A 115,343-nucleotide genomic window follows, 5' to 3' on the forward strand; every position below is an offset into this window, starting at 1 on the left:
TTGTCAGGCAGGTGTAGCGAACCATACAGATTGGTACATTCTGCAAAGCAGGTAGTGCCTATATATTCTAGATTAGTGGGCAGTATCAGTTCGCAGGTGAAACCACAATATCCGAATGTACCACCATACCACCAGAGATCCCAACCATCTCCAATAGATGTTACTGTATTGGGCAATGATAATGTTCCGGTTAGTGATTTACAGTTATAAAAGGCACCCGCTTCAATACTTGTTACCCCTTCAGGTATAATTAATGATCCGGTTAAGTTTTGGCAGTCGGCAAAAGCAGCAATACCTATTTTTGTCAGTTTGTCGGGTAATACAAGATTTAAAAGTGAGGTTTTATAGCGCATAGCTTCGTAAGGCATTTCATAATTGTTGTGAGAATAGTTTCCCATACTTCCTCCTGTCAAAGTTTGTTCCCCTCCACGAATGATTACTTCCTTTAAATTTAGTGAGTTTAATATATCCATTGAATCACGCATAAAGTAGAAGTCCTGTGCGTTGATTTCTCCCGTAATCTTCAGGTTCTGCAGTTTCCGATAATCCTTTCCGGCCGCTGTAATCGAATCCTTCAGATGTCCGGGTGTGGAGTTGATGACGATGTATTCCTTCATCGTGGCGTCGTGCGACACGTCGTCGTTCTCCCATGCCGTGATGCTTTCTCCCAGCAGTGTGAAGGTATATTCGCCCGTCGGTTCCTTCTTGTTCACCTGGATGGTGAAGTTGTGCATCTTGCCGCTGACGTAGGTGAAGTCCTCCGGTTTTCTGAAGTCATAGACCACACCGTCTACGGTAATCGTAAACAGCACCGTATTGGCCGCAACCGTCTGCGGAACGACAATGGCACGGAATACGTCATCCTTTTGGTAGGGGATGGTTCCTGTCTGCGGTACCTCGCCGGTAACGCTGACACTGCCGTCGGCCAGGTTGATGATGGCATTACGTTTCACGTTCTTGACCAGCACCTGTTTTTCCAGTCCGGCCCATTCGCCGACGGCAAAGCCTTCGCCTTCGTTCAGGGTGATGCGCGGACTGCTCATGCGGTGGCGCATGGGCAAACGGATGACGTTCTCAGTCGGAGCTACGTCGGCAGCCTTGCCCCACAGGAAGTCGCTGGCTTCGTAGCCACCCATTTCGTTGGCCGTAGTGGTGGTCGACTGGTCCTTCTGCACTTCAAAGGGGTAGGCATTCACGTCTTCGGGCGATCCGAAGGGATAATAACCGTAGATGTCGATGTGGGTATGGTCGTCTTTCCAATAGACGTCGTAGGCCGAGTTCCATTTGTAGGCAGCTTCGTCAAAGGTGTGCTTCACGTTGTTGCCCCGGTTCCCGCTGGCCTGCAGGGTGCCGGGAGTATCCCCTTGATAGTCTACTATGTAGACGCCCATTTCGTCACCGTCGCAAAATCCGTTGTCGTTCACGCGGGTAGCGGCCACTTGCTCTATTTCACCCGACAGCTCGATGGGGCGTCCGCTGTTTCCTTCCGGGCCATTGGGACCGAACGTATCGTCGTTGCATGCGGTCATGGCCGCCAGCAATGCCCATAAACCCCAGGTTCTGGTTATGAAATTTCTTCTCATATATATTGGTTGTTTGATGGATTTAACTGATGGTTGATTCATTCGGCCACTCCGCCGTTGTCCGCACCGTCGTCTTCCCAGCTGCCTATATCCACATTGATGCCATTGCTGGTCTTTTTCACGGTTACGGTGAAGGTGTGGCGTTTCCCGCCCACAAACGTAAATTCCTTTTTCATGTTGAAATCTCTTCCGTCAATGGTTACGGTCAGGAAATTGTCAGCCGACGGGACTGTCTGTGGAACAATTAGGGCCTTGAATTCATTGTTCTCTCCCCGCAGGAACGAGATACTTCCGGTTTCGGTTCCGGGAGTCACTTGTCCGTTGTTCAGGTCGATGGAAGCCTGGCAGGTCGCTCCGTTCAGTCGGACCTGCACATCTGCTGCTGCCAGACTCTCGGCCGTAAATCCGTTGCCTGCGGCAACCTTGACGACCGCGCAGCTGAAGAGGTGGTCGAGGGTCAGGCCCACTGCTGTTTCAGTCGGTGCCACTTGGGCTGTCTTGCCCCACAGAAAGTCGCTGGCCTTGTAGTTGGCTTCCGTGCTTTGGTCGGCCATCACGGTAAATGGCACGGCGCTGATGTCAGTCGGGGTTGTTCCGTAGGGATAGTAGCCGTAGAAGTCGGCCGGAGTTGTGTCATCCTTCCAGTAAATGGGGGTTGCGGGCGTCCAGATCCCGTCGTAGGTAAACTGCATGTTGTCCACATGGTTGCCCGTAGCCTGCAGGCTGCCGGCTGTGCTGCCCTCATAGTTGACGACATAAAGCCCGATCCGGTCTCCCGTCTCGAATCCGGTGTCGGTGGCACGAGTTGCGGCAGACGTTATGCCGCAACTTAGTGAAATGGGAATTTGGACAGAGGGTGGTGTTTCCTCGGTGCCGGATGAACAGCTGGCGACAAGTCCTGCCAGCAGTATTGTCCATGTCAGTTGGGAAAAGGTTTTCATAATATATCGTTTATTGTTTGTTATACAAAGGTAGGGAGTTCTCCAATATCCGTCAAGTTCATAATGGTTCATCCGGAAAAATAGTCAAGGAAGAATATTTGTTCTTCCAAACGAGTATCGTCTGTGCGAATTTATTATTTTTGCAGCATAAAAATGACAAATTAATATAGAAATGGGAATGAAACTGACATTTTTGAGCAAAGGGTCCATTCTGCTGTTGGCCTTTTGTAGCCTGACGGGATGTGCGGAAACAGAAAAGGAAGATGAATTGTCGGGTAGTATCTCGAAAGAAATCCGTTATGCCAACCAGTTTGGCAAGGACATCATGAGTACCTATTATTTATGGAACACTGAAATCAGTGCCGATTTGGATGCCTGGAATATCAAAACCAATGAAGATCCTATCGGGACGGTCGACCGGATCCGTTATCATGATGGCGAGCAATACATTGACAAATGGACCATGCTGACCGACGATATGGAGTCCTTTACCAGCAGTATGGAAGGGGTGTCAACTACGTTCGGATGGAATCTGACTGTCTACCGGCTGGCGGCAAACAGTAACCAATGCATCGGGGTCGTCAATTTCGTTCACGACAATACGCCCGCTTCCCGTATGAATTTGAAGCGGGGCGACATCATCATCGGTCTGAACGGCGGATCTCTCACTACGGAAAATTATCTGGACCTGTATTACAGTCCGTCCCTGACGGTTTCGTTGGGGAAATTGGATGTAGAGAGCAATCAGTTGGTCGATTTGGGCAAAAAAGTCAGCCTGACGGCCGAAACTCTGTATGAAGATCCGGTACTGTGCGATTCCATTTACGAATTCAATGGAAAGAAGGTGGGCTACCTTGCTTACTCCAGTTTCGATTTGAAGTCCATTGACAAGTTGATAGAGATAGCCAAACACTTCAAGCGGGAACAAGTTAGCGAACTGATACTCGACCTGCGCTATAACGGCGGCGGGTATGTGATAACCGAAAGCGTACTGGCTTCCATGTTTGCTCCGCAGGAGGATGTCAGTCAGAAGAAGATTTTCGAAAAGGAAGTCTACAACGACCTCCTGACGCAGGCCGGCTGGGACGAAGAGACTCCTTTCACCACCGAATTCTATTATCCTGAAGTTGGAGTCAATGCCAGTACCCAGGATGCCAACATCGGTTTGACGAAGATTTATGGCCTGATTGGTTCCGGTTCGGCTTCCGCTTCCGAAGCCCTGTTGGGCGGCCTGATGCCTTACATGGAGGTGGAACTCATTGGCGGGCAGTCTCATGGCAAATATTGTACGGGGTACCTGCTGTCTCCCGAGGATGTCTACGAAGACTCTCCTCAGGACATCGAGAACTGGGGTATATACATCATGGTCAGCATCTATCAGAACGCAGCCGGCAAGACGCCCTGCATGCCCGACGGGCTGATTCCGGATGTGGAAGTGGCAGACAACGCTATGCTTCCCTATCAGTTGGGCGATGTGGATGAACCCCTGTTGCGGGCTGCGCTTACGGCGGCCGGACGTACGTATGACGATGAAGGCACCCTCTCTACCCGCAGCCTGGATGCCCGTTTCATCCCGATGCGCGGAGTACAGAAACCGGTATTCGGCAAACGCATTCTGCTCGCTCCTTCCGCCAAATTCCGTCCGCTCGGCCGGTCTGTGCTTGAATAAGGAATATAATAAAAAAGAAGAAGGGCGCATCTCGATGCGCCCTTCTCTATATAGTAATGATAGACTTTCTGTTTAGTTCAGTGCATAGTAGGTATTGGTCATGACGGCCTGACGGGCTGTTGCCAGACCCTGTGCGTCGAGTGTTACGGTCAGTTCTTCACCGTTCGGCAAAGTCATCTGGGCTGTACCGTCGTTGTTCATCTGGATGAGTTCCGTGCTGACACCGCCTGCCACTACATTCCATGTGTTTTGGCTCTTGTCATAGATCAGTTCCATGGAAGCCGTTTTGTCACCTTCCTTCGTAATGGAATAGCCGTTTTCCAACGTTTCAACCAAATAGTTGCCGTTCTCGCCCTGAACCTTCTTGATGTCACCTACGCTGGCCAGCGGGTTGCTTCCGCTCCAGAATTCGATGGAGTTGATTACCAGAATGTCGGCAAGATAGCAAACACCGTATACTGGGATAATATTGAATGCCAGGAATACCAGTTCGTTTACAAACTTGTTACTAACACTTTGATTCCAGCTTACCAATTTGCTGTGCAGTCCGAAAGATCCGATGCACGAACTGAACATGAAAGCACCGCAAATCATAACGGTCGCAGCCATTTTAAAATTAAACTTTTTCATAATCTTCCTCTATTTTTAAAGTAAACATATTGTTTTTTGTCCAATTAATATGCAAATATACACTTTTAAATATAAATAGCTAACGAATAGTCAAAAAACTTTCTGTTTTTTCCGAGTCTTGTCAAAGACGTATCTTTTGAGGTATTTTATGGAACAGAAAAAGTCCCAAAGTGGACAAAATTCACTATATTTGCGCCACTTTTGCAGAAATGTCGTCTTGACGACGGCCAACAAAGAAGAGGATATACAATGAAAGTACGATTTATAAGCCTGGCCAGTGGCAGTAGTGGTAACTGTTACTATCTGGGAACAGAAAAATATGGAATACTGATTGATGCCGGCATTGCCGCCCGCAGCATCAAGAAGATTTTGAAAGATTTTGGTATCGGCATGGAGACCATCCGTGCCGTATTTGTGACGCACGACCATGCCGACCACATCAAGGCGGTAGGCGGGTTGGGCGAGAAGCTCAATATACCTATTTACACTACGTCGCGTATCCATGAAGGCATCAACCGGAGCTATTGCATGACCGAAAAGTTGCATACTTCTGCCCGCATCCTGGAGAAGGGGCAGCCCATGCAGCTGGCCGATTTCCGGATAGAGTCTTTCGAAGTGCCCCACGACGGTACGGACAACGTAGGTTATTTCATTCAGATTGACGGGAAGTCGTTCGCTTTCCTCACCGACCTGGGAGAAATCACTCCCGTAGCGGCCGAATACATCAAGAAGGCCAATTACCTGATTCTGGAAGCCAACTACGACGACGAGATGTTGCAGATGGGCACTTATCCGGCTTATCTGAAAGAACGCATCAAGAGCCGGACGGGCCACATGAGCAATGCGGCCACCGCCCAGTTCCTGGCCGAAAACTTCAATGAAGGGTTGCGCTACATCTGGCTGTGCCATTTGAGCAAGGACAACAACCATCCCGAGCTGGCCTACAAGACCGTCGAACTGAAATTGCACGATTATGGCATCCTTGTCGGTAAAGACGTGCAACTCTGTGCTTTAAAGCGCACAACCCCCTCCGAACTTTACGAGTTTGAATGAAAAAACTCGAATTCATCGAAAAAAAACGGCGAAATCTTTTGTAGGTTCCGATAAAAGGTCTACCTTTGCACCCGCAATCGAAAAACAAATGCACTCTTAGCTCAGTTGGTAGAGCAACTGACTCTTAATCAGTGGGTCCAGGGTTCGAATCCCTGAGGGTGTACATCTGCGATAAGCGGAAGAGCTTTCCCCCTGTGGAAGGTATTCGGGGTGTAGCGCAGTCCGGTTAGCGCACCTGCTTTGGGAGCAGGGGGTCGAAGGTTCGAATCCTTTCACCCCGACAGCAAGATATCAAGGAGTTACGATCAGTCGTAGCTCCTTTTTTTATGTCTGTACGGATGACAAGGAGAAGAGGATGTGTCAAAAGGAGAAAGGACTATCACTTTGTCATTCTGTTTTCTATGATTTACGCAAATGTAACAACATCTTTTTGCAATAAGTTAACACAACTTGTAGGACTTCCCTTCACATAGTCCCAACAGAAAGGTGTTTTGTTGCGTATGACAGCGAACAGTCGATGTATTGTTTTATTGCGTATGTTATTGACTATGAATCCGAAGGGTTTTCCTTCCGCTTTTTTTCTCTGTGCATACTCCTTTGTCCGGGGATTATGTGTTAACAACGAGAGTGCACCTTGTGTGAGCAGGGAATTGACATAACGGTTCGATGCCTTGCTCACTCTGGGCTTCTTGTTGATACTTGTGCCGGATGAATGTTCATGGGGAACACATCCCGTATGGTTGGCATACTGGCGGGCGCTATCGAATCTCGTAAAGTTTCTCGTATCCAGAATGATGGCTGATGCTGTTACCCACGATATGCCGGGGACGCTGAGCGCCAGTTCCGTATTTTCCTTGAACTCGTCTTCTTCCATTAGAGTTTCACGTATCTCTTTCTCCAAGGACTTGACGGACTCCATAATGGCTTTCATCACTTTCCGAAGGGCTTTGGATGCTTCGGAGGAGGCCTTTGACGTACTGCCGGAGAAATTGCGTAATTTGACCTCACATTCCTTCAGCATTCTTCTTGTCAGATGGAGTTCCCGCAATTTTTTCAGACCTTTGTCGGGAAGGGTGCATCCCTTTGCCTTGTCACGGTGCCGGCAGGCGTATTCGGCAATCATGCGCGCATCAAGTCTGTCCGTCTTGCTGCGCTGTATGCCGCTGCTCAACTTGATCTGAAGCGGATTCTCCAGCCAAAACAAATATTTCCTTTGGGTGAAGCATTCAACGACCTCCATGCTGTACATGCCGGTATTTTCACCGCAGAACAGGAAATCGGCCGCTTTCAGCCCCTTGTACAGACTACGTAGGCGGCCTGTCATCTGGGTACATCCCTTGCGGCTGTTTTCTACCTCGCCTTCCTGAAGGATAGACATACTTTCACTTTCCATGCAGCAGTAATTCATTTTTTCCTTGCTGAAATCGATTCCAATGATTAACTTTGCCATATTCTTTATTTTTAAACAGGTCAGCTACAACAGCCGTGAGCCATCTCCCTTAACTACCATTACCTTTAGGGTAAAAAAGGCAAAGTTTTCTATGTGGCTTTTTGACTGTTAACTGCAAGGTCCAAAACAGAATATAGATTTTATCTGGAGCGAGCATGGTTTACCTTGCAGTTGGCTGGTCTGTTTCTTTCACACAACAAAAGTAATCATTCCAACCGTATTTCCTTTTATTGCGCAAATCTAAGGGAGTAAAGCGAAGAATCTCGAAAACAGATGTTTGTGTATTGAGATCCTTCACTACGCTCCCTTAGATTTGCGTTTTGATTATGCTTTTCTATTTTGACACATCCTCTTTTTTGTAAAATCCCGGGACGTGAGTCCCTGTCAGAAGCTATGGCAGGAGATCCGTACCATATATATATTCCACCGGCGACTTCTTGAACCGCAGGATGCGGGTATCGTTGTTTCCGGCACCATTCTGGGTCAGATACAGACCGGCCATCGAACCATTGAAATACCACCCCTTGCCTCCCGGCTCATAGACGGTGAACAGGATGTTGTTGTAGTGTCCGTGATAGATGCCCGATGCATTCCATTGTGCCGCCGGTCCGTACCACACGACCGGCTCGAACTGCGGGAAGTCCGGACTCTTCATGGCCACGTATATCAGGTCGCTCACGGCCAGTCCGTCCACCGTTACGTCGTTCCTGCGCTTCTGTTCGCGCAGGATTTTGCTGTGTCCTTCCCAGGGATTCTTCAGCACATGGCTGCCGCTCCACATCACCCACACATAGTCCGTGGCGTCGAACAGGCGGTTGAACTCCTCCATGCTCGGCACTTCGTATCCGTCGGGAGCCAGTGCGGTGGGAGCCAGCTTGTTCATGTGGACCGTCTGCCCCGTCCGGAATCCGTCGAGCACGGCCGTCCCGTTCTGGTTGACCACCCTCAGCCCCTGTCCGCTGTCGCCCTGATAAGCCCATCCCCAGAGGTCGTAATATTCCTCCGCGGTACAGCTCTCCAGATATTGGAACGCAGTCTGGCCCGCCTGTACGGCCGGATCGGCCGAGGACAGTACCTGGTCGTCGAACGACCGCGAGTTCCCCTTCGCGTTGTACTTGCACCACCATACCCCGTGTAGCCAGGTCACGGATAGACCATAGTTGCGTCGCGACACGACGTATTCTTCCCGCTGCGAGCCGTCCGTATGGCTGATGACCAGCCGTCCTTCCTGTACCCGTCCGTTGGCTGTGGGGTCGTTCGGCTTCCAGCCCGCCAGCACACGGTATACATTGTCCGTTCCTTCACGCCGTTCCAGCTTCAGCCAGGGATCTTCACCCTCTTCAAACTCCACGGACAACTGCTTGCCCTCGGGTAAGGTGAAAGCACCCAGCTCGTTGTCGATGTAGCGGTCGAAGCGGTGCGTATAGGTTTCCGCGTCAAACGTCATCAGTCCTTCGATTTCCACCGGATTGGCCTGCAACACCAGCCGGATGCGGTCCTCGGGATACGAGTTGTCCAGCCCCTTGCGGTGGAACTGCAGCGTCGTTTCGTCGGTCGGCATGCCCGGCGCATAGAGAGCTTTCCGTATCCGGAAGAGGTTCTTGCCCTCCAGTCCCCGGGTTTGGGCCACCGGTTCCACGGTCAGCGGATAGCCGTTCAGCGGCAGCAGTTCCAGTTCATCGTCACAGTCCACGGCCAGCAGCACTTCCGTCGCTCCGTGCGCGAAGACGAGGGTCGTCCCTTCGTCCGTCACCTGCACGCCTTCGGTCAGTTCGGATAGCGTCTGGTCTACGGTCAGTCGGCTGTCCAGACTGGGTGTCAGTTCCGTCCCTTCGCCCGTGTTCCATTCTTCGATGTCCAGTCCTACGCCCGTCAGATCCTTACGCACGGTCACGGTGTAGACTGTATTTCTTTTCACTACGTCCGGCAGGGCCTGTTCCATTTCGTACATCTTTCCGTCCATCTCCGCCTTGACATAGACCGACAGGTCCGGATTATTCTGTTCGCAGAGATAGAAGATACCGGCCGAGTCCTGCTTCAGCCCTTCGCCGAATGTCCGTACCATGTCCTTCTTCTCCGTGCCATCCGGTGTCCGTACCTCGGACTGGGGGAAGACATACGTCTTCTGCGCAGCATTCTTTATCACGACATCTGTTACAGCCAGGTTGCCTGTTGTCCGGATGCGGAGGTCCAGGCGGGCCACGCCGCGTTTAACAGTCAGAGGAATGGTATATCCATTGTACTCTGCCAGATTTATTTCCCCAGTAAAAAACTGTACATCAGTCGTTACGTCGGATACGTCAATAGCAAATTGCAAAAAATCCGTTTCTGTCAGGTTACCGATTTCTTGCATTGGCTTATCTGGTGCATTACCTATTAAATACAATGTCCCAGCCCTTTGCTTTATTGGTAATTCGTACAGCCCGTTGTCGGCTGTCAGATCTTCCTGTGCTTCCGTCAGTATTCCGTTGTCGAATATATAGGCATCAATTTTCGTTATTCTGCTGTCTTGAAGAGTCGATAACGGTTTTTCGTGTCCAAAATTATTCAGGCTCATTTGGAGAAACGTTTGTCTGTCGGGAGAAATGGAACCGTCCATCTCGTTTTCGGAGCAGGAAAACGCAAACAATGCCATGCATGCCAAGACCGCTATCCGTATGATATTATGTGTCAGGTTCATATCGTTCTAATATTAAGGTGTCAGTTCCGTATTTGTTCCCTCTTCCCATTCGTCAAAAGCTACATCCAGTTTGATGTCAATACAATTTTGGCGTACAGTAATGGTGTAGATTGTATTTCTTTTCAGCGGACCTTCAAATGCTTTGGTCAAAGTTTTTTCTGCACCACTGATGATTGCTGTCACACGTACCTCAATATTATTGTTTTCCTGTTCATAGGCATATAGCATTCCTTCTTTTGTTCCTGTTATTGGTTCAGTAAATACGATTGTCGTATCCCTACGACTGGCCTGGTCTGGAGATACAATGCTTTCCTGTGGAAATATATATGCAGATTGAGCCAAATTATTCAAGGTGACACTTTTTACCTTAATCTCTTCTATGCCGTTTGTTTTCAGATCAAAACGTGCCATTCCGCGCTTCAATGCTACATTTGCTGTATTGTTAGAGCTGCTTGTGTTTTCCAATGCAACCATGCCTGTGAAGAATTGGGCCTGTCCGTTGGTCATATCGGTAACGCTTGCTTTCCATGCTGCTTCATCCAGTCTTTTTTCTAATAAATCGTTTGTAGGAATAGTTCCTCCTGCATACGCTATCAGATACAGATTACCTTGACGGCTGTCTATTTGGATATTGTAATTGTCGGATAAAGATGAACCTAAATCATAGATCTTCTCCATACTTCCATTTTTAAATAAAAAAGCCTTCATGTCGGTTATGTCATTTTCACCAGCGAGAGCCTGACCTAAACTTTCGTAAGCAGCCAATTGGGCACGAACGATTGTAGTATCCAGGACGCCGGACGGCAGGTTTTCTTCCACGTCGTTCGAACAAGACATCATTACCAATGTTCCTACTGCAAAGGTTGTGACCTTCATAAACTTAAATTCCATAATCGTTTGTTTGAGTTAGTTAGTAGATTAATTTAGATTTGGTGATTTTTGTTGTTTTATTCAATTATATGTATATTCTACCGGAGTCTTTATACATCGGATGGTACGGGTTTTTTGCGTATTCTGAACTGTGTATTTTAGCCAGTTCTGTCCTTCCTTTTCTAATTGTGAATAGCCCTCCATGTACCAAGAATTAGATGTTGTTCCAGCAGTAGCCAGCATAATCATCATGCGGGAAATATTTCCGGCTGTGCTGTTCCATTGGTGTCCCAATCCAAATAAGGTCCAATGGTTCCCATCATATTCGAAATCATAAAAAGCTACCGTACCATAAACTTGTTCGCAAAAAATGGCTTGGCGTTCTGTGACGGTCGCAGTAATTTCCTTTCCTTGTGTATTCTGATACGTTCTGGTTCCTACGCCACCGATATTCGAGTTGGTTCCCCACCCGAAGAAAGCATAGTCGTCATAGTCGGGCACTTCGTAGCCCGGTGGAGCCATTTGCGTGGCTGGCATGCCATTCCAGCTTTGCGGGTTGTTCTTGAAGCCTTCATGGTAGAATACGCTTCCATCGTGTCGAAGCGGTAGCTCGTCAGGATTTCCTCCTTGGAATTGACCGCCCATCAACGTCTGCAGTTCTTCATTCGTACACGAAGCCAAGTGCTCGGCCAAAGGCTGATTCATGGTTTGGTCGTATTCAATGCTTATTTGGTCTTCAAATTTGTTCACATTCCCTCGTAAATTGTACTTGCACCACCAAGTTCCGTCTATTTCTACAACCGGCAGTCCCCAGTTTATCCGTCGGATAGCGTATGACTCGCGATTGCTTCCACTGGTATCGCTGATAATCAGTCGGGCTTCCTGTGTTCGTCCGTCAGCCTTCGGGTCGTTGGGCTTCCACCCACCCAGTACACGATAATATCCGTCACTTTCTACCAGTTTGATCCAAGGAGTTTCTCCGGCTTCTGCTTCCACGGTAACCAGCTTACCTTCCGGTACGGTCAATCGTCCCAGTTCTCCTTCCACATAGCGCCCGAAGTCGCATACTCCGTTTTCATCCAGTACCAGTTCCCCCTCGATTGTTACAGGGTTGGGCTCACAAGCCAGTACTACCCGTCCCACCAGTGTCTGTTCCCGGTACAGGTTCAAGTGGATGTATTCCCAAACGCTTCCCGGGATACGCTGTTCTGCCGATACTTTGACGGCAGCAACCGATTGCAAGCTACGTACAGTGGCCGTCTGTACTGTCACCTTGTTCACTGCTCCATCGGTTATGACGGTTGTACCGGCTTCGCCGTTCAGTACGAGGCGGAAGTCGCTTCCCTGGTAGGGAATGAATACGCTGTCTGCCCGTTCGTTCACCCGTACGCCGTCGGGCAGGGCAGAGGCAGCCGTATTGACCAGCGCCTTGTCCACCGTTTCCGTATCGGTCGTGCTGCCGTTCTCCCATCCGTCGGCGGTGAGGTCCAGGCAGACGTCGTCACCCTGTCCGTACACGTGCAGGGTGTACGTCGTGTTGCGACGGATGCTGCCGGGCAGCGTGGCGGTCATGCGGTGCAGGGCGCCTCGGAAACGTACCAGCACTTCCGCCTGGCGTCCTTCGCCCGGCTGTTCGCAGAGGTAGATCAGCGTTTCGCGGCCGTTAGCCAGAGGCGTGTCGAAGTCCTTCTTGAACGAAATCTTCTCCGCTGTCTCGGGACTTTTTACGCCCGTCTGCTCGCAGATGTATCCCCGGTCTGCCAGGTTCGCGATATTTACCTGAAGCACCTCCACACCCTTGTCGGTCGATTCGAGGTCCAGTCGTGCCACGCTTCTCTTCAGTCCGACGGACAGTTCGGCCACCGATGTTCCGGACAGATCCGCCTGTCCGCTCATCAACATTCCCTGTCCCGTCATGGCAGCCGTCGTGGCCGGGAGCGCCTTGAATTCATCCAGCGTGGTGACGCCCGCTTCCAGTCCGTCGACGCCGTCCACCTGCGAGGCGTTCACCAGCACATACAGCGTTCCGTTGCCTGTACCCAGGTTCAGGTAGCAGAGGCCGTCCTTTCCGGGTGTCATCGGGCCGAACACTTCCTGTAGCGTTCCATCGGCAAAGCGGTAGGCCCGTACATCGTTCAGTTGCAGTTCCTCTTGTTCCGAAGAGGTGCCGGATGAGCTTTGGGCCAGCAGTCGTATCGCTGTTCCCCGGGCGGCATCCGTGCCGTCCCAGGCCGTATCCGCGTTACATCCCGCCATCAGCAGGGGCAACAAGGCTCCCCATAATTTGTTGGTATATCTTTTCATCGGTTGTTACTTTATTCAGTCATCAGATTATTATTTTCAGTACAGTGTCGGATTGTTTTTGCTGTCCAGGTACGCAGCCGAGTCGATGGGGAAGCGGTGCAGGTTGTCCACATAGAAATGGTTCATCAACTTCTGGGCCCAAGGGCCGTAGGTGAACGAGCTGCTGTGGTTGTATCCCATGACGTGACCCAACTCGTGGAACATGATTTCGCAGGCATACGTATTCGTATAGTGGGTAATCCACGCATTTTGGTAAGCCCCGAAGGTCGTTCCTCCACCCAGTCCGACAACCCCGTTTCCCGAGTATACCAGACCCACTTTTAGGGTCCGTACCTGTCTCATCTGCGACAGCACCTTTTCGGCAGTTACCTTGTCGTCCACGCCGCCATTACCATATAGGATGTCCTCGTTCGCCCTCAGAATCTCCTCGTGTTCCTTCATATCGATCATGTAGGTGAAGTTGATGAATAGCGCCACCACTTCGCGGCAGTGCACCGGCCGGATGCCCATCCAGTTGCCCGACGGTCCGCCGTCGGGTAGGTCCGGATCGCCACCGTAAAGCCCGAAGTAGATGTCCCATCCATGCTCTATCTCCTGCAGCTTGGCCCAGTACGGGTCGTCCGATTCCACCTTGAATTCCATTTCCGCCCATGCCTCCGGCGCCAGCGGGCCAATCTCCACCAGCTTTCCCGATTCCGTCCGGTACATGCCTTTCCGTCCGGCGAGGGTCGTTTCGTGGTAGGAGTCCGCAAAGGCCGGTATCGAGTCAAAGTAGGCCAGGTCGAAATATTCGCTGTCCGTTGTGGGCAGTTTCGCCTTCACCAGTACACCTTTCAGGTCGCGCGGCGAGTAGAATCGGGCGTGCAGCTGTCCTTCGCTGTTGATGTCCAGCTGCAGCGGCCGGGCCGTGTTGAATTTCCGCTGTTCCGGGTCCGTATAGACCGCTTTCGGCTCCCCGTCCTGCAGGATCAGGGCATGTCCGCCTTCGTCGTAGGCAGTCCGTGTCACGAACAAGGTTCCCAGATAGTCGTCCGGATGTTCCATCCGTGCCCGGATGTGGGCGATTCGGTTGGCCGCAATCTCTTCCGTAGCGAAGCGGTAGCTGCACTCCGCGTTTCCTCCCCGGTACCGGCGGGTCTGCAGGTCGATGTTGCCTTCCACCGTTGTACCCTCCACGTTGGGCATGAAGTAGAATGATGTTCCCTGGCTCAGGTCCAGCACTTCCATCGAGCCGTCGCTTTGTCCGTCGTAAGCGCCGTCCCCTCTGAAGGTGGTGTAGAACCGTGGCTGTTCCAGGGTCAGTGTCTTCCGGGTCACGGCCGTGCGCACATTCTCGTTGTTGTAGGTCAGGTTGATGTCCATCCGGCTCATGATGCGTTTCTGAACGATTTCGGCCGGTAGGATGGCTTCGTGTTCGTAGCCTTCTTCCGTCTTTTCCCGAATCACGCTGAAAGCCGTCTGCGAGTAGAAGTATTCCGCTTCGAGCGGTTTGCCCAGGTTTTCCGGGAAGCTGATCCATTCGTCCGCCATGTGCTCCATCCGACCGATGCGGGCTCCGTCTGCCTGTTCGTCGCCTCTGACGGCCAAAATCAGCAGTCTGTATTCGCCCTCTTTCAGTCCTTCGATTTTCATTTCCCGGCTTTGCGGGTCATAGATCCCTTTCAGTCCCTTTACGATGTAGCCGTCCTCGTCGGCCACGCAGAACTCCACCCGGTCGTAGGCGTCCGTTTCCTGTGCAGAGGCCCGGGTCTCCTCCCGGTTGTCATACCCGTCGCTTCTCAGTCTGACGACGGTACCCCCTGTAGCGGTTGCGGTACTTTCCGTCCATTCCTCCTGTTGGCAGGAAATAAAGGCCAGACTACATAAAAATGCGATCCAAACAATTTTTCTCATCTTGTCTCTGTTTAGTGTCAATAGGTTTGTTGTCCGTAAGTTTCAACGGTGTATACAACACACTTATTCGTCTCATTGTTTGAAACCTTTTGCTGACCGCCTGTTTTTTTGATGTAGGTCAATTGTGATTCATTAAGCAAGTAGAATTATAATTCATAATACTTATGCAAAATTCATTATTATAAAATACTAGTGGTGCGATAAAAACCACATCACTGTAGTTAAACGATTAATTTTAAATCAAATATAAGCATTAATTGATTTTTTGATTTGAAAATGATTTATTGTCCTGTAGTTTCAACATCTCAGGATTATGAATCAGGGCAAATTTGTATTTTCCCAAGTTGTCGAGTATATACCGCGATATCAGTTTGATAAACTCGTAAAGCAATATAAAGGAGATTGGCATACCAAAAATCTCAGCAGTTACAATCACCTCCTTCATCTGCTTTTCGGACAGTTGACAGGATGTGATTCTCTGAGGGATATTTGTCTATGCCTCGAAGCCCATAACAAGATGCTTTATCATCTCGGCTTTCGTAAGGCTGTGAACCATACCTCATTGTCTCGTGCAAACGAAAGTAGGGATTATCGCATTTTTGAAGGACTGGGCCTTTATTTGATTGCCACGGTCAGACCGATGTGCTCAAATATCCAACTGACTCAAATTACCATTGATAACGTGATATATGCGCTTGATTCCACGACCATATCAACCAGTATAAAGCTTGCAACGTGGGCTTTGGGGAAATACAGCAAAGGGGCTGTCAAGATGCATACCCTGTTGGATTTGAAAGGCAGCATACCTGCCAATATCCATATCACGGACGGCAAGTGGCATGACAGCAACGAGCTTGATACACTGACACCGGAGTCTTATGCTTTCTACGTGATGGATAAGGCATATGTTGACTTTAAAGCACTTTTTAGATTTCATCAGGCTCAGGCATTTTGGGTATCACGTCCAAAAGAGAACATGAAATTCGAGACTGTCAAGCAGATGGATATTTCCGATGTCAAATCTGGCGTACTGGAAGACTCCCATATAAAGGTAACGGGATATAACTCAAGCAAGCTGTATCCCGAAGACATGAGATTTGTCCGTGTTTATGACCCTGACAATGACACTATTGTGGACTTTATATACAATAACTTTGAAGTCAGTGCCTTGGAAATATCCAACTTGTACCGCCATCGATGGGATATAGAGGTATTCTTCAAGTGGATTAAACAGAACATCACCGTAAAGACTCTGTGGGGATATTCGGAAATGCTGTCAAAATCCATCTTTGGGCTGCCATCATATCGTATCTGACAGTATCTGACAGTGGCAAGAATAAAGGTTGCCTGCAACAGCCAATATTCAATCACCGAGGTGGCTACCCTGATTAGAATATCCGCTTTGGAAAGAACAGACCTGCGGTCGTTGATAACAAAGCAAGACTCATCAATCATTTCAAACCAAAATGTCAAAGGACTCTCGTTATTTGGTGATATTTAAAACAAATGCGATTTTATCGCACCAGTAATAATTATAAAAGATAGATGAATATCAACTTTCTACTTTCAATTTACGGCTTAAGATATTTTTTTTCGGCGGAAATTCGTACTTTTGCACCCTGATTGACATTGACAAGCTGAAAAAGGAAACTTTAAAAGACAATATAAATATGGCAGTAGAACTGAAAGATCTGACCAAACGCAGCGAAAACTATTCGCAGTGGTACAACGAACTGGTGGTCAAGGCCGACCTGGCAGAACAGTCGGCAGTGCGCGGATGTATGGTAATCAAGCCCTACGGATACGCAATCTGGGAGAAAATGCAGCGTCAACTGGACAACATGTTCAAGGAAACGGGACACGTGAACGCCTACTTCCCGCTGCTGATTCCGAAATCGTTCCTGAGCCGAGAAGCCGAACACGTGGAGGGATTCGCCAAGGAATGTGCGGTGGTGACACACTACCGACTGAAGAACGATCCCAATGGCGGCGGCGTGGTAGTGGACCCCGCAGCCAAGCTGGAGGAAGAACTCATCATTCGTCCGACATCGGAAACCATCATCTGGAATACGTACAAGAACTGGATCAACTCGTACCGCGACCTGCCCATCCTGTGCAACCAATGGGCCAACGTGTTCCGCTGGGAGATGCGTACGCGCCTCTTCCTGCGTACGGCTGAATTCCTGTGGCAGGAGGGACACACGGCCCACGCCACAAAAGAGGAGGCCGAAGCCGAAGCGGTGAAGATGCTGAACGTATATGCCGACTTTGCGGAGAAGTATATGGCCGTGCCGGTAATCAAGGGTGTGAAATCGGCCAACGAGCGTTTTGCCGGTGCCCTGAACACATATACCATCGAGGCCATGATGCAGGACGGAAAGGCACTGCAGAGCGGTACGTCGCACTTCCTGGGACAGAACTTCGCGAAGGCTTTCGACGTGCAGTTTGTGAACAAGGAAAACAAGCTGGAGTATGTATGGGCTACGTCGTGGGGCGTATCGACCCGACTGATGGGCGCGCTGATCATGACGCACTCCGACGACAACGGCCTGGTACTGCCGCCGCACCTGGCACCGATACAGGTAGTTATCGTCCCCATCTACAAGAATGCGGAGATGCTGCAGAAGATTGACCAGAAGGTGGCCGGCATCGTAGACAAGCTGAAGGCTATGGGCATCTCGGTAAAATATGACAACGCGGACAACAAACGTCCTGGCTTCAAGTTTGCCGACTACGAGGTGAAGGGTGTGCCGGTTCGTCTGGTGATGGGCGGACGCGACCTGGAAAACAACACGGTAGAGGTGATGCGCCGCGACACGCTGGAGAAGGAAACACGCTCGTGCGACGGCATCGAGGAATATGTAAAGAACCTGCTGGAAGAGATACAGCAGAACATCTACCAGAAGGCGCTGAAATACCGCAACAGCCGCATCACGACGGTGGACAGCTACGACGAATTCAAGGAGAAGATTGAGGAAGGCGGATTTATCCTGGCCCACTGGGACGGAACGACCGAAACCGAGGAGAAGATCAAGGAGGAGACGAAGGCGACCATCCGCTGCATCCCGTTCGACTCGTTCGTGCCTGGCGACAAGGAGCCGGGCAAGTGTATGGTGACGGGCAAACCGTCGGCCTGCCGCGTGATTTTCGCACGCTCGTATTAAGGAGTGACGAGCTACGAGTGAAGGGCTACGAGTGAAGGATCTTGAAAGCAACTGTTTGTTGTGTTTTGAGATCCTTCATTTCGTTTAGGATGGCATAGTGTCTTGATTATCCTTTTCTATTTTGACACGCCCTATTTTTGTGTCTTATCCCGAGGTGGAAAACGGAAATCAGCGGGTGGAGGTGGTATCGGGCACAGCCGGCTGAGCGTCCTGCTTGGGACACAGCTGCTTGAGCCGGAATAGTTTCCACTTCTTCCAGAAGAACAGATCGTTCCACTTGTCGAAGTCCTTGCGGAAGATGATGCCGATGCCCTGCGTAGTGAGGTTGGTACGGGTATAATAGCGGTCGTTGGTCTCGTTGTAGGCCTTCAGGCGGATGTCGCCGGAGCGGTTGACAAGCCATTCGGCCTCGAAGTCGCCCACGAAGTTGGTGTTGGCCAACGGATTGTCGCGATAGCCGAAGTTACCGTTGATGAGCAGGCGGTTGTTGAGCAGCTGGCCGGAAAGCATGCCTTCGAACTCCATGTCGGTCCAGCCCTTCTCGCCGGTACTGAAATTGGTGCCGACGTTCCAGTTGTTGTTGTCGATGATCTGGGAAAGGGCATTGTTGAGCTGACCGGACAGGGTGGAGGAGAGCACACTGGACATCATGTCGGAGTTCTGGCCCGTGCCGAAGGTTTCGGAAGGATAGAACTTGCCGATACCCAGCAGGTAGAGAATCTGCATGTTCATCTGCTCGTCCGTGGGGATGTAGTTGCGGACAAGGGCTTCCACCTCGTCGCGCTCGTTGGGCAGCTCGAGGTCGAGCTTGATGTTGGGCGAAGTGAGCTGGCCGGTGAGGTCCATCACACAGTTGACCTTGACATTGGTCTGGTCCACAAAAGTGCTGGCGTTGGGAATGAGGTCGTTCAGCGAAGCGGAGTTGACGGTATAGTTAGCATGGATGTCGAGAGTAGCGTTGAGCGGCTCGCCGTTGAAGGTGATGGAACTGCCGCTCCTGATGACAAAGTCCTTGCGGATGACTTCCTGCAGGCTGAACTTGTAGACTCCCTGGTTGATGGTGTAATTGCCGAACAGCTTGACGTCGCCCTTGTTGTAGAACTCGGTACGGATGTTGCCGGAACCACGGCCACTGATATAATCGCCCGCTACAGGATCCATGATGATGCGCATGGTGGCATCGGGAGTGGCGTCGACAATGAGGTTCAGGCGGATGTCGGTATCGGAGTTACGCAGTTCTTCTTCGGCAGCCATCTCGCGGCGGGCCCGCTCGTAGATGGAAACCAGGACGCTGTCCTGTACGGCACGGCGGGGAGTCTTGTCGACAAAGCGGATGAACTGGTTGGACACCGCCGAAGTGACATTGTCCTTGATATATGTAAAGTTGGAGTTGCGACCGGTGCTCATGGCGACGTTGATGTTGACGCCATCGGCCGCATTGCCGGCGATGCTGGCGGTGCCGGTGCCGTAAACGGTTCCATAGAAGGGGAAATCGGCCGACTCGCGGGTGTTGAGCAACAGCATGTTGCTGACATCGAAGTTGAAACGGTAGTTGAGGTCCTTGAAGTGGTTGTAGTGGAGATAGCCGCTCATGGTGCCCTGGTGGCCCTGGGTGTCGTAGAGGCGGTTGTTGCGGAACGTGAGTCCGTCCGGGGCAATGTAGATGCTGTCGCGGACGGAGAAGGTGGTATTGAGTACATCGACCTTCATGGACGCGTCGCCGTAGACACGGCCTTCCATGGTGAGGGCCTTGAACTTGCCGTAGAAGTGTACATGACCGGTGGCACGGCCAGAGAACTGAGGCGTGATGCTCTGCATGTAATAATGGATGAACTGGAGGTTGGTGCTGTCGGCATCGATCTGCAGGTCGAGCGAGCTGGTGGGCTTGATGGGGTAGATGAAGCCGTGGACACGGGTACGCGCGATGTCGGCCTCACGAATGCGGGCATCGAGGTAAATGCCCTTCACGTCGTGGTGCCATTCACCGTGGATGTCGGCATTGCCCAGCAGGCCGTCGTTGATGCCCAGGTTGTGGATGAAGAGGTCGGTAGACATGACGGGGGTGCCCAACACCCCACTGGCGTAGGCCGGACCGGTGGCTTCTCCCTGGAAATTGACGCCCAGATTGGCAATGTCGAATACGTAGCCGATATTGATCTGCTGCAGGTCGAGGCGGACGGTGTCCTGAGGACGGTCGGAAACGATGCCGTCGGCATGAAGGTAGCGACGCCGGTTGGTGAACTGGAAGTCGTGAATGTACACCCGGCCGGAATCGAGCACCACTTGGGAGGGACGGATGTTCCAAAGGGTATCATTGAGAATGACGTCGGTGGGATGGATGTCGACCACCGTCTTCAGAGCCGGAACGGGAGCAGGTGCCTTGCGCCGACGGCGGGAAACGGTCTTGCTGGTGGCTTCCTCCAGCTGGTGGCGCATGAAGCGGGTAGTGGCGGAAAGCTGGCCGCTATAGGTGACGGTACCGTTGTTGCCCCAATTGAGAACCGTCTGGAGGCTGTCGTTCTGGGCACGGGCTTCCAGGGAAACATTGACGGCATCGTCGGCATGGCGGTTGGTGAAGCGGACACGGGCATGGAAACAGTCGCTGGGATTCTCGCACAGTAGGAGGCCCGACTCGATGAACTTGTTGCCATAACGAAGATGGGGGAAGTAGCCTTCCATGCGAATCCGGCCCAGCTTGTCGTTGAAATATCCCTTCAGCGTGGAATGGGTATAGACAGTCAAGGGGATGTCAAAGACCTTGGAAAGCAACTCGGTGTCGTAGATATGAAAGTCGAAGCCGAAATTATTGGCCGTCTCAGGGAGTTTTTCTTTTTTCCCGGACGCGGGGAGAACGGCCGGCAAGTACCGCCGGAGAATATTGAGGAAGCTGGCCGGAAGCGTGCGGTAGGAGTAGTCGCCCTCGATATTGCCACGCAGAAAGGGTGAAATGAAATCGAGGCGCTTGCGATGGTCGTCCGAACGGCTGGCCACCAGCTTGAGGTTGTCCAGAAAATAAGAGTTTTCCGGGGAGGTGTATTCCAGGCTGTCGATGTTGATTTCGCCGTCCATCTCGTCGATGGAGCCTCCGGTAAAGTCAGCCTTCAGACGGACGGAAAATTCGGCTCCCTCGTATTTTTTCGTGAGATGGAGGGCATGAGGACGAATGTGATTGACGGAAGCCAGGAAATTGAAGGTAGGAACCTTGCTGACGGCATTGATGGTACCGTTGAGAGCCAGCGAAGCATTCTCGTCCTCCAGCCTGACCCCACCCGTGAAACCTCCGTGGCGATACTCTCCGTCCAGGGTGATATTCTCGTAGGTATAACCGCTATAGTCGATGGAGGATATCAGTCCCTTGGCCGTGATGGCCGGATAGGTGTTGGCGACATGGCGGCCGTCCAGCTTGACATTGAAGGTGATGTTTCCCGACTTGGCATTGCCCGTCAGCCGACCTAAGTGAAAACCACTGGTCTTCATGTCGCCCGAATAGGAGAGGATGTGACGGTCTGCTTCGGTATAGGAGCTCAGCTTGATATCGGTGCGGATGACGCCCAGGTTGGTGCGGATGTTTCCGTAGGTTACCAAATCGGTGAAATAACCGGAGAGCTCGCCACGGAAACTGATGGTGCCCAGGCGTTGGAGAACGGGAGGGACACCGGTGTAGTGGCTGCTGAGATTGCGGACAAAGAATGCCACTCCCTCGGGATCGGCATACAGGCGGGACAGGTTGCCGAACACATAGGCGTCGCCGCCACTGGACAGATCCTGAAAAGACACGTCGCCCTGCAGGACAAAATGGTCGCCGGAAGAAATGGAGAGCAACGGACAGTTCAACGCATCGACGGTCCCTCCGGCTTCGGCTTCGAGCTGGAGCGGGTCAGAAAAAGGCTTCAGGGCCGGAACGAAAGCCGACAAATCGCCCAAGGTGAGCGTCGAAGGCTGGAGGCGGCAGGTAAAACGTACCTGATGGACAAAATCCTTCAGCGCGGCCAGGCTGTCGTACTCCATTCGGATGGTGTCCATCTGCAGGTCGGTACGGGGCAGGTCGATGCGGAGCCCCGCTATCTGCATGCCCTTGTCGTTGCCGATGACTTCCAAGCCCAAACGATCCAGCTCGAAACCGGAAGACTGCTCCTTGAAACTCATGCGCTTGACAGCCGCATGGATGGTGTCGTTACGTAAAGCTTTCAGCGAAATGCTGGCAATGATGTCGCTCAGGTTGACGTGCCCCGCATTGAAACGGCCGGGGGTTTCCGCCTCGGAAAGGACATTGTAGGACAAGCAGCCACGGCGGATGAGCAGGGAATTGATGCGCAGATCGAGGTGCGTTTCCTTGGGAACGGTGTCCTTGGAAGCAAAGGCGTCAATCAGAAACTGGAAATTGGGAGCCGCTTCGGGAGTGGCTTTTTCGAGCTGGATGTTGAATCCGAAAAACTGGATGTTGCTGATAGAAATCTTCCTCTTCAAAAGAGGAAGAAAGTCTAACTTGGCCGACAGACGGGTGACCTTGATCATCTCTTTCCCGGAGCGGTCGTCGACCAGCAAATCTTCTACCACAATGCGGTTCAACAAACCGAGGCTGATGCGTCCCACACGGAGACGGGTGTCCAAAAGGGCTTCCAGCTCATGGGTGACGAGCACAGAAAGCTGACGCTGGACATAGGGAATGTTCAGCAACAGGGTGATGACGATATAGAAGCTGATGAGGATACCAACCACCCAACGTATTGTCTGCTTCAGTCTTCTGATAGGCCGTTAATTTTTATATTCAGCCAACAAAAATATGAAATAATACATTATCCATACTACTTTTATCACTACTTTTGCAGTGCTTAAACGTAAATAAACACTTATGAGTACAATTATACTGGGAATAGAAAGCTCGTGCGACGACACATCGGCAGCCGTCATCAAGGACGGTTACCTGCTGTCGAACGTCGTGGCCAGCCAGGCGGTGCACGAAGCATACGGAGGCGTGGTGCCCGAACTGGCCTCACGCGCCCATCAACAGAACATCGTGCCCGTGGTACACGAGGCACTGAAACGGGCTGGAGTGACCAAGGAGGAACTGAGCGCCGTAGCCTTTACCCGGGGACCGGGACTGATGGGCTCGCTGCTGGTAGGTGTTTCCTTCGCCAAGGGGTTTTCCCGTTCGCTTGGCATACCGATGATTGACGTCAACCACCTGACAGGGCATGTGTTAGCCCACTTTATTAAAGTGGAAGGTGAAGAGAGCGATCAGCCGACTTTCCCTTTCCTCTGCCTGCTGGTGTCGGGCGGAAATTCCCAAATCATTCTGGTGAAGGCCTACAATGACATGGAAATCCTGGGACAAACCATCGACGACGCAGCCGGCGAAGCCATCGACAAATGCTCGAAGGTGATGGGGCTGGGGTATCCGGGAGGACCGATTATCGACAAGCTGGCACGTCAGGGAAACCCGAAGACTTTCAGCTTCAGCAAGCCGCATATCCCGGGGCTGGACTACAGCTTCAGCGGACTGAAGACTTCGTTCCTGTACTCCCTGCGCGAATGGGTGAAGGAGGATCCCGATTTCATCGAACATCACAAGACGGACCTGGCCGCTTCGCTGGAGGCGACGATTGTGGACATCCTGATGGACAAGCTGAGAAAAGCCGCCAAACAATATAATATAAAAGAGGTGGCTGTGGCAGGCGGTGTATCGGCCAACAACGGGCTGCGGAACGCCTTCAGGGAACATGCTCAAAGATACGGATGGAAGATATTTATCCCCAAATTCAGCTATACCACCGACAATGCGGCCATGATTGCCATTACGGGCTACTTCAAGTATCAGGACAAGGACTTCTGCCCGATGGAGGCACCAGCCTATTCGCGTGTAACCCTTCAATAAAACGAACGTGACATGAAGACGGAAGAAGAATTGGGCAAACTGCTCCAAGCGAAGAATTTGACCCTTTCCACCGCAGAAAGCTGTACGGGAGGGCGGGTAGCCGCCGCCATTACTTCGGTGGCCGGATGCTCGGAATACTTCAAGGGGAGCATCGTGGCCTACTCGAACGAAGTGAAGATGAATCTGCTGGGGGTAGCGGCCGATACGCTGGAAAAGCATGGCGCCGTGAGCCGGGAGACGGTGATGGAAATGGCGGCAGGAGCGATGAAAACGCTGAAAACCGATTGTGCCATCGCCACCTCGGGCATTGCCGGGCCCGGAGGAGGGACGCCGGAAAAGCCGGTGGGGACCATCTGGATAGCCGTTGCCTATAAAACTGAAATGATCACCACCATGCAGACTGGTGACAATGGACGGGAGAAAAACGTGCAGAATGCAGTTCAAAATGCGCTGGATTTACTCGTAGAACTTGTGAAATAAGGAAAAATTGTTATTTCACAACGAATTATTCTCCGAAAAGCTTGGTAGTTAACGATAAAAGTGCTTACTTTGCGCTCTGTTTGAAATAGGCATAGATAAAAACTATAAAAAGAAGATAGAAATGTCGAAGATTTGTCAAATTACCGGAAAAAAAGCCATGATTGGCAACAATGTTTCACATTCAAAGAGAAGAACAAAAAGAACCTTTGACTTGAACTTGTTTACAAAGAAATTCTACTATGTAGAACAAGACTGCTGGATCAGCCTGAGCCTGTGTGCCGCCGGTCTGCGCATCATCAACAAGAAAGGCCTGGACGCTGCCCTGAACGAAGCCGTAGCTAAGGGTTATTGTGATTGGAAAACCATTAAAGTAATTGGTTAAAAACTAGAGGAGACTTAGAATATGGCAAAGAAAACGAAAGGAAACAGAGTACAGGTGATTCTGGAATGCACAGAGCAGAAAGACAGTGGTCTGCCGGGAACTTCTCGTTACATCACTACAAAGAACAGAAAGAACACTACCGAAAGATTGGAGCTGAAGAAGTACAATCCGATCCTGAAGAGAGTGACAGTACACAAAGAAATTAAATAATACGCATAACCCATGGCAAAGAAAACAGTAGCAAGTTTGCACGAGGGCTCAAAAGAGGGTCGTGCATATACAAAGGTTATCAAGATGGTAAAGTCTCCGAAGACCGGCGCTTACATCTTCGATGAACAGATGGTTCCGAACGAAAAGGTACAAGACTTTTTCAAGAAATAAGATTTTAACAATCATCATTCATACCCAAATCCTCTTGTCGGTTTCATACCGATGGGAGGATTTTTTGTTTATGAAGGATGCGGTTCGGGACAGTCAAACTGAAAAACTTTGTTTTTCGTTTGCCTCTCCACTCACCTTTCACTATCTTTGTAGCATAATGCATTATAGAGACGATTATGGGATTTTTTAGTTTTTTTTCAAAAGAGAAAAAAGAGACGTTGGACAAGGGGTTGTCCAAAACCAAAGAGAGCGTGTTCGGCAAGATAGCCCGTGCCATCGCCGGTAAATCGAAAGTGGACGACGAAGTGCTGGATAATCTGGAGGAGGTGCTCATCACATCGGATGTCGGCGTAGACACTACGCTGAAAATCATTGAACGCATCGAAAAAAGAGCTGCGACCGAGAAATACATGAATGCGCAGGAACTGAACCACATTCTGCGTGACGAAATTGCCAGCCTGCTGGCTGAGAACAATACCAGTGACGTGGACGACTTTGAAGCTCCCATCACCAAGAAACCGTATGTCATCATGGTGGTGGGTGTGAACGGAGTGGGAAAAACTACCACCATCGGTAAACTGGCCTACCAGTTCAAGAAGGCCGGGAAATCGGTGGTGTTGGGTGCCGCCGACACCTTCCGTGCCGCTGCCGTGGAACAGCTGATGATATGGGGTGAACGGGTAGGAGTGCCTGTCGTCAAACAAAAGATGGGGGCCGACCCGGCTTCTGTCGCTTTTGATACGCTGAGTTCGGCGGTAGCCAACCAGGCTGATGTCGTCATCATAGACACGGCCGGACGTCTGCACAACAAGGTGGGACTGATGAACGAGCTGACCAAGATAAAGAACGTGATGAAGAAAGTGGTACCCGACGCTCCCAACGAGGTGTTGCTCGTACTGGACGGATCGACCGGACAGAATGCCTTCGAACAGGCCAAGCAGTTTACCCTGGCAACGGAGGTGACCGCCATGGCCGTGACCAAACTGGACGGAACGGCCAAGGGAGGCGTCGTCATCGGCATCTCGGACCAGTTCAAGATTCCCGTCAAGTACATCGGACTGGGTGAAGGAATGGAAGACTTGCAGATGTTCCGCAAAAAGGAGTTTGTTGAATCATTGTTCGGAGACAATCAATGAAGAAAAAGACAATAGACATCATCACACTGGGTTGCTCCAAGAACCTGGTGGACTCAGAACATCTGTTGAGACAACTGGAAGAAGCCGGCTACCACGTGACCCACGACGCTGAACACCCACATGGCGAAATAGCTGTCATCAATACCTGCGGTTTCATCGGCGATGCCAAGGAAGAATCCATCAACATGATTCTGGAATTCGCGCAGGCCAAGGAGGAGGGAATGCTCGAGAAGCTGTATGTCATGGGATGCCTCTCGGAACGCTACCTGAAGGAGCTGGCCATCGAGATTCCGCAAGTGGACAAGTTTTACGGTAAGTTCAACTGGAAAGAACTGCTGGACGACCTGGGCAAAGCCTATCACGAGGAACTGCACAATGAACGGGTGCTGACCACGCCGAGACATTATGCCTATCTGAAGATATCGGAAGGATGCGACCGCAAGTGTTCGTATTGCGCCATCCCCATCATTACCGGCAGACACATTTCGCGCCCCATGGAGGAAATCCTGGAGGAAGTGAAGTATCTGGTGGGCCGGGGGGTGAAGGAGTTCCAGGTCATCGCACAGGAACTGACTTATTACGGCGTGGATCTGTATCAGAAACAGATGCTGCCCGAACTGATTGAACGGATTGCCGACATTCCGGGTGTGGAATGGATCAGGCTGCATTACGCTTATCCGGCTCATTTCCCGACGGAGCTGTTTCGCGTGATGCGTGAACGTCCCAACGTGTGCCGATATATGGATATCGCCTTGCAGCACATCAGTGACAACATGCTGCTGAAAATGCGCAGAAACGTCACCAAGGAACAGACCTATCAACTGATAGAGGACTTTCGCAGGGAGGTGCCGGGCATCCACCTGCGCACCACACTGATGGTGGGGCATCCGGGAGAGACAGAAGCCGATTTCGAGGAACTGAAGGAATTTGTCCGCCAGGTGCGCTTCGACCGTATGGGAGCTTTTGCCTACTCGGAAGAGGAGGGCACGTATGCTGCCGCCCATTATGAAGACAACATTCCACCGGAAGTGAAACAGGCACGTCTGGACGAACTGATGGAAATTCAGCGTGGCATCTCTGCCGAACTGAGCGCAGCCAAGATAGGGCAGCGGATGAAAGTCATCATCGACCGACTGGAAGGTGATTACTACGTGGGACGGACGGAATTTGACTCACCGGAAGTGGATCCGGAAGTGCTGATCGAAAAGCAGGGAGCAAATCTGACAATCGGCCAATTTTATGACGTGGAAATCGTCGATTCCGATGATTTCGACCTTTTTGGGCGTCTTGTCTGACTTTTTTCAGGCAAGATATTGCCCATGTGAAGAAAAATTGTTAATATAGCGTCCGCTAACATCAAAAAGGAACAACGACCTGTGAACAATAAAGAATTTACGTCAGAACTGTCCAAAAGACTGGGGTATACCCTGAAAGACACTTCAGAACTGGTATCTTCGCTGCTATCGGTCATGACCCGGCAACTGGAGGAGGGAAACGCCGTAGCCATACAGGGCTTCGGAACGTTTGAAGTGAAAAAGAAATCCGAACGCATCTCCGTGAATCCGACAAGCAAACAACGTATGCTGGTGCCTCCCAAATTGGTGTTGACGTACAAACCCAGTGTCTTACTCAAAGGAAAGTTCAAGCAACGCCCTCAGTAGAATGAATGAAAAAATAAACATACAGAACCTGACCGACCTGCTTGTCGAAAAGCATGGCATGGAGCCCGAACATGCGGGAGACTTTGTCAAGGCATTTTTCACCCTGATTGAAGAGGGGCTGGAACAGGACAAGTATGTCAAGGTGAAGGGGCTGGGTACTTTCAAGCTTATCGAGGTGGACAGTCGGGAAAGTATCGACGTCAATACAGGAGAAAGAATTGAAATACAAGGACATAACAAAATATCGTTCACCCCGGACACAACACTGAAAGAAATCATCAACCGGCCGTTCGCCCACTTTGAAACAGTGGTTCTGAACGAGAATGTACAGTTTGACGACACACCGGTGGAAAAGGACAATGAAGATGATTTTGATGGAGAAGCAGAAACGGGCATGACGTCTTCCCAGGAAGTGCAGCAACCGGAAACGGTCGCAGTGCCTGCTGAAGAAGAACAGACGGTGGACGAATGCCAGAAAGACGAACAGCTTTGCGGTGAGGAACCTGCAGAGAATCGTCCTGCTGAACCGGAAAATGTGGAGAAACAAGAACCCGAAACGCCTGCGGAAGAGCCTAAGGAGGCAGTTGCTCCCAAAACGGAGGAGATACCCGTGACTTCTCATCCGGAACCGGAACCAAAGCCAGAAACTGAACCTGCAGTTGATGCAGAGACTACACCGAACGACAACCGTACTTCGGGAAAAGCATCCAAATGGCTGGCAGGAATAGTGGTCTTCATCCTGATGGCATGTGGCGGGGTAGTAGGCTATCTCTATCTGCCAGACATGCAAGAGGCTGATGGGCAACATAACGAGCCAGCAGTCGAAGAGGGGATATCCGTTACGCCTCCTCGTATCGCAACTGATACGATAGCGCCTGTGAAGACTGATACGGTAAACTCGACTGAGGTTACTGCAAGCAAGGAACAAGCGGAAAGGACTCCCGTCCAGCCGAAAAAAGAAAGACGTCCTGCAGCAAACGGACAAGTGACAGAAAAAAATAATGCCAAGAAGGGACAGCCTTTCGTACCGGACTCGGTGAACTACGAAATAGAAGGCACCCAAACGGAATATACCATTCAGGAAGGAGAAACCCTCACCCGGGTTTCGCTCAAATTCTATGGTACAAAGGCCTTGTGGCCATATCTGGTGAAACACAATGCCAAGATATTGAAGAATCCGAACAACGTACCCAGTGGTACGACCATCCGGATACCCAAACTGGTGAAGAAGCGGTAAGAATCTTACTGCTTCTTTTTTTGAGGTATCCTAAACTGTCTGAATTTAGTTTAAACTAAAGGTTTGGACTTCTTTTTTAATAAAAATTAGTTGGTATGGTTAATTTATTGCCGTACTTTTGGGAGCAAATAGACAAACTGACTGAATGTCGGTACAAAAAACAGAAATTTAAACTTTAAAAATACAGATTTTATGGCTGAAACTATTGATATCCGCGAACTGAACGAGCGGATTGAAAGACAAAGTGCTTTCATCACCAACCTTACGACAGGCATGGACCAAGTCATCGTCGGTCAGAAACATTTGGTAGAATCCTTGTTGATCGGTCTGCTTTCCGACGGTCATGTGCTGCTGGAAGGTGTGCCGGGATTGGCAAAGACATTGGCAATCAAAACCCTTGCATCGCTGATTGATGCGCAGTACAGCCGTATTCAGTTTACTCCGGACTTGCTGCCGGCCGATGTCATCGGTACCATGGTATACAGCCAGAAAGACGAAAGCTTCCAGGTGAAGAAAGGTCCGGTATTCGCCAACTTCGTACTGGCGGATGAAATCAACCGTGCTCCGGCCAAGGTACAGAGCGCCTTGCTGGAAGCCATGCAGGAACGCCAGGTGACTATTGGTAACGAGACTTTCCAACTGCCGCAACCGTTCCTGGTAATGGCAACCCAGAACCCCATCGAACAGGAAGGAACCTATCCGCTGCCCGAAGCCCAGGTGGACCGTTTCATGCTGAAGGTCATCATCGACTATCCGAAACAGGAAGAAGAAAAACTGATTATCCGCCAGAATATCAATGGAGACAGAAATCAGGTACGTCCGATTCTGAAGGCGGAAGAAATCATTGAGGCCAGAAAGGTGGTTCGCCAGGTCTATCTAGATGAAAAGATCGAGAAATACATTGTTGATATCGTATTTGCGACTCGTTATCCGGAAAAATATGACTTGAAGGAACTGAAGGACATGATCGGATTCGGCGGCTCACCCCGTGCATCCATCAATCTGGCACTGGCAGCCCGCAGCTATGCCTTTATCAAACGTCGCGGTTACGTCATTCCCGAAGACGTGCGTGCTGTGGCCCACGATGTACTGCGTCACCGTATCGGCCTGACCTATGAGGCTGAAGCCAGCAACCTGACTTCGGACGAAATCGTCAGCAAGATCCTGAACAAGGTAGAAGTACCCTGATGCATCCGGCTTTGCAACAGGTTCAGACAAGAATATGAGAAGGCCCTGCAACCGACAGGGTAAAGGGCTTTCCTGATTATTTCAAACATGAAGATGTGTCCTGTAAAAGGTGTGTACATCTTCATGGATTCATTATCTTTGAGACTTGCAAATGGAAACTACAGAACTATTGAAGAAAGTCCGTCAGATTGAAATCAAGACGCGCGGATTGTCCAGCAACATCTTTGCAGGCCAGTATCATTCTGCCTTCAAGGGTAGGGGTATGGCTTTCTCTGAGGTACGCGAATATCAGTTTGGCGACGACGTACGCGACATCGACTGGAACGTGACTGCCCGCTTCAATAAGCCCTATGTGAAGGTCTTTGAAGAGGAACGCGAACTGACGGTCATGTTGCTGGTAGACGTTTCCGGCAGTTTGGAATTCGGTACGGTGAAACAGATGAAGAAGGATATGGTGACGGAAATAGCTGCTACACTGGCATTCTCGGCCATACAGAACAACGATAAAATCGGTGTCATCTTTTTCTCTGACCGGATTGAGAAGTTCATTCCGCCCAAGAAAGGACGCAAGCATATCCTGTACATCATCCGTGAACTGATTGACTTCCATGCAGAAAGCCGGCGTACCAATATCCGGCTGGGACTGGAATACCTGACCAACGTCATGAAACGGCGTTGTACGGCGTTCGTCCTCTCGGACTTCATTGATCAGGAAAGCTTCAAGAATGCCCTGACTATTGCCAACCGAAAGCATGACGTGGTGGCTATCCAGGTATACGACCGCCGCGTGGAAGAGCTTCCGGCCATTGGACTGATGAAGATAAAGGATGCCGAGACGGGTCATGAACAGTGGATAGACACTTCATCAAGAGCTGTGCGCCAAGCACACCATGAATGGTGGGTGAAGAGGCAGAATGAACTGAGCGAAACGTTCACCAAAAGCAACGTAGACAACGTGTCAGTACGGACCGACCAGGATTATGTAAAGGCTCTGATGTCACTGTTCGCCCAAAGAAGCTGACGCTCCGGGCGTGTACAAATGGATGTTTACTTAATTAAGAATAGAACAATGAAAAGATATTTGCTTTCTATAGCCTTGGCCTTGGCATTGGTCGGAAAAGGGCATGCGCAGTCTGTAACAGTGGACGCAAGCATCGACTCCCTTCAAATACTGATCGGCGAGCAAGCGAAAGTCAAACTGGAAGTGTCGCTCGATGCCAACAAAAGGGCTATATTTCCAGCCTTCAGGGATACGCTGGTGACGGGAGTGGAAATTGTGGATATTGCCAAGCCCGACACACAGTTACTGAATGACGGAAAACGTGCATTGATTACACAAGAATATACGGTGACGTCTTTTGACTCCGCCCTCTACTATCTGCCTCCCATGGAAGTGATGGTGGACAACCAGACCTATCGTTCGAAAACATTGGCTCTCAAGGTATATTCAGTTCCGGTCGACACACTGCATCCCGACCAGTTCTTCGGTCCCAAAACCATTATGAAGGCTCCTTTTGCATGGGAAGACTGGTATCTGTTCATCGCCTGCGTGCTGTTACTGGCACCGTTCCTGCTGACAGCCATTTATCTGGTCAAGCGCATCCGTGACAACAAACCGATTATCCGCAAAGTGAAGGTAGAGCCCAAACTGCCGCCCCATCAGGTAGCCATAAAGGAAATCGAACGCATCAAGCAGGAGAAGGTATGGCAGAAAGGACAGCCGAAGGAATATTATACAGAGTTGACAGATGCTCTTCGTACCTATATCAAGGAACGTTTCGGCTTCAATGCCCTTGAGATGACTTCTACTGAAATCATAGACAAGCTGCTGGAAACGAATGACAAGGAGGCATTGGCCGACTTGCGGGAGTTGTTCCAGACGGCCGACCTGGTAAAATTTGCCAAGCATAACCCGCTGATGAACGAGAACGACGCCAACTTGCTCAATGCCATTGACTTCATCAATGAAACCAAAGAAAAGGAGGACGAAAACGCCAAACCGCAACCGACTGAAATCACCATTGTGGAGAAACGCTCACTGCAGACCAAACTGCTGTTGGGTGCCGGTGCCGTAGTCATGGCGGGCTTGTTTGTCTGGGCTTTGGTCTATATTTGTAAGGAGTTGTATAATTACTTTGCTTAAAACGTAGAAACCATGGTTTTCGCTAATATTGAATATTTATTTTTACTGCTGCTGCTTATACCTTATATTGTATGGTATATACTGAAACGCAGAAATAATGAAGCGACTCTTCAAGTTTCTGATGCCCGTGTATATGCACATACGCCCAAAAGTTATAAGAATTATTTGCTGCATGCTCCGTTTGTGCTTCGGGTGGCCAGTCTGATTCTGATTATTCTGGTACTGGCACGCCCTCAGACCACGGACAGCTGGCAAAACAGTGAGATAGAAGGTATAGACATCATGATGGCCATCGACGTATCGACCAGTATGCTGGCCGAGGATTTGAAGCCCAACCGTCTGGAGGCGGCCAAGGATGTGGCAGCCCAGTTTATCAACGGACGTCCCAACGACAATATCGGCATCACCCTGTTTGCAGGTGAAAGTTTCACCCAATGCCCGTTGACGGTAGATCATGCCGTACTGCTGAATCTGATCAAGGACATCAAGTGCGGAGTGATTGAAGACGGTACAGCCGTGGGTATGGGTATTGCCAATGCCGTAACCCGCCTGAAGGACAGCAAAGCCAAGTCGAAAGTCATCATCCTGCTGACCGACGGTACGAATAACCGTGGAGACATCTCTCCGCTGACGGCAGCCGAGATAGCCAAAAGTTTCGGCATCCGTGTCTATACCATCGGAGTGGGAACCAACGGAACGGCACCTTATCCTTATCCGGTAGGTGGAACGGTGCAGTACGTCAATATTCCCGTAGAAATTGATGAAAAGACCTTGACGCAGATTGCCGGTACCACGGACGGAAATTATTTCCGGGCCACCAGTAACTCTAAGTTAAAGGAAGTCTATGAGGAAATTGACAAACTGGAAAAGACGAAACTGAACGTGAAGGAGTTCAGCAAGCGTGAGGAAGAATACCGCTGGTTTGCATTGGCTGCCTTCCTGTGTGTCTTGTTGGAGGTGCTTCTGCGCAACACCATTTTGAAAAAGATTCCATAATGGAACGTGTGGACGCCCCCGTAAAGTGATAAAAAGAAAACGTAGATAAAGAGAAAAAGATATGTTTCGATTTGAAGAACCTGCATATTTGTACCTGTTGCTGCTGTTGCCTGTGTTGGCAGCTTTCTACCTGTACTCGAACTATAGGAGACGCAAGGCCATCCGTAAGTTCGGCGATCCGGAACTGATGGCCCAGTTAATGCCGGATGTATCCAAGTATCGTCCCGACATAAAATTCTGGATTGTATGGGTGGCTATCGGCTTGTTCGCCGTATTGCTGGCCCGGCCCCAGTTCGGATCCAAGCTGGAAACGGTGAAAAGACAGGGAGTGGAAGTTATGATTGCACTGGATATTTCGAACTCCATGTTGGCACAGGATGTTCAGCCCAGCCGTTTGGAAAAAGCCAAACGATTGGTATCCAGACTGGTGGACAAGATGCAGAACGACAAGGTGGGTATGATTGTCTTTGCGGGCGATGCCTTTACCCAGCTGCCTATCACGAGCGACTACATTTCGGCCAAGATGTTCCTGGAAACCATAGAACCGTCACTGATATCCAAACAAGGTACGGCCATCGGTGCTGCCCTCAATCTGGCCACCCGGAGCTTTACTCCACAGGAAGGGGTGGGGCGTACCGTCATTGTGATAACTGACGGTGAAAACCACGAAGGAGGAGCTGTAGAAGCTGCCAAGGAGGCTGCGGACAAAGGCATTCAGGTCAACGTACTGGGTGTGGGACTTCCCGACGGCGCTCCCATTCCGGTGGAAGGAAGCAACGATTACCGTCGCGATCGGGAAGGTAACGTCATCGTAACCCGTCTGAACGAGCAGATGTGTCAGGAAATAGCCAAGAACGGCAACGGCATTTACGTACGGGTAGACAATAGCAACAATGCCCAGAAAGCCATCAGCCGTGAAATAGACAAAATGGCCAAGGCTGATGTGGAAACCAAAGTCTATACGGAATTCAACGAACAGTTTCAGGCTGTGGCGTGGATTATCCTGATTCTGCTTTTGGCCGAAATGCTGATTCTGGAACGCAAGAATCCGCGGTTCAAGAACATCCATTTATTTTCGAACAAGAATAAGGAGCAATGAGTATGTCATATCATAAATATATCGGAATTGTTTGCCTGCTGGCTGTAGCAACTGCTGCCCAGGCCCAGAAGGCAGAGCGCGACCTGATACGAAAAGGAAACCGCCTCTACAACGACAGCGTATATGTAGATGCGGAGGTCAACTACCGGAAGGCATTGGAGGTCAATCCGAAATCGACCGTATCCATGTACAATCTGGCCAACACGTTGATGCAGCAGAACAAGCTGAAAGAAGCCATGGAACAGTATGCCGGAGCTGCCAAGGTGGAGAAAAGCAAACCCAATCTGGCACAGATTTATCACAATATGGGGGTCATCTTCCAGTCGCAGAAGGATTATGCGAAGGCTGTTGAAGCCTACAAGCAATCGTTGAGAAACAATCCGAAAGACGACGAAACCCGCTATAACCTGGCCTTGGCACAGAAATTGCTGAAAGACCAACAGCAAAACCAACAAAATCAAGACCAGAACCAGCAAAACCAACAGAAACAGGAGGAAAAGCAGGACCAAAAACAAAATCAGCAACAGAACCAGAACAATAACCAGCAGCAGGAACCTCCCCAGCAACAGAAGCAGGACAACCAGATGTCCAAAGAAAATGCCGAGCAGTTGCTGAACTCTGTCATGCAGGATGAGAAGGATGTGCAAGACAAAGTAAAGAAGCAACAGCAGGTTATCAAGGGTAACCGACTGGAAAAAGATTGGTAAATTAAAAAACAACAAGTAATATATGAGAAAAATAGTTTGCTTATGGATAGCGTTGCTCGCCTTGACCGTGCAGGCATACGCCGATGATAAGGTGACTTTCACCGCATCGGCACCGGATGCTGTGGCCGTGGGCGACCAGTTCAGGCTATCTTACACGGTAAATACGCAGAAAGTGAAAAACTTCCGGGCGCCTTCCATAAAAGGATTTGATGTATTGATGGGTCCCAGCCGTTCATACAGCATGCAGAGCATCAACGGCAATACAACGGAAACCCTGACATTCACCTACATCCTGCTGGCTCAAAAGGAAGGCGAATATACCATTCCAGGGGCTACCATCACGGCCAATGGTGATCAGATGCTGTCCAATTCAGTGAAGATCAAGGTGCTTCCTGCTGACAAGGCTAACAGCTCACAGAGCGGAAACGCCCAAAGTACAAGCAGAAGCAGTTCGTCCGGTACCTCTATTTCGAACAACGATCTGTTTATCACTGCTACTGCCAGCAAGACAACTGCCTACGAGCAGGAGGCCATTCTGCTGACTTACAAGATATATACCGTAGTTGATCTGAGAGGGTTCGACAACGTGAAACTGCCCGATTTCAAAGGGTTCCATTCACAGGAAGTGGAGCTTCCCAACGACCGCCGCTGGGGACTGGAGCACTACAAGGGACGTAACTATCACTCCACCATCTACCGCCAGTTTGTACTCTTCCCACAACAGTCGGGCAAATTGACCATCGATGCCGCCCGTTTTGACGCTTCCATTGAAAAGATGGATGCTATAGACGATCCGTTCGAGGCCTTCTTCAATGGTGGCGCAGGAAGCATCCAGATCAAGAAAACATTGATGACTCCCAAGCTGACCATTGATGTCAAACCACTTCCGGCAGGCAAGCCGGCCGACTTCAGCGGAGGAGTAGGGGAATTCAACATTTCTTCCAGCATCAACAGTACGAAGGTCAAGACCAACGATGCCATTACGGTCAAAGTGGTCATTTCAGGAACAGGAAACCTGAAGCTGGTTGGAGAGCCGGAAGTGAAGTTCCCGGAAGACTTCGAAGTATATGATCCGAAAGTGGACAGCAAGTTCCGACTGACCAATGCAGGACTTTCCGGAAATAAAGTGATTGAGTATCTGGCTATTCCGAGAAATGCAGGTACCTATAAGATTCCGGCGATCAAGTTCAGCTACTTCGATATCAAGTCGCGTTCGTACAAGACGCTGACCACCGAAGAATATACCGTACAAGTGGAGAAGGGGGCAGGAAATGCCAGTCAGACCATTGCCAACTTCACCAACAAGGAGGATCTGAAGGTGCTGAACGAAGATATCCGCTTCATCAAGCAGAATGACGTGAAGCTGTCTCCCAAGGGTGAATACTTCTTCGGTTCCATGGGATATTGGCTGTTCTACATCATACCGGGACTGATTTTTATCGCTTGTTTCCTGATATACCGCAAGCAGATTGCCGCTAATGCCAATGTCGCAAAGGTACGCACAAAGAAAGCCAACAAGGTAGCCGTGAAGCGTATGAAACAGGCCGGAAAGCTGTTGGCCGCCAATGAGAAAGACGCTTTCTACGATGAAGTGCTGAAAGCCCTGTGGGGATACATCAGCGACAAGCTGAGCATTCCGGTATCCCAGTTGTCCAAAGACAATATCGAGGAAGAACTACGTAAATATGGTGTGGCCGAAGACCTGATCAAGGAATTCCTGAACGCCCTGAACAGTTGTGAATTCGCCCGCTTCGCACCGGGTGACGCCAACCAGGCCATGGATAAGGTCTACACCGATTCGCTCGAGGTAATCAGCAAAATGGAAAATTCTATCAAACATTAAGAGAGGAGTACACAGTATGAAAAAAATATGGATATTTACCCTCATTCTGATGACATCGGCAGCCGTATGGGCTCAAGATGACATTCAGCCGGCAGACAGTACCGCAATTACGGCCGAAGCGGACAGCACACTGGTAACGCAGCGGGAATTCTCGGCAGCCAAGCAAATCAGCAATGCCACTAAGGCGGAAGGCGACAGCGCCTACATCCGCAACGACTTTGCAGCAGCCATCCAGATTTACGAAAGTCTGCTGCAACAGGGAGAATCCGCTGAGATATATTATAATCTGGGAAACAGCTACTATAAAGCTGACAATATTGCACGGGCCATTCTGAACTACGAACGAGCCCTGCTGTTAAGTCCGGGCAATGCGGACATACGTGCCAATCTGGAAATCGCCCGTTCCAAGGCGATAGACAAGGTGGAACCGGTTCCCGAAATATTCTTCGTAACCTGGATCAAGTCACTCATCAATTGTCAAAGTTCGGACGCCTGGGCACGCACGGCCATTGTAGCTTTCCTGCTTTTGCTCGTTTCCCTTTCCGTCTTTTTCTTTACTCAACAGGTAAAATGGAAAAAAACAGGATTTGCCGGTACCATCGTATTTCTGATTGTTGTCATTGTGGCCAATATATTCGCTTCTACACAGAAAAGTTACCTCACCGAGCGGAAAGATGCCATCATCCTATCGCCGAGCGTCACTGTGCGCAGCACTCCCAGCGAAAGCGGTACCAGCCTTTTCATCCTGCACGAAGGCCGGAAGGTCGAAATTAAGGATAACAGCATGCGTGAGTGGAAAGAAATTCGTCTGGAAGACGGTAAGGTAGGGTGGGTGCCTACTTCCACCGTCGAAGTCATCTGACACATCCGGTTTACATTTTTATTTGAAAAGTCTGAACCTCCTCATAAGAAAAGGAAGTTCGGGCTTTTTTTATTGGCAAAATGATAAAAAAACAGGGGAAAAAGTTTGTTTTATCTTTTTTTTTCCTTAAGTTTATACCGCGATAACAATAAAAACAGAGTATTAACCATTAAGTTTATGTATATGAGAACAATAACATTTAATGAGTTGCGTAAAATCAAAGACTCTTTACCCACAGGAAGCATGCATAGAATCGCCGATGAATTAGGTCTGAGCGTTGACACGGTAAGAAACTTCTTCGGCGGTCACAACTTCAAGGAAGGCAAAAGCGTAGGCATTCATCTGGAGCCGGGACCAGACGGCGGACTGGTCATGATCGATGACACGACTGTGCTCGACAGGGCTCTGCAAATTTTGGATGAAATAGCCAATGAAAATAAACAACCCGTAGAAGCCTGAAGTGTTTCTTGTCCGCTTTGAGAAAAGAGTTCTTCAAAGCAGCGGCAGCTTCCTTATAGGCACGGACTACACGGATTTCGCGGATCATACAATCCGTGTTATCAGTGTAATTCGTGCCTATTTTTTATAAGACCGGAATATTAACAGATAAACGATACCGATATGGAAGACAAATTAGTAACCCTCGCCATCCTGACGTATGCCAAAGCGCAAATATTGAAGAATGTGCTTGAAAACGAAGGTATTGAGACCTACATTCACAACATCAACCAGATTCAGCCGGTTGTCTCTTCGGGTGTTCGTGTGCGCATCAAGGAGAGTGACCTGCCGCGTGCTCTGGAGATTACGGAGAGTTCTGCCTGGTTGTCCGAAGAAGTGGCAGGTGGAAAAGCTCCACACGTCGCTACGACCAGCAACAAGATTCTGATACCCGTAGACTTCTCCAGCTATTCGCTGAAAGCCTGCGAATTCGGTTTCCGGTTTGCCGAACATGTAGGTGCCGAAGTCGTACTGCTACATGTCTATTTCACACCGATTTATGCCACATCACTGCCGTATGGCGACATCTTCAATTACCACCATGGTGACGAAGAACATGTCAAGGGAATCTTGCAGAGAGTCCATAAAGACCTGAATTCCTTGTCCGAGAAGATTAAGGCGAAAGTGGAATCCGGCGAATTTCCCGACATCCAATATACCTGTACGCTACGCGAAGGCATACCAGAAGAAGAAATTATCCGCTATTCAAAGGAAATCAGACCGCGCATCATCATTATGGGAACCCGTGGCAAAGATCAGAAAGACATTGACTTGATAGGAAGCGTAACGGCCGAAGTAATAGAAAGAGCACGTACGCCGGTATTGGCCATTCCTGACAGGGCCGTTATCAAACAGTTGTCCGAAGCCAAACGATTTGCCTTTATCACCAACTTTGACCAACGCGACCTCATTGCATTCGACCTGCTGATCAAAAGTCTGAAGGACTTCAAGTTCTCAATGTCCTTGATTCATTTGTCCGACACCAAGGATACATGGAACGAGATTAAACTTGGAGGTATCAAGGAATATTTTCATAAACAATATCCCGACCTCGAAATCCAATACGACGTTGTGCAGAACGATAATTTCCTGACCAATTTCGACCATTATATCAAGTCGCACCACATTGACGTCATCGCACTGGCTTCTTATAAAAGAAACATCTTTTCGCGGTTGTTCAATCCAGGAATAGCACGAAAGATGATTTTCCATTCCGATACACCGTTGCTGGTTATCTACGGACGACCGAGCTGATAGAAACAAAACACGTATAAAAAGGAAATAATCACGATTATGTTTAATATATAATAGCAGAATACTCAAAACAAGAAACTTGGCTCGCCCTATCCATACTTTTGAAGCAGTACATAAAAGCAGTGCCCAAAAAAGAAAAAGTCCCCGACCCATGTAAAATCTGGGCCGGGGACTTTTTTATCCTTATGCTTCAAGCAAAAGTTTCCTTATTGCATCAGGCTTTCGATTTCCTCGAATTCAGGACCCATCTGCAGGTTGTAGTAAACTCTGTAAAGACCGTTCAGCCACAATTCCTTCTTTTCGGGTTGCAGTTGTCTTGCCTTCTCGTAGTTCGGTTTTGCCTTTTCATAGAAAGCTTTCAGTGTTTCCTGATCTTGTTTGTATTTGGGATCATTCACATCGGTTGTAGCCTTCTCAGAGAAATCCTGAGCCTGCAGGCAGTAAACCAGACCTAAGTTAGAATAAGCTTCAGCATAATTCGGATCGATTTCTACTGTCTTGTTGTAGAATTCGATAGCCTTATCCAGGGCAGCAGCAGCTTCGGCATCCTTCTTCTGGTCCTTCAGCATGCTGTACTGGTTGTGGTACAGATAGCCTTTTACATACAGATAGAACGTGTTGTTCGGATCCTTGGCGAGCATGTCATCGGCAAACTTCATGGCTTCGTCATACTTGTTGTTGTTGCTGTAATAGTCAATCAAGTTTCCGAAGAAGAACTGGTGGTCAGGATACTTCTGTACACCTTCCTGCAGAGAAGCTACCCACTTGGCTGTATCGCCCTGTGCCTTCAAGGCAGAAGAAATGAATTCCATGGCATACTTGCCCACTTCCTTGTCGTCTTTGGCATACGGAGCATACTTCAATACGGCAGGATAATCTTCCAGACGAGTGGCTACCATAGCTGCGTAGTAAGCGATCTGCGGCATCAACGTATCAGCCTTAACCACTTCATTATCAGCAAACATGGGGCTTCCTGCGATGTCAACGTATGTACCGAAGAACTGCAGGGCCTTGTTTCCATAGTCCTTGTTCTCGCCGTCCAGATACATGTTGTAGTACTGGATACCACCGTTGATCAAGTTGCCGCGTTCGCCCAAAATGGCGCTCGAATTGGCCTTTCTGTACTTGTTCTTGATCTTACCCTTTTCGTTGGGAATCTGGGCCAGTTCATCGCACTTGAAGTAGTACTGGCACATGTTCAATGCGCTGTTGTACACCTGAAGTGTGTCGTAAGGCTTTCTCAGGTAAGCGTTCTCCATTTCCTTCTCGCTTCTTCTCTTCTGGATGAAGCCGGCTACGTTCCAGGTTTCTGCCTGATCCTTTGTTTCAGGATTTGTCAAAGCCTGGTTGATCAGTTCTTCAGCCTTTGCAAAGTCCGGTTGTACTGCACTGGCAATTTTCTTAGCTTCCTTGACTGTCTTTTCTTGTGCAAAAGCAAAGCTTGCCACAAGCAGCAAGGCTGCTGACAATAATACTTTTTTCATGATTGTAGAAAAGTTTAAATTAGAAATATGTTGTCTATTCTTATTCATTTATATCTTGATTTTCAGAGTTTTCAACATGATCATCGTTGCTTTCGGGCAAGTTGTTCTCTCCTGCTCCCGTCTCTTCCTCAATGTCCTCTTCAGGCTCGGAAGTCACCTTACAGACGGAACCGATCTCGTCGTTGCGCTTCTCCAGGTTGATGAGACGCACACCCTGCGTGGCACGGCCCATGATGCGCACGTCGGCCACCTTCAGACGGATGGTGATGCCAGACTTGTTGATGATCATCAGGTCGTTTTCGTCGGTCACGGACTTGATGGCCACGAGCTTGCCGGTCTTCTCGGTGATGTTCATGGTCTTCACACCCTTGCCGCCACGGTTGGTCTTGCGGTAGTCTTCGATGTCCGAACGCTTGCCGTAACCCTGTTCCGATACCACCATAATGGTTTCTGTTTCAGGGTCCTTGATGCAAACCATACCTACCACTTCGTCCTGTCCGTCTTCGTCGAGCGTCATGCCACGCACACCCGTTGCGGTACGGCCCATGACACGTACGGCGCTTTCGTGGAAGCGGATGGCACGTCCGTTGCGGTTGGCAATGATGATTTCGTTGTCACCGTTGGTCATGCGCACCTCGATAACGCGGTCGTCTTCACGGATGGTGATGGCGTTCACACCGTTCTGGCGCGGACGGGAATACTGCTCGAGCAGGGTCTTCTTGATGATACCGTTCTTGGTGCAGAACAGCACGTAATGGCTGTTGATGAACTCCTGGTCGTTCAGGTTCTTCACGCGCAGGTAGGCATTGACGGCATCGTCGGAGTCGATGTTCAGCAGGTTCTGGATGGCGCGTCCCTTCGAGTTCTTCGAGCCTTCGGGTATTTCGTACACCTTCAGCCAGTAGCACTTGCCCTTCTGGGTGAAGAACATCATGGTGTTGTGCATCGTGGCCGGATAGATATGCTCCACGAAGTCCTCGTCGCGCGTGTCGGAGCCCTTCGAACCTACCCCACCGCGGTTCTGCGCATGGAACTCGCTCAGCGGCGTACGCTTGATGTAGCCCAAGTGCGAGATGGTGATGATCATCTCGTCGTCGGCATAGAAGTCCTCGGGATTGAATTCCTCGGAAGCATATACGATTTCGGAGCGGCGGGCGTCGCCATATTTCTCTTTCACCTCGATGAGTTCGTCCTTGATGACCTTGCGGCAAAGCTCGTCGTTCACCAGGATTTCCTCCAAATAGGCTATCTGTTTCTTGATTTCCTCGTACTCGGCGTGCAGCTGGTCCTGCATCAGGCCGGTGAGCTGGCGCAGACGCATCTCGACGATGGCACGGCTCTGGATTTCAGTCAGTTGGAAGCGATCCATCAGCCCCGTGATGGCATCAGCGGGCGTCTTGGCGGCACGGATGATGCGGATCACTTCGTCGATGTTGTCCGAAGCGATAATCAAGCCTTCCAGGATGTGGGCACGTTCCTTGGCCTTGCGCAGGTCGAACTGCGTGCGACGGATTACCACGTCGTGACGGTGCTCCACGAAGTACTTGATGAGTTCCTTCAGGTTCAGCAGACGCGGACGTCCGTGTACCAGTGCCACGTTGTTCACACCGAACGACGTCTGCAGCTGCGTCATCTTGTAGAGCTTGTTCAGCACCACGCTGGCGTTGGCATCGCGCTTCACGTCGATGACGATGCGCATACCTTCGCGGTCGGACTCGTCGTTGGCGTTCGAGATGCCTTCGATTTTCTTCTCGTTGGCCAGGTCGGCGATGCTCTTGATGAGTTCGGCCTTGTTCACGCCGTAGGGTATTTCGGTAATGACAATCTTGTCGTGCGTCTGTCCGGCCTCAATCTCGGCCTTGGCACGCATCACCACGCGACCGCGTCCTGTCAGATAGGCTTCGCGCACGCCGCTCATGCCGTAGATGTAACCTCCTGTGGGGAAGTCGGGAGCCTTGACGTAGTTCATCAGCTCCTCTATTTCGATGTCGTTGTTGTCGATGTAGGCCACGCAGGCGTCGATTACCTCCGAGAGGTTATGCGTGGGCATGTTGGTGGCCATGCCGACGGCGATACCCGAGGCACCGTTCACCAGCAGGTTCGGGATGCGTGTAGGCATCACGGTAGGCTCCTGGAGGGAGTCGTCGAAGTTGTTCTGCATGTCGACGGTCTCCTTGTCGAGGTCCTGCATCATGTCTTCGCCAATCTTCTGCAGGCGGCACTCCGTGTAACGCATGGCCGCTGCGTTGTCGCCGTCCACCGAGCCGTAGTTGCCCTGGCCGTCCACCAGCATGTAGCGCATGGCCCACGGTTGTGCCATACGTACCAGTGCGCCGTAGACGGACAAGTCGCCGTGCGGGTGATACTTACCCAGCACCTCACCTACCACTCTGGCCGATTTCTTATAAGGTTTGTCCGACGTATTTCCCAGCCCCATCATACCGTAGAGAATTCTGCGGTGAACGGGCTTAAAACCATCTCTAACATCCGGAAGGGCACGCGAAACAATGACCGACATGGAGTAGTCAATGTACGATGACTTCATTTCCTCCTCGATGTTAATCTTTATAATTCTGTCTTGTTCAAGCATTTAAAAAGATAATTAATTATACATTGCACGGTTCGTGAAAAACCACGCTAAAGTACTGCTTTTTTACGACATACGAAAACATTTCGGGGAGAAAGTTTCAGAAGGGAAGTGGACGGAATGACGACGTGCGTGGCTCGGGGGAAAGTGTACGGGAGGCCTGGCATATTATATAAGGTGTATCTCAATTTCAGACGCTCTGCGTCTTGCCGTCGAGGACGAACACCCGTTCCTTGCCGATATACACGTCCTTTATCTTTCCTATCAGGCATTCGTCGGTTGTTTCCAGCGGGATATACTCCAAGCTGTCCACGAATTGGGAATAGCGGATTTCCACTACGGCCTCGCCCAGCAGGTCCGGCGCAAAGGCGTTGTCGGGCTTCCGCTCCGCCACACAGGAGAAGAGGCACAGGAGGGCGGTCAGTAGAATATAGTTGAAAGAATTACCCATAAAACCATATTTGTCAGTGTTCAAAGATAGTGAAAGGCGAGAGCAAAGGCAAATGAAAAACAAAGTTTTTCGATTTGACTCTGCCGAGCCGCATCCTGTCTTATATAAAAAAGCAAATTTGACAATCTGACATTTTGTCTTTCCAACCCGCCGAGAATCGTTTCTTTCTGACCGAGGTAAGGCTCGGCGGCAAATTTTGAAACGTGAAGGGGCTTATCGTCTTATACACAGAAGGATATCGAAATCTTTACATTTCAACGAGGGAAACGGAGGGGCGGAAAGCTGTTTCCCGAAGGCCCGAAACGGCCTTTTCGGCGCATTACACCCCTTTTCATCGAGCTAAAGTGGCACTTTGGCGGGCCAAAGTAGATGTTTTCCCAGCCTGAAGTGCATGTTTTCCCAGCTCGGAGTGTATGTTTGGGCTGGGGAAAAGCAACGTTTTCCCTCGGAAAAGGCATTGTTTTCCCTCGAAAAAGATACGCTGCGGCTGGAAAAGGGTCATTTTCAGCTCCCAATTCCTTCTATTTCCGCCTTTCCGAAAAACACGGGTGTCAAGAAGCTCGTTTTGGCAGCACAAGAAAACTATTTTTCTGGATTTTGTGTCAGATTGCATTCCCAAAGGAGCGTTGCGGGCAGGTGAAGGAAATTTTTGGCATAAAATTTGTTGAATATCCATAAAATGGCAATGGATAACATGAAAAATGTGTATCTTTACATAAGATAGGCTGCATCGCGGGAGTGAAAGCTTGAAAACTTTGTTTTCCACTTTTGTACTTCTCTCGGTTTGCACTACTTTGAATAAGATAGGCTGCACCTCGGAAGTAAAAAGTTGAAAACTTTGTTTTCCACTTTTGTACTTCTCTCGGTTTGCATTATCTTTGCCACGGATTATAACCCAAATTTAGAAGGAGTAAATCAATGAATTACCAATTTTCACAAAGAGTTTCGGACGTACTGACCTATAGCAAGGAAGAGGCCAACCGGCTGGGAAACGGCATCATCGGTCCCGAACACCTGCTGCTCGGCATCCTGCGCGACGGCACGGGCAAGGCTGTGGAAGCACTGACGAAGCTCGACGCGAACTTGAACCAAATCAAGGAGTGCCTCGAAGAACAACTGACAGACACCGGAAACCATAACCTGTCCGCCGACGGGGAGATGATACTCTCGCCTGCGGCAGCACGCATCCTGAAGATGTGCATGCTCGAAGCACGCCTGCTGAAAAGCGAGCTGGCCGACACGGAGCACCTGCTCCTGGCCATCCTCAAGGACGGCAACAACGGAGCCGCCACCATCCTCAACGACCACTTCATCACCTATCAGGCCGTCTACGAGCTGCTTACGATGAAATCGGCCAATCCGAACGCCGGCATGGGCTTCACCGAAGACGATGACGACGAGGAGGAAATGTCGTCGCCGCGCTCTTCCTCCGAAGGCTCACGCGGCATGGGCGAAGGCCCGTCGGCCACAAGGACCGCCACGCAGAAGCCCACCAACGACACGCCCGTGCTCGACAACTTCGGCACCGACATCACCCGTGCCGCCTCCGAGGGCAAGCTGGACCCCGTCGTGGGCCGCGAACGCGAGATTGAGCGCCTGGCACAAATCCTGAGCCGGCGCAAGAAGAACAACCCCGTGCTGATAGGCGAACCCGGCGTGGGCAAGTCGGCCATCGTCGAAGGGCTGGCCCTGCGCATCACGCAGAAGAAGGTGTCGCGCGTGCTGTTCGACAAGCGCGTCATCATGCTCGACATGTCGTCCGTCGTGGCCGGCACCAAGTACCGCGGCCAGTTCGAGGAACGCATCCGCTCCATTATCAACGAGTTGCAGAAGAACCCCAACGTCATCCTCTTCATCGACGAGATACACACCATCGTCGGTGCGGGAGCCGCCGCCGGTACCATGGACGCCGCCAACATGCTGAAGCCCGCCCTGGCGCGCGGCGAGATACAGTGCATCGGCGCCACCACGCTCGACGAGTACCGCAAGAGCATCGAGAAGGACGGCGCGCTGGAGCGCCGCTTCCAGAAGGTCATCGTGGAGCCCACCACCGCCGAGGAGACATTGCAGATACTGAAGAACATCAAGGAGAAATACGAAGACCACCACAACGTGCGCTACACCGACGCCGCCCTCGAGGCGTGTGTCAAGTTGACAGCCCGCTACATCAGCGACCGCAACTTCCCCGACAAGGCCATCGACGCCCTCGACGAAGCCGGCTCGCGCGTACACCTGACCAACATCAGCGCGCCCAAGGAAATCGAGGAGCAGGAACGCCTGATAGACAACGCCCGCCTGCAGAAGACCGAAGCCGTGAGGTCGCAGAACTTCGAGCTGGCCGCCGCCTACCGCGACCGCGAGAAGGAACTGGCCGCCCGCCTGGAGCAGATGAAGGCCGACTGGGAAGCACAGCTCAAGGAGCAGCGGCAGACGGTGGACGAGGAAGAGATAGCCTCCGTGGTATCCATGATGTCGGGCGTGCCCGTACAGCGCATGGCGCAGGCCGAAGGGCTGAAGCTGGCCGGCATGAAGGAAGTGCTCCAGCAGAAGGTCATCGCCCAGGACACGGCCATCGAGAAAGTGGTGAAGGCCATCGTGCGCAGCCGCGTGGGCCTGAAGGACCCCAACCGTCCCATCGGCACGTTCATGTTCCTGGGTCCGACGGGTGTGGGCAAGACGCACCTGGCCAAGCAGCTGGCCCGCTACATGTTCGGCTCGGACGATGCGCTGATACGCATCGACATGAGCGAATACATGGAGAAGTACACCGTGTCGCGCATGATAGGCGCCGCCCCCGGCTACGTGGGCTATGAGGAAGGCGGACAGCTCACCGAGAAGGTGCGCCGCAAACCTTACTCCATCGTCCTGCTGGACGAAATCGAGAAGGCCCATCCCGATGTCTTCAACATCCTCCTGCAGGTGCTCGACGAAGGCCGCCTGACCGACAACGTGGGCCGCACCATCGACTTCAAGAACACGGTCATCATCATGACTTCCAACATCGGTACGCGCCAGCTCAAGGAGTTCGGCCGCGGCGTGGGCTTTGCTGCCCAGAACCGTACGGACGACCGCGAATACTCGCGCAGCGTCATCCAGAAGGCGCTGAACAAGACCTTCTCGCCCGAGTTCCTGAACCGTCTGGACGAAATCATCACCTTCGACCAGCTGTCGCTCGACGCCATCACGCGCATTGTCGACATCGAGCTGAAGGGACTGTATGGCCGCCTCGAAGGCATCGGTTACCGCCTTCAGGTGGACGATGCGGCCAAGAAGTTCCTCGCCACGAAGGGTTACGACGTGCAGTTTGGTGCCCGTCCGCTGAAGCGTGCCATCCAGAACTACCTGGAAGACGGCCTGTCCGAACTCATCGTTTCGGGCGGCGTACAGCCGGGCGATACCGTCAGCGTGACCCACGAAGACGGCAAGGACGAGCTGACGATGCAGAAACTTTGACCGTAAAACGGCCATCATACCGACAAAATGTCAGTCCCCGGCGGACTGGCATTTTTTTTGTACCCCTACCGTCAGAGAAAAAATAAGTGAAACCTATAATATACAGATTGAATTATGCAAAAAGGTAACATTGGGGTAACGACCGAGAACATCTTCCCCGTCATCAAAAAGTTTTTGTACAGCGACCACGAAATATTCCTGCGCGAGCTGGTGTCCAACGCCGTTGATGCCACGCAGAAACTGAAGACCCTTTCCTCCATCGGCGAGTACAAGGGCGAGCTGGGCGACCTGACCGTTCACGTCAGCCTGGGCAAGGACACCATCACCGTGTCCGACCGCGGTATCGGTCTCACCGCCGAAGAAATCGACAAATACATCAACCAGATAGCCTTCTCGGGCGCCAACGACTTCCTTGAGAAGTACAAGAACGACGCCAACGCCATCATCGGCCACTTCGGCCTGGGCTTCTACTCGGCCTTCATGGTGGCCAAGAAGGTGGAAATCATTACCAAGTCCTGCAAGGAAGACGCACAGGCCGTGAAGTGGACCTGCGACGGCAGCCCCGAGTTCACCATCGAGGACTGCGACAAGGCCGACCGCGGTACCGACATCGTCCTCTACATCGACGACGACTGCAAGGAGTTCCTCGAAGAGGCCCGCATCTCCTCGCTGCTGAAGAAGTACTGCAGCTTCCTGCCCGTGCCCGTAGCCTTCGGCAAGAAGAAGGAATGGAAGGACGGCAAGCAGGTGGAAACCGCTGAAGACAACATCATCAACGACACCACCCCGCTGTGGACCCGCAAACCCAGCGAGCTGAAGGACGAGGACTACAAGAAGTTCTACTGCGACCTCTATCCCATGTCCGACGAGCCCCTGTTCTGGATTCACCTGAACGTGGACTATCCGTTCCACCTCACCGGTATCCTCTACTTCCCGAAAGTGAAGAGCAACATCGAGCTGAACCGCAACAAGATACAGCTCTACTGCAACCAGGTGTACGTCACGGATTCCGTTGAAGGCATCGTGCCGGACTTCCTGACGCTGCTCCACGGCGTGCTCGACTCGCCCGACATCCCGCTGAACGTGTCGCGTTCGTACCTGCAGAGCGACTCCAACGTCAAGAAGATTTCGACCTACATCACCAAGAAGGTGTCCGACCGTCTGCAGTCCATCTTCAAGAACGACCGCAAGCAGTTCGAGGAGAAGTGGAACGACCTGAAGATCTTCATCAACTACGGCATGCTGACGCAGGAAGACTTCTATGACCGTGCCAAGGATTTCGCCCTCTTCACCGACACCGACGGCAAGCAATATACCTTCGACGAGTACAAGACGCTCATCAAGGACAACCAGACCGACAAGGACAACACCCTGATCTATCTGTATGCCAACAACAAGGACGAGCAGTACAGCTACATCGAAGCTGCCAAGAACAAGGGCTATAACGTGCTGCTGATGGACGGCCAGCTGGACATCGCTGTCGTAAGCATGCTCGAGCAGAAGTTCGACAAGGTACGCTTCACCCGTGTGGACAGCGACGTCATCGACAACCTCATCGTGAAGGAAGACAAGAAGAGCGAAGTGCTCGAGGCCGCCAAGCAGGAAGCCCTCTCGGCCATGTTCAAGAGCCAGTTGCCCAAGATGGACAAGACGGAATTCTACGTCGTGGCACAGGCCATGGGCGAAGGCGCCGCTCCGGTCATGATCACGCAGAGCGAATACATGCGCCGTATGAAGGAGATGGCCAACATCCAGGCCGGCATGAGCTTCTACGGCGACATGCCCGACATGTTCAACCTCGTGCTCAACGCCGACCATCCGCTGGTCAAGGAAGTCCTGGCCGGTGAAGAACAGGCCTGTGCAGCCGACATCGTGCCCATCCAGCTCTCGATGGACGACACCAACAAGCGCCGCAACGACCTGAAGAAGAGCCACGAAGGCAAGAAGGACGAGGAAATCCCCACAGCCGAGAAGGACGAGCTCAGCGAGCTGGACAAGAAGTGGGAAGAACTGAAGACGAAGAAGGAAGCCGTCCTGGCCGACTACGCCTCCAAGAACCCGGTTGTCCGCCAGCTCATCGACCTGGCCCTGCTGCAGAACGGCATGCTGAAAGGCGAAGCGCTCAACAACTTCGTGAAACGGAGCATCGAGCTTATCAAATAAGCCCCTTCAAACACAACTTTTTTTCATACACGCAGAGAGGGTGTGTCCTTCGGGATGCACCCTCTCTTTTTTTGTGCCTTCCGCTCCCTTCCATCCTTCGGAACAGGCGGTAAAAGGGGACTGAAATCCTCTATTTTTTCCCTTTTCATCGAAAATAATGGTTTTTTCTTCGCCTGATGGAAGGAATTTGAAAACATTTGTTTATATTTGGACATTCATTCACTTGTGTAACCGTAACTGTATGAGAAACGTCCTGTTGTTCCTGCTGTGCATCCTCTGCTGCCTGCCGTCCGTCGTCCGTGCCCAGAAAGTGGGGCTCGTGCTGAGCGGTGGCGGTGCCAAGGGCATGACCCACATCGGCATCATCCGTGCGCTGGAAGAGAACAACATCCCCATCGACTACATCGCCGGCACCTCCATGGGCGCCATCATCGGTTCGCTCTATGCCATGGGCTATTCGCCCGACGACATGGAAGCCCTGCTCCGTTCGCCCGACTTCAAGCGGTGGTACTCGGGCGAGGTGGAGTCACAATACGAATACTACTTCAAGCAGAACCGGCCCACACCCGAGTTTGCCAGCATCCGCTTTGCCTTCGGCGACTCCCTGCACACCAAGCCGCAAATCATCCCCACCAATCTGGTGAACCCCATCCAGATGAACCTGGTGTTCGTGCAGCTCTTCGGGCAGGCCACGGCTGCCTGCCGGGGCAACTTCAACAACCTGTTCGTCCCCTTCCGCTGCATCGCGTCGGACGTGTACAACAAGCAGCCCCTCGTCATGCGCGAAGGCGACCTGGGCGATGCCGTCCGGGCCTCGATGAGCTTCCCCTTCGTGTTCAAGCCCATCGAGATAAACGGCGTGCTGGCCTACGACGGCGGCATCTACAACAACTTCCCCACCGACATCATGCAGGAGGACTTCCATCCCGACGTCATCATCGGCAGCGTGGTGGCCGCCAACCCCAGCAAGCCCAAGGAAGGCGACCTCATGAGCCAGCTCGAGAACATGATCATGCAGAAGACGGACTATACCATCCCCGACTCGGCAGGCATCGTCATGACCTTCAAGTACGACGACGTCAGCCTGCTGGACTTCGACCGCCTCAAGGAACTGCACGACATCGGCTACAACCGTACCATGAGCCTGATGGACTCCATCAAGGGCCGCATCCGGCGGCGCGAGAGCACGGAGAACATCCGCCTGCGGCGCATGGTGTACCGCAGCAGCCTGCCCCAGTTCCGCTTCCGCGACATCTACATCGAAGGGGCCAACGCCCAGCAGCAGTCCTACATCAAGAAGGAATTTCACGGCGACGACCACGAAATCTTCACCTACGAGGACCTGAAGCGCGGCTACTTCCGCCTGCTGGCGGACAACATGATCTCCGAAATCATCCCGCACGCCGTCTACGACCCCGACAGCGACCTGTATGAACTCCACCTCCAGGTCAAGATGGAGAAGAACTTCTTCGTCAAGATAGGCGGCAGCGTGTCCACCACCAGCTCCAACCAGATTTATCTGGGCGTAGGCTACCAGAACCTGAACTACTACTCCAAGGAAATCACGCTGGACGGCCAGCTGGGCAAAATCTACAACAACGTGCAGCTCATGGGGCGCATAGACCTGCCCACACACATTCCCACATCCTTCCGCCTGCTGGGCTCCATCAGTACCTTCGACTACTACAAGAAGGACAAGCTCTTCTCCAAGAACAACCTTCCGTCGTTCAACTCCAAGGACGAACGGTTTGTGAAGCTGATGTTCTCCCTGCCTTTCCTGGCCAACAAGCGGGCGGAGTTCGGCTTCGGCTATGGCGTGCTGAAGGACAACTACTACCAGTCGAACGTCATCGACTTCGGCAACGACCGTGCCGACCAGAGTACCTACAGGCTGCTGGGAGGCAGCATCGGCTTCTATGGCAGCACGGTGGACTCCCGCCAGTATGCCACCAGGGGCTACTACGAACAGCTGATAGCCCAGGTATTTACGGGCCACGAATGGTTTGCCCCCGGCACGTCGTCGGCCAGCGAGGGACAGACGCCCATCGACAAGAAGCGGCAGTCGTGGCTGCAAATCTCGTACATGAAGGAAGCCTACCATCCGCTGTCGCCCCATTTCACCCTGGGCTGGATGACGAAATCGCTCTATTCATCGAAGAATTTCTCGGGAAACTATACGGCCACCATGATGCAGGCGGGCGAATTTACCCCTACGCCCCACAGCCAGATCATGTACAACGATGCCTTCCGGGCCAACCAGTACATTTCGGCAGGCATCAAGCCCATCTGGGTCTTCAACGACATGTTCCACCTCCGCACCGAGCTGTATGGCTTCCTGCCCATTTTTCCGATCAAAAGGAACGAAATGAACCAGGCCTATTACGGCAAGGCCTTCTCCGAGTTCCAGTACATGGGGGAAGTGTCGCTGGTGTGCAAACTGAAGTTCGGTGCCATCTCCGCCTACGTAAACCACTACAGCTCACCGAAGAATGAGTGGAATGTGGGTCTCACGCTGGGTTGGCAGCTGTTCAACTACCGATTTATCGAATGATTTTTTGCGAAAAAAAGCGGTGAAAAGTTTGCAGAAACAGAAAATGTCCGTATCTTTGCACCCGTAAAAAATAAGGCCGCGTAGCTCAACTGAATAGAGTAGCTGACTACGGATCAGCCGGTTACAGGTTTGAATCCTGTCGCGGTCACCACTTTTTTTTACAGGACATAAATGAATGGCCGCGTAGCTCAACTGAATAGAGTAGCTGACTACGGATCAGCCGGTTACAGGTTTGAATCCTGTCGCGGTCACTCCAATTTCTCAACCAAAAGGGTCGCGTAGCTCAACTGAATAGAGTAGCTGACTACGGATCAGCCGGTTACAGGTTTGAATCCTGTCGCGATCACATGAATCCCCTGCAAGATGCTTCTTGCGGGGGATTTCTGTTTCTAGCGGATGGCGGTCTCACGCCGTGCTTCGTCACCCTCCCATGCCGTGCTGCGTCACCTCCTCACGAAGCACTTCGTCAGGGGTTCAGGAAGCACTGTGTCGGAGGGTAACGAAGCACTGTGTCGGGAGCCAACAGAAAAGGCGAAAAACTGTATGAGAAAGGTTATGCAAAGCCAACCCATGCAGTTTTCCGCCTAAAAGTGTTCTTCTATTGTTTGTCCGTTTCAGGGAAAGTGCCGTCAGCACTTGATGTTCAGCTCGCTCAATATCTTGCGCATGGCCTCGAACGTGGTGATGCGCGTAGGCACCAGCGGGAGGCGGAGCTTGTTTTCCACCATGCCCATGGCGTTGAGCATGGCCTTTACGCCGGCCGGATTGCCGTCCACGAAGAGCAGCTTGAACAGCTCGGCAAACTTGTGGTGGATGGTCAGCGCATTGGCGTAGTCGCCCTGCAAGGCCAGGCGCACCATGCGGCTGAACTCGCGCGGGAAGGCGTTTCCGATGACCGAGATGACGCCCACGGCACCCAGCGTAATGAGCGGGAAGGTGATGCCGTCGTCGCCCGAAATGACGTCGAAATTGGCCGGCTTGTTCTTGATGATGTCGTCCATCTGCGTGATGTTGCCCGACGCTTCCTTCACGGCAATCACGTTCTCGAAGTCGCGGGCGATGCGCAGGGTGGTTTCGGCCGTCATATTCACCCCCGTACGGCCAGGCACGTTGTAGAGCACGATGGGCAGCTCCGTAGCTTCGGAGATAGCCTTGTAGTGCTGGTAGATGCCCTCCTGCGAAGGCTTGTTATAGTAAGGCACCACGGAGAGGACGGCGTCCACTCCGGTGAAATCGTCGTGTTTCAGCGCGTCGACGACGGCGCGGGTGTTGTTACCTCCCACACCCAGCAGGATGGGGATACGTCCGTTGACGCGTTCTATCACCATCCGCTTGATTTTGGCCTTTTCCTCTTCGGTCAGTGTCGGAGTTTCGGCGGTGGTTCCCAGCACGCACAGGAAGTCGGCATTGTTCTGCAGCAGGTAGTCCACGATGCGCATCAGGGCAACGTAGTCCACACTCTCGTCTTCCTTGAACGGGGTAATCAGCGCGACCCCCATTCCTTTCAATCTTGTTTTTATCATGAGTCCTATGAAATAATCTGTGGTTTAGCAGTTCGCAAATGTACTATTTTTTTCGGTTTGAGCTACAAATATCCGATATAAAAAACGTTTTTATGTGATTTTGTCAGGCAAGCAAGTCCAGGAACTCGTTTTCGGACAGAATGCGGATACCCAGTTTCTGCGCCTTCTCCAGCTTGGCTGGACCCATGTTGGCACCGGCCAGGATGAAGCTGGTCTTGGACGAGATGCTGCCCACGTTCTTTCCGCCGTTGCGCTCGATCATTTCCTTGTATTCGTCGCGCGAATGATGCTCGAACACACCGCTGATAACGATGGACTGCCCCGCCAGCTTGTCGGTGTATCCGCTCAGGTCTTCCTCGCTGCGGCTGAACTGCAGACCGGCTTCCTTCAGCCGTTCCACCAGGCTGCGGTTCAGCGGATTGGCGAAGTAGCTGACGATGCTTTGGGCTATTTTTTCGCCGATTTCATCTACACCCATCAGGGTTTCGAGGCTGGCCTGCTCCACTTCGTCGATACTCTTGAAGGAGCGGGCTATCTTCTTGGCCACCGTCTCGCCCACGAAGCGGATACCCAGAGCGAAGAGGACACGCTCGAAGGGTACGTTGCGGCTCGCGGCGATGCCGTTGACGATGTTTTCGGCCGATTTCTGCCCCATTCGGTCCAAGTCCTTGATGTCGTCCACCGTGAGGCGATAAAGGTCGGCAGCGTCCTTGATAAGGCCCAGACGGTAGAACATGTCAACGGTCTCGGGGCCCAGTCCGTCGATGTTCATGGCCCGGCGGCTGATGAAGTGCTCTATCTTGCCCTTGATCTGCGGCGGGCAGGCCGTCTCGTTGGGACAATAGTGGGCCGCCTCGCCTTCGAAGCGCACCAGCGGCGTGCCGCACTCGGGGCAGCGGGTGATGAACTTCACCTTCTCGCCCAGCAGCATGCCGCGGGCATCGGTGTCCACGCCAGTTATCTTGGGGATGATTTCACCGCCCTTCTCCACGTAGACCATGTCGCCGATGTGCAGGTCGAGGCCTTCGATGATGTCGGCGTTGTGGAGCGAGGCACGCTTCACAACGGTGCCCGACAGCTGTACGGGGTCCAGATTGGCCACCGGCGTGATGGCGCCCGTACGGCCCACCTGGTAGGTCACCTTGTTGAGCCGTGTCAGTGCCCGTTCGGCCTGGAACTTGTAGGCGATGGCCCAGCGGGGCGACTTGGCCGTGTAGCCCAGGTTCTTCTGCTGGCGCAGGCTGTTCACCTTCAGCACGATGCCGTCGGTGGCCACGGGCAGGTTCTTGCGCTCCGTGTCCCAGTAGTTGATGTAGTCGAACACTTCCTGCAGGGTGCGGGCCTTCTTCATGTGCTCCGATATCTTGAAGCCCCACTGCGCCGCCTTCTGCAGGCATTCGTAATGGCCGTCGGCGGGCAGGTCTTCACCCAGCAGGTAGTAGAGGTAGGCGTCGAGCTTGCGCGCGGCCACCACCGCGGAGTTCTGCGACTTCAGCGTGCCCGAGGCGGCGTTGCGCGGATTGGCGAAGAGCGGCTCCTCGCGGGCCTCGCGTTCGCGGTTCAGGGCTTCGAACGACACCCACGGCATCAGAATCTCGCCGCGTATCTCGAACGAGCGGGGATAGTCGCCGTGCAGCACGAGGGGGATGGTGCGGATGGTTTTCACGTTGTCCGTCACGTCGTCGCCCTTCTCGCCGTCGCCGCGGGTCACGGCACGCACCAGCTTGCCGTCTTCGTAGGTCAGGGAGATGGACGTGCCGTCGAACTTCAGCTCGCAGCAGATTTCAAAGTCCTCGTTCAGGGCCTTCTTCACCCGCTCGTAGAAGTCGGCCACCTCGCCCTCGGAGTAGGTGTTACCCAGCGAAAGCATGGGATATTTGTGGGCCACCTGCGTGAAGTTCTTGTTCAGGTCGCTGCCCACACGCATCGTGGGCGAGTTTTCGTCCGCATATTCGGGATGCGCCTTCTCCAGGTCCTGCAGTTCGCGCATCAGGTCGTCGAACTCCTTGTCCGAGATTTCGGGAGCGTTCAATACGTAGTAGTTGTAGTTGTGGCGGTGCAGCTCGGCACGCAGCCAGTCTATTCGTTCTTTGGGTGTCATAGTCATCTTTCGGATAGTTTGCATGCAAAAATACGGGTTTCTTCCCGATTTACGGCATTCCGGCTCCGGTAAAAATAAAGTGGCTGCATTCAAAATTTGCTTTTACACGCAACATGCACTACTTTTGCAGAAAAAACAGAAAGAAACGTTATGCGCATAGACATTATTACCGTTCTTCCGGAGATGATTGAGGGCTTCTTCAACTGCTCCATCATGAAGCGGGCACAAAACAAGGGCCTGGCCGAAATTCACATCCACAACCTGCGCGACTACACCAAGGACAAGTACCGCCGCGTGGACGATTACCCCTTCGGAGGCTTTGCCGGCATGGTGATGAAGATCGAGCCCATCGAACGCTGCATCAACAGCCTGAAGGCCGAACGCGACTACGACGAAGTGATTTTCACCACGCCCGACGGCGAGCAGTTCAACCAGCCCATGGCCAACACCTTGTCGCTGGCGCAGAACCTCATCATCCTGTGCGGCCACTTCAAGGGCATCGACTACCGCATTCGCGAGCATCTCATCACGAAAGAGGTGAGCATCGGCGACTATGTGCTGACGGGTGGCGAACTGGCGGCTGCCGTGATGGCCGATGCCATCGTGCGCATCATTCCCGGTGTGATTTCCGACGAGCAGTCGGCCCTGTCGGACTCGTTCCAGGACAACCTGCTGGCCGCTCCGGTCTACACCCGTCCGGCTGACTACAACGGTTGGAAAGTTCCGGATATTTTACTTTCAGGTCACGAAGCGAAGATCAAGGAATGGGAGTTGCAGCAGTCCATCGAACGGACCCGTCGGCTGCGTCCCGACTTGTTGGGAGAATAAAGCAGACGTGTAAATATAAAAGAAAAGGACATCAGTCGGCTGATGTCCTTTTTTATTGTCTCCGGTTGCGAAGAGGGTACCTTCGTCAGAAGTCATACCTCCAGTGCACCGATAATGTCCGTTACAGACTTGAATCCATGTCGGTTCAGGTAGTCGTCGATACCCTCGGCCACCTTGACAGTCACCGTCGGATCGATGAAGTTGGCCGTACCGATCTGGATGGCTGTAGCCCCTGCCAGCAGGAATTCCACCGCATCCCGCCAGTTCATGATGCCTCCCAGGCCGATGACGGGTATTTTTACCGCCTTGGCCACCTGCCACACCATACGCAGAGCAATGGGCTTCACTGCCGCGCCAGACATGCCTCCCGTCACTGTAGAGAGCAACGGACGGCGTTTTTCGGCATCGATGGCCATGCCCAGCAGGGTATTGATGAGCGAAACGCTGTCGGCACCGCCGTTTTCGGCTGCGCGCGCTATTTCGGTGATGTCTGTCACGTTGGGCGACAGCTTCACGATGAGCGTTTTTTTATACACCTGGCGCACTGCCTTGACCACTTCTTCGGCTCCCTTGGCAGTCACGCCGAAGGCCATTCCACCCTGCTTCACATTGGGGCAGGAGATGTTCAATTCGATGGCAGGAATTTTGTCAAGTTCGTTAATGATGGAGGCCGTTTCGGCATAATCTTCGATGGCCGAACCCGATACATTCACAATCATATTGGTCCGGATGTCCTTGATGCGGGGATAGATGTGTTCAACAAAGTAATGTACACCCTTATTTTGCAGTCCCACAGCGTTTAACATGCCCGAAGGAGTCTCTGCCATGCGCGGATACGGATTACCTTCACGTTTGTGAAGGGTAGTCCCCTTTACAATGATACCGCCTATTCGCTCCAAATCGATGAAATCGGCAAATTCTTCGCCGTAGCCGAAAGTCCCGGAAGCGGTCATCACCGGGTTTTTCATTTGTAATTCACCAATCTTTACACTTAAATCTGCCATAACAGTCTGTTTATATTAAATACGGGACCTTCTTTACATACACACAGGTGGCCTTCGGTCGTGTTTTCCACGCAGCAGAGGCAGGCCCCCACGCCGCATGCCATCATATTCTCCAGAGACACTTCGCAGTCGATGCCCTTTGCCTTGGCATAGCGTGCCACGGCCATCATCATCGGCTTGGGACCGCACGTATAGATGTGCTCGAACTTCACCTGCTCCAGGATGGAGTGTTGCGTCACGAATCCCTTTTCGCCGTGACTGCCGTCTTCGGTTGTCGTATAGACGTCACCATAGGCTGCAAACTGGTCGAGTTGCAGCAGATCCTTGTCGCTGCGGGCACCCAGCAGGAAGGTGGGCCGGCATCCCCGTTTCAGCAACTGTTCGCCCAGGTAGAGCATCGGAGCCGTACCTACGCCGCCACCTACCAGCAGCAGCTTGTCCGAGGCCTTTTCGGGCATCGTGAAGCCATTTCCCAAGGGAAGCACTACATTGATTACATCGCCCGCTTTCGCTTCGCCCAGGCGCTTTGTTCCGTCTCCTACGAGCTGTATCAGGAACCACACCTCGTTGCGTTGTCTGTCCACATAATTAATGGAAATAGGGCGGCGCAGGAACGTGGTGGGCGAGCCGTCCACACGGATCTCAGCAAACTGTCCCGGCAGCATCTCGGGCAGTTCCTGGGGGCACGTCAGCTTCAGCAGCACGTAATGGGCATGCAGGCGGACGTTCTCCGTGACTGTCAAATCTAAAAGATATTTTTTCATTACTACACAAGTATGGATTTCAATCGTTGTGCAAAGATAGTGCAAACCGAGGGAAGTACAAAAGCTGAAAACAACGTTTTCAAGCTTTTTACTTCCGCGGTGCTAAACGTCATCCCGCACTTGATGCGGGATCCAGCAGACACAAACAAAACAAAAGCATGGATCCCGGCTCAAGGCCGGGATGACAAATGGATAACCATTGGCCATTCAGTATTAACCATTCATCATTGACCATTCACCATTTCCATTACGCCGGCTTGAAAGTCTCGTACGTATTGTCGTCGAAGAAAATTCTTATTTCAGTGATTTTTCTGGGAGGCCTTTCCTTATAGATAACCTCTTGTTTTACAATCTCTTTAGGCGTGTTTACAGGCTTGGATAACGGCATTTCCTTGCGATTTTCAGCTTCATCCGTCCCTTGGGGCGCATTTTCGGCCTTCTCAGCGAATAGCGGATAGTCCGCTCCGATGTTTTCAGGGGGAGTAGCGGAAGCTTTGGCATCGTTGCTCATGTTGCCTTGTCCCGTAAGCAGCCATTCCAGATTGATGTCACTGTAACGCTGGTGAAGCCGGAGAATGACCTCCGTACTGGGATACTTGTTGCGCGGCCCCAGAATGTGCGAGATAGTAGCCTGTGCCACTCCGATGCTTTCGGCAAACGCTCCGGCAGTGAGCTTTTCCCGTTCCATAATCATTTTAAAGCGATCCTTGATGCTCATATAGGTAGATATTACAAAAGTATTCTTTCTTTTTATTGGTTACAAAAGTAAATAAATAAAATCACAATAGCAAATTTAATATTGTAATTTCTTGATATTACAAACATATCCCACATATTCCAAACTTGATTATCACCTTTGTTAACCCCGCATAAATATGGAAAAACCTTGATAAATTGAACTTTAATAAATGCTATTATAATACTGATTATAAGCGTAATAAAAACAATATATTCAGCCAACACACGTACATTTACATGCGTAAATACCTTTTCTGCCTCTTACTAAAACCTTGATTTTAGCAAATCCTTATAATTGCTCTGAATATAAGCATATTAATTAAAACAAAATACTGGCTTAACCAAGGAAGTAGTACGAACGTAATCTTCTACTTCACTTTGTTATTTATCCATTAATACTCGTATATAACATTCGTAACGTTCACATTCGTATATACGCTAATTTAAATATAACTTTTGTAATCCCATTGCTATTTTACGAATGGAATATCCAGCTGTTGTAATTACAACTATCCAGTGGGCCAAAGAGGATGATTTCTCCGGTGACATGACTCTACAGAGCTGACGACGGGCAGAATCCGCGTTTGGGTTCAGCCTTCTAAAAATTGACGGTTGCTATCTCAGTGTCCGACCGACAAGTATCGCCTCCTTTTACTCTACTTTTGTAATTTCCTTCCCATTTTTCCGTATCAACGGACGGTTGAAGCAAAATATCGCATTCTCAGAGGCTTTATTTTTGTATAAACGACTATCGGATAACGGATTAACCCCATTTTTTACATTCGTCAAGGTCGTTGTTCCAGAAGAATAGTGTGAAAAACGAAGAGAAACGGAGAAGAACTTCGTGGAAATGGCATAAAAAGAACCGTTGAAAGCCAATAAAGAAAGAGAACAAAAAACGGATGGCACCGGAAGCCTTGTATCGCCTCCGATGCCATCCGTCTCTCTCTGCGAAAAGCGGGAATCGGCTACATTCCCGTCAATGCAAAATTTTGAACACCAGTTCCCGGAGAATGTCGCCGTCGCTCAGCGAACTGTTCTCCACTCCCTTCGAGCGGGCATCGGCGTTGCGTATCTCACCGATAATCTGCAACGTCTTCACTCCGCTGTAACGGCGCATGGCGGCCAGATACTCGCGTGCCTGCCAGGGCGACTTCAATTCCAGGAAAGCGGCCACTCCCTGCTCCGACTTTTCGGGCGCATAATAGGCCATCATCAGGTTCGAGAAGAAACCGAAAAGTAAAGATAAAGTCATCTGTATGGGATTGCTTTTCGGATTTTCCTCAAAGTATTTTACTATCCGGTTGGCCTTCAACACATCTTTTTCGACCAATGCGGCCCGAAGTTCGAAGTTGTTGTAGTCCTTGCTGATTCCGATGTTGCGCTCCACCTGTTCGGGTGTCACTCTTGTCAAACCTTTTGGCAGGGTGATGACCAGCTTTTCCAGTTCGCCAGTCAGACGGCTCAGGTCGGTACCCACAAACTCGGCCACCATCTGCGAGGCCTTCGGTTCGATGTCCACGCCCTTGCGCTTCAGGTAGGAAGTGATGAAGGCGGGCAACTGAGCTTCGCGCAGCTTCTTCGACTCGAAGACGATGCCTCCCGCCTTCTCTATCTCGCCCGCCAGCTTCTTGCGACGGTCCAGCACACCATGCTTGTGACAGAGGACGAGGATGGTAGACCGCAGCGGCTTCTGGAGATAGTAGGCCAGTTCCTCCATGCCTCGCACGGCCTGTGCCTCCCTGACGATGACGACCTGATGTTCGGCCATCATCGGATAGCGCTTGGCCGCATTGATGATGGAGGCAATGTCCACATCGGCCCCGTACACCACCGTCTGGTTGAACTCCTTCTCCTCGTCGGTCAGCACGTTTGCTTCGATGTAACCGGCTATCAGGTCTATGTAATAGTCCTCTTCTCCCATCAGATAATAGACGGGGCGGTACTGCTTGGCCCGGAGTTCCTTCAGGATGTCGTCGCACGTCAGTTCCTGCTTTGCCATAGTCTTACCAGTCGAATTTCAAGTGTTTTACGGTCTTCTTTTCGTCGATAATCATGCGGAGCGAATCGATACCGATCTCCACATGCTCGGACACGTAGTTCTGCGTCACCATGCTGTCGCTCTTGTCGGTCTTCACGCCTTCGGGAATCATGGGCTGGTCGGACACCAGCAGCAGGGCGCCTGTAGGGATGTGGTTGGCAAACCCGCAGCTGAAGAGGGTGGCCGTCTCCATGTCCACTGCCATGGCGCGCGTCTTCTTGAGGTATTCCTTGAACTGGTCGTCGTGCTCCCAGATGCGGCGGTTGGTGGTATAGACGGTACCGGTCCAGTAGTCGCGGGCATGGTCGCGGATAGACGACGACACGGCACGCTGCAGCATGAAGGCTGGCAGTGCAGGTACTTCGGGCGGAAAATAGTCGTTCGACGTACCTTCGCCGCGGATGGCCGCAATGGGAAGAATCAAGTCCCCCAGCCTGTTCTTCTTGTCGATACCTCCGCACTTGCCCAGGAACAGGCAGGCCTTGGGATGGATGGCGCTGAGCAGGTCCATGATGATGGCGGCATTGGGACTTCCCATACCGAAGTTAATGATGGTGATGCCCTCGGCACTGGCCGATATCATGTTGGCGTCACGTCCCAGGATGGGCACATTGAACTTCTCGGCAAACAGCTCCACATACTTGTTGAAGTTGGTCAGCAGGATGTATTCGCCGAAGTCTTCCAGCGGGCGTTTGGTGTAACGTGGCAACCAGTTGGCTACAATTTCTTCTTTAGTTTTCATACGATTTCGTTAATCTATAAGGATTAGGATATGGTCTGCGGAACGGCACCCTTGCATGGGCCGCCGTTCCGCAAACGCAAAAATACAATAATTAGGGAGACGGGAAAAGAAAAAGGCGGAATTTCGTTCATATCTGCGGACAAATTCAGCAGGGATCCCCTGCCCGCTCCTTTTCGGCTTCACCCGTCTTGCAAGCATCCTGAAGGCATCTACCATGAGTATACGACTGATGTAGGATGAGTATACGACTCATGTAGGATCAGTCGTATACTCATGGTGGAAGAGGTTTTTCCTGCTTCAGCCAGGAAATCACCGACGATTCGGGCATCTGCAAATGGAAGTCAAAATCATTTACAAACAAATTTATACATTTCTAGCTTGAGCAGCAGCCTTACAAGTGGAGTTGAATGCCAAGAGGCTTCTGTTTTCAGCTTGTCATGGTATCTGAAGGATATATCCCTTTTTCTTAACAGAAACAATATTTATGGTATTATCAGGAGCAAGAATGTGTCGTAAATAAGTAATCTGTACATTCAAAGACATGGAATTAGCATAGCTGATGTCGCCCCATACCTGATTCAGAATTTCATCCCGCGTCACCAGTATGCCGGCACTTCGTGACAACAGGGCCAAAATATCCGTCTGACGCGCCGATAGATTACGGGTGATCCCATCGTATGTGACTGTTGAATTCTGGCTGTCAAATAATGTTTTCCCAATCACATAGCGGCATTGAACATCAACTTTCCTGTTTTCAAACCGTTCGTCAATTCTCGCAATCAGCTCTTCAGGATAAAAGGGTTTGGGAATATAGTCGTTGCCTTTCAAGTGGAAGCCCTTCAACCGGTCTGCCTTTTCCGTACGGTCAGTCAGGAAAAACAGGAATACCTCACTATCCGTTTCACGGATTTTCTGTGCAAGTTCGAATCCGTTCATTACAGGCATGTTCACATCCAGCAATATCAAGTCGGGATGTTGCCGGTTATACATTTCCCATGCCGCAGCCCCATCGGGAGCGTAGGTTACCGAGTATCCTTCGAGCTCCAGGAAACGTTTCAAAAGCAATGAGTTCTGCCTGTCATCATCGACCAACAAAATATGTATTTCATTTTTATTCATTGTGGTAACTCTATAATAAAAGTACTTCCATGATTCAGCTCACTTTCCATGCGTATATTACCCCGATGAGCTTCAACAAGCATGCGGACATAAGCCAGTCCGAGCCCCATGCCTGCTATGTCTTTTTCAAAGCCAATCCGCCCACGATAGAATTTTTCAAAAATATGTCCTTGTTCCGATTTGGGAATGCCCAAGCCATCGTCTTTAACTGAGATACGGATGTGGTCATTGTCACATTTCCGGTAATCTATTTCGATTTCAGCCTTTTCGCGCGAATATTTTACTGCATTCTCCAGCAGATTGTCGATAATGTTAATCATGTGCATCCTGTCAGCAGTGACAATCATATCCTCGCGAGGAAGAACAACAATACGAACATGCTTGTCACTCGGTACATTCAGTTTATGGATACACGCATCCAGCAAATCGCGCAGACTGAACGCTGAAAGATGAAGCGGTATCTCGGTTGACTTACTGAAAGTCAGATCCCTCAGTTTGGAAAACAAAGCAGACAGGCTGTCCAATGCCGTATGGGAATCTGCAACGACCATTTGCCGGCCCGCAATGTCTTTCATAAGCCGTTCATTGCCCATATAGGAGACACACATCTTGAGCGTTGCAATCGGACGTTTCAGTTCGTGAATCATGGTTTGTATAAAGTCTGACCGGAGATTTTCTATTTTACGCTGTTTGCGGATCGTGGCAATTTGTGCAACAAGGCAAACAACCAATAAAACAGATAAGGCGAATGAAAAGAACAGAATATCCGACATTTCTCTTATAATCAGCGGCAACGCAATCGGGCAATCCATCCGTACCAGCTTCTTACCCAGAATGTCGTAGGGATAGGTTATGGAGAGTACAGGATGGAACAGCGAACCCCATTCCGTACGGGAAGATTCCCAGACTATCGAATCTGCCGTCTCGGTGAAAATGGTATCGAGCCTGATATCGTTGGACCGCATCACCGTATCGAGTTTCTCAACTGAAAAAGGGAACCGTCTGTTAAGACAGCTGCGTTCTATTGCCTCAAGAACCTCCGATTCTTTCCGATCCTGTTTGACAACAATCACTTGCACTTCTCTATCCAGCCAGTCAGGGTGTTGCGTTTCATATATTCGGGAAAACAAATCAGCCGAAAGTGAATCAATTGCTGAACACCGGCGCATATCTGCCGTATAGATATCAAACAAAAACATCTCAGTGTCTCCTCTTACAAACCGTCTGGTCGTATATTCAACGGCCATTTCGTTGTTGACCGCACTCTGACGCACCCTGTTGTATTCATCAACGGATTCAAATACACGGCTGTAAAGTGTATCCGCACAGGTTTGTACCGTGTACTTGTATCGGGAATAAAGCCATTTGCCCTGCACGATGGCAAATAACACGATGACAATGACTGTCAGGTAATTCAGTATTTTGATTCTTTTTTCCATGATGCAAATATATGGCAAATTGAATGGAATGGACAGCATGGCCGGGGCAATATTGATCGGCTATAATAATTTAATAATAATTCCATAAGAATAGGATAATGATTATTTTTCCCAGTCTGTCACAGCCCCGATACCTTTGCACAAAAATAGCAATGCGAATATTCTGATGAAAATACGTTCAATATAAATAACCATAAACAGATATTAACTCCATAAAACTTATTGTATATGAAACATTTTCTAATTTTCAGTGCAGGTCTGGGACTTTCCTTGTCATTGTCCGCACAACAAAACAACACGTTCCCGACAGATTATGAATGTCTTTACGAATATCGGGTGACAAATTCAAAATCCATTACGGACACCTATACGACTATTTTACAGATAGGACGTGATTGCTCCTGCTTTATGGATTACACGGCATTCCAGTCCGATTCTGTCAACGCCAGCCCCCATGCTTCCGACGAGGATATAAAAAAATACCGGATGCAGAAAATAAGAAACAGTTTGTTTTTCGACCAGACGGTATTACAGAACCATCCGCAAGGGGAAATGTCTGTTTACAGTGTAATACCGCCGGACTATTATATGTACAAGGAAAAACTCCGCCCGATACAGTGGAGCTTAGGCAATGAAACCGATACCGTCTGTGGTTACGTTTGCAAAAAAGCAACGGGTGAATACGGTGGAAGGAAATGGATCGTGTGGTACGCACCGGAAATACCGACCACTTACGGCCCTTGGAAATTTTGTGGTCTTCCCGGGCTCGTAATGCTGGCTCATGATACGGAGAACATACACTGTTTTGAAGCCATCACTTTCCGCAAAGGCACAATGCCTATAGCTTTGCCGGATATACCCAACATCGTGACCGTAGAAAGAGACAAGTTTGTCAAAAGCAAGAACAAATTTGAAGAAGACCCCATGACAAACATTCCACTGGAATCAATCAGTGATATGACGGTACAAAAGGATGAAGAAGGGAAAAGCTCCATCCTTATCAACGGTGTACAGTTGCGGATTCGCCCCAATGGTTACACTTCCTTGGAATTAGAATGAAAATTTGACTATGCGTTTATTCTTCAGTATATTATTTTGCGTTATTACAGGCATTGCTTTTTCTCAAAGCCGGGTAGAAGGAATGCTTAGAGATGTTTCCGGCGCAGGCATCGACGGTGCGATCATCAAAATTTCTGCGGACAGCACCGTCATTGCCTATGCAATTTCTGACAAGGGACATTTTAATGTTGCCTTTCATACAGGTTCAAAAAAGGTCAAGCTGATTGCCGAGTCGATGGGATATGAATCTGTGGAAAACGAAATTTTGAATATGTCCCAGACCTGCAACATTACCATGAAAGAAAAAGCGACGGAATTGAAAGAAGTGGTCGTAAAGGCCCCGGCCATCTACCAGCGCGGTGATACCTTGTCCTTTCATCTTTCTGCATACACCACCCAAAGTGACTATACATTGAAAGACGCGCTGAAAAAACTTCCAGGCATAGACGTGGAAAAATCAGGCAACATCAAGTACCTGGGGAAAGATATCTCAAACTTTTACATTGACGGTCTGGATTTGCTTGGCGGGAAATATAACATTGCGACGACAAACATACCTGCCTCGTATGTAAATTCGGTTCAGGTGCTGAACAACCATCAGGCCGTCAACATGAATAAGGATATTTTTTCAGATGACGTGGCCATAAACATCCACATGAACAACAACGCACGTTTTAAACCCATTGGAACGTATGAAGGATCTGTCGGGTATGGTGACGACTGGCTATATCAGGCAAGCGGGGCCGGCATGCTTTTCAAGCCCAAGTTCCAGACCATTGCCACATTGAAAATCGGGAACGTACATTCATTCGCTTCAGATGAAGCGGCTTCCCTTTTCGGGGGAATCGAAGAAGAGTCCAAGGCTGAAAAACTGATGGGCAATCTATCGACTTCCACTCCACCGCTGGACCAAGACCGGTATGCCTCACCTGCCGAACGCATGTTTTCAGTCAATTTTATCCAAAAAATAACAGAAACAGCCACCTTGCGGGGAAACGTCGATTACAGCTATTCCAAAAGCCAATATGATTATGACATCCAACGCAACTTCTATGACGGAGATGAGAATATAATCATCGACCAAGGTATAAATTCGCTGTCCGCCAGTCATGCCCCCAGTTTCTCCATCGTTTATAAAAACAATGCATCGACAAGCTATCTTAACAATTCTCTATTTGGCAAGGCCACATTCCTACGCAACGACTTGCCGACTACGGAAAACGGCCAGGCACTTATGCAACAACAGTCCATGCGTGACTACTATGTAGGAAATAATTTTTCATATAGCTGGCGCAGGAAGAAACTGCGCTGGAGGCTGTCATCATCCGTGCTGTTATTCAACACGCCACAAGTCAGGCTGACTGTCACAAACGAAGGAAACGACATTCATCAAAGTGCAAACAGCTTGAGCTTTCAGACCAAGAATCTCCTGTCTGCGATTTATGATTTCAAGAACTCACGTTTTTATCTCCCACTGTCACTGAACTATTCGGCAGATAAAATGCAAACTGATTTACGGTCCTACCGGGACAATACAGACAATAAGAACGATATGGCTGAAGGTAAATTGAGCGTTGCTTTTGCTCCGCGGTATGAATATACCCATCCGAAACGCATATATGTCTTTCGGGCCGACGTACCGATGCGGATGGATTACATCTACAACAGGAACCACATACAGAATGAAAAAGATAAATTCAGCTTCTTTTCCGTATGCCCCGGAATTTATTTCAACTATAAAGTCAGCAGCCGTTCTACATTCAGAACGCAAGTAGCCTATACACGAAACTTTGGGGACATCCTGGACTTCCTGACATCCCCGGTGCAGACGGACAACACAACTCAAAAAATCAGTTCCGGCATTCTGCAGGACAATCAATCGTTGATGGCAAACCTGCACTATGACTATAAGATACCATTGGACATGTGGTTTGTAAATGCTGACATCATGTACCAACGTGAGCACAGCAATCTGCTGACATCCCAGAAGGTAGCATCAGACTTGATTCAGTCGACTTACCTATACATGCCCAACAATACCCATAACACAACGGCACAACTCGGCATTACCAAACAAATTGAATCCATCAAGACAAAAATTTCATTAAATGGACTGTATATATGGAGACAGCAACAGGCAGAGCAGAACAACTTGCTCACAACCTATTCTTGGCAAAGTGCCGGCATTTCCCCGACAGTGACTTCACAGCCCTGCAAATATGTCGAATTGGACTATTCCGGTGAAATAAGCAAAACTTTCTTGAGCCATGAGGACATCAAGAGAAGTTATTGGTCGCAGGTACATAAAATCTCATTAAAAATCACACCGGTACAGTCCCTCATCTTGTCCGCTTCATCAGACATCGTAAAAAAGGATCTAAGCGAAAATCAGAGTAAAACGACGGGCCTGCTTGATTTTGACATAACCTGGCTGTTCAAGGCTTTCAGGTTTAATCTGAGCTTGCAAAACGCGTTAAACCAAGATTCATATAGCTATACGATATACAATTCTATCAATACCTACAGCTATAATTACAAACTGCGTGGACGTGAACTACTGTTCACGCTTGCAATGACACTGTAATCCGTTATCAATCATACAATCTATTTTTCTGTAGAATGTAAAAGTCATGTACAATTTACGCCCAGCATCGTCTTACATCATTCGTACACCCCATTTTTATAGTCCGACTGGTATTGGGAGCAGGTTTTACCGGTCTGCTGCTTGAAGAAACGCATCAGATGGCTCGGATCCGAAAAATGGAATTTGTCGGCCAGCTGGCTGACAGTGCAGTCTGTGAAAAGCAAATCGTTCTTCAGGGCTTCCAACAGCCGTTGTTTCAGCAGGTGATTGGCGGAAACGCCGAACTGGGCCACCACTGCATTGTTCAGGGTAACGCGGCTGACGTGCATCATCTCGGCATATTCGGCAACCCGCTGCACGTCGTAGATATGCCGTTCGAGCAGGTCCTTGAACTGATAGGCGTAATGGTTCTTGGGTACGTCGACCGGCAGGCGGTAGACCGAAGCGTATTCACGGTTGATTACCAGCAACAAGTAATACAGTAAAGATACAATCAGATTATAGCTGTCGGCAGTGGGATGTTGCAGTTCCTGCTTGATTTTTCCTAACAGTTGCTTGCACTCCAGAAACAACGGTTCAGATACGGGTGACAGATAAGGAGGAGTATCAGTCTGGTAGCAATACAGCAGGCGGTAAGCAAAAAACTTGTCGGCAATGAACGTGCGCATGAAGTCTTCGCGGAAGATGAGAAACGTGTAGTCCAAAGCCGCCTCGTCCACGTGCCATTCCTGTTGCTGATGGGGCGACAGAAGCAATACCATATCATCCTGCAACTCCACTTTACGGAAGTTCAGCAATACATACCCATTGGCACGACGGAAGAAATAAAAACTGAAAAAATCCGTCTTGAACGTCCTATGCTCAGTCAAGACACCGCAAATATCCTTGCTCTCGCCTGTGTTAATATAGAAGTCTACGCCGCACTGCGTTTTGCTGAACGGAACGCTGACCAGCCTTTCTGGGTTGACTATTGCTTTCATTCCTCTTGTTTTTGCTTTCTGCAAATATACACTATTCTTTTATCAAAATGGCATATCTTTACTTTGTTTTGGTATATAACCTTCTCGCCATTATCCCGACCTTTGTACCCGTAACAATAATTTTAATCCTATTCTAAAAATGAAGAAAATTCTATTTCTATTTCTTGCAAGTTTAATGACTGCTACAACGTTGAATGCACAAAATACCGTGCGCCTGATTCGGAATGCAACGCTTAAAATACAATATAGTGGGAAAACAATCCTTTTAGATCCCCTATTGGGTGAAAAAGGAAGTTCGGTATCTGCATTGAAAGTAAATAAAAATCCGCGTGTCCACCTCTCTATGCCTATGACGGAAATACTCGAGAATCTGGATTGCGTGTTACTGACCCATGCACACATTGACCATTATGACGATGCAGCAAAAAAAATGATTTCTAAATCAATGCCTTGGTATGTACAACCGGCCGATTATGATTCGGTAGCGGTAAAAGACAAATTTATACATACAACAGCCATAGTGGATAGCCTGCAAACAGGTAATTTGACAATAGTACGTATCACAGGCTCTCATGGCAGAGGAAAATTAGCAGAAATGATGGGAGCTTCTTCAGGCTATGTTCTCAAAGCCCAAGGGCAGCCTACGCTTTACATCATGGGAGATTGTATATGGAACGAAGCAACCCAAAAAGCCGTAAAACAACATAATCCTGCATACATCGTGGTAAATAGCGGTGGAGCCATATTACCTCCATTTTCCAAGACTGACGGTCCCATTATTCCTGATGAGCAAGAAGTGATGGCGATGCTCGATGCACTCCCCGAACACATCAAACTGATAGCCGTGCACATGGATGCCATCGGCCATTGCCAGACAACACGCGAAATCCTGCGTAACGAAGCGCGTCACCACGGGGCAGATATGAGTCGGCTGATTATACCAAAGGACGGAGAAAAGATTACGTTATGAGTGTCTGCATCAAATCTCTTATAAAGAATATGAACATAGTGGTAGGCTGCACCATCGGGTGCAGCTACTGCTATGCCCGCAATAACTGTCGCCGCTTCCATATCACGGACGACTTTTCCGTACCGGAATATATGGAGCGAAAGCTGCACATCATCGATACGCCCAAGCCTCACGTATGGCTGATGACCGGAATGAGTGACTTCTCCGATTGGAAGCCTGAATGGAACGCTGAGATTTTCGGGAGGATGAAAAACAATCCGCAACACGCTTATATCTTCCTGACGAAACGTCCGGATAAGGTTCGTTTTTCTACGGATGACGAAAATGTCTGGATGGGCGTGACAGTCACGCGCAATTCCGAAAAAAAGAGACTGGACGATTTGAGAAGAAACATCAAGGCAAAACACTACCACGTCACTTTTGAACCTATCTTTGATGAAATCGGCGAGATTGATTTTGAGGGCATCGATTGGATTGTCATAGGCACGGAAACAGGACATCGGAAAGGCAAGGTGGATTCCCGTCCCGAATGGGTGCTTCACATCGCCGACCAAGCCAAAGCACAAGGAATACCCGTGTTTATGAAAGAAGATTTGCTACCTATCATGGGCGAAGAAAGGATGGTTCAGGAACTTCCGGAACAATTTATCAAACGCATACAATGAATACAGAAATTATCAGAACAATCAACGTACAGAGCGTCATGACCAAGTCATCTCTGCCAGTCGGAGGATATTCGGTCAATCCGTATGTGGGCTGCCCGCACGCCTGCAAGTATTGTTACGCTTCGTTCATGAAGCGCTTCACCGGGCATACTGAAGCCTGGGGAACGTTTCTGGACGTCAAGCGCTGGAAGCCCGTCGGCAATCCGCATAAGTATGACGGCCAGCGGATTGTCATCGGTTCGGTGACGGACGGCTACAATCCTTATGAAGCCGAGTTCGGCAATACGCGTCGGCTGCTTGAGGAACTGAAGGGAACGCAGGCTGAAATCATGATCTGCACAAAATCCGATCTGGTCTTGCGCGACCTGGACCTGCTGAAGCGGTTCCCTAAGGTGACCGTTTCGTGGTCGGTCAACACCCTCGACGAGCAGTTCCGCAGCGACATGGACCGTGCCGTGAGCATCGAACGCAGACTGGCAGCCATGCGCCAAACGTACGAGGCAGGCATCCGCACCGTATGCTTCGTTTCGCCCATCTTTCCCGGCATAACCGATGTTAAGGCCATCATAGAGCGTGTTAAGGATTTTGCCGACCTCGTCTGGCTGGAGAACCTCAATCTGCGCGGTCAGTTCAAAGGTGTCATCATGGACTACATCTGTGAAAAGCATCCGTCGCTCGTCCCCCTGTACGAAGACATCTACAACCGGAAGCGGTCCGACTACTGGCAGAGCCTGGAGAAGGAAATCTCGGCATACGCTGCAGAGCAGGGCTATCCCTATCGGGTGAACGATCTGCCCTATGGACGTTCGGAAAAAGGAAAGCCCGTACTGGTGAATTACTTCTATCACGAAAAAATACGGCTGAGGAAATGATTATTCCGCACTCATTGTCCTTTCTCTTCCTTCTTCCCGTATTTCCGCTCAAACAGATCCGCATTCCGGTTGCCCCACTCTATCATGGCGTCGATAATCGGGATGAGGGTCTGCCCCAGCGGCGTAATGGCATATTCGGAACGTGGCGGCAACTCGGGAAAGATGGTTTTGGACACCAGTCCGTCCTTCACCAGTTCCTTCAGCTGAATGTCCAGCACGCGGGGAGTAGCCTCGGGGAACAGTTTATGGAGCTCACTGGGACGCAAAGGACGATGACGCAGTTCGTCCAGAATACACGATTTCCATTTGGAGTCTATCAGACTCATGGTCAGGCGTAAAGGGCAGTCCAAGTCAACGGGAATTTTTCTTTCATACATAATTTTGTTCTCTATCATTGATTCGGACACAAAGATAGCGATAACTCCCTTATACTGGGATATACCGAATAAATTTTCGGTATATGAATAATTTTTCGGTACTTGCACAGCCCGGTCTTACCCCGTACTTTTGCAGCAGTTATTAACCCGTTAAAACGATTGTCATCATGAGAGCAAGTATCGAAGAGTATGAGGCTGTGGAGAAGGCAGCCATGAAGTTTGTGAAAAGTGTAGCCGAAGGCAACAGCAGTTATGCCAAAGAACTGTTCATCGACGAAGCCGTCTTGTTCGGCTATCTGGACGGAAAACTGGAGCACGGCAGTATTCAGCAATTCTATCATAATGTGGACACCGTAGGTGCAGGACAGGATTTCAAGGCGCGCATCGATGTGGTGGATGTAGAAGAAACGCTGGCCGTTGTCCGTGTGCTGGAAGAAAAATGGGGCGGACGCATTGACTTTACCGACTATCTGCTGCTGATGAAGATGGATGGAGAATGGAAGTGCGTGGCCAAGGCTTACAACCAGAATTCGAACACCATTTGCAAATAAAATAGAAGGAGGAACCGAATATGAAAATTGTAGTGATTACGGGCAGCCCACGAAAGAACGGGAACAGTTTTGCCATGACCGATGCATTCATAAAAGAAGCTGAACAGCAGGGACACACCGTCCGGCGTTTCGATGCCGCATATTTGAAAATCGGTGGTTGCCATGCCTGCATGACCTGTTATAGGACGGGCAAGGCCTGCTCGTTCGACGATGATTTCAATCTGATAGCTCCCGCCATTCTGGAGGCAGATGCAGTAGTTTTTACCATGCCTGTCTATTGGTATTCCATACCGGCGCAGATCAAGGGCGTGATAGATCGTATCTTTTCACTCGTAGTGGGCGGCAAGGATGTCGCCGGAAAGAAATGTGCGTTGATTACCTGCTGCGAGGAAGAAGATGCCACGGTTATGGACGGAGTGCGCATTCCGGTCGAGCGTTCAGCCGCTTTGCTGAAATGGGATATGGTTGGTGAAGTGCTCGTACCTGGTGTATTGAACATTGGAGACATTGACAAGACAGACGGCTGTCGTCAGGCAGCAGCGCTGGCCGACAAATTTTAGCAAAGCCGGTAAAATGCTTTAAAAAAGAAGGTGTATCAAAACAGGAGCACATGCAGCATGTTCGTGTTTCTTCATTTTGGCACACCTTCTTTTTTGTACGTTTACTATTCTTGTGAAACGTGTTCTTCCACATTCTGATTGTTTCTATTGAACATAACGGCTTCAAGAATAGTGTATTGTGCTACAAACTATGGAAATACAATTTGACCTTATCAAATCTCTTCGCTGCAAGGTCTTCTTTCGAAATCAGGAAATTCAGCATACCACAATCATAAAAACGCAGTCCCCAACGTTCATCTTCATCAATCTGAAGCAAAGAAAGATAATTGGGGGCTTCATCACGCACTTCTCCAAAGAATGGCATGCCCAAAAGTTTATGGTTGTCGTCATACTCTCCGGCTTTTTCAAAACACATAGATTCAGCGGGCAAGCAAGCGTCCGTACCGTCTGACCAAACCACTTTGTGGGTATGCAGTCCGTCTGCGGCAGGTACATAAATGACTTTATAACTACTTTCCGGCCAAAATCCAATACATTCCACGAAGGCTTCCAAATCGCCTAAGAAATAATCAAGTGAGGCAAAAAAGTACAACATTCCCTGATGTGGAAGCAGGTTTGCAGAATCGAATGGAGCAATATCTTCCAGTTTAATCTGACAAATGAAAGTCAGCAAATCCTCCCCTTCATTTTCATTGCATCTTTCACCTGCGTTACTGGACATGGTAGGGAAATCCATCCCATCCGGCAAGTCTGGGAAGCCCCACCAATGACTTTTCGATATTAACGTATCTGCTGTAGTTTTTGTACTGATTTTTATTGCCATCATTCAAAATTTATAATCCAAAGATTCATAACCTTACGACAAATATATCTTATTCCAACTGATTCCAATCAACTTTGACGATTATATTTTGTATATAACCAAAAAAATCACCCTTTTTTGTACCTTTGTGCAATTTACAATAAAGAATAGAAAAGTCATGCTTTCACTGAACCTGCCCGCCTTTGATGCCAAGATTGCCGTACGCGACGGCAGACGGATGATATTCGACGCCATCCGCCGCCGTTATGTTGCCCTGACGCCCGAAGAATGGGTACGCCAGCACTTCGTCCATTTCCTCATTGCCCACAAAGGATACCCGCAGACGCTGATGGCCAACGAGGTACAGGTACAGCTCAACGGCACACGGAAGCGATGCGATACCGTCCTCTACCGCCGCGACCTGTCGGCCCGCATGATTGTGGAGTACAAGGCCCCCGACATTCAGATTACCCAAGCCGTCTTCGACCAGATTACCCGCTACAATATGGTGCTGAAAGTGGATTATCTCATTGTGAGCAACGGCCTCCAGCACTATTGCTGCCGCATGGACTATGCCGGCGGACGGTACCTGTTCCTGCCCGATGTGCCTGCCTATAATGAATTGTAGGGTGTTTCCTTTTTTATAAAAATCTTGCAAAACCGCAGGAAATGTGACAAAGAATACTAACTTTGCACTTGTAACCATCAAAAAGAACACGTTATGAACACAAACCCTTTCTTCACAGAGGAAGAGAAGCAGATGCTTATCCCCCTCTACCGCAAGCTGTTACAATTGTCGGGCGATACCCTGTCGCCGGGTGACTGCCGCAAACTGAAAGCCCATCTGGTGGCCTGCGCCGCTTCCAACGGACTGCAACGCGACGTGTTCGGACTGAATCCTGTCATCAAGGATATGCAGACAGCCGTTATTGTGGCTGAAGAAATAGGGATGCGACGTGCATCCATCCTGGCACTGATGCTCCACGAAGTGGTGAGGAGCGGACAGTGTACAGCCGAAGACATTCACCGCGAATACGGTGAAGACGTGGCGGGCATCATCCGGGGACTGATCCGTGTGAACGAGCTCTATGCCAAAAGCCCGACCATCGAATCGGAGAACTTCCGCAATCTGCTTCTCTCCTTTGCCGAAGACATGCGCGTCATCCTCATCATGATTGCCGACCGCGTGAACGTCATGCGTCAGATCAAGGATGCGGAAAACGACGAGGCACGTCGTCGGGCCGCCAACGAAGCGGCCTATCTGTATGCTCCGCTGGCCCACAAGCTGGGTCTCTACAAGCTGAAGTCGGAATTGGAGGACCTATCCCTGAAATATACCGAACATGACGTCTATTACCACATCAAGGACAAGCTGAACGCTACCAAGGCCGCCCGCGACCGCTACATAGCTGCCTTCATTGCTCCGGTACAGAAGAAGTTGGAAGAAGCCGGACTGAAGTTCCACATCAAGGGACGAACCAAGTCCATCCATTCCATCTACCAGAAGATGAAGAAGCAGAAGTGCCCCTTCGAAGGCGTGTACGACCTGTTTGCCATCCGCATCATCCTCGACTCTCCGCTGGAGAAGGAAAAACTGGAATGCTGGCAGGCCTACTCCATCGTGACGGACATGTACCAGCCCAACCCAAAACGTCTGCGCGACTGGCTGTCCGTACCGAAGAGCAACGGCTATGAGTCGCTGCACATCACCGTTATGGGTCCTGAAGGCAAGTGGGTAGAAGTACAGATACGTACCGAACGCATGGACGAGATTGCCGAACGCGGTCTGGCAGCCCACTGGCGCTACAAGGGCATCAAGGGTGAAACCGGGCTGGACGAATGGCTGACCTCGGTGCGCGAAGCGCTCGAAAGTTCGGACAACGACCTGGAAGTGATGGACCGCTTCAAGATGGACCTGTACGAGGACGAAGTCTTTGTCTTCACCCCCAAGGGCGACCTCTTCAAGCTGCCCAAGGGAGCTACGGTGCTCGACTTTGCCTTCCACATCCACACCAAGCTGGGATGCAAGTGCATCGGAGCCAAGGTGAACGGACGCAACGTACAGCTGAAGCAGATACTGCAGAGCGGCGACCAGGTGGAAATCATGACATCGAACACACAGACGCCCAAGCAGGACTGGCTGAACATCGTCACTACCTCGAAGGCACGTACCAAGATACGCCAGGCGTTGAAGGAAATGGCCTCCCGGCAGACGGCCTTTGCCCGTGAGACGCTGGAGCGAAAGTTCAAGAACCGCAAGATAGACTATGACGAGGCCGTAATGATGCGACTCATCAAGCGCATGGGCTACAAGGTGGTTACGGAGTTCTACCAAGCCATTGCAGACGGCGCACTGGACGTGAACGACATCATCGACCGCTACCTGGAACTGCAGAAACGCGAGAACGAACTCCACGACGAGGTGCAGTACCGCAGTGCCGAGGAATACAACCTGCAGCCGCAGACGCAGGAAGATGGTTCGGGCAAGGAAGATGTGCTCGTCATCGACCAGAACCTGAAGGGCATCGACTTCAAGCTGGCCAAGTGCTGTAACCCCATCTATGGTGACGACGTGTTCGGCTTCGTCAGTGTGACGGGTGGTATCAAGATACACCGCTGCGACTGCCCCAACGCTGCCGAGCTGCATGCCCGCTTCGGGTATCGCATCGTAAAAGCACGTTGGGCCGGCAAGGGCGAAGGCACGCAATACCCCATCACCCTGCGCGTGGTGGGCCACGACGACATCGGCATCGTGACCAACATCACTTCCATCATCTCGAAGGAGACGGGCATCACGCTGCGCAGCATCGGCATCAACTCGAACGACGGCCTCTTCTCGGGTACGCTGACCGTCATGGTGGGCGACACAGGCCGTCTGGAAGCACTCATCAAGAAGCTACGGACGGTGAAAGGAGTGAAGCAGGTATCGAGAAACTAAAACTTAAAAATGAAGAATGAAGAACAAAGAATGTGGAATTTACCATTAATGTCATAGCCCGTTTTCGCTCTTCATTCTTCATTCTTAATTCTTCATTTATATATATGCACTACGACTTCAAGAAACAGCTCCGCAGCTTCGGCTATGCCTGGCAGGGCATCCGTAGCTGTGTAGGAAAAGAGCAGAACCTCAGTTTTCACCTCATTGCCACCGTCTGTGTGGTGGCGGCGGGCTTCGGCTTCAGCATCACGCGGGGCGAATGGACGGCCATAGTCATCTGCATCGGCCTGGTGATTGCCGCCGAACTCTTCAACAGCGCCATCGAGCGGCTGGTGGACCTTGTTTCACCGCAACGCCACCCCGTGGCAGGGCAGGTAAAAGACATCGCCGCCGGAGCGGTGTTGGTGTGCGCTCTGGCGGCGATTGTAGTCGGGCTGATCGTATTTATACCTTATCTCACCCGTTTTCTCTTATAATAAGGAAGAGTAGCCAAGACAAACATCAGCACAGCCAGTACCAAGGCTCCCATTGCCAATGTGTCTTCGTCTATCAGGACTTCATCCATTCCGCTCATGACGCACATGGTCCATATACCTGCAATCATTCCCATATCCATCAGCAGGTTGAAGGTCATGTTCCCCGTGGCCCGCTGACAGTGGTGCGACAGTTTGACAAACATCCTCACCCACATCGGAGTGAGCAGCGGCAGCACCAGCATGGGCAGCATCCAGTACCATCCCAACGAAGCAGACAAGCTCGTCAGAAACATACCGATGATGCCGAAAGCGAAAGCCAGTATCCCCACATTGAGAGCTGGCAGCCAGGCACGTCCCAGGAAAAAGCGGTCCAGGCTGCACAGTTTCAGCCCGATGGGAGCACGGAAAGAAACGTAAACGGACGAAGCCAGCAAGATGGCCACCACGCACAGCAGGGCCGATGCATAGCTCAGATAGGCCAAAGGATAGTGAGCAAAGCCCCACACGCCCGCAGCCAGACCGGCCACCATCCCTACCCGTCCGCAAAAGGCAAACAGCATGTTGCCCGACGTACGATGGCCCGATAGCGTGATGTCGATGCTGATGGTCGTTCCGGCTCCCGAAGCCAGTGCAAAGCAAGCTCCCTGAAGCAAAGCTATCCAGACATAATGGGTCTCGTAAGCATACGAAGACACAGCCATCGTCGCACCGATGCCGGCGTATGACAACAGCAGGACGTGTTTCCGCTTGAAGGCATCGGCCAGATAGGCGTGGAAAGGACCTGTCAGCAACATGCCGACCAGAAATGCCGGATAGATGCACGCCACATCATCGGCCAGAGCCAGTGGAAGCACGCCAAGCAACATGTACACCGAAGCATACATCAGAAAGTTGGCGGCACACATGGCTCGCAGCCCGTGCGTCAACATCCGGTCATCAGTACTGTTCCTTTTCATTGGGGAAATCCAAATTCTTCACATCGGACACGTAGCGGCTGATGGCGTCCGTCATCACCGTATAGAGGTCGGCATAGCGGCGCAGGAAGCGCGGGCGGAAACCGTTGTTCATGCCCAGCATGTCCTGGCATACCAATACCTGACCGTCCACCTCACCTCCGGCACCGATACCGATGACGGGAATGGTCAGCTCACTGGCCACACGGGCAGCCAAGGAGGCAGGAATCTTCTCCAGCACCAGGGCAAAGCAGCCGGCCTCCTCCAACAGGTGAGCATCACGTACCAGTTTCTCGGCTTCGGCCTCGTCCTTGGCACGGACGGTATAAGTACCATATTTGTTGATGCTCTGCGGCATCAGGCCCAGATGGCCCATCAGGGGGATACCTGCACTCAAGATGCGCTTCACAGTGCCGATGATTTCTTCACCGCCTTCCAGCTTCAGGGCATCGGCATGGCTTTCCTTCATGATGCGGATGGCCGAAGCCAGACCTTCAAGTTCGTTGCCCTGGTAGGAACCGAAAGGCATGTCCACTACCACCATGGCACGCTTCACACCGCGTACCACCGACTTGCCGTGGTAGATCATCTGGTCCAGCGTGATGGGCAGCGTCGTCACGTTGCCCGCCATGACATTCGAGGCGGAGTCGCCCACCAGAATGACGTCTACGCCCGCACCGTCCACAATCTGTGCCATGGTGTAGTCGTATGCCGTCAGCATTGATATCTTTTCGCCTCTTTGCTTCATCTCTATGAGGCGATGAGTAGTCACCTTACGTGTGTCGTCTGAAATGTATCCAGCCATTGTTACTTTATATTTTAAAGGGTTATTGTTCTTTTCTTGTCACCCTGAGCCTGTCGACGGGTTCCGTACCGGCATGTACGGATGCTTCGGCTCCGCTCAGCGTGACAGCTGCGTTAGTATCTCTCCAAAACCGATTGCAAAGTTACAGCTTTTTCTCATTGCTTCTTCACTTTCAGCATCTTTTCGTACGTGAAGCCTCGGAAGTCGTCTATCACGGCGTGGCACAGCGGAGCGATGGTACTGCGCGGATTGGTCGTGGCCAAGCCGATGACGTTGGCTCCCGATGCCATGCCTGCCTGCAGGCCGTTGAACGAATCCTCAAACACCCATGTGTCTGCAGGTTCGGAACCAAGCACTTGCATGCCCAGCAGGAAACAGTCGGGCGCAGGTTTCGAGGCGGTAAACATCTCTGCCGTCAGGATGCGGTCGAAGAGGCTGTCCAAGTCGGGATGCACCCGTCGCACGGCAGCCATCTTCTTGTCGTTGGAACTGGTGACCACCGCAGTGCGTACACCGTGACGGCGCAGGTCGTCCATAAAGTCGAGCACGCCGGGAATGAAAGGATAGTCCATTTCCTGCTCGAAGCGGTCGAGAGCGGCGGTGATTTCCGCCTGCTTGTCTGTCATGTCGGGGAAAAAAGTCTTGTAGATATAGGTGAGGGTCTGTCCCTTGATGCGTCCTTCCAAGTCGGGCATACCCAGATAGTCCATGCCTACACGGTGCCAGAAAACACTGTATTGCGTCTCGGTGTCTACCACCACTCCGTCAAAGTCGAAGAGGACGGCGACATTCTTTTTGTTGTTATCCATACTTTATCTGTGTCAAAATTCGGCTGCAAAGTTCTGAAAAGTATCCGTACCCTGCAAGTTTTTTGCTATCTATCTAAGATAAGACGGGGCTGCCTCCCTCTGGAGCAGAAGCCCGAAAACAGGTTTCCGGCTTTGTTCTTCGCCCGGTTTGTACTATCTTTGCAGCGGATAACCCCTTATTACGACTGCTTATGAACAATCCGCACATACTCGGTACCGAACGCATCGGGAAGCTGCTCGTGCAGTATTCCATCCCCGCCATCATCAGCATGACCATCGTGTCGCTCTACAACATCATCGACAGCATCTTCATCGGCCACGGTGTGGGCCCCATGGCCATCGCGGGCCTGGCCATCACCTTCCCGCTGATGAACCTGACGGCGGCCTTCTGCAACCTCGTTTCGGCGGGCGGCTCCACCATCTCGTCCATCCGCCTGGGGCAGAAGGACATGCAGGGGGTGAACAAGGTGCTGGGCAACACGCTGATGCTCTGCCTTGTCAACGCCGTGGTGTTCGGCGGACTGACGTTCATCTTCCTCGACGACATTCTGCGCTTCTTCGGAGCCAGCACCGATACCCTGCCCTATGCCCGCGACTTCATGCAGATCATTCTGCTGGGCACGCCCATCACCTACACCATGATCGGGCTGAACCACATTATGCGTGCCACGGGCCATCCGAAGAAGGCCATGCTGACATCGCTTGCCACCGTGGTGTCCAACATCATCCTCGCTCCCCTCTTCATTTTCCAGTTCGGCTGGGGCATACAGGGGGCAGCACTGGCTACGGTCATCTCGCAGTTCATCGGCACGTTGTGGGTACTGAACCACTTCCTCCGGCGTTCCAACCCCATCCGCCTGCATCGCAACTTCTACCGACTGGAGCGGCGCATCGTGGGCAGCATCTTCTCCATCGGCATGTCTCCGTTCCTGATGAACGTCACGGCCTGCGCCATCGTCATCCTCATCAACAACAGCCTGCGACACCATGGAGGCGACATGGCCATCGGCGCCTACGGCATTATCAACCGCCTGCTGATGCTCTACGTCATGATTGTAATCGGACTGACGATGGGCATGCAGCCCATCGTGGGCTACAATTTCGGTGCCCGCATGCTGGACCGCGTGAAGCGTACCCTGCGCCTGAGTATCATTGCGGGTGTGTGCATCACCTCCAGCGGGTTCGTCATCTGTGAGCTGTTCCCCCATGCCGTCGCTTCGGTATTCACTTCGGACGAATCGCTCATCGGCATGTCGGCCCATGGCCTGCGCATCTGCGTAGCCATCTTCCCTCTCATCGGAGCCCAGATGGTCATCGGCAATTTCTTCCAAAGCATCGGCAAGGCCAAGGTCAGTATCTTCATGTCGCTCACGCGCCAGCTCATCTACCTGCTGCCCTGCCTGCTTGTCTTCCCGCAGTTCATGGGGCTGGACGGTGTATGGGCCAGCATGCCGGTCAGCGATTTCTTCGCCTTCGTCACGGCTGTGCTCATCCTGCTGTGGTACATCAAGAACCATCGCCTGATGCCGCCCCTCACCACTAACCACTAACCGCTGCCTACTCGCTTCTGAGCCCCCGCACTGGGTTCTCCCTTGCGATGCGCCAGGCCTTGCTGAGAGCCACACCCGCGATGAGGAGCAGAAGCAACAGGGCAGCCCCCATATAGACGACTACCAGACTGCCCGCAGTGTCACGGAACTGCTCCATCCACAACCGCCCGACCCACCAGGCGCCTGCCGTACCCACAACTACCGAAGGTACCGACAGCCACGCCACGTCGCACAGCAGGAGGCGCAGGATGTCACTTGTCTCTGCCCCGTTCACCTTGCGGATGGCTATCTCCTTGGAGCGGAGACGGATTTCATCGTTCACGTAGCCCGTCAGACCCAGCAGGATGATAAAGAGGATGGCCACGGAAGCCAGCAACGTGACGTTGCGGAACAGGCGCACGGAGTCGGAATAACTGCGCATCGTCTGCTCCATGGAGCGGAAGGCCAAGTCGGCCTGCGGAAAGATGCGGGCCATATCGGCATTCAGGCGGAGCAGGTTATCATCGAACGGCTCCTTCAGCCGCACGGAGACGTCCAAGCCGACACCCTCACACCACTCCACCAGCACAGGCGTATCGTCGTCCGCAGCCAGTGGAAAGGCGAAGTCATCCAGCAGCCCCACCACCGTACCATAGTCGTTTACCGTCCGGCCGATGGGGCTGTCCGTCCAGCCTATCTTGCGGCAGAAGGCCTCGTTCACCAGCAGTTGGCGGTCGCCCGTCAGATTGTGCCCTTCCTTCAGGCGGAGGCCGATGAAGGGCAGGTAATCGGCCGTAAACCAGGCATTGCGCGGATAGAACAGCTCGTTGCCCTGCGCGTCACAAACGGGGCGGTTGGAAACAAAGCCCAGCATGGTGCACTGCGACGAAGCCACGGCCTGCACATAGGGCAGATTGCGCAGCTGGGCACACAGTTGGTCGCCGTCCGTCATGCCCCGCTGTACGAAGGCTACGCGCTCGGGGTTCCATCCGCGGTCGCGCCTTGTCAGATGGACATACTGCACGGCCACGACCAGCATCATGCCCAGCACAAAGGCCGCCCCCGTGAACTGGATGACGAGCAGCGTCCGCTTCCATCCGCGGCGGCCGGCAGCATAGCGGCGGAACACTTGCGTCACAGGGATGCGGGCAAACAACAGGGCGGGCAGGCATCCGCCCACCACAAACAGCACGCCCAGCGCCAGCAGCGGCGCATAGAGGTTGGACGGAGCAAACAGTGCGCTGAGAGGCACACCGGCCAGTTCCTCCATCCCGTCGCGGAAAAGGAAGGTCAGCAAAGCAGCCAGCAGGAGGGAGAGCAGCACGACCACCGCCGTCTCCAGCAGAAACAGGCGGAAGATACTCCCACTACCCGCGCCGCTGCACTTGTGCACACCGATGGCCTTGGCCCGCCGCGTCAGTGAGGCGACGGAGACGAGCACGTAGTTGAACGCCGTGACCAGCAGCAGCGCGATGCCCAGAAAAGCCATGACGGCCACCATCCGCCGCACCTTGGGCAGGCTGAGGTGCGCATCGCGCAGCGGAGTGAGGTGGACGGAAAGCTCCAGCCCGCTGTCGGGCGGCAGATGGCGGGCAATGTCGGCCGAGAGGCGTTCGTTCAGCCAGGCGGCATCCTGCGGACTGCGCAGGCGCACGTAGCCGTTGTAGTTGCCCCCGCTGTTCCATCCCTGCCCCCATTGCGTATACCGACCGATGGCGGCAAAGGAAACCACGGCCTCGGGACACTTCTCGAGGGAAGTGTTCGGCGGTACGTTGCGGAAGATGCCCTTGACGAGCAGCGTCACTTGGTTGCCCTGAATGTTGTAGCCCACTGTCTTGCCAAGGGGACTCCCGTCGCCGAACAGGCGGCGGGCACCCGCCTCGGAGAGGAAGACCGCATCGGGGTTAGCCAGGTCCTGCGGATTTCCCTCCAGCACGTCCAGCCCCAGAACGGAGAAGAACAGGGTATCGCCCATCAGGGTGGCGAGCTGTACCTCCCTTTCGCCCAAGCGGTAGCGGTCACCGAAGAGCGAACAGCAGACGGTGCCCCCCTGCACACGGTCGGGGTGTAAGGCGGCTATCGTGCCGGGGATGGGCATCAGGGTATAGACCGACTCCTCCCCTTGCGGTACGCCGCCCTTCAGCCAGCCTGTCTTCACCTGATAGAGCCTGTCGGCCTCGTGGTAGAAGTTGTCGTAACTCAGTTCGAAAGCGATTCTTGCGAAGAGGAACACTGATACCAGCAGTCCCAAGGCCAGCGAAACGACCTTGACGAAGTTTGCGCCAGGCTGATGGGTCAGGGCTTGTAGAGTATAATAAAACTGTCTCATATACTATCATACAAAGGATTCATTGGCAAAATTCAATCGGCGCATGGAAGGCCGGCAACATCGACAAGCTACTCGCTCTTGATGCTCAGCACAGGATTCTCGTTGGCGATGCGCCAGGCCTTCAGCACTACGACGGCCACAATCAGCACCAGCAGCAGGAGGGCCAGCAGGGCGTACCACGCGGGCGAGAGCAGGCGGCTGTCGGCAAACTGCTGCATCCACTGGCCGGAGACGTACCACGCTGCGGCCATGCCTGCCGCGACGGCCAGGACGGCTATCTTGAGGATGTCCACCGAGAGCAGGCGCAGGATGTCGAAGGCTTCGGCGCCGTTCACCTTGCGGATGGCTATCTCCTTGGAACGTCGCTGCGTCTCGTCGCTGACGTAGCCGATGAGTCCCATCAGCACGATGAGGATGATGCAGGCGGTGGTGACCCACACGGTGTTGCGGAAGGTGGAGACGCTGGCGTTCTGCTCGCGGCGGATGTCCTGATAGGTGGTGAACTCCAGTGCCAGGTCGGGATAAGTGGACTTGACGAAGGCGTTCAGACGCTTCAGGTTCTCGTCCAGCGGAGCCTTCAGGCGGACGTTGAAGGTGCGAAGACGGTCGTTCAGGATAAAGGCGGTGCAGGTCTGGCTCGCGAAGAAGCCCATGTTGCGCACATTCTCCACCACGCCTGTCACGATGGCTGGTTCTTCCAGTCCTGCCCATGAGGGGTCGATGGGCAGCTGGCGACCGATGGCGGTGTCGCCCCACTTCAACGTCTCTACCGTGGTGCGGCCCACGACGGCTTCGCCCCGATGCTGCGGCCAGTGGCCTTCGAGCAGGGTCATGCCCGTCACCTGCGGCATCTCCTTGTCCATCAGCGTGAAGTGCAGGGGGCAGATGAAGTTGCCCTGATTGTCGGTCAGGCGGTTGGTGCTGTAGTGGGCCAGCAGACTGGTACCACTGCCTGCCACGGCTTCCACATAGGGCTCGCGGCGGATGGCGTCGGCCACGCCCTGCGCCCGCTCAATGTTGCCCGTCACCGTCCCCACGGCCAGCCCTTCGGCACGGAAACCCACGCTGCGGGTCATCAGGTCGTGGTACTGCCACACGGTGGTCAGCAGCATGCCGCCGATGAAGGCCACGCCGATGAACTGCACCGTCAGCAATCCACGCTTCCACGAACGCTTGCCGTCGGTGTAGCGGCGGAACACTTGCGTCACAGGGATGCGGGCATAGATGCGCCCTGGCACCACGCCCGCTACGAGGAAGAGCAGCAGCACCGTGCCCAGCGGCACATAGAGCGTCTGCCAGGTGAAGAGGTCGGTCAGGCGGCTGCCCAACAGCTCTTCCACCTGCTCGCGCAGCAGCCACAACAGTACGCCGCCGCAAAGGATGGAGGCCGTCACCAGCAGCCCCGTCTCCCAGAGGAACATCGAGAGGATGTGCCAGCCGTCGGCGCCGCTGCACTTGTGCACGCCCACCAGCTTGGCTCGCCGGCTCATGGCGGCCACGGCACGCAGCACGTAGTTCAGGATGGACACGAAGAAGATGGAGAAGCCCAGCACGCCGAGGATGACCAGCCGCCGCGTGCTGTCGGGATAAGAACGGTAAACCTTGTGGATGGGCAGGACGCTGTACTCCGTCACCACGTCGTCGCCCAGGTGCGGGTCAGTGTATTGCTCCACCGCCTGCTGGATGCGGCTGTTCATCGCGTCCACGTCGGCAGGCTGCTTCAGGCGGAACAGCACGCCGTAGAGGTTGTTCATGTTCCACGTGCCCCGCCCGTAGGCCCAGTCCAGGGCAGCCATGGGGAGCAGCAGGTCGTGGGGCATGATGCTGTTGCGTGGCACGTCGGCATAGATGCCGCGGATGGTGACGTCGAACAGCTTCTCCACGGAAAGTACCTTACCGATGGGGCTTTCGTCGCCATAGAGCCGGCGGGCCATGCTTTCGGAGATGAAGGCGTTGCCCTGCACTCCTAAGTCCTTGGGGTTGCCCTGCAGCAGGGGAAGGCCGGTGGTGGCGAAGTAGGCCGTGTCGGCAAAGAGGATCTGGATGTCCTCCAGCTTCTTGTCCTCCTTGTAGAAGGCAGGTTCCCAAAATAAGTTGGAAGTCAGACTGGCGCTCTCCACCAGATCGGGGAAGGCCTCGCTGAGGTCGGCTGCTGCAGGACGGTAGGTACTATAGTTGTAGCCGGGTTCGGGCACTCCCTTGGTCACGTTTCTCATGCGCAGCATGACGAGCGTGTCGGGATTCGGATAGAAGCGGTCGTAGCTCAGCTCGTAAGCTATCTGCGCGAAGAGCAGCACGCCCATCGCCAGTCCCAGCGTGAGGGAGATGATTTTCTCCGCGGTGCCTCCATGGCCGCGGAGAAGGGTCTGTAGGGTGTAGTATAGGTGTCTCATTTTAATGAAGAATTAAGAATGAAGAATTAAGAATGAAGATTGAGAAAAGAAGGATTCGTGCCGCAGGGCAAATTCTTCATTCTTCGTTCTTCATTCTTCATTTATTTATAGGTTTCTGTTGCTTGCCACCACACTGCCATCAAACAGATGCACCGTCCGATGGGCAAAGGAGGCGTCGTGTTGTGAGTGGGTCACCATGATGATGGTGGTGCCCTCTCCGTTCAGTTCGCTCAGCAGCTTGATGACCTCGGCGCCGTTCTTCGAGTCGAGGTTACCAGTGGGCTCGTCGGCAAGGATGAGCTTGGGGTTGGTCACCACGGCACGGGCGATGGCCACGCGCTGCTGCTGTCCGCCCGAGAGCTGCTGGGGGAAGTGCTGCGCCCGATGGCTGATGGCCATGCGCTTCAGGATGTCGTGCACGCGCTGCTTGCGTTCGGAGGCCTTGATGCCCAGGTAGGTCAATGGCAGCTCCACGTTCTCGAAGACATTCAGCTCGTCTATCAGGTTGAAGCTCTGGAAGACGAAGCCTATCTTGCCCTTGCGGACGCGGGTGCGGTCCTTCTCGTGAAGGTTGGCTACTTCCTGCCCCAGCAGCTTGTAACTGCCCGAGGTGGGGTTGTCCAGCAGGCCGAGGATGTTCAGTAGGGTGGACTTGCCACAGCCCGACGGGCCCATGATGGCTACAAATTCGCCCTCGTCTACATGGAGGTTCACTTGGTTCAATGCGACGGTTTCTACTTCCGACGTGCGGAATACTTTGCTAAGGTTGTTGATTTCGATCATAATAATATTAAATGAAGAATTAAGAATGAAGAATGAAGAATCAGGGATGAAGATTTAGGAAAGAAGGATTCGTGCCGCAGGGCAAATTCTTCATTCTTAGTTCTTCATTCTTCATTGAATTATGTTTTATTCGCTCTTGATGCTCAGCACTGGATTCTCATTCGCGATGCGCCACGACTTCCACAGCACGCAGCCGGCGATGACAGCCAGTACGGCCAGGCCAATCAGTACATATTCGAAGGCCGACATCGAGGCCTGCGCGCTGAACATGTCCATCCACAGGGAGTTGACATACCACGACGCTGCGATACCTATCACCACCGCAGGCACGGCCACATAGAGCACGTCGCGCCCCAGCAGGCGGAGGATGTCAGAAGCTTCGGCACCGTTCACCTTGCGGATGGCTATCTCCTTGCTTCGGCGCTGCACCTCGTCGGCCGTATAGCCCAGCAGGCCCATGAGCATGATGAAGAACATCACCACGCCTGCCACGGCGGTGGCGTTGCGGAACACGCGGACGGGGTTATACAACATATTCATCCCCTCTTCCATCGAAGTGAAGTCGATGGTCTTGTCGGGGAAGGCCTCGGCGGCGGCTTTCGTCAGGCGTTGCAGGTTCTCGGCGAAGGGCTCTTTGAGCAGGAAGTGCAGGCCGTTGTTGAACTGCCTGGACATGAAGCCTATGTAGGGCATCGGGCCGGCATAGAAGCCGTTTATCTGAAAGTCTTTCAGCACACCCGTCACGGTAGAGGTTTCGCCCATCGTGTGGACAGTATGGCCCACGGCATCCTTCCCCCACTTCATCAGGTTGACGAAGGTTTCGTTCACCACCACCTCGCTGTTGTCGCGCGGCAGGCGGCCTTCCTTCAGCTTCATGCCCATCAGGTCGTAGTAGTTGCTCATGCAGGCGTCGAAGCGGGCGGAGAACAGGCTTTCGCCGTTTTCCCCTGTGATGAAGCAGCCGCTATACCCCTCCAGCGGATTGCCGTAGGCCGAGGAGAGGTCTTCCACATAGGGCAGGCTTCGGAAGAAGTTGTAGGCGTTGTCGCACTCCCTTGCCGTCTTGAAGGGCAGATAGGTACCCACGATGCGCTCCGTGCTGAAGCCCATGTCCTTGCTCATGACGAAGTGGTACTGCATCATCACCATGCACATCAGGCCGCAGATGAAGGCCACACCCGCAAACTGCACGAACAGCAGGGGGCGTTTCCACCCCTTCTTGCCCTCCGTGTAGCGGCGGAACACTTGCGTCACAGGGATGCGCGCAAAGAGGCGGCCGGGCAGTACGCCCCCCACCAGCAGGAGCACGCCCACCGTGGCGGCAGGCACCCACAGGCGGCTGCCTTCGAAGAGGTTCGTCAGCTTGGTGGCGGCCGTATCCTCCACAAAGTCGCGGAAGCCCCACAGCAGGAGGAACATCACGCCCAGTGCCAGCGCGACCACCATCAGCGTCTCCAGCATGAACATGCCGAAGATGCCTCCGCCACTGGCTCCGCTGCACTTGTGCACGCCCACCATCTTGGCCCTGCGGCTCAGCGAGGAGATGGAGATGAGGGCGTAGTTCAGGGCGGTGATGAAGAGGATGGACAGGCCCAGCGTCAGCATGATGGTGAACATGCGCCGCACGTCGTCCTGCTGGCGGAAGGTGTCGCGCAGAGGCTTCACCCAGGCGCTATAACTCCAGCTGTCGCGTTCGGGCAGGTACTTCTCGGCCATCTTCTCCATGCGGGTGTTGAGGTCGTCCACATCCACCCCAGGGCGCAGGCGCACGTACTGACAGTAGGAGTCGCCTCCGTTCCACGAATAGTTCATCTGCTGGGCGGCCCAGGTGGGAGGCAGCGAGATGACGGCGTCGGCCCCCACGGTCGTATTGTCGGGCAGGTCGGCAAAGGTGCCATGCACGGTCAGGTCGCGCTCGTGGTTGTAGCTGATGACCTTTCCGACGGGTTCCTCGCCGCCGAACATCCTTTCGGCCAGGCTCTGCGAGAGATAGATGACGTTAGGCTGCTGGAGGTCCTGCACAGGGTTGCCGCTCAGCACCTCGATGCCCATCGTCTGGAAGAAGAGCGAGTCGGCGCAGATTTTAGACTCGTTGAAGCGGTGGTTGCCATAGTAGAGCGGCCACGACGCCAGGTAGCGGTTGGTGCAGGTCGCCATTTCCACCTCCTTGGGAAAGCTTTCGAGGATGGCGCCTGCCAGCGGCCCCATGTTCATGGTTTGCGGCTCCAGCTTCTCGCCGTTCATGACGAACTGGCTCCACACCTGATAGATGCGGTCGTAGTCGCGGAAGCACGTGTCGTAACTCTGCTCGTAGGCCACGCGGGCAAAGAGCAGGATGCTCATGGCAAGTCCCAGACCGAGGGAGATGACCTTGAAGGGAATGCTCCCCTTCCCTCTGAGCAGAGTCTGGATGACGTAATGGATTTGTCTCATGCGTATAACGTTTTTAGTCGTTTTCTACCTTTCTCTATGCAGAAATCGTGCCAAAAGCGTCATACCAACATATATGTCAAGAAAAGCGACTCGAAGAGGGGCTGCCAAAATGAAGCAAGGCTATTTTAACTCCCCTCCTTCTGGAAGGAGGGGTGCCCAAAGGGCGGGGCGGTAGGTTTTCGCGAAAGGTTATCAATCAACGCGTTATGTGTTTACCTACCACCTCCCCCTATCGGGTACTCCTCCTTCCAGAAGGAGGAGAGTTTCAGATACTTCTATCTTAGATTGTATTGTTTATTTGGAAGATATCCTCTTTCCCCGCTTCGGGCGGAGTGTCTAATTTTTAGACAGTGGTGTCTAATTTTTGGACACTCGGGTATAAAAAAGAGAGAGTGCAGCAAGGCTCGCCCACTGCACTCTCATTGCAACTATTAATCTAAAAAAGTGTGGTTTTTCTCCGTTAAAGGATGCTCTTCACCGTCTCGAGCATACCTTTCTGCTGGATGGAGTCGAGGAAGGCGGTCACCATGTCGGTCAGGCCGGGGATGGTGTTCAGGTCGCCATGCTCGCCCCAGATGAGGTCTTTGGCAGCCAGTACGCCTTCGGCCACGCGGCGGGTGTCGCCTGTTGCCCAAAGGTCCTTGAGCAGCTGCATGATTTCGGGTGCGTCGTTGGGCACGATTTCAGCACCGTCGGCACGTACACCGCCCTTGTAGTAGGTGATGATGGCGGCCAAGCCCAATACCAAGCCCTTCGGCAGTTCGCCCTTGCGCTCGAGGTAAGTCTTCAAGCCAGGCAGGTCGCGCGTCTGGAATTTTGGGAAGGAGTTCAACATGATGCTCGTCACCTGATGATCTACGTAGGGATTGTTGAAGCGTTCCAGCACGTCGGCGGCAAACTTCTTCAGCTCGTCCATCGGCAGGTTGAGGGTCTGCATCAGCTCGTCGAACTGCACCTTGTGGATGTACTTGCCGATGACGGGATGGTTGCAGGCGTCGCGCACGATGTTCACGCCGCTCAGGTAGGCCACGGGCGAGAGGACGGTGTGCGGACCGTTGAGCAACGTCACCTTGCGTTCATGGTAAGGAGCCTCGGACTTCACGAAGAGCACGTTCAGGCCGGCCTTGTCGGCGGGGAACTCCTGTGCCAGCTGGCGCAGCGAGAGATTCTCGGCGGCCTCGATGACCCACAGGTGGAAGATTTCGGCCTGCACCACGAGGTTGTCGGCGTAGCAGATTTTCTTCTGTATCTGCGCAATCTCCTTGCGGGGGAAGCCCGGCACGATGCGGTCCACCAGCGTGGCGCACACGTAGCAGTACTTCGTGAACCACGTCTTGAACTTCTCGTAGTCGGCGCCGAAGTCGTCCTTCCACAGCTCGATATACTGGTAGATGCACTCCTTCAGGTGGTGTCCGTTCAGGAAGATCAACTCGCAGGGCATGATGATGAGTCCCTTCGTCTTGTCGCCCTTGAAGGTCTTGAAGCGGCGGTATAGCAGCTGCGTCAGCTTGCCGGGATAGGAAGCGGCGGGCGCGTCAGTGAGCTTGCAGGCGGGGTCGAAGGCGATGCCAGCCTCGGTAGTGTTCGAGATGACGAAGCGGATTTCAGGCTGGTCGGCCAGGGCCATAAAGGCGGCGTTCTGCGTATAGGGGTTCAGGGCGCGGCTGATGCAGTCGATGCGTGTCAGCGTATTCACGGCCTTGCCCTCGAGGCGTCCCTGCAGGTTGACGTGATAGAGGCAGTCCTGGCCGTTGAGCCATTCCACCATGCCCTTCTCGATGGGCTGTACCACGACGACGCTGCTGTTGAAGTCGGTCTTCTGATTCATGTTGTAGACAATCCAGTCCACAAACGCGCGGAGGAAGTTGCCTTCGCCGAACTGGATGATTCTTTCGGGTGCCACAGACTTGGGAGCCGTCAGCTTGTTCAATGCTTTCATATTGAAAATCGTTTAAATTTTGTTGGTTATGCAGTTATTCAAATTCAAAGTAATAGTCGATGTTTTCCTTGATCAGCACGTCGATGGGCATGTACTGTATGGGGTTGACGGGCCGCTTGAAAGCGATGTGGCTGCACAGGGCCTTGACGCCGCCATAGCCCTGCAAGGCAGGCCGTTGCCCGATGAGGTAGTCCACCTCGCCCGTCTTCAGCCGCTCCACGTTCTTCTGCAGCAGGTCGTAGCCCACCAGCCCCTCCATGCGACGGCCGGTGGCGTGCAGGTAGTCGGCCACCTGGTAGACGCGCGAATTGAACACCACGCCCAGCACGGCCCGCGGGCACTCACGGAAGAAGCAGTCCAGCGTGTGGCGGTTGGCCTCGGCGTTCTCCTTGTCGAGCACCACGTCGTGCACGGGCAGCCCCACATGCTTCTCCTCCAGGTATTGCATGAAGCCCTCCATCCGTCGCTGCATCTGTATCTCGGCGGGGTTCTGCTTGCGGTTGTTCAGGAAGAAGACCAGCTCCTGCCCTTCCCTGTAGTGTCCCATCAGCATCTTGGCGGCGATGTAGCCACTCATGCGCGAGTCCTGCCCGATGTAGCACAGGGCGTTCGTCCCCTCGACGTTGAAGTCGATGAAGGCATAGGGCGTACCTTTCCGCTCCAGGGCAGACGTGAGCTGCAGGGTCTCTTCGCGGAAATTGGGCGCCAGCAGCACGGCGTCGCACTCCTCGCCGAGCACCTGCGTGCACACCTGGCTGTACGAAGCCTCGCCGGCGTGCGTATAGTGCAGGAAGTCCACAGACACGTTGAACGGAGCCAGCTCCTGCGCCGCCCGTCCGATGCCCTGGGCCACGGCGTGCCAGTAGTTTCCCTCTATATAATAAGGAATGAGGCAGACAATGCGGTAACGCTTCTTTGCCGCCAGCCCGATGGCAAACAGGTTGGGCTGGTAGTTGATTTCGTCGAGCACCTTGCGCACCTTCTCGAGGCTGGCCGCCGACACGTCGCCGCGGTTGTGCAGCACGCGGTCCACCGTTCCGGCCGATACGCCCGCCATGCGTGCGATGTCTTTGATGGTATAGTTCTTGTTTTCCATTTACTTCCACTCACTGCCTTGCCCGTCCGCAAAGCTTAAATATTATAAATATTCGTGGCAAAGATACGAATAATTTTGTATCTCCAAGTAAAATTTCTACTTTTGTGTTCGATAACGGTTAATAAAACTAAAATCGTCATCACCGCCTATTCGCTTTACAATCAGAGCTATATAGGTATATAGGGAGAAAGTAACATTTTTAGATATCAAAACACATCGGATTATGAAAAACTTTATGGATGAAAACTTCCTGCTGCAGACCGAAACTGCACAGAAGCTCTATCACGAACATGCGGCCAAGATGCCCATCATCGACTATCACTGCCACCTCATTCCCCAGATGGTGGCCGACGACTACCAGTTCCGCTCGCTGACCGAAATCTGGCTGGGCGGCGACCACTACAAGTGGCGCGCCATGCGCACCAACGGCGTGGACGAACGCTACTGCACGGGCCAGGACACCACCGACTGGGAGAAGTTCGAGAAGTGGGCCGAAACGGTTCCCTATACCATGCGCAACCCCCTGTACCACTGGACCCACCTGGAGCTGAAGACCGCCTTCGGCATCACCAAGGTACTCAATCCGCAGACCGCCCGCGAAATCTATGACGAGTGCAACGAGAAGCTGCGCCAGCCCGAATACTCCGCCCGCGGCCTGATGCGCCGCTACCATGTGGAGACCGTCTGCACCACGGACGACCCCGTCGACTCACTGGAATACCACATCAAGACGCGCGAGAGCGGCTTCGAAATCAAGATGCTCCCCACCTGGCGCCCCGACAAGGCCATGGCCGTCGAAGTGCCGGCCGACTTCCGCGCCTACGTCGAGAAGCTGGCCGAGGTGAGCGGCGTTGCCATCTCCACCTTCGACGACATGATTGCCGCCCTGCGCAGCCGCCATGAGTTCTTCGCCCAGCAAGGCTGCCGCCTGTCCGACCACGGCATCGAGGAGTTCTATGCCGAAGACTATACCGAGGCCGAGATCAAGGCCATCTTCAACAAGGTGTACGGCGGCAAGGAGCTGACGCACGAAGAAATCCTGAAGTTCAAGTCGGCCATGCTGGTCATCTTCGCCGAGATGGATTGGGAGACTGGCTGGGCACAGCAGTACCACTACGGCGCCATCCGCAACAACAACACCAAGATGTTCAAGCTCCTGGGCCCCGACACGGGCTTCGACTCCATCGGCGAGTTCACCACCGCCAAGCAGATGGCCAAGTTCCTCGACCGCCTGAACACCGAGGGCAAGCTCACCAAGACCATTCTCTATAACCTCAACCCCTGCGCCAACGAGGTGATTGCCACCATGCTGGGCAACTTCCAGGACGGCACCCTGCCGGGCAAGATCCAGTTCGGTTCGGGCTGGTGGTTCCTCGACCAGAAGGACGGCATGGAGAAGCAGATGAACGCCCTGTCGCTGCTGGGCCTGCTGAGCCGCTTCGTGGGCATGCTCACCGACTCGCGCTCGTTCCTCTCCTACCCGCGCCACGAATACTTCCGCCGCACGCTGTGCAACCTCGTAGGCCGCGACGTGGAGAACGGCGAACTGCCCGCCAGCGAAATGGGCCGCATCAACCAGATGATCGAAGACATCTGCTACAACAACGCCAAGAACTACTTCCAGTTCTAAATTTTAGTTCACCACGGATTACTCGGATTTTCACAGATTATTATTCATTATCGCCCGACTAAAAATCTGTGTCCATCTGCGTAATCTGTGGTGCTTTTATTTATGGGGAACGCGGGCCGTTTCGTCCCGAAAAACTATCTTTGTCCCCCGTTAAAGCAATGTTTAAACGCATGAAACGCATTCGTATCCTTCTGGGGGCAGCCCTGCTGCTCTCCCTGCTCCCCTGCCTGCCCGCTTACGGACAGACGAAGGGCGCCTCCTGCTCCGAACTTTCGCTGGCCAGCTACAACATCCGAAACGCCAAGGGCCTCGACGGCCGGGTGTCCTACGACCGCATTGCCGCAGTCATCAGGAAGCTCGGCGCAGACGCCGTCGCCATCCAGGAGGCCGACAGCGCCACGCAGCGCAGCCACGGCCTCTTCGTACTTCAGGAGCTGGGCAGGCGTACGGGCATGTACCCCGTCTATGCGCCCGCCATCGACTACAACGGCGGCACCTACGGCATCGGCATGCTTTGTTCGGAGCGGCCTGTGGACGTGAAGCGTTTCCCCCTGCCGGGCGAAGAAGAGAGGCGTGCGCTGCTGGTAGTCGAATTCCCACGCTACGTCTATGCCTGCACACACCTCTCGCTCACGGAGAAAGACCGCCTGGCCTCCGTGGCCGTCATCGTCGGCGCCCTGAAGGGCTATCAGAAGCCCGTCTTCCTTGCGGGCGACTGGAACGACACGCCCGACTCCCCCTTCCTGTCGGAGATGAAGAAGAGCTTCGACATCCTCACCCGGCCCGACGCGCACACCTTCCCCGCCGACGCGCCCGAGACCACCATCGACTACATCGCCCTTCTCCGCCAGGACTCCCCGAAGGCAGGCTGCACCCATGCCGAGGTGTTCGACGCCCCCATCGAGTCCGACCATCGGCCCGTGAAGGTCGTGGTGTCCTGCGGAGAGTGAAGGCCCGTCATCGGACGGTGATCCACACCCCTTCGCCCTTGTCTTTCGCCTCCACGATGAGCTGTTTCAGCAGGCGGACGTAGAGCGTGGAGCACTCCAGCTGGCGCGTCTCCTCGTTGTATTCGCCCACAAGGATGCACCCCTCCGTGTCCGTGGGCAGGTTGCCCGCATGGATGCGGATACCCTCAAAGAAGGGCACGTTCAGCAGCAGGGGCAGCCACTTGCCGAATTTCGGGCTGAGTGTGATTACCACGGGGTAGCGCCCCTCGGGGATGGCGGTGCAGCCCTTTACCTTGCGTACCTTCTTCAGGTCGCGCCACGTGGGTTCCATCGTGTCGCACATTTCTTTTCCGTCCACGGCCAGCACGCCCAGCGTGCAGCCTTTCCTTTTAGTAGTTCTTGTCAGTGTCAGTTCCATCTTTTCTGAATTTTAGCTTACTGTAATTGTAATTCGTAATTCTCGCAATATAGTTTCTGTATCCCCACTGGTTGAGCATGTTCTGCGTACCCTTCTCGCCCATCCCCACCTGCAGGCGCACCTGCAAGGCATCCTGATACGTAAACTCGTCGGGCAGCAGCTCCAGCAGGTTGCGCGGTCCCTTTTTGTTGCGCGCCCCTCCTGCCGCCTGCGCCTCCTCGATGTCCGCTCCGAAGAACTCCATCTTGCAAGCCAAGTCGTATTGCAAGGACCAGCGGATGAACTCCTCGAACGTCTTATCCCAACGGCAGCCGTTGGCCACGTAGAGCACACACGCCTTCAAGTAAGCGATGACATTGGCACGGAAAGAGAGATTTTCGTACACGCGGCTCTGCGAGAGGCGGGCGAAGTCGGCACACTCTTCCTTCAACGTTTGCGCCAATTTGAAAGCCTGCGGACAATCTATCAAGCCCTGCGCCTTGACGAGGTTCTCGATGTAGGGGCGAAGCTCCTCGTCGAAGGCGGCATCATACGTGCCATAGACGGGCATGTCCGCGCCGATTTCGCGTTCGGGGATGGTGCAGAAGTTGATACGTGAGATGGGGCCGTCTGTCAAGACTTTTGAGAAGTAACGCCGTCCCTTCTGAATGGTCGTGGCGGCGTTCCAGTTGAAGCGGATGGTGACCTTCTCCGTCACGCTCTGCGCCCCCACGCGCGTCTGCCCGTAGCGGTTGCCGGGGTCGAAGGCCAGGCACATGATTTGGAACTGCTGCCCTGCACGCCCTGTGCCCTTCAGTGCGTCGAATTGGTCGATTTCGTTCAGCTTCGTGTAGAGGAAGTGCCCGTCCGCCTCGGCCATGCGCATCACGAAGGCGGGGTTGGTCATGTCCGCGTCAATTTCCTGAATGATAAGTCCTTCGGGTCGCTGGCGTTTGTCCTTGTTGGCGCCCTTCGAGGTGACTTCGTTCTTCCACTCCCGCTCGCGGCGCAGATTGTCCTCGTCGCGGCGGCGGATGTCGGCCATGATGCGGTTGATGGGTTCCGAGATGCAGTCCTTGCCCGCACCCGTGCCTGCCATCAGCACGTTCATCAAGGTGGCTTCGTGCTCTACGTTGTCAATATATCGGAACCTCACCCGATGCAGATGTGCCCCCAGCGCAGGGAAGACGGCGTGCGCCACGGCTGCCTTGTAGACATCGGGCGTGCGGCTCACAAGGAGCTTTATCAGGGCGGGCAAGCGCTTGGGTAATGGAGAATTGAGAATGGATAATTGAGAATTATTATCCTCGTCATCCGCAGGCCATTCTCCATTCTCAATTTTCAATTCTCCATTATTCAGTGCCTCTTTCAGCATCTTCGGCATCGAGTACCATTTCGCCGAGCAGGCAGAGTGTATCAGTCCCCGCATCTCCTCTTCGGAAAGGCCGTAGCGTGGCATCACTTGCAGGAGCAGCGCCTCGTCGTTGTCCGCAATGTAGCGCAGGTGCGAGGCCAGGCGGTGGAGCTTGTCGTTGCGCTCGCCCTGCACGGGTTCGCCACCCGCCAGGCGGAACCATTGTCCGATAATTTCCGAATACGGCACCCCCTTAAATGTAGGGACGCACCGTGGTGCGTCCGTGTGGGGCGTATCGGCGGGGGCGGCAACGTCCGCTTGGGGCGTATCGGCGGCATTGGCATCGTCATCGGACGCACCATGGTGCGTCCCTACGAGAGGATTGGTGGAAGCAGGCAATTCTCCATTTTCAATTTTCAATTCTCCATTAAACAGCCTCTCCTCGTCGAGGTAAAGCACATACCCCTCCGGCACCACGAACGACGAACGGGCATAATCCTTCACACTGGCATCATAATTCGCATCGCCCATCTGCTGGGACATCCACCGCTGCGCCTCGGCCAGATCCATCCCTGCGGGGATGATGAAGAACAGCCGCAGCCCCTCCGTGCTGGGTGTGATGTGGGCCAGCACCACGTAGCGCATCACGCCCCTGGCCTCCAGCTCCGCCCGCTTCTGCTCCCAGTAGCCGCGGGGATTGGGCAGGTGGTCCACGTCGTACATCGACAGGCCGCTGGGCACAGCGTCGGCGTTCAGCCGCCGCCCGTTGCGGAAGGTGGCGTGCGGCGTGAAGATGGGCAGCCGCTTCTTCAGCCCCGCTTTCAGTGTGTCATACTCTTCCTTCGTCAGCTCGCCGCGAAGGCACCTTTCCTTTCCGTCCGCTATCTCGGCGCAGACCTCCGCCACCAGCTCCGAACGCATCGCCTGGTGGAACAGCTCGGGGGTGCACTCCCGCACCACCCGGCTCTTTACGTTATTGCTTATTCCGAATTTCATTTTTTAAGGAGTTAAGAAGTTAAGGGATTAAGGAGTTAAGAAGTTAAGGAGTTAAGCCAATACCTCCAATGAATATTGTTTAATAATTTCGTTAGCCAAGCTATCGGCTTAACTTCTTAACTCCTTAACTCCTGAATTCTAAAAATTAAAATTCCGCATCAAACACCCGATCCACGAAGTCGCTCGCCTGGCGGCTCTCGTCGATGAGCACGTCCGCCGGCGTGATGTCCGCCTCGTCCAGGGCGATGCGCAGGGTGAGGCGCACGTGGCTGTCGNAGCCTGTAGTTATGGGAACTCCGGCCCCAGAAGCCGGACTAACAAAAAATCAAATGTTATGTTACAGGCAACAAAGAACAAGTACACGGTGGAAACACTCAAACCACTGAACATTCTGTACGATCATGAACACCGGCTGACACAGCAGGACGTGGATATGGCCAACGGTTATGTGGAACTGATAGAAAGGACACGCTCTGAAAAGATTCCACAGGTCGGTGACAGACTCATCTATGTGGACAGATACGGGAAATATTACGGCAACGCCCTCATCGAGAAACGCAAAAATACGGACGGACTGATTTCCATCTGTGAAATCCCCTATATCCCTTTCATATGGGAAGAGTATGACGGTATCGGTTTAAGTGTCAGCGGAGGATCCTTCCACCATATTGACCCCCTCCAGTTGAAGTTCGTCAGATGGACGGAAGGGATATTCCAAGACTGGGGCAACTGCGGTGCGTGCGCCAACGGTGCCGTCGCATTCACGGCAAAAGTGCCGTTATGGTCCTATTCCGAACCTGACCCTCTCTACGGCGATTTCACCACTGAGACATGGAGACAGTATTATCTGACAAAAAACACGGGTCCGGACGCACGTAACCTGTACCAAGGCTTCGACAAGGCTTTCAGGACCGAAGAGGACTTCCTACAGTTCCTGAAGGACTATGAAGGGACCGTGTTCAAGGGCAACCAGGAAAACCATATCGTTCTCTGGTGTTTCCGTCATGAGAACCGGTTCCTGCCGCAGCACGAGTGGGACAAAATAGATGTCCAGGCCGTGGAACGGCGTCTCAACTTTTATCCCGAACAGGTCAAGCTGGTCAAGGACATGGACAGCCGCATCACCTACTGTTACCGTATCAAACCCGAAATTGACAATCTCTAAAACAATACAGTTATGCAGACAACAGCAACAAGAACAGCAGGCAGCCACACTGACCTGCTCACAGGTATCCTGAACGTGCAAGTAAGGAACGAGGACAAGATTACAGAACAGGACAGGCAGTATTGCCAGCTCCAGCAGGACCAGCTCTACAAGACGCTTGACCGTATCGACCGTTGGTATGCCATCTTCAAGGAAGAAGCGGAACGGTACCGGGAAATCAAGAGCTTCAAGTATGAGGATAACGGTAAGGTCTCCATACGGAATTTCTATTTCAACAACAGCGGGGAGGATGACTATACCCACAACGAATTCAAACCGTTTGACCTCATCAACGAGCTTGCGGACAACAACTGCAATGCCAACGCGAATTTCGCGAATCGCATCATTTCCTATTTCAACAGGACCTACAATGTAGACGTACCCATTCCTGTAATCGACGAGAAGGCCATGCGCATGGGATTCCGTCCGGTCTACCAGACTTACGTGGACATGGTCATTGAACACCTCGGCGGAAAAAGTTTCCGTGAGACCGCAGAGGAAGAACTGCTGGCCCGTTTCCTGAAAACGGTACAGCCTTCCCGCTGGAGCAAGGTGAAGCCCGAACTGAAAAAGGACAAGATAACTTTCCCTGACATCGTGTCCTGGGACAGCATCCATCTGGAATACCACCGGGAATATGAGTTCTCGTATGACTGCGGAAGGAAAGTGGACATTTTCTGCGAAGGTATCGCATACGGGGCAGATGACGTGATAAACGGTTCAAGCGGTATGGTCATCGGCCTTGACAGACGCGATGTGGATATAACCGAATGGTACAACCTCACCCTGAGCAACGCAGAACAGATCAAGTTCTACAAGAACGGACGCATCGACGTACGCTTCAAGGACAGCCAGGCCGCAGAGAACTGCTACAGAAGGCTGCGGCTGGATGAAATCACACTCAGAGAAGAGTGATTCATGAAATACTTATTCAGACACCCCGTAAGACATCCTTGCGGGGTGTCTTCGTTTCCAACCATTAAAAAAGAAAAGACATGTATGCCATCATACCCCAACAGATTCCCCAGGACAGGCGTGCCGAGATCAACGAGAAAATCCTTTTCGCCATAGACTCCGGCAAGGACCTCGTTCCGAAGGAAAGCATCTACAACTGCTACACGGGAATCGGAGGACTGCACAACCTCAGGCAGTCGGATTTCACCAGCTACCATGAATACGCCGAGGCCAAGAAGGAATTCGAGATGGGACAGTTCTTCACCCCGCACGACATATGCCGGAGCATGGTGGAGACCCTTTCTCCGACATCGGCGGAAATGGTACTTGACATGTGCTGCGGCATGGGCAACTTCTTCAACCATCTGCCCAACCTGCACAATGCCTACGGATTCGACATTGACGGCAAGGCGGTGGCCGTTGCCAGATACCTCTACCCGGAAGCTCATATCGAGAAATGCGACATACAGCTGTACAATCCCGAACAGCGTTTCGACATCATTGTCGGAAATCCGCCCTTCAACCTGAAATTTGATTACAGGCTGTCGCAGGAATTCTACATGGACAAGGCCTATGACGTGCTCAACCCTGCCGGAATCCTGATGGTCATCGTCCCTCTCTCCTTCATGCAGAACGAGTTCTGGGAAAAGACACGCGTGGCGAAAATCAACTCGAATTTCTCCTTCATCGGCCAGACCAGGCTGGAACATTCAGCCTTCTCTACGGTGGGCGTACAGAATTTCGCAACAAAAATCATGGTATTCCTCCGCCGTTCCCTCCATATTGAAATGCAGCCCTACAACGCGGAAGAGTTTGTCAGCATGGATGAGCTGAAGAAACGCATAGCCGAAGTGCGGAAAATGAAACACCGGCTGCGCCTCCAGCTGATGCGGGAGTGCAACCATATAGACAAAGAAGAGCTGGAACAGTTCGAGTACAGGCTCGCCAAATACATGTACGAGCTGAAAGCCCATGCCGTGCTGAACAGGCATGTCGAAAAGGCGGAGGCGCTGGTGTCCAAATTCCGCAACCAGAAACCGCCGGAAAATGCCACCCGGGAACAGATAAAGGAATGGGAACGCAAGAAGCTGACCACCGGCAAGGTTCTCGGCATCATCCGCAGGTACATCACCTCGCAGAACGTGGTGCCGCGCAAGGAAGTGGCATTGGTGAAGACATCCTACGGCTTCAAGCTGAAGCAATATGCCCCGCGTCTGCTTGACAAGGTCACGCACAAGGCCGCAGGCATCAACGACCTCATACTCGGAAGGGCCGAACTCCCGATGCCGGAAAACGTCACAGAAAAGAACATGCGGCAGATCCGTGCCGCCAGTAAACTGATACGGCGCAAACAGAGGCAATACGAGACCCAGAATCTCCAGTTTGCGGAAATGCGGGAAGATGCCGGCCTGAAGGAATACCTGGACCGCACCACATTCATCAACAAGGACGGTGAAGTCTGCGAATTCACGGACTTGCAGAAACACGACCTGAACCTCGTGTTGCAGAAACGCTACGCCCTGCTGAACTGGCAGCAGGGTTCAGGCAAGACCGCCGCCGTCTATCACAGGGCGAAATACCTGCTCAAGTTCAGAAAGGCAAAGAACGTCATCATACTTGCCCCGGCCATCGCCACCAACATGACCTGGATACCGTTCCTTACCATAAACAAGGAACGCTTCCGTACAATACAGACCGCCGGCGACCTCAACAACATACCGGAAGGGACATTCCTTGTCGTCTCCACCTCCATGCTCCGGAAACTGAAAAGAGGACTGATGCGTTTCGTGAAACGCACTTCCGGCAAGCTGTGCCTTGTCTTCGACGAGTCGGACGAAATCACCAATCCCACATCGCAGCGTACAAGAAACATCCTGTGCATATTCAGGAGGCTCAGGTACAAGATCCTCGACACGGGAACAACCACCCGCAACAACATCGCGGAACTGTACAGCCAGTTCGAACTACTCTACAACAACTCCGTAAATATGATATGCTGGAGCCCGCAGGTCTACCACGAAAACAGGGACCACGAGATAGAGGAAGAGAACAACCCGGATTACGGAACACCGTTCCCCGCCTTCAGGGGGCATGTCCTTTTCCGTGCCTGCCACTGTCCGGGGAAAGCCACTGTATTCGGCATCGAGAAACAGAACCAGGACGTGTACAACAAGGACGAACTCTCCGAACTTATCGGCAAAACGGTCATCACCCGTAAATTCAGGGACTTCGCAGGAGAGAAATACCGGATACGGACACATACCGTCCGTCCCTCGGAAGGAGAACACGAGGTATACCGTGTCATCATCGAGGAATTCTGCCGCATCTGTGAGCTGTACTACAACAGCACGGGAGACACGAAAAANACATTCCGTTACGAAATATTTGATGACAATTATGACTAAAAGACAAAAGATATGGAAATCAACTTCAAAGGACCTGTAATGCCTATCGACCCATACTCGCAGCTGGCATTCGTGGAAATACTGAACATACTACTGACGGCGGGACACATCGTGGATGTGAACCGCTTCCTCATAAGCAGGAATGTCAATCCGCAGTTCGGCTCACTGTCAGGCTATTTCAGATGGTCGTTCGCCGGAGACCATTTTACCCTCTGGCAACGCACGGACTACAATTCAACGCTATGTTTTAACCACAGGATACTCGATCTGCCTTTCGGTGTCCTGGCAGCAAAAGACAGCGGGAAAGACAAGGAAACGGCAAACTGAAAATGAAACGATATGGAAACTACGATAAAAATACCCAACCGGGAAATCGCGCTCGCGGCATTTGACAGGCTCCGCCGGGAAAAAAGGAAGGATGCCGCACTGAGGCTGGCCGGGTGTATGCTCAGAGGGACATACATATCCCTCGGCATCGGTGATACCGACTGGGAAATAGACACCGCACTGCACAAATGCGGCGGTGAGCCTAAAACCAGATACGGTCATATGGCACATTTCCACTTCGACGGCGAGACGGAAATGGAAACAGAGAAATATGAAAGGCTCAAGGAAGAGTACGAATGACAAGGGAGCGGCCGAAAGGTCGCTCTTCTCATTTATAAACGACATGTACGGGAAACAGAATCCTGCCGTACACAGGTAACAGAAATGGAAGAACAGGAAAGACTGACAATGGAACTCGTGAAATCGCTCATGGACAAGTCCTACACGCTGGTATGGGTGGACTACAACGACAATCTCGACAACTGCCGTGACACCATCCAGAAGTGTCTGGAAGAAAGGAGCTGTGAAAGTCTGTGGGAGAAAGTGGACGAATGGTACGGTGACGCCGAATGGGAAGCTGTCCGTGAAATCGTCTCAAAGCTGAAGGATGAATGTATCCGTTTCCATGATTTCGGGGAAGAGGAAGTGGACAAGTTCTTTCAAGAACACGAAGACGAAATCAGGGAAGAAATCTATGACAGAAACGACTCTGACACGCTGAAAGAACTTCTCAAAAACACGGATGACATCCCCGTGCGTGTCGAGATGCTGTCAAACTACGACTGCATCAATTCCAACTGGCTGGAATCGCAGGAAGGATACCGGTACAAGGAATCCTATTTCGGGGATATGATAGACGCGCTGAACCTCAATCCAGCCAAAGTGAAGAAAATGCTGGTGGAGAAAGGCTACACGGTATATGGCCGGTTCCCCGACAAAAAATACAGGGACGGCAAGGAACAGGTATCCTATGAACAGTTCTACCATGAACTTATCAACTCCTGCTGCGGTGCCAACCTGCTGACCTATATCGGCAAGGTAAGCCTGCAGGAACTTTATGATGCCGGATTCTCGCTTGGGGAAGTCATTATTCCCAAAGGCAACTGCTGCGGCATCTTCAGCTCCATGTACGGCGGTGGAAGCCTCCTGGAAATGGAACTCCTGAAAGATGTCAGACTGAAACTGGAAGTCAGGGACTATCACGGATTCCGCTTCCGTCTTGACAGCGAGAACTCAAAATATGAATGCTCCATCAAGCATGTGTACGGGGTATGCGATTCCTTCTTCGGAGAAAAGATAGGTCTTGTCGCTTCATAAATCAAGTATGGTCAATTAAAGATATCAAATCATGGAAAAGAAATATGCAATCATCCTATTCAAGGGAAAAGAATACCTGTGCGGACACGAAGACGGCTGCCATTACGATGTGTCCTGCCCGGTGAGGACATTCACTGAAGGAGAAGACGACTTCAAAATTCAGGAATCCGGGAAAAACCGGTCTGAAAGGACATTCCGGTACCATGGAAAGGAATTCAGGCTTGTCACCGGCTTCTACCCGAACGGATGGCCGGTTCTGAGTCTGGAATCACCGGACAACGGGGAACTATACACGGTACTTACCGTCAATCTGGAAGACTCTCCGGCATTCGGGATTCCCGACCAGGCATTCATTGACATAAACAACAATCCGGAAGCGATGGAATTCCTCATAAGGAACAGCCTTGCCGAAGATACGGGATACAGACGCAAAAGCGGATGGGTAGAATACCCGATGGCCAAACTGAACCTGGCTGAACTGTACCGGTTGTCACCGGAATCGTTCGAGAACCAAGAATAAGAATCAACAACAGAAATCATTAACCAAATCATAGGAATTATGGCAAAGTACGATGTAAGAGTAAGGTACACCTTCGAGGGTACCTACAAGGTCGTGGCGGAAGACCGCGACGAGGCGGAAAGAATTGTAACGGAAGACTGCGGTCTGGTATTGGGCGGAAACATCCACACTACCTGCGATGATGACGAGGTGACAGACTGGAGATTCGGCTGTCACCCCGACATGCAGATCCTTTCTTTCAGGGAACGGGGTGGCAAAGGCAAGGTCAGATACACGTCCATGTGTTTCAGCGACAGGATTGAAGAACTGAGAAAGGACATAATCGAAGCCATCAGGGAGCTGCTTGATGCGCAGGGACTGAAAGAAATCACGTTTACCGACAACGAAGAAGACCCCGTATGGATTATCTGGTTTGACGATAATGGAGACCCATACGAGTGTTATGTTACAGGAATTGAGGTTACTGACAAGTTCATTACCGTGTTGGCAACAATAAAGGACAGTATGGAAGAGGTTTTCTGTCAGAGTCCTTTCGAACTTGGAGCCAGCAACATTGATTGGCTCAATCAAATGTACGAAGCAGTCAGGCTTCAACTTGAAAATACAAACGGGAACTCTTAAAACGAAAGACAATATGGCAACAAAAGTCAATATGGACAGACACGTCCGGGAGGGATGGACTGTCGGAGCGTTCATCAGGGAGCTGGCCCCGCAGGTGGAAATGATCATGAGCGGGCAAAGCTGGAGGGAACCTTTCAGAAACAAACAGGAACTGGCGGACTGGTGCAGGGACAACCAACCCTATTACAAGAAAAGGATTCCTGAAGTGAACAGCCATTTTGCAAAAATGTATAACCTCAAATAGAAACAACAGTATGAAATATCAAGCGGAAAATGCAGTGTCCAGCTACTTCTACTACATGTGGAATACCTGGTGCGAGGAAGAGTGCAAGACAGTCTTCAAGGAAATGTACCCACATTTTTGGGAAAAATGGAGTCTGATGACGGACAAGGGTGTATTCGGAGCCTCCGAACGGTTCTATGCGGAACTGACGGACCGCTACAGGGAAAAACTGGTGGAACGGGCCGTCAGCCTGTATGACGGCAAGGCCAGGCGCAAACACCCGGACGATTCCAAAATCAAAGTGTGCAGTGACTGCGGTTCAACAGAGATTGAGATTCAGGCATGGGTGGATGTAAACACGAACGAATACCACAGTGACGTGGACGATGACATCTGGTGTTCCCAGTGCGAGGACAATGTGGAGACCTGCTCCAAGCAATCCTTTCTGGAAAAGATGCAGGAATGGTGGAAATCCAACAATACCGATAACCTTGAATACCTGACCGGATTCAAGACATCCGATTTCCCTTCAGCCAATTCCGGGCAAACATTCTCCGAGGCCGCCGACGAATGGTGGAACGGCAAAAACTATGACGAGAAGAGGAACATATACCTGACAAACAATTAAAGACAACAGATATGGCACGGAATATCATTGACCTGATCTGCAACTCATGCAGTTGCGGCAAGGAAGAGGCACAGGAATACCTGGACGACGAGATAAGAAACCTGCAGGAACTTCAGGAGGACAACGACCTGAGAAGCGAAGACTTCGAAATCGCGTGCAGCAACCTCGGGCTTGACCTGGACTGGCAGATATATTTCATCAACCGTCTCGCGGGACTTTAACGGATACAGACATGACTTATTTTCAAAACATACACTCTCTGGCGGACCTGAAAAAGGAATACCGCCGTCTGGCAATGCTTCACCACCCGGACAAGGGTGGTGACACTGCCCTCATGCAGCAGGTGAACACCGAATTCGGAAAATTGTTCGAGGTCTGGAAAGACAAGCCCTGCGTTTCCACAGCTCCAACAGGCTACGAACACGACTTTCAGGGTGCCACCGCAAAGGAATACACCGAATATGTGTACAATGAATACCGCTGGAAAGGACACAACTATACCGGACAGTCCGCACCGGAGATCACGGAACTGGTCAGGGCATGGCTCAAGGAAACCTACCCGAGATATACCTTCTCGGTCCGCAGGGACGGATACAATTCAATCCTTATCCGGCTGATGAAAGCAGACTTCGAGGCTTTCACCAAAGAGTCAGGAAAAATACAGGGAGACATCAACCACTACAACATCCAGACATCAGACAGTCTGACCGACCGGGCCAAGGACGTGATGACAAACGTCAGGGATTTTGTGATGTCATACAATTTCGATGAAAGCGACCCCATGACCGACTATTTCCACACCAACTTCTATCTCACGCTCGGAATCGGCAGCTACAGACAGCCGTACCGGATGGAACTGCCGAAAATTACGGGAAAAGACAATCCTGAAGCTTTCAGACATCCCGAAGGAGCGGCACACAAGGCTATACGTCAGGCACTGGGCAAGGCCCGGTTCGGCTTCATCGAGAACCGAAGACATATCGGGGAAATGATACTTGGAGAGGACTTTTACGGCTCACAGGGCGAACATTATTTCTGGCCCAAGGAATATTCGAGTGCGAAGACGGCACAGAAACGCATCGGGAAACTGGAGGCAGCCGGAATGCGCTGCGAACTGACAGGCTGCAACGGCGGATACATACGCCTGCTCGGATATACCCCGGAAACGGAAAGCAATCTGGAACGGGAAAGGCAGGAATATGCCACTGCATACCGCACATGGCAATCAAGGCGGAATTTTAAAACAACTTAAATCAAAATTTATGGATACGGAAAATTTGAACAAATGGTGGTACTCGTTGCCGGAAGAAATCAGAAAAAAGCTATATGTACAGGAAAATATCAATGTATGGAAAGACCTTGACATGTCGACACGGGTTGCCATGTTCCGGTATTGCCGGATGAAAATATTCGGGATAGGGAAAAACGGGGATATGGAACGGTCGCTGCTTATCGAAACGGTATGCGGACTGGCGGATATCGCCCTCGTGAAAAGAAGCGGCATTGCGCTTGAAGATATGTGCGATGACGAAGGAAATTTTCTTGAAGAATATCAGAAGCAGTTCAACACGGTTTATGACCGTTATGAGGCGGTGCTGGCAAACATGGACTGGACGAACTGTTGTACAGACATGGAAATATCCGTCCGGGAAATAATTGAGCACCTGGAAAAAACAGGCTACAGCCGGGTGGACATTGATACGGACAGAAGAACCGCAAAGACATTCTACACCTACCGTGGCGGGCTTCATATCAACGGTACGGGAAACCTGTCATTCCATATCCTACCTCCACAGGACAGTCTCGGACTGGGACGGTTTGCAATATGCGCCACCCGGAACGGGGAAAGCTCACAGCTGGGGACAGACCAAGCCCCGTTCTTTTTCGGGCGGCTGCTTGCCTTCCTCAAAGGTGAGAGAAAAGAGAATGAGATAATAGATGAAATATCTACCGACAGAAAAACAGAATAGAAACATGAAAGCAAAAGTATTGAAATACAAGTTTGACGGCAACACCATCGTTGCCCCATACATGGAACTTGAGCCGTATGCGGAGAATGTATTCATCTCGCTGGCAAGAAAAAACGAATACGGAAACGAAAGTGAAGACAGTTTCCATATAATCTGCAAGATAGGTGATGTCCATTTTTCCTGTGGACAGTATTCACGCAGAATACTTGACAAGGAGGGGCACCGGGAAGAAGCGGCGACCTATTGCAAGAACTGGATTGAAAACACCCTGAAGGATGTAGAGGATGGAAAAATCATTCCCCTCTTGTCTGTCCATGTATTCAATGCACTCGGTCTTGACTCCACCCCTTTGGTACAGGCCCGTGAGGAATATGCAAAAAAGCAGGAAGAAAAGCGACTGGAACGGAAAAGAAAAGAAGAACTGGAAAGAAAGGAGAAAGAAACCCGATGGCAACAGTTGCTTGACGAGAACAAGCGGAAATTCCTGGACGGTGAGAAAATAACGGCAGAAATGTTTCTTGAAATTACCGGAAGGGACGGCTTTGACATCCATATCAGAACCAAAGGGACATTCAACAGGCATGTGACAGCAATCGACAGGAACGGAACCGTCAGTTTCCGAAAATACAAAGGCCGCCGTACTCCCGACTTTACCGGGTGCCATAAGGCTGTGGCAGACTATCTTGCATTTCTTGCCGGAAATGAAATCAGAAAATAAGATCCAAAGCGGTAACAGCTCTCCTATGCAACTGTTACCGCTATTATCTGAATTTTACAGCTTTCTGTTCAGTACCATCGCCAAGGGATATATAAACTGGTTATAGACCTTGAGCTTCTTCAGATCCAGCACATACCCTGCATAGGGATTGGTACAATCCGAATAGAAAAACACATCGGTAAAACCCGCATGTTCCTTTATGATTTCTCCTTCCAAGGGAATCTCGTCCACATCAAACTCTTCCAGAGACAGTTCCTCCAGGCGGGCATGTTCCCCATTGCCCAACACATTGAGGTTACGGTTGAACAGCACGTATCCCTGCTTACTGTAATCCACACGCATACCATACGGACGCTCCACAAGGAAAGCATCCGCAGCTTTCTTTATATAATCTTCCATGATTTTTCAAATTAGGATTTGCAAAAGTACACCATTCCTTTGTCAAAGACGAACAAATCAATGGGTTTCTCACCGACATAGCTGCAAGAAAATACAACGACACACAACCTGTATATTTTATTTTCCTCCAGCAAAGGTAGTCCCGTGTCCAACGTACCCGGACAAGGTCAGGCCCCTATGGGGTTGGCTGAAAGAAAATCATCCTCGCCGGTGGCTGCGGTATTTTCTTTCGCCAAACCTTGCGGGTACGGTCACGGGACAGTCAGGCAGGCGAAAAATAAAAAATACCGGCTCCCGAAGCCGGACGTGTTTAACAGATAAAATACAATGACTCATGAAAATCCTGAATGAAGAACATTTCCAGAATGTAAAGCGTTACGCCGAATCCATCGGTGACACATCACTCCAGAACTGTCTGGATAGACTGAAAAAATGGGAGGAGAATCCAGACCATCCAAGCGAAATCTCGCTCTATTATGACCATGCCCCGTACTCGTTCGGCTTCACGCAACGCTATCCCGACGGAAGCATCGGCATCGTAGGCGGTCTGCTCTATCACGGAATACCGGACCGGTCTTTTGCCGTGACACTTGAACCGTTCCACGGATGGCAGATACATACCTGAAAAAAGATAGACAATCATAGTATTAACTTTATAAAATTCAAGATTATGGAAGCAATGGCAGTATTGGAAAAACAACAGCAGTTTGATTTTCAGAACAACGGAATCGAAGTAATGAACTTCGAGACTCTCCAGCGTACCTACAAAGAAAATGACATCTACGGCAAGCCTGTCCAGGGCATCTATCACTACCAGGTCCTGCAGCGTATGATGGACATCTGCGAGAAGTACAACCTCGATTACGAGGTGGAAGAAATCTTCGCGGCACAGAACAGGAACAAGACACAGCCGGGAGTAAGCATTCTCCCGCAGGTGGAACAGACACTTGGTGAAAAAGCAGTGGAAGCGCACATCCTCCGACGCATCTTCGCGACCATCCGGATCAAGGACTGGGAAACGGACGAGCTGACGACTACGCTGGTCGTCGCCTACCATCAGGACGGCATACAAGCGGCCATAGGCCCGTGCGTGAAGATATGCCATAACCAGTGTATCCTATCACCGGAAAGGAGCATCTGCAATTACGGAAAAAACAAGGTGACAACGGAAGGGGTATTCGAAACGGTGGACGGTTGGCTGGCAAACTTCGAGGTGAACATGAACGAGGACATCGCAAGGATTCAGCGGCTGAAACGCAGAATTGTCTCCCTGGAGGAAGTGTATATGTATATCGGGCTGCTGACAGCATTGCGCGTCTCCCATGACAGTTCGGACAGGAACCTGTCATCCTCCGTGGAAACCTACCCGCTGAACCAGAGCCAGATTTCCATCTTCACGGAAGAGGTGCTGAAACTGGTCCGCGAAAAGGGACAAATCACCGCTTGGGACTTGTATAACGTAGCGACTGAGATATATAAGCCGGGCAGAACGGATTTCCCGGCACTGATTCCACAGAATGGGGCAATGGCGGAACTCCTGCTTTCCCGTCTTCCAGCAGAGGTGGAAATACAGGATGCGGTTCTGGTAAGCTGAACGGCTACAGAATGAAATATTCATATTATTTTTGCCGCAAGCAAACCAATGACATATCAACAACCCGGACAGGCGTTCATAACCGACGCCTGTCTTTACTATATAATTTTAACAATATGACTTGGAAAAAAGCAAATATCATCATAGACGGCCGAAAGATGGAAGTCCCGGCTCCCGACATCATATCGGCAAGCCGTGGCACGGACATCCCGGCATTCTATGCGGACTGGTTCTTCCATCGGATCGAAACCGGCTATTCCGTATGGAACAACCCGTTCAACGGGAAAAAAAACTATATCTCTTACCGGAATACAAGATTCATAGTATTTTGGTCGAAAAATCCCAAACCTCTTCTTCCTTATCTGTCAATCCTGAAAGAAAGGGGTATCGGCTGCTATATCCAGTTCACTTTGAATGATTATGAGAAAGACGGACTGGAAACCGGTGTTCCTCCACTGACGGAACGCATTGAAACATTCAGGACTCTTTCTGAGATATTGGGTAAAGAAGCCGTAATATGGCGGTTCGATCCGCTGATACTCACCGACAACATATCCGTGGATACTCTGATTGAAAAGATTGAACGTGTAGGAACGGAGATACACAATTGTACGGAAAAGCTGGTTTTCAGTTTTGCAGACATAGACTCGTACAGAAAGGTCAAGGCCAACATGACAGACAGCGGAATCCCGTATCATGAATGGAATAAAGAAAAAATGGAGGAACTTGCCGGAAAACTGACAGTACTGAACCGTAACAGAGGATGGAATCTGGAGCTGGCTACCTGCGGCGAAAATCTGGATCTTGGCAAATACAGAATATCACGTAACCGCTGCATCGACGGTGACCTGATAGCACGTCTGGCATGGAAAGACAAGAAACTGATGTCTGCATTGGGAGTCACCATACAGGAAATGCCTTCTCCAGCCTTTTTCGACATGAATGACCTTCCTTACGATGCTGTGCTTCTACCTGGCAACAAATACTTCGTCAGCAATCACAAAAAGGATCCGGGACAACGTGCCTCATGCGGATGTATGGCAGCCAAGGATATCGGGGAATACAATACCTGCCCCCATCTCTGCGAATACTGCTATGCAAATTCAAGTAAAAAATCGGCAATCATGAACTGGGAAATGCACCGGCAGAACCCTATGGCGGAAACGATAACCGGAAAGTAAAACAAAAGACGAGGAAGAAACTGACAGTCAAAAGACTGAAAGATTCTTCCTCATTTTTCATTCCTCAAAAAGCAGCATGTATTCCACCTTCCTTCTCCGTTCAATGCTCGGCACTACCTTGCCTTTGTAACACCGGAAAGAAACATACTCCTTATAGATATTCCGGTCTCCGGCCTCCAGCTTCTTCAACAGACTGCTCTTGGGCATCTTGCCGTAACCTTTCAAACGGTATGCCCCCACATTATAGCTCAAAACAGCTAAGAGCAGCGAATCACGTCCCAGATAACTGAACATACGGCACAACTTGCGTAAATCCGCTCTCAGGATTGAATCCCCCTGTTCTTTTGTAATGCCATTGGTCAGCCTTTCCCCGGGAAGGACCTTATGCCCGTACCCGACATAAGGCCAGTGTCTTTTTTCTCCATGCCAGCCCTCGAACCGCTTAATGCACTCAACCGCAAGGCTGAACCTGTCCTGTTTTTCCTTTACCGGATTCTCCGCCCGCAACGGTATGCTCCCGAAGCAGATGATGGCGAAAAACGCCGCAAACAACTTTGCTCTTATTCCCATAGGCAGGTCAGGTTCATTGTGATACGACAACAGGCAGTTCCTCGCCGCTTGACATAACTACGGTATCCTCGTCCTCCGTCTCGTTGTTGAAATCGAAGGTCAGCTGGAAAAGCTGTGCCGGCTCGCTGTTATCCTCAAAATAGATGTCGATACTCTGCTGGTCTTCACACTCTGAGGTGTAATAAAGACGGAACACCTCCCTGTCCAGAGGATAACGGTCGTTGGGCAGCAGCACCATCCCGTCATCCATGCGCAGTTTGCCTTCGCCGTCCGGCTGGAAATAGCGGATGGTATAGCGGGCGTCGGAGAACCGTCCTTCCCGTTTCAGTTCACAGCGTATTTCCACGGTCTCGCCTTTCACGATACGCTTGGGTACAGGCATCGTCTCCACAGTAAAGGGATAGGACTGCTGCACGTCAAGGTCATCGCTGCACGAGGTCAATATACTGAAGGTCATGCCCATCAGGGCGCATACAAGGGCAAACAGCCCTTTCTTGTTCATAATCGGTTTCATATTCATTTCTTGTTTTAACGGTTTATAAAAAAATTACTGTTCAGGCGGAAAATTGCTTTCCAGATATTCGTTCAGGTCCTTGCATCCGGCATACAGGTCGGAACAGTCGTCAATCCTGTCACCGTAGCGTTTCCGAAGGACGGCCAGTGTCCTTTTTCCGGCATCGTCATTGTCCAGATAGCACCGGATTTTCCCGTAATTGTCCAGATAAGGGAACGAGCGTTCAAGCAGGGCCACCGAATTGAGGACCAGATAATCCTCACCACGGCTGATGCCGAGTACCTTCCATGAAAGAAAGTCGATAAAGCCCTCAAAAAGGTTGCAGGTAAGCGAGCCGTTACGGATGAGGGAAATGTCCTTGGGCGGCAGGCACCATTTCATGAACCTGGTCCGAAGCTCATAGCCTCCACCCATATTCCTGAAACCGACGGCGAAATACCGCTTGCCGTACAGCCGGAACCGTACTTCCTCGCACTCCGCACAGGCAATTTCCACTGGAATACCGCGTCCCTTCAGATAGCCGAGCAGTGCATTACACCGCAAGGGACCGCAAACCACCTCCTCGAAGCGGGAAGGCTCCTTGCGCTTTTCTGTCCTGACACTTTCCTTTTCTCTTTTCTGTCCGGCATATTCAGGTATTGTGCCTCCATAAACTCCGGCGATGAACCTCACCTGCGCCATGAAGCCGTCACTTCCTGAAAGTTCCCCCGCAAGGGTGAAGATGTCGCCTCCATGCCCGGTGCCGAAGTCATGCCATACCCCCTTACGGGTGTTCACATGGAACGAAGGTGTCCTTTCCTCACGGCACGGGGAGAGATACCAGCATTCGTCGCCGTGCCGTCTGACCGGCTCCTGTCCCAGACGGGACAGGAATTCCTCAATGGGAATGCCTCTTATCATCTCTATATCCATAGGCGTCTAATTGATGATGAAACGGACTCCAAGCCCGAACTGTGTCGTGAATTTTCCCAGAGAACTGCCCCATAGCGCACGTTCGCGCACATGGGCAAGCAGCACGATACGGTCAGTCACATAGCTTTCCAGCTCCAGCGTCAGGGCTCCGCCATAGACAAATGCATCACGGTAGGAAAGCATGGAACCGTCATACAGAACCTTTTCTCCCCAGTTCAACGTCTCATATCCCACCAGGGCAGAACCGCCGACAGAAAGGAAGAATATCTTCGCCGGGTCGGACAGGAACTTTAGGTAATAGCCGCCCTCGGCAGTAAACTGGGCCCGTGGAACGAAGGTCCCGCGATAGCCGTAGTTCTTCAGCAGATATTCCACGCCAGCCACCCAATGGTTGGCCCTTTTCGTATATCCCGACACGGCAAAGCCCGTGTACCAGTCAACCGGTGATTTCAGGTTTCCGGCAAAGCCTCCCCTGAGTTCCACACCCTTCATTCCGGGAAGGTAACGCTGGGCGTATGCCTGCCCCGATGACAGGGCAAGCGATACGCATACGGCAAAAAGAAACAGATACTTCTTCATGGTCATTTCACTTTAAGTTCATTGATCACCCTCGCTCTCACGATGTCCTCACTCTCCACGGTGAAGGTCTGATGACGGCCTCCGCTCTTCTCGTGCATCTCCACCACCAGCATCTTGTCGGCGGGAATGGTGAACTTGTCAAAGACAAAGACAGTACGCTCATCCTTCTTTCCGGCGACAGCCGTGGCATAGTTGTAGGCACGCAGTGGAAATATCACCTGCTCTTGGATGGCCGTGCGCTTGAGTACCTTCTTGTCTACGATCTTGAACGTCACGAAATCCACCTCATAAGGCACGTTCGACGTGTTCTTCACCTGGGTATGGAAATAAAGCAGCCCGTTATGGGTATAGAGTCCGCGCAGCAGGTACTGGATGCCGAACGCCTTGCTCCCGATATGCTTGATATGACGTCTGTTATCCTTGTGGATGGCCTTGGATATAAGGTGTACCAGCTTGGGCGACTCGCTGCCGAGTTCCTTCAGGTAGATGTCAAGGGCATTGTTCGGGCGG

98 protein-coding genes, 5 tRNA genes and 1 pseudogene (2 of these 104 running past the window's edge) are annotated in these 115,343 nt (G+C 51.8%); 63 read left to right on the top strand and 41 right to left on the bottom strand.

All coding sequences use genetic code 11. The features are described from left to right. Positions 1-1,583, bottom strand: the 5' end (the start) of a protein-coding gene (locus BQ7483_RS03300) for a leucine-rich repeat protein (protein ID WP_162274238.1). 1,915 nt of this gene lie to the left of the window's left edge; 1,583 of the gene's 3,498 nt are visible here — the first part of the coding sequence; the start codon lies at positions 1,581-1,583; its stop codon lies off the left edge, out of view. Between the two features lie 38 nt (positions 1,584-1,621). Continuing rightward, positions 1,622-2,524 carry a fimbrillin family protein gene (locus BQ7483_RS03305; RefSeq protein WP_022020642.1) on the bottom strand — a complete coding sequence of 301 codons (903 nt, stop codon included), beginning with the start codon at positions 2,522-2,524 and terminating at the stop codon, positions 1,622-1,624. 178 nt (positions 2,525-2,702) lie between these two features. Here BQ7483_RS03305 and BQ7483_RS03310 point away from each other — a divergent pair, with 178 nt between their 5' ends. Beyond that, positions 2,703-4,193, top strand: a complete 1,491-nt coding sequence (locus tag BQ7483_RS03310; protein WP_072544984.1) for a S41 family peptidase — start codon at positions 2,703-2,705, stop codon at positions 4,191-4,193. Positions 4,194-4,265: 72 nt separating this feature from the next. Here BQ7483_RS03310 and BQ7483_RS03315 read toward each other — a convergent pair whose 3' ends face one another. Further along, the gene (locus BQ7483_RS03315) at positions 4,266-4,823 is read right to left on the bottom strand and encodes a DUF3332 domain-containing protein (protein WP_022020644.1); all 558 of its coding nucleotides are present in this window, start codon (positions 4,821-4,823) and stop codon (positions 4,266-4,268) included. Positions 4,824-5,072: 249 nt separating this feature from the next. On the opposite strand from BQ7483_RS03315, the gene BQ7483_RS03320 reads away from it, so the two are divergent. The 3 genes from BQ7483_RS03320 to BQ7483_RS03330 all read left to right on the top strand — a co-directional run bounded on the left by BQ7483_RS03320 (position 5,073) and on the right by BQ7483_RS03330 (position 6,157). Then, positions 5,073-5,876: an MBL fold metallo-hydrolase gene (locus BQ7483_RS03320; protein WP_022020645.1), complete on the top strand. Its 804-nt coding sequence runs from the start codon at positions 5,073-5,075 to the stop codon at positions 5,874-5,876. A gap of 90 nt (positions 5,877-5,966) precedes the next feature. Further along, positions 5,967-6,039 (top strand) — tRNA-Lys (locus BQ7483_RS03325). 43 nt (positions 6,040-6,082) lie between these two features. Further along, positions 6,083-6,157: transfer RNA gene (locus BQ7483_RS03330), tRNA-Pro, on the top strand. Positions 6,158-6,282: 125 nt separating this feature from the next. Here BQ7483_RS03330 and BQ7483_RS03335 read toward each other — a convergent pair. The 5 genes from BQ7483_RS03335 to BQ7483_RS03355 all read right to left on the bottom strand — a co-directional run bounded on the left by BQ7483_RS03335 (position 6,283) and on the right by BQ7483_RS03355 (position 15,073). Beyond that, a complete protein-coding gene (locus BQ7483_RS03335; RefSeq protein WP_072544801.1) occupies positions 6,283-7,326 on the bottom strand; it encodes an IS110 family RNA-guided transposase in 1,044 nt (347 codons plus the stop codon). Positions 7,327-7,717: 391 nt separating this feature from the next. Continuing rightward, the gene (locus BQ7483_RS03340; protein ID WP_072544802.1) at positions 7,718-9,679 is read right to left on the bottom strand and encodes a hypothetical protein; all 1,962 of its coding nucleotides are present in this window, start codon (positions 9,677-9,679) and stop codon (positions 7,718-7,720) included. Between the two features lie 339 nt (positions 9,680-10,018). Further along, positions 10,019-10,897, bottom strand: a complete 879-nt coding sequence (locus BQ7483_RS03345) for a hypothetical protein (RefSeq protein ID WP_022019866.1) — start codon at positions 10,895-10,897, stop codon at positions 10,019-10,021. A 60-nt stretch (positions 10,898-10,957) separates the two neighbouring features. Continuing rightward, positions 10,958-13,180 carry a hypothetical protein gene (locus tag BQ7483_RS03350; RefSeq protein WP_072544803.1) on the bottom strand — a complete coding sequence of 741 codons (2,223 nt, stop codon included), beginning with the start codon at positions 13,178-13,180 and terminating at the stop codon, positions 10,958-10,960. A gap of 36 nt (positions 13,181-13,216) precedes the next feature. Continuing rightward, the gene (locus BQ7483_RS03355) at positions 13,217-15,073 is read right to left on the bottom strand and encodes a hypothetical protein (protein WP_072544804.1); all 1,857 of its coding nucleotides are present in this window, start codon (positions 15,071-15,073) and stop codon (positions 13,217-13,219) included. A 313-nt stretch (positions 15,074-15,386) separates the two neighbouring features. On the opposite strand from BQ7483_RS03355, the gene BQ7483_RS03360 reads away from it, so the two are divergent. Further along, entirely contained in the window at positions 15,387-16,388 is a 1,002-nt protein-coding gene (locus BQ7483_RS03360) for an IS4 family transposase (protein ID WP_235847295.1), read from the top strand. A gap of 355 nt (positions 16,389-16,743) precedes the next feature. Continuing rightward, entirely contained in the window at positions 16,744-18,237 is a 1,494-nt protein-coding gene (gene proS / locus BQ7483_RS03365) for a proline--tRNA ligase (RefSeq protein ID WP_022019871.1), read from the top strand. A gap of 168 nt (positions 18,238-18,405) precedes the next feature. Here proS and BQ7483_RS03370 read toward each other — a convergent pair whose 3' ends face one another. After that, positions 18,406-22,914, bottom strand: a complete 4,509-nt coding sequence (locus tag BQ7483_RS03370) for a translocation/assembly module TamB domain-containing protein (protein WP_235847303.1) — start codon at positions 22,912-22,914, stop codon at positions 18,406-18,408. A 175-nt stretch (positions 22,915-23,089) separates the two neighbouring features. On the opposite strand from BQ7483_RS03370, the gene tsaD reads away from it, so the two are divergent. The 19 genes from tsaD to BQ7483_RS03465 all read left to right on the top strand — a co-directional run bounded on the left by tsaD (position 23,090) and on the right by BQ7483_RS03465 (position 39,979). Next, positions 23,090-24,112, top strand: coding sequence for a tRNA (adenosine(37)-N6)-threonylcarbamoyltransferase complex transferase subunit TsaD (gene tsaD, locus BQ7483_RS03375; protein WP_072544805.1), 1,023 nt, complete (start codon positions 23,090-23,092; stop codon positions 24,110-24,112). 12 nt (positions 24,113-24,124) lie between these two features. Then, a complete protein-coding gene (locus tag BQ7483_RS03380) occupies positions 24,125-24,592 on the top strand; it encodes a CinA family protein (RefSeq protein WP_072544806.1) in 468 nt (155 codons plus the stop codon). 121 nt (positions 24,593-24,713) lie between these two features. Continuing rightward, a complete protein-coding gene (gene rpmB / locus BQ7483_RS03385; RefSeq protein WP_022019875.1) occupies positions 24,714-24,974 on the top strand; it encodes a 50S ribosomal protein L28 in 261 nt (86 codons plus the stop codon). A gap of 21 nt (positions 24,975-24,995) precedes the next feature. Then, positions 24,996-25,184: a 50S ribosomal protein L33 gene (gene rpmG / locus BQ7483_RS03390; protein ID WP_022019876.1), complete on the top strand. Its 189-nt coding sequence runs from the start codon at positions 24,996-24,998 to the stop codon at positions 25,182-25,184. Positions 25,185-25,196: 12 nt separating this feature from the next. After that, on the top strand, positions 25,197-25,355 hold the full coding sequence (locus BQ7483_RS03395; protein ID WP_005777897.1) for a DUF4295 domain-containing protein: 159 nt from the start codon (positions 25,197-25,199) through the stop codon (positions 25,353-25,355). A 176-nt stretch (positions 25,356-25,531) separates the two neighbouring features. Then, positions 25,532-26,491 carry a signal recognition particle-docking protein FtsY gene (gene ftsY, locus BQ7483_RS03400; protein ID WP_072544807.1) on the top strand — a complete coding sequence of 320 codons (960 nt, stop codon included), beginning with the start codon at positions 25,532-25,534 and terminating at the stop codon, positions 26,489-26,491. Next, the gene (rimO, locus tag BQ7483_RS03405; RefSeq protein WP_072544808.1) at positions 26,488-27,786 is read left to right on the top strand and encodes a 30S ribosomal protein S12 methylthiotransferase RimO; all 1,299 of its coding nucleotides are present in this window, start codon (positions 26,488-26,490) and stop codon (positions 27,784-27,786) included. Before ftsY ends, rimO begins: the two co-directional genes overlap by 4 nt. An 81-nt stretch (positions 27,787-27,867) precedes the next feature. Continuing rightward, complete coding sequence (locus BQ7483_RS03410) at positions 27,868-28,152, top strand: HU family DNA-binding protein (protein WP_022019879.1); 285 nt, start codon at positions 27,868-27,870, stop codon at positions 28,150-28,152. 1 nt (position 28,153) lies between these two features. Beyond that, entirely contained in the window at positions 28,154-29,389 is a 1,236-nt protein-coding gene (locus tag BQ7483_RS03415; protein WP_022019880.1) for an HU family DNA-binding protein, read from the top strand. A gap of 192 nt (positions 29,390-29,581) precedes the next feature. After that, the gene (locus tag BQ7483_RS03420; protein WP_072544809.1) at positions 29,582-30,577 is read left to right on the top strand and encodes an AAA family ATPase; all 996 of its coding nucleotides are present in this window, start codon (positions 29,582-29,584) and stop codon (positions 30,575-30,577) included. A 151-nt stretch (positions 30,578-30,728) separates the two neighbouring features. After that, a complete protein-coding gene (locus BQ7483_RS03425; protein WP_022019882.1) occupies positions 30,729-31,598 on the top strand; it encodes a DUF58 domain-containing protein in 870 nt (289 codons plus the stop codon). 48 nt (positions 31,599-31,646) lie between these two features. Further along, a complete protein-coding gene (locus BQ7483_RS03430) occupies positions 31,647-32,720 on the top strand; it encodes a BatD family protein (protein WP_072544810.1) in 1,074 nt (357 codons plus the stop codon). Between the two features lie 12 nt (positions 32,721-32,732). After that, entirely contained in the window at positions 32,733-33,716 is a 984-nt protein-coding gene (locus BQ7483_RS03435) for a vWA domain-containing protein (RefSeq protein ID WP_072544811.1), read from the top strand. 61 nt (positions 33,717-33,777) lie between these two features. After that, positions 33,778-34,815 (top strand): vWA domain-containing protein, encoded by a 1,038-nt coding sequence (locus tag BQ7483_RS03440; protein ID WP_072544812.1) that lies wholly within the window; start codon positions 33,778-33,780, stop codon positions 34,813-34,815. After that, positions 34,812-35,522: a tetratricopeptide repeat protein gene (locus BQ7483_RS03445; protein ID WP_072544813.1), complete on the top strand. Its 711-nt coding sequence runs from the start codon at positions 34,812-34,814 to the stop codon at positions 35,520-35,522. The genes BQ7483_RS03440 and BQ7483_RS03445 overlap by 4 nt, the downstream gene beginning before the upstream one ends. Before the next feature lie 22 nt (positions 35,523-35,544). Further along, the gene (locus BQ7483_RS03450; RefSeq protein ID WP_072544814.1) at positions 35,545-37,365 is read left to right on the top strand and encodes a BatD family protein; all 1,821 of its coding nucleotides are present in this window, start codon (positions 35,545-35,547) and stop codon (positions 37,363-37,365) included. Positions 37,366-37,381: 16 nt separating this feature from the next. Next, positions 37,382-38,227, top strand: coding sequence for a tetratricopeptide repeat protein (locus BQ7483_RS03455; protein ID WP_072544815.1), 846 nt, complete (start codon positions 37,382-37,384; stop codon positions 38,225-38,227). Positions 38,228-38,404: 177 nt separating this feature from the next. Beyond that, positions 38,405-38,686, top strand: a complete 282-nt coding sequence (locus BQ7483_RS03460) for a DNA-binding protein (RefSeq protein WP_204245998.1) — start codon at positions 38,405-38,407, stop codon at positions 38,684-38,686. A gap of 162 nt (positions 38,687-38,848) precedes the next feature. Next, positions 38,849-39,979, top strand: a complete 1,131-nt coding sequence (locus tag BQ7483_RS03465) for a universal stress protein (protein WP_072544816.1) — start codon at positions 38,849-38,851, stop codon at positions 39,977-39,979. Positions 39,980-40,185: 206 nt separating this feature from the next. Here the strand turns inward: BQ7483_RS03465 and BQ7483_RS03470 are convergent, their stop codons facing one another. The 3 genes from BQ7483_RS03470 to BQ7483_RS03480 all read right to left on the bottom strand — a co-directional run bounded on the left by BQ7483_RS03470 (position 40,186) and on the right by BQ7483_RS03480 (position 44,501). Then, a complete protein-coding gene (locus BQ7483_RS03470; RefSeq protein WP_022019891.1) occupies positions 40,186-41,463 on the bottom strand; it encodes a tetratricopeptide repeat protein in 1,278 nt (425 codons plus the stop codon). A 40-nt stretch (positions 41,464-41,503) separates the two neighbouring features. Next, positions 41,504-44,053, bottom strand: a complete 2,550-nt coding sequence (gene gyrA / locus BQ7483_RS03475; RefSeq protein ID WP_072544818.1) for a DNA gyrase subunit A — start codon at positions 44,051-44,053, stop codon at positions 41,504-41,506. 187 nt (positions 44,054-44,240) lie between these two features. After that, positions 44,241-44,501: a 6-bladed beta-propeller gene (locus tag BQ7483_RS03480; RefSeq protein ID WP_022019893.1), complete on the bottom strand. Its 261-nt coding sequence runs from the start codon at positions 44,499-44,501 to the stop codon at positions 44,241-44,243. A gap of 918 nt (positions 44,502-45,419) precedes the next feature. On the opposite strand from BQ7483_RS03480, the gene BQ7483_RS03490 reads away from it, so the two are divergent. The 6 genes from BQ7483_RS03490 (at position 45,420) to BQ7483_RS03515 (ending at position 53,014) form a co-directional block, all read left to right on the top strand. Then, on the top strand, positions 45,420-47,954 hold the full coding sequence (locus BQ7483_RS03490) for an ATP-dependent Clp protease ATP-binding subunit (RefSeq protein ID WP_072544820.1): 2,535 nt from the start codon (positions 45,420-45,422) through the stop codon (positions 47,952-47,954). Positions 47,955-48,068: 114 nt separating this feature from the next. After that, positions 48,069-50,117 carry a molecular chaperone HtpG gene (gene htpG / locus BQ7483_RS03495; RefSeq protein ID WP_072544821.1) on the top strand — a complete coding sequence of 683 codons (2,049 nt, stop codon included), beginning with the start codon at positions 48,069-48,071 and terminating at the stop codon, positions 50,115-50,117. Between the two features lie 241 nt (positions 50,118-50,358). Then, entirely contained in the window at positions 50,359-52,668 is a 2,310-nt protein-coding gene (locus tag BQ7483_RS03500) for a patatin-like phospholipase family protein (protein ID WP_072544990.1), read from the top strand. Positions 52,669-52,742: 74 nt separating this feature from the next. Next, positions 52,743-52,819 (top strand) — tRNA-Arg (locus BQ7483_RS03505). A 26-nt stretch (positions 52,820-52,845) separates the two neighbouring features. Further along, a tRNA-Arg gene (locus tag BQ7483_RS03510) sits at positions 52,846-52,919 on the top strand. Positions 52,920-52,940: 21 nt separating this feature from the next. Further along, positions 52,941-53,014, top strand: a tRNA-Arg gene (locus tag BQ7483_RS03515). 283 nt (positions 53,015-53,297) lie between these two features. On the opposite strand, the gene dapA is transcribed toward BQ7483_RS03515, so the two are convergent. Together dapA and ligA are read right to left on the bottom strand one after the other, a co-directional pair. Beyond that, positions 53,298-54,191: a 4-hydroxy-tetrahydrodipicolinate synthase gene (dapA, locus tag BQ7483_RS03520; RefSeq protein WP_072544822.1), complete on the bottom strand. Its 894-nt coding sequence runs from the start codon at positions 54,189-54,191 to the stop codon at positions 53,298-53,300. 103 nt (positions 54,192-54,294) lie between these two features. Then, positions 54,295-56,292, bottom strand: a complete 1,998-nt coding sequence (ligA, locus tag BQ7483_RS03525; protein ID WP_072544823.1) for an NAD-dependent DNA ligase LigA — start codon at positions 56,290-56,292, stop codon at positions 54,295-54,297. A 150-nt stretch (positions 56,293-56,442) separates the two neighbouring features. On the opposite strand from ligA, the gene trmD reads away from it, so the two are divergent. Beyond that, positions 56,443-57,120 (top strand): tRNA (guanosine(37)-N1)-methyltransferase TrmD, encoded by a 678-nt coding sequence (gene trmD, locus BQ7483_RS03530; RefSeq protein ID WP_022019900.1) that lies wholly within the window; start codon positions 56,443-56,445, stop codon positions 57,118-57,120. Between the two features lie 92 nt (positions 57,121-57,212). Here the strand turns inward: trmD and BQ7483_RS03535 are convergent, their stop codons facing one another. Both BQ7483_RS03535 and BQ7483_RS03540 read right to left on the bottom strand, forming a co-directional pair. Further along, the gene (locus BQ7483_RS03535) at positions 57,213-58,124 is read right to left on the bottom strand and encodes a dihydroorotate dehydrogenase (RefSeq protein ID WP_072544824.1); all 912 of its coding nucleotides are present in this window, start codon (positions 58,122-58,124) and stop codon (positions 57,213-57,215) included. Further along, positions 58,112-58,888 (bottom strand): dihydroorotate dehydrogenase electron transfer subunit, encoded by a 777-nt coding sequence (locus tag BQ7483_RS03540; RefSeq protein WP_072544825.1) that lies wholly within the window; start codon positions 58,886-58,888, stop codon positions 58,112-58,114. The genes BQ7483_RS03535 and BQ7483_RS03540 overlap by 13 nt, the downstream gene beginning before the upstream one ends. Before the next feature lie 12 nt (positions 58,889-58,900). On the opposite strand from BQ7483_RS03540, the gene BQ7483_RS03545 reads away from it, so the two are divergent. After that, positions 58,901-59,119, top strand: a complete 219-nt coding sequence (locus BQ7483_RS03545) for a hypothetical protein (RefSeq protein WP_072544826.1) — start codon at positions 58,901-58,903, stop codon at positions 59,117-59,119. Positions 59,120-59,135: 16 nt separating this feature from the next. Here the strand turns inward: BQ7483_RS03545 and BQ7483_RS03550 are convergent, their stop codons facing one another. The 5 genes from BQ7483_RS03550 to BQ7483_RS03575 all read right to left on the bottom strand — a co-directional run bounded on the left by BQ7483_RS03550 (position 59,136) and on the right by BQ7483_RS03575 (position 64,967). Then, positions 59,136-59,606, bottom strand: coding sequence for a helix-turn-helix domain-containing protein (locus tag BQ7483_RS03550; RefSeq protein ID WP_072544827.1), 471 nt, complete (start codon positions 59,604-59,606; stop codon positions 59,136-59,138). A 999-nt stretch (positions 59,607-60,605) separates the two neighbouring features. After that, complete coding sequence (gene holA / locus BQ7483_RS03560) at positions 60,606-61,628, bottom strand: DNA polymerase III subunit delta (protein ID WP_072544829.1); 1,023 nt, start codon at positions 61,626-61,628, stop codon at positions 60,606-60,608. Positions 61,629-61,632: 4 nt separating this feature from the next. Next, on the bottom strand, positions 61,633-62,409 hold the full coding sequence (locus tag BQ7483_RS03565; protein ID WP_072544830.1) for an AMP nucleosidase: 777 nt from the start codon (positions 62,407-62,409) through the stop codon (positions 61,633-61,635). 435 nt (positions 62,410-62,844) lie between these two features. Then, positions 62,845-63,528: a response regulator transcription factor gene (locus tag BQ7483_RS03570; RefSeq protein WP_072544831.1), complete on the bottom strand. Its 684-nt coding sequence runs from the start codon at positions 63,526-63,528 to the stop codon at positions 62,845-62,847. Beyond that, positions 63,525-64,967 carry a sensor histidine kinase gene (locus BQ7483_RS03575; RefSeq protein ID WP_072544992.1) on the bottom strand — a complete coding sequence of 481 codons (1,443 nt, stop codon included), beginning with the start codon at positions 64,965-64,967 and terminating at the stop codon, positions 63,525-63,527. Before BQ7483_RS03575 ends, BQ7483_RS03570 begins: the two co-directional genes overlap by 4 nt. 228 nt (positions 64,968-65,195) lie before the next feature. On the opposite strand from BQ7483_RS03575, the gene BQ7483_RS03580 reads away from it, so the two are divergent. Together BQ7483_RS03580 and BQ7483_RS03585 are read left to right on the top strand one after the other, a co-directional pair. Further along, entirely contained in the window at positions 65,196-66,026 is an 831-nt protein-coding gene (locus tag BQ7483_RS03580) for a GLPGLI family protein (RefSeq protein WP_072544832.1), read from the top strand. A gap of 10 nt (positions 66,027-66,036) precedes the next feature. After that, positions 66,037-68,610: a hypothetical protein gene (locus BQ7483_RS03585; protein WP_235847296.1), complete on the top strand. Its 2,574-nt coding sequence runs from the start codon at positions 66,037-66,039 to the stop codon at positions 68,608-68,610. Positions 68,611-68,687: 77 nt separating this feature from the next. Here BQ7483_RS03585 and BQ7483_RS03590 read toward each other — a convergent pair whose 3' ends face one another. Then, complete coding sequence (locus BQ7483_RS03590) at positions 68,688-69,590, bottom strand: helix-turn-helix domain-containing protein (RefSeq protein ID WP_072544833.1); 903 nt, start codon at positions 69,588-69,590, stop codon at positions 68,688-68,690. A gap of 190 nt (positions 69,591-69,780) precedes the next feature. On the opposite strand from BQ7483_RS03590, the gene BQ7483_RS03595 reads away from it, so the two are divergent. Genes BQ7483_RS03595 through BQ7483_RS03605 form a run of 3 tightly spaced genes read left to right on the top strand, consistent with a single transcriptional unit; the run spans position 69,781 to position 72,097 of the window. Continuing rightward, entirely contained in the window at positions 69,781-70,560 is a 780-nt protein-coding gene (locus BQ7483_RS03595) for an MBL fold metallo-hydrolase (protein WP_139247531.1), read from the top strand. Continuing rightward, the gene (locus tag BQ7483_RS03600; protein ID WP_072544834.1) at positions 70,557-71,225 is read left to right on the top strand and encodes a radical SAM mobile pair protein A; all 669 of its coding nucleotides are present in this window, start codon (positions 70,557-70,559) and stop codon (positions 71,223-71,225) included. The genes BQ7483_RS03595 and BQ7483_RS03600 overlap by 4 nt, the downstream gene beginning before the upstream one ends. After that, complete coding sequence (locus BQ7483_RS03605) at positions 71,222-72,097, top strand: radical SAM mobile pair protein B (RefSeq protein ID WP_072544835.1); 876 nt, start codon at positions 71,222-71,224, stop codon at positions 72,095-72,097. The genes BQ7483_RS03600 and BQ7483_RS03605 overlap by 4 nt, the downstream gene beginning before the upstream one ends. Before the next feature lie 11 nt (positions 72,098-72,108). Here the strand turns inward: BQ7483_RS03605 and BQ7483_RS03610 are convergent, their stop codons facing one another. Continuing rightward, complete coding sequence (locus BQ7483_RS03610) at positions 72,109-72,474, bottom strand: winged helix-turn-helix transcriptional regulator (protein ID WP_072544836.1); 366 nt, start codon at positions 72,472-72,474, stop codon at positions 72,109-72,111. Positions 72,475-72,641: 167 nt separating this feature from the next. Here BQ7483_RS03610 and BQ7483_RS03615 point away from each other — a divergent pair, with 167 nt between their 5' ends. Further along, the gene (locus BQ7483_RS03615) at positions 72,642-73,025 is read left to right on the top strand and encodes a nuclear transport factor 2 family protein (RefSeq protein WP_072544837.1); all 384 of its coding nucleotides are present in this window, start codon (positions 72,642-72,644) and stop codon (positions 73,023-73,025) included. Between the two features lie 20 nt (positions 73,026-73,045). Beyond that, positions 73,046-73,585, top strand: a complete 540-nt coding sequence (locus BQ7483_RS03620; protein WP_072544838.1) for a flavodoxin family protein — start codon at positions 73,046-73,048, stop codon at positions 73,583-73,585. Between the two features lie 181 nt (positions 73,586-73,766). Here BQ7483_RS03620 and BQ7483_RS03625 read toward each other — a convergent pair whose 3' ends face one another. After that, positions 73,767-74,411 (bottom strand): DUF1963 domain-containing protein, encoded by a 645-nt coding sequence (locus tag BQ7483_RS03625; RefSeq protein WP_072544839.1) that lies wholly within the window; start codon positions 74,409-74,411, stop codon positions 73,767-73,769. Positions 74,412-74,565: 154 nt separating this feature from the next. Between BQ7483_RS03625 and BQ7483_RS03630 the strand changes: the two genes are divergently transcribed. From BQ7483_RS03630 to BQ7483_RS03640, 3 genes are all read left to right on the top strand, one after another. Next, a complete protein-coding gene (locus BQ7483_RS03630; RefSeq protein WP_022019917.1) occupies positions 74,566-75,015 on the top strand; it encodes a type I restriction enzyme HsdR N-terminal domain-containing protein in 450 nt (149 codons plus the stop codon). A gap of 93 nt (positions 75,016-75,108) precedes the next feature. Further along, complete coding sequence (locus tag BQ7483_RS03635; RefSeq protein WP_022019918.1) at positions 75,109-77,325, top strand: RelA/SpoT family protein; 2,217 nt, start codon at positions 75,109-75,111, stop codon at positions 77,323-77,325. A 104-nt stretch (positions 77,326-77,429) separates the two neighbouring features. Further along, the gene (locus BQ7483_RS03640; protein ID WP_072544996.1) at positions 77,430-77,801 is read left to right on the top strand and encodes a diacylglycerol kinase family protein; all 372 of its coding nucleotides are present in this window, start codon (positions 77,430-77,432) and stop codon (positions 77,799-77,801) included. Here the strand turns inward: BQ7483_RS03640 and BQ7483_RS03645 are convergent. The 3 genes from BQ7483_RS03645 to BQ7483_RS03655 form a co-directional block, all read right to left on the bottom strand. Then, a complete protein-coding gene (locus tag BQ7483_RS03645; protein WP_072544840.1) occupies positions 77,777-78,757 on the bottom strand; it encodes an MFS transporter in 981 nt (326 codons plus the stop codon). The two genes, BQ7483_RS03640 and BQ7483_RS03645, sit on opposite strands and share 25 nt — an antisense overlap. Further along, entirely contained in the window at positions 78,738-79,559 is an 822-nt protein-coding gene (gene panB, locus BQ7483_RS03650; protein ID WP_072544841.1) for a 3-methyl-2-oxobutanoate hydroxymethyltransferase, read from the bottom strand. Before panB ends, BQ7483_RS03645 begins: the two co-directional genes overlap by 20 nt. 155 nt (positions 79,560-79,714) lie before the next feature. Beyond that, positions 79,715-80,368, bottom strand: coding sequence for an HAD family hydrolase (locus tag BQ7483_RS03655; RefSeq protein ID WP_072544842.1), 654 nt, complete (start codon positions 80,366-80,368; stop codon positions 79,715-79,717). Between the two features lie 191 nt (positions 80,369-80,559). Here BQ7483_RS03655 and BQ7483_RS03660 point away from each other — a divergent pair, with 191 nt between their 5' ends. Then, positions 80,560-81,918: an MATE family efflux transporter gene (locus tag BQ7483_RS03660; RefSeq protein ID WP_072544843.1), complete on the top strand. Its 1,359-nt coding sequence runs from the start codon at positions 80,560-80,562 to the stop codon at positions 81,916-81,918. A 7-nt stretch (positions 81,919-81,925) separates the two neighbouring features. Here the strand turns inward: BQ7483_RS03660 and BQ7483_RS03665 are convergent, their stop codons facing one another. The 6 genes from BQ7483_RS03665 to BQ7483_RS03690 form a co-directional block, all read right to left on the bottom strand. Further along, a complete protein-coding gene (locus BQ7483_RS03665) occupies positions 81,926-84,226 on the bottom strand; it encodes an FtsX-like permease family protein (RefSeq protein WP_072544844.1) in 2,301 nt (766 codons plus the stop codon). 68 nt (positions 84,227-84,294) lie between these two features. Further along, entirely contained in the window at positions 84,295-86,619 is a 2,325-nt protein-coding gene (locus BQ7483_RS03670) for an ABC transporter permease (RefSeq protein ID WP_072544845.1), read from the bottom strand. Between the two features lie 105 nt (positions 86,620-86,724). After that, entirely contained in the window at positions 86,725-87,402 is a 678-nt protein-coding gene (locus tag BQ7483_RS03675) for an ABC transporter ATP-binding protein (protein ID WP_072544846.1), read from the bottom strand. Positions 87,403-87,528: 126 nt separating this feature from the next. Continuing rightward, on the bottom strand, positions 87,529-89,835 hold the full coding sequence (locus BQ7483_RS03680; protein ID WP_072544847.1) for an ABC transporter permease: 2,307 nt from the start codon (positions 89,833-89,835) through the stop codon (positions 87,529-87,531). 460 nt (positions 89,836-90,295) lie between these two features. Next, complete coding sequence (locus BQ7483_RS03685) at positions 90,296-91,774, bottom strand: tagaturonate reductase (RefSeq protein ID WP_072544848.1); 1,479 nt, start codon at positions 91,772-91,774, stop codon at positions 90,296-90,298. 34 nt (positions 91,775-91,808) lie between these two features. After that, positions 91,809-92,870 (bottom strand): LacI family DNA-binding transcriptional regulator, encoded by a 1,062-nt coding sequence (locus tag BQ7483_RS03690; protein WP_072544849.1) that lies wholly within the window; start codon positions 92,868-92,870, stop codon positions 91,809-91,811. A 223-nt stretch (positions 92,871-93,093) separates the two neighbouring features. Between BQ7483_RS03690 and uxaC the strand changes: the two genes are divergently transcribed. Then, positions 93,094-94,500 carry a glucuronate isomerase gene (gene uxaC, locus BQ7483_RS03695; RefSeq protein ID WP_072544850.1) on the top strand — a complete coding sequence of 469 codons (1,407 nt, stop codon included), beginning with the start codon at positions 93,094-93,096 and terminating at the stop codon, positions 94,498-94,500. Positions 94,501-94,670: 170 nt separating this feature from the next. After that, complete coding sequence (locus BQ7483_RS03700) at positions 94,671-95,450, top strand: endonuclease/exonuclease/phosphatase family protein (protein WP_162274239.1); 780 nt, start codon at positions 94,671-94,673, stop codon at positions 95,448-95,450. 7 nt (positions 95,451-95,457) lie between these two features. On the opposite strand, the gene BQ7483_RS03705 is transcribed toward BQ7483_RS03700, so the two are convergent. Together BQ7483_RS03705 and BQ7483_RS03710 are read right to left on the bottom strand one after the other, a co-directional pair. Continuing rightward, entirely contained in the window at positions 95,458-95,868 is a 411-nt protein-coding gene (locus BQ7483_RS03705; protein ID WP_072544852.1) for a DUF5675 family protein, read from the bottom strand. Further along, on the bottom strand, positions 95,840-98,197 hold the full coding sequence (locus BQ7483_RS03710; protein ID WP_072544853.1) for a BT4734/BF3469 family protein: 2,358 nt from the start codon (positions 98,195-98,197) through the stop codon (positions 95,840-95,842). The genes BQ7483_RS03705 and BQ7483_RS03710 overlap by 29 nt, the downstream gene beginning before the upstream one ends. 334 nt (positions 98,198-98,531) lie before the next feature. Between BQ7483_RS03710 and BQ7483_RS03715 the strand changes: the two genes are divergently transcribed. From BQ7483_RS03715 to BQ7483_RS03780, 14 genes and pseudogenes are all read left to right on the top strand, one after another. Then, positions 98,532-99,362 (top strand): DUF4121 family protein, encoded by an 831-nt coding sequence (locus BQ7483_RS03715; protein ID WP_072544854.1) that lies wholly within the window; start codon positions 98,532-98,534, stop codon positions 99,360-99,362. Between the two features lie 12 nt (positions 99,363-99,374). Next, positions 99,375-100,316 carry a hypothetical protein gene (locus BQ7483_RS03720; RefSeq protein WP_072544855.1) on the top strand — a complete coding sequence of 314 codons (942 nt, stop codon included), beginning with the start codon at positions 99,375-99,377 and terminating at the stop codon, positions 100,314-100,316. A gap of 80 nt (positions 100,317-100,396) precedes the next feature. Next, positions 100,397-102,718: pseudogene (locus tag BQ7483_RS03725) on the top strand (N-6 DNA methylase); the annotation flags it as partial. A gap of 54 nt (positions 102,719-102,772) precedes the next feature. Beyond that, positions 102,773-103,087: a hypothetical protein gene (locus BQ7483_RS03730; RefSeq protein ID WP_005801751.1), complete on the top strand. Its 315-nt coding sequence runs from the start codon at positions 102,773-102,775 to the stop codon at positions 103,085-103,087. 12 nt (positions 103,088-103,099) lie between these two features. Next, complete coding sequence (locus tag BQ7483_RS03735; RefSeq protein ID WP_072544856.1) at positions 103,100-103,387, top strand: hypothetical protein; 288 nt, start codon at positions 103,100-103,102, stop codon at positions 103,385-103,387. An 84-nt stretch (positions 103,388-103,471) separates the two neighbouring features. After that, positions 103,472-104,404 (top strand): hypothetical protein, encoded by a 933-nt coding sequence (locus tag BQ7483_RS03740; protein ID WP_057254240.1) that lies wholly within the window; start codon positions 103,472-103,474, stop codon positions 104,402-104,404. A 31-nt stretch (positions 104,405-104,435) separates the two neighbouring features. Then, a complete protein-coding gene (locus BQ7483_RS03745) occupies positions 104,436-104,924 on the top strand; it encodes a DUF4313 domain-containing protein (RefSeq protein ID WP_025279125.1) in 489 nt (162 codons plus the stop codon). A gap of 39 nt (positions 104,925-104,963) precedes the next feature. Beyond that, entirely contained in the window at positions 104,964-105,545 is a 582-nt protein-coding gene (locus tag BQ7483_RS03750) for a hypothetical protein (RefSeq protein WP_057254238.1), read from the top strand. Between the two features lie 13 nt (positions 105,546-105,558). Beyond that, positions 105,559-105,789: a hypothetical protein gene (locus tag BQ7483_RS03755; protein WP_071149208.1), complete on the top strand. Its 231-nt coding sequence runs from the start codon at positions 105,559-105,561 to the stop codon at positions 105,787-105,789. A gap of 10 nt (positions 105,790-105,799) precedes the next feature. After that, complete coding sequence (locus BQ7483_RS03760; RefSeq protein ID WP_071149209.1) at positions 105,800-106,396, top strand: hypothetical protein; 597 nt, start codon at positions 105,800-105,802, stop codon at positions 106,394-106,396. A gap of 11 nt (positions 106,397-106,407) precedes the next feature. After that, entirely contained in the window at positions 106,408-106,617 is a 210-nt protein-coding gene (locus BQ7483_RS03765) for a hypothetical protein (RefSeq protein WP_071149210.1), read from the top strand. 11 nt (positions 106,618-106,628) lie between these two features. Then, positions 106,629-107,648, top strand: a complete 1,020-nt coding sequence (locus tag BQ7483_RS03770; protein ID WP_071149211.1) for an LPD29 domain-containing protein — start codon at positions 106,629-106,631, stop codon at positions 107,646-107,648. Between the two features lie 181 nt (positions 107,649-107,829). After that, on the top strand, positions 107,830-108,366 hold the full coding sequence (locus BQ7483_RS17855; RefSeq protein WP_235847298.1) for a hypothetical protein: 537 nt from the start codon (positions 107,830-107,832) through the stop codon (positions 108,364-108,366). Positions 108,367-108,370: 4 nt separating this feature from the next. Next, a complete protein-coding gene (locus BQ7483_RS03780; protein WP_072544857.1) occupies positions 108,371-109,084 on the top strand; it encodes a hypothetical protein in 714 nt (237 codons plus the stop codon). 54 nt (positions 109,085-109,138) lie between these two features. Here the strand turns inward: BQ7483_RS03780 and BQ7483_RS03785 are convergent, their stop codons facing one another. After that, entirely contained in the window at positions 109,139-109,483 is a 345-nt protein-coding gene (locus BQ7483_RS03785) for a hypothetical protein (protein WP_072544858.1), read from the bottom strand. Between the two features lie 334 nt (positions 109,484-109,817). Here BQ7483_RS03785 and BQ7483_RS03795 point away from each other — a divergent pair, with 334 nt between their 5' ends. The 3 genes from BQ7483_RS03795 to BQ7483_RS03805 all read left to right on the top strand — a co-directional run bounded on the left by BQ7483_RS03795 (position 109,818) and on the right by BQ7483_RS03805 (position 112,258). Continuing rightward, complete coding sequence (locus BQ7483_RS03795) at positions 109,818-110,108, top strand: DUF4120 family protein (RefSeq protein ID WP_071149215.1); 291 nt, start codon at positions 109,818-109,820, stop codon at positions 110,106-110,108. Between the two features lie 45 nt (positions 110,109-110,153). Beyond that, positions 110,154-111,077 (top strand): DUF932 domain-containing protein, encoded by a 924-nt coding sequence (locus tag BQ7483_RS03800; RefSeq protein WP_071149216.1) that lies wholly within the window; start codon positions 110,154-110,156, stop codon positions 111,075-111,077. A 116-nt stretch (positions 111,078-111,193) separates the two neighbouring features. Further along, entirely contained in the window at positions 111,194-112,258 is a 1,065-nt protein-coding gene (locus BQ7483_RS03805; RefSeq protein ID WP_072544859.1) for a DUF1848 domain-containing protein, read from the top strand. A gap of 57 nt (positions 112,259-112,315) precedes the next feature. Here BQ7483_RS03805 and BQ7483_RS03810 read toward each other — a convergent pair whose 3' ends face one another. The 5 genes in view from BQ7483_RS03810 to traN are tightly spaced (at most 33 nt apart) and all read right to left on the bottom strand, a layout consistent with a single transcriptional unit that may run on beyond the window. Next, positions 112,316-112,828 (bottom strand): glycoside hydrolase family protein, encoded by a 513-nt coding sequence (locus BQ7483_RS03810; RefSeq protein ID WP_072544860.1) that lies wholly within the window; start codon positions 112,826-112,828, stop codon positions 112,316-112,318. Between the two features lie 13 nt (positions 112,829-112,841). Next, positions 112,842-113,342 carry a DUF3872 domain-containing protein gene (locus tag BQ7483_RS03815; protein WP_072544861.1) on the bottom strand — a complete coding sequence of 167 codons (501 nt, stop codon included), beginning with the start codon at positions 113,340-113,342 and terminating at the stop codon, positions 112,842-112,844. A 33-nt stretch (positions 113,343-113,375) separates the two neighbouring features. Then, positions 113,376-114,254, bottom strand: coding sequence for a toprim domain-containing protein (locus BQ7483_RS03820; protein WP_072544862.1), 879 nt, complete (start codon positions 114,252-114,254; stop codon positions 113,376-113,378). A 6-nt stretch (positions 114,255-114,260) separates the two neighbouring features. Then, a complete protein-coding gene (locus BQ7483_RS03825; RefSeq protein WP_072544998.1) occupies positions 114,261-114,833 on the bottom strand; it encodes a conjugal transfer protein TraO in 573 nt (190 codons plus the stop codon). Positions 114,834-114,835: 2 nt separating this feature from the next. Next, positions 114,836-115,343: the 3' portion of a conjugative transposon protein TraN gene (gene traN / locus BQ7483_RS03830; protein ID WP_032944397.1), read on the bottom strand. 464 nt of this gene lie beyond the right edge of the window; only the last 508 of its 972 coding nucleotides appear in the window; its start codon lies beyond the right edge, outside the window; it ends in the stop codon at positions 114,836-114,838.

Origin of the sequence: Mediterranea massiliensis (genome assembly GCF_900128475.1) — a bacterium.
Classification (GTDB): domain Bacteria; phylum Bacteroidota; class Bacteroidia; order Bacteroidales; family Bacteroidaceae; genus Bacteroides; species Bacteroides massiliensis_E.

What these genes read in the sequence shown, in the direction of transcription:
- BQ7483_RS03825 (WP_072544998.1), bottom strand. Translation starts at nt 114,833, where the DNA reads ATGAAGAAGTATCTGTTTCTTTTTGCCGTATGCGTATCGCTTGCCCTG.
- BQ7483_RS03770 (WP_071149211.1), top strand. Translation starts at nt 106,629, where the DNA reads ATGACTTATTTTCAAAACATACACTCTCTGGCGGACCTGAAAAAGGAA.
- BQ7483_RS03305 (WP_022020642.1), bottom strand. Translation starts at nt 2,524, where the DNA reads ATGAAAACCTTTTCCCAACTGACATGGACAATACTGCTGGCAGGACTT.
- BQ7483_RS03635 (WP_022019918.1), top strand. Translation starts at nt 75,109, where the DNA reads ATGAACACAAACCCTTTCTTCACAGAGGAAGAGAAGCAGATGCTTATC.
- BQ7483_RS03665 (WP_072544844.1), bottom strand. Translation starts at nt 84,226, where the DNA reads ATGAGACAGTTTTATTATACTCTACAAGCCCTGACCCATCAGCCTGGC.
- BQ7483_RS03670 (WP_072544845.1), bottom strand. Translation starts at nt 86,619, where the DNA reads ATGAGACACCTATACTACACCCTACAGACCCTTCTCCGCGGCCATGGA.
- BQ7483_RS03800 (WP_071149216.1), top strand. Translation starts at nt 110,154, where the DNA reads ATGGAAGCAATGGCAGTATTGGAAAAACAACAGCAGTTTGATTTTCAG.
- rimO (WP_072544808.1), top strand. Translation starts at nt 26,488, where the DNA reads ATGAAGAAAAAGACAATAGACATCATCACACTGGGTTGCTCCAAGAAC.
- BQ7483_RS03565 (WP_072544830.1), bottom strand. Translation starts at nt 62,409, where the DNA reads ATGAAAACTAAAGAAGAAATTGTAGCCAACTGGTTGCCACGTTACACC.
- BQ7483_RS03745 (WP_025279125.1), top strand. Translation starts at nt 104,436, where the DNA reads ATGGAAAAGAAATATGCAATCATCCTATTCAAGGGAAAAGAATACCTG.
- BQ7483_RS03540 (WP_072544825.1), bottom strand. Translation starts at nt 58,888, where the DNA reads ATGAAAAAATATCTTTTAGATTTGACAGTCACGGAGAACGTCCGCCTG.
- BQ7483_RS03320 (WP_022020645.1), top strand. Translation starts at nt 5,073, where the DNA reads ATGAAAGTACGATTTATAAGCCTGGCCAGTGGCAGTAGTGGTAACTGT.
- BQ7483_RS03685 (WP_072544848.1), bottom strand. Translation starts at nt 91,774, where the DNA reads ATGAAAGCATTGAACAAGCTGACGGCTCCCAAGTCTGTGGCACCCGAA.
- BQ7483_RS03460 (WP_204245998.1), top strand. Translation starts at nt 38,405, where the DNA reads ATGTATATGAGAACAATAACATTTAATGAGTTGCGTAAAATCAAAGAC.
- BQ7483_RS03630 (WP_022019917.1), top strand. Translation starts at nt 74,566, where the DNA reads ATGCTTTCACTGAACCTGCCCGCCTTTGATGCCAAGATTGCCGTACGC.
- rpmG (WP_022019876.1), top strand. Translation starts at nt 24,996, where the DNA reads ATGGCAAAGAAAACGAAAGGAAACAGAGTACAGGTGATTCTGGAATGC.
- BQ7483_RS03570 (WP_072544831.1), bottom strand. Translation starts at nt 63,528, where the DNA reads ATGAATAAAAATGAAATACATATTTTGTTGGTCGATGATGACAGGCAG.
- BQ7483_RS03815 (WP_072544861.1), bottom strand. Translation starts at nt 113,342, where the DNA reads ATGAAACCGATTATGAACAAGAAAGGGCTGTTTGCCCTTGTATGCGCC.
- BQ7483_RS03345 (WP_022019866.1), bottom strand. Translation starts at nt 10,897, where the DNA reads ATGGAATTTAAGTTTATGAAGGTCACAACCTTTGCAGTAGGAACATTG.
- BQ7483_RS03765 (WP_071149210.1), top strand. Translation starts at nt 106,408, where the DNA reads ATGGCACGGAATATCATTGACCTGATCTGCAACTCATGCAGTTGCGGC.
- BQ7483_RS03445 (WP_072544813.1), top strand. Translation starts at nt 34,812, where the DNA reads ATGAGTATGTCATATCATAAATATATCGGAATTGTTTGCCTGCTGGCT.
- BQ7483_RS03415 (WP_022019880.1), top strand. Translation starts at nt 28,154, where the DNA reads ATGAATGAAAAAATAAACATACAGAACCTGACCGACCTGCTTGTCGAA.
- BQ7483_RS03535 (WP_072544824.1), bottom strand. Translation starts at nt 58,124, where the DNA reads ATGGCAGATTTAAGTGTAAAGATTGGTGAATTACAAATGAAAAACCCG.
- BQ7483_RS03785 (WP_072544858.1), bottom strand. Translation starts at nt 109,483, where the DNA reads ATGGAAGATTATATAAAGAAAGCTGCGGATGCTTTCCTTGTGGAGCGT.
- dapA (WP_072544822.1), bottom strand. Translation starts at nt 54,191, where the DNA reads ATGATAAAAACAAGATTGAAAGGAATGGGGGTCGCGCTGATTACCCCG.
- BQ7483_RS03425 (WP_022019882.1), top strand. Translation starts at nt 30,729, where the DNA reads ATGGAAACTACAGAACTATTGAAGAAAGTCCGTCAGATTGAAATCAAG.
- BQ7483_RS03580 (WP_072544832.1), top strand. Translation starts at nt 65,196, where the DNA reads ATGAAACATTTTCTAATTTTCAGTGCAGGTCTGGGACTTTCCTTGTCA.
- BQ7483_RS03500 (WP_072544990.1), top strand. Translation starts at nt 50,359, where the DNA reads ATGAGAAACGTCCTGTTGTTCCTGCTGTGCATCCTCTGCTGCCTGCCG.
- BQ7483_RS03450 (WP_072544814.1), top strand. Translation starts at nt 35,545, where the DNA reads ATGAGAAAAATAGTTTGCTTATGGATAGCGTTGCTCGCCTTGACCGTG.
- holA (WP_072544829.1), bottom strand. Translation starts at nt 61,628, where the DNA reads ATGGCAAAGCAGGAACTGACGTGCGACGACATCCTGAAGGAACTCCGG.
- BQ7483_RS03780 (WP_072544857.1), top strand. Translation starts at nt 108,371, where the DNA reads ATGAAAGCAAAAGTATTGAAATACAAGTTTGACGGCAACACCATCGTT.
- BQ7483_RS03680 (WP_072544847.1), bottom strand. Translation starts at nt 89,835, where the DNA reads ATGAGACAAATCCATTACGTCATCCAGACTCTGCTCAGAGGGAAGGGG.
- BQ7483_RS03575 (WP_072544992.1), bottom strand. Translation starts at nt 64,967, where the DNA reads ATGGAAAAAAGAATCAAAATACTGAATTACCTGACAGTCATTGTCATC.
- BQ7483_RS03720 (WP_072544855.1), top strand. Translation starts at nt 99,375, where the DNA reads ATGCAGACAACAGCAACAAGAACAGCAGGCAGCCACACTGACCTGCTC.
- BQ7483_RS03360 (WP_235847295.1), top strand. Translation starts at nt 15,387, where the DNA reads ATGAATCAGGGCAAATTTGTATTTTCCCAAGTTGTCGAGTATATACCG.
- ligA (WP_072544823.1), bottom strand. Translation starts at nt 56,292, where the DNA reads ATGACACCCAAAGAACGAATAGACTGGCTGCGTGCCGAGCTGCACCGC.
- BQ7483_RS03480 (WP_022019893.1), bottom strand. Translation starts at nt 44,501, where the DNA reads ATGGGTAATTCTTTCAACTATATTCTACTGACCGCCCTCCTGTGCCTC.
- BQ7483_RS03710 (WP_072544853.1), bottom strand. Translation starts at nt 98,197, where the DNA reads ATGAAATTCGGAATAAGCAATAACGTAAAGAGCCGGGTGGTGCGGGAG.
- BQ7483_RS03545 (WP_072544826.1), top strand. Translation starts at nt 58,901, where the DNA reads ATGGATTTCAATCGTTGTGCAAAGATAGTGCAAACCGAGGGAAGTACA.
- BQ7483_RS03340 (WP_072544802.1), bottom strand. Translation starts at nt 9,679, where the DNA reads ATGCAAGAAATCGGTAACCTGACAGAAACGGATTTTTTGCAATTTGCT.
- BQ7483_RS03730 (WP_005801751.1), top strand. Translation starts at nt 102,773, where the DNA reads ATGGAAATCAACTTCAAAGGACCTGTAATGCCTATCGACCCATACTCG.
- BQ7483_RS03470 (WP_022019891.1), bottom strand. Translation starts at nt 41,463, where the DNA reads ATGAAAAAAGTATTATTGTCAGCAGCCTTGCTGCTTGTGGCAAGCTTT.
- BQ7483_RS03585 (WP_235847296.1), top strand. Translation starts at nt 66,037, where the DNA reads ATGCGTTTATTCTTCAGTATATTATTTTGCGTTATTACAGGCATTGCT.
- BQ7483_RS03690 (WP_072544849.1), bottom strand. Translation starts at nt 92,870, where the DNA reads ATGGAAAACAAGAACTATACCATCAAAGACATCGCACGCATGGCGGGC.
- BQ7483_RS03795 (WP_071149215.1), top strand. Translation starts at nt 109,818, where the DNA reads ATGAAAATCCTGAATGAAGAACATTTCCAGAATGTAAAGCGTTACGCC.
- BQ7483_RS03315 (WP_022020644.1), bottom strand. Translation starts at nt 4,823, where the DNA reads ATGAAAAAGTTTAATTTTAAAATGGCTGCGACCGTTATGATTTGCGGT.
- BQ7483_RS03640 (WP_072544996.1), top strand. Translation starts at nt 77,430, where the DNA reads ATGCACTACGACTTCAAGAAACAGCTCCGCAGCTTCGGCTATGCCTGG.
- BQ7483_RS03625 (WP_072544839.1), bottom strand. Translation starts at nt 74,411, where the DNA reads ATGATGGCAATAAAAATCAGTACAAAAACTACAGCAGATACGTTAATA.
- trmD (WP_022019900.1), top strand. Translation starts at nt 56,443, where the DNA reads ATGCGCATAGACATTATTACCGTTCTTCCGGAGATGATTGAGGGCTTC.
- BQ7483_RS03420 (WP_072544809.1), top strand. Translation starts at nt 29,582, where the DNA reads ATGGCTGAAACTATTGATATCCGCGAACTGAACGAGCGGATTGAAAGA.
- BQ7483_RS03740 (WP_057254240.1), top strand. Translation starts at nt 103,472, where the DNA reads ATGGAAGAACAGGAAAGACTGACAATGGAACTCGTGAAATCGCTCATG.
- uxaC (WP_072544850.1), top strand. Translation starts at nt 93,094, where the DNA reads ATGAAAAACTTTATGGATGAAAACTTCCTGCTGCAGACCGAAACTGCA.
- BQ7483_RS03615 (WP_072544837.1), top strand. Translation starts at nt 72,642, where the DNA reads ATGAGAGCAAGTATCGAAGAGTATGAGGCTGTGGAGAAGGCAGCCATG.
- BQ7483_RS03380 (WP_072544806.1), top strand. Translation starts at nt 24,125, where the DNA reads ATGAAGACGGAAGAAGAATTGGGCAAACTGCTCCAAGCGAAGAATTTG.
- BQ7483_RS03455 (WP_072544815.1), top strand. Translation starts at nt 37,382, where the DNA reads ATGAAAAAAATATGGATATTTACCCTCATTCTGATGACATCGGCAGCC.
- BQ7483_RS03750 (WP_057254238.1), top strand. Translation starts at nt 104,964, where the DNA reads ATGGCAAAGTACGATGTAAGAGTAAGGTACACCTTCGAGGGTACCTAC.
- htpG (WP_072544821.1), top strand. Translation starts at nt 48,069, where the DNA reads ATGCAAAAAGGTAACATTGGGGTAACGACCGAGAACATCTTCCCCGTC.
- BQ7483_RS03645 (WP_072544840.1), bottom strand. Translation starts at nt 78,757, where the DNA reads ATGAAAAGGAACAGTACTGATGACCGGATGTTGACGCACGGGCTGCGA.
- BQ7483_RS03810 (WP_072544860.1), bottom strand. Translation starts at nt 112,828, where the DNA reads ATGGGAATAAGAGCAAAGTTGTTTGCGGCGTTTTTCGCCATCATCTGC.
- BQ7483_RS03675 (WP_072544846.1), bottom strand. Translation starts at nt 87,402, where the DNA reads ATGATCGAAATCAACAACCTTAGCAAAGTATTCCGCACGTCGGAAGTA.
- BQ7483_RS03660 (WP_072544843.1), top strand. Translation starts at nt 80,560, where the DNA reads ATGAACAATCCGCACATACTCGGTACCGAACGCATCGGGAAGCTGCTC.
- BQ7483_RS03755 (WP_071149208.1), top strand. Translation starts at nt 105,559, where the DNA reads ATGGCAACAAAAGTCAATATGGACAGACACGTCCGGGAGGGATGGACT.
- BQ7483_RS17855 (WP_235847298.1), top strand. Translation starts at nt 107,830, where the DNA reads ATGGAACGGTCGCTGCTTATCGAAACGGTATGCGGACTGGCGGATATC.
- BQ7483_RS03430 (WP_072544810.1), top strand. Translation starts at nt 31,647, where the DNA reads ATGAAAAGATATTTGCTTTCTATAGCCTTGGCCTTGGCATTGGTCGGA.
- BQ7483_RS03550 (WP_072544827.1), bottom strand. Translation starts at nt 59,606, where the DNA reads ATGAGCATCAAGGATCGCTTTAAAATGATTATGGAACGGGAAAAGCTC.
- panB (WP_072544841.1), bottom strand. Translation starts at nt 79,559, where the DNA reads ATGGCTGGATACATTTCAGACGACACACGTAAGGTGACTACTCATCGC.
- BQ7483_RS03395 (WP_005777897.1), top strand. Translation starts at nt 25,197, where the DNA reads ATGGCAAAGAAAACAGTAGCAAGTTTGCACGAGGGCTCAAAAGAGGGT.
- BQ7483_RS03465 (WP_072544816.1), top strand. Translation starts at nt 38,849, where the DNA reads ATGGAAGACAAATTAGTAACCCTCGCCATCCTGACGTATGCCAAAGCG.
- BQ7483_RS03820 (WP_072544862.1), bottom strand. Translation starts at nt 114,254, where the DNA reads ATGGATATAGAGATGATAAGAGGCATTCCCATTGAGGAATTCCTGTCC.
- BQ7483_RS03715 (WP_072544854.1), top strand. Translation starts at nt 98,532, where the DNA reads ATGTTACAGGCAACAAAGAACAAGTACACGGTGGAAACACTCAAACCA.
- BQ7483_RS03440 (WP_072544812.1), top strand. Translation starts at nt 33,778, where the DNA reads ATGTTTCGATTTGAAGAACCTGCATATTTGTACCTGTTGCTGCTGTTG.
- BQ7483_RS03655 (WP_072544842.1), bottom strand. Translation starts at nt 80,368, where the DNA reads ATGGATAACAACAAAAAGAATGTCGCCGTCCTCTTCGACTTTGACGGA.
- BQ7483_RS03620 (WP_072544838.1), top strand. Translation starts at nt 73,046, where the DNA reads ATGAAAATTGTAGTGATTACGGGCAGCCCACGAAAGAACGGGAACAGT.
- BQ7483_RS03735 (WP_072544856.1), top strand. Translation starts at nt 103,100, where the DNA reads ATGGAAACTACGATAAAAATACCCAACCGGGAAATCGCGCTCGCGGCA.
- rpmB (WP_022019875.1), top strand. Translation starts at nt 24,714, where the DNA reads ATGTCGAAGATTTGTCAAATTACCGGAAAAAAAGCCATGATTGGCAAC.
- BQ7483_RS03490 (WP_072544820.1), top strand. Translation starts at nt 45,420, where the DNA reads ATGAATTACCAATTTTCACAAAGAGTTTCGGACGTACTGACCTATAGC.
- BQ7483_RS03610 (WP_072544836.1), bottom strand. Translation starts at nt 72,474, where the DNA reads ATGTATGAAAGAAAAATTCCCGTTGACTTGGACTGCCCTTTACGCCTG.
- BQ7483_RS03335 (WP_072544801.1), bottom strand. Translation starts at nt 7,326, where the DNA reads ATGGCAAAGTTAATCATTGGAATCGATTTCAGCAAGGAAAAAATGAAT.
- BQ7483_RS03760 (WP_071149209.1), top strand. Translation starts at nt 105,800, where the DNA reads ATGAAATATCAAGCGGAAAATGCAGTGTCCAGCTACTTCTACTACATG.
- BQ7483_RS03705 (WP_072544852.1), bottom strand. Translation starts at nt 95,868, where the DNA reads ATGGAACTGACACTGACAAGAACTACTAAAAGGAAAGGCTGCACGCTG.
- BQ7483_RS03605 (WP_072544835.1), top strand. Translation starts at nt 71,222, where the DNA reads ATGAATACAGAAATTATCAGAACAATCAACGTACAGAGCGTCATGACC.
- BQ7483_RS03700 (WP_162274239.1), top strand. Translation starts at nt 94,671, where the DNA reads ATGAAACGCATTCGTATCCTTCTGGGGGCAGCCCTGCTGCTCTCCCTG.
- BQ7483_RS03435 (WP_072544811.1), top strand. Translation starts at nt 32,733, where the DNA reads ATGGTTTTCGCTAATATTGAATATTTATTTTTACTGCTGCTGCTTATA.
- gyrA (WP_072544818.1), bottom strand. Translation starts at nt 44,053, where the DNA reads ATGCTTGAACAAGACAGAATTATAAAGATTAACATCGAGGAGGAAATG.
- tsaD (WP_072544805.1), top strand. Translation starts at nt 23,090, where the DNA reads ATGAGTACAATTATACTGGGAATAGAAAGCTCGTGCGACGACACATCG.
- BQ7483_RS03355 (WP_072544804.1), bottom strand. Translation starts at nt 15,073, where the DNA reads ATGAGAAAAATTGTTTGGATCGCATTTTTATGTAGTCTGGCCTTTATT.
- proS (WP_022019871.1), top strand. Translation starts at nt 16,744, where the DNA reads ATGGCAGTAGAACTGAAAGATCTGACCAAACGCAGCGAAAACTATTCG.
- BQ7483_RS03590 (WP_072544833.1), bottom strand. Translation starts at nt 69,590, where the DNA reads ATGAAAGCAATAGTCAACCCAGAAAGGCTGGTCAGCGTTCCGTTCAGC.
- BQ7483_RS03805 (WP_072544859.1), top strand. Translation starts at nt 111,194, where the DNA reads ATGACTTGGAAAAAAGCAAATATCATCATAGACGGCCGAAAGATGGAA.
- ftsY (WP_072544807.1), top strand. Translation starts at nt 25,532, where the DNA reads ATGGGATTTTTTAGTTTTTTTTCAAAAGAGAAAAAAGAGACGTTGGAC.
- BQ7483_RS03600 (WP_072544834.1), top strand. Translation starts at nt 70,557, where the DNA reads ATGAGTGTCTGCATCAAATCTCTTATAAAGAATATGAACATAGTGGTA.
- BQ7483_RS03350 (WP_072544803.1), bottom strand. Translation starts at nt 13,180, where the DNA reads ATGAAAAGATATACCAACAAATTATGGGGAGCCTTGTTGCCCCTGCTG.
- BQ7483_RS03310 (WP_072544984.1), top strand. Translation starts at nt 2,703, where the DNA reads ATGAAACTGACATTTTTGAGCAAAGGGTCCATTCTGCTGTTGGCCTTT.